Below are 115,343 nucleotides of genomic sequence, written 5' to 3' on the forward strand. Positions count from 1 at the left end.
GAATCCAGCTTTTGGCAACTCATCGCTAGAATCCACGATTCCGAACATAGTGGTCCTTGGAGCAATCATGCTCGATCCATCTTCGCCCTCCAACGGTTATCAGCCACATTGTCTGATCTCGATCCGACCCTTGAAGAATTCGAGGACACTCTTTTGAAAATCATCACTCCGCAGGCCAAAGGTGAAGCCTTGCCGGCCCCTGAGCAACAAGAAAAAGAAGTAGAACTTGGAGAACAGGCACTAGGGGTCTTAAATGCCTTTATCGGAGAAATTGACGACAAACGCTCTGGATAGGCTTCGCGTATTTTCCCCCTTTGCTTTCATTTTCCCCCGCATCATGTTTGCGTGCCAAAACACGTGAACAGTACAACACTCCATGGATGCCACCTGAGCACAAAATTACCTATTGATAGAATTTAAATGAAAAATATTAACTTTTAAGGAGAGGGATTAAATAGGATGTCCAAGAAATAGATTCCAAGTAGGCTGCTTTCACAGTTTCCACTTCCACACCGTGACATAACACGGTATCCCAATCGCCACGCTCGTAGGCCAGAACACATTCCAAAGTGCGCCCCAAAACTCCCTCTTGTTTCAACAAGGCCTTTCGAATATCTGTGTCGAGAGGGAGAATGGAAATAATGTCATTCATCGGTTGATCCAGGAGCCCATCCAGAATTGAAAAAAGCCCAACGGTAAAATAATGATCTACTTCTTGAACATGATGAGCCAAGGCCAGCTGCTCACACATCCTTGCGCGGACGATACCGGTTACAAGCAACTCTACGGGTTTGTCTTCGATTCTCGTCAGCATCAGCAAACTGGCCCACGTCCGAAGCCGATTGGTACCAACCATGGATATGGCCTGATCAAGAGAATCAATGTATTTGGGCATTTCAAAATACGCAGCATTGATGTACCGCAATACTTGGGCCCCAAGGGAAAGATCCTTTTGAATCATGCGCTCTAACTGCGAGAGGCCAAGAGTCGGCTCTTGAAGCTTCGTCAAAAGGGCCAGGACCGCCATTCGATTAGCCGGCATGGGTTTTGCTGAAATCACCTTTGGCTTACAAAAAAAGTATCCTTGAAAATAGTCAAATCCTAAATCACAACAAAATTCAAATTCTTCATAGGTTTCAACTTTTTCTGCCAACAATTTCACTGGGTATTCCCGAAGAATCTCCACATGGTCTGAGACAGTTTTCTTGTCGAGCTGCAATACATCCACCTTGATAATATCCGCCAACTCCACCAGTGGTTTCAACGAGTCGTGATACACAAAATCATCCAACGCAATGCGATACCCCAGCGTTGACAGTCGCCGAAGAGCTTCCATCAATTCGTGGTCCATGCCCATATTTTCAAGGACTTCCAGGACCACCCGATCTTTTGGAAGAGCCATGCAATAGCCCCCGAGCACAAAATCCCTAGTCAAATTTATAAATGCCAAATGGTGATCAACAATAGAATCAAGGCCAATTTCTACAAAGGTATTAAGCATCACCTGAGCTGTGGCCGCATCCCCATCCGTAAAGGAGGCGCGATTGACTTCATTGTTTCGAAACAGTAATTCGTAGGCGAACACATCAAGCGACCGCCCATAAATCGGCTGACGCCCGACAAAGGCCACATGGGCATCCACATCTTTGGGGTGAACGACAATTTCAGTCATCTATACACTCCTGAACCCATCATTTGAGAAATTGGCATTCTTAATAGATTACCAACAAATTTCGATTGTTACTAATTGTTACTATATGATGAATCAATCTACTTTATTTCCTTTTTTGTTGTTCCATTATACGGGATTTGATGAATTTTGGCGGTACGCTATTTACAGCAAACATTTGCCCTGCAGTTAAAGCCCTATTTGTCGATTCTTAACATTCTCCAAACCCGAGAATTAGAAGGACAAATTTTCAGGAAGATTTGTCCCACCGCCCTACCCTATGATATAGAACGGGGAGCTGGCCAGATTCAGTTTCTTCAACAGACATATCACGTTGGCGGTGTAGCTCAGGTGGTAGAGCAGCGGACTCATAAGCCGCGGGCCGGGGGTTCGAGACCCTCCACCGCCACCATTTCTTCTCCTGACTGTATTAGACGAAAAATTTGAGCGGGACAATAAAGAGACGGTGTGGCCTTGCGCGCCTCATTTATTTTTCTGAGTGAATTTATGATGGGAAGAGGTAGTAAGGAACTAAATCTTGCCTGAGAAATCTAGGTGGAACGGCCAGAATAAATATACTCAAAAACCTCTTTAGGAACATGCTGAGGCCGAAGACTATGGACAATGGCGAGTTCTCCCTCATTAGTCAAATCGACGACTCTCGCCTCTTTTCGAGGGGTCTGAGGGGAACAAATCATGACACAGGGCTTCGTTCGCTCCTCAGAATTTACCCCGGTGACCAAGCCGACCGAACCATTAGTTAATTCAACCAAACTTCCCGGAGGATACACCCCAAGGGCTCGAACCATATAGACAACCACTTCTTCAGACAATTCTGCCTTGCTACTTATGGAATTGTCATCCTCTCCACCATCCTGAGCAGTTCCTACGGAAGCGGCTTCCTCATTCAACATCGTCTCAATGGAGTCACTCACCGCCATGAGCTTTTCAACGATATAATGATCATATAGGTACGATAAAGCTTCAGCAGGAGTAAAATTTTTGGAGGGATCAGGTTGATGACATAAATGGTCGTACTCATCGGCCGCCATGATGATTTTGGCAAAGAATGAAATGTCATCCCCCTTTAACCCTAAGGGAAATCCAGACCCATCTAACCGTTCATGATGTTGGTAGATGGCTTGGACCGTAGACGCGGGGATTGAGGGAAATCTTTCGACCGCAGCTTTTCCTAATTCAGATTGCCTCAGCCAGTCTTGCTGTTCGGCTTTCGTCAAACCCGATCGCTTCATCCGCAGCATTACAGGAAAATTCTGTTTTCCAATATCATGCAGAAGTGCGGCAAGAGCCAAAGCATACAACTCGTCATCGTTAAGGTCATATTCCTTCCCCACCAACAAGGATACGATACACACATTAAGCGAATGAGCTAAAAATGGATCCTCTGCCTGCGTGGAAGTCAAAATATCAATCATAGCCATACTTGTTTCAGGTTTACTCAATGAATGGATAAGAGTGGAGACGACTTGATCGGCCGATTTGATTCCAGCAGCATGCCCATCACTGATTCTTTTCAATGCAATTTTGGTTTGAGCCACTACCTGTTGATATAAATAAGCGGCTTTTTGTAATTCTGCGCCATGGTCCTGACATGCCTGAATTTGACCTATCCGAATCTCTTCCTGTTTCTGCTCCTCCGCAGCTTGCACCACCTCCCTAGGTACGGATTCAGGACTATCCGGACCATCTTTAACTTCGCTGCCCTCTTCTGGGTCCGACAAGTCAGGATCATAAAATATCTTAACTTTGGGAATAGCCTTAAGGGTTTTTATTTCTTTTGCGGAGGTAATTTTAAACTTACTTTTGGCAAATGGATGGTTCCACCAAGAACATTCTAACTTAATGTATAATCCAATTCGCAGTTCATTGAGAGGCATTGGAATAAAAGGCATTCGTCAGAACCTCACTGTATCAATTGAAGAAAGAGCTCCAGCCCTATTCAAAAATCCCATGTATATTTTGGACTTAGCAATACTATAGTTGCCGTGTTTCCTGACGACATTTCGGTCCCACGAGAATTCTCTTAGGGGTTTTTCGGATGACAAACCTCAAAACTTCAGAGATAGCACCATTTTTTTTGTTAAATTGTTTTCCTTTGATGCGAGTGGCGAGGTGTTCTGACTTTATATTCAACTTGTTCAGGAAGACAATTTTTAAAAATTATCGAACTCCGAGCCTGGCATTGAAACGTCGACTTTTTGTGGAAAATCGCTGAATTTTCAAATGCCTGCATCAAAACAATTTCGCACGGATTGAATAGATCTCTACCAAATGGCCACATTTGGGAGAAAATATGTGCATCATGACCAATGGGGTTTAGATCTATGGAGATAGACCGAAACTAAAGAGAAGAGGAGGATCGCATTATAACGTCCACCGGCTTACGAGTAGAAGAACTTCACGCCGGAGACTTAAGTATTCTCCAGAATTCGGATCATAAATAAAATGGAATCCCTCTTATTGAATTGGACAATCTCATCCCTTCCTCGTACGGAGTTTCACCCCCGTGGCCTATAAACTTCTTGAGAATCTCGACGAACTCCGAATCGGAATGTACGTGAAGCTCGATTGCTCCTGGTGGGCTCACCCTTTCGCCACTAGCCGATTCAAAATTGCCTCCCAGCAGGATATTGAAACCATCCGCGGCATCCGAAGACTCAAGCTCTATATTGATCAAGACCTTTCTGACCCCCCTGCCGTCGAAGAACCCGAACCAGAAAATCTTGAATCTCTCGAGATACCCCCCATTTTTGCGAGTGAAGAGTTTCTAGAAGAAGACCCACTCCTGGTCTTTGAGAATGATGAGGAACAGGAAGAGGAGCCAATCCAATTGATGGAGGCTCCAGACCCTGAAGAAATAAAGAAAAATCGAAAACAGCTCTACCACGAACGACGGACGCATCTCAAAAAAGTTGAAGATGCCTATTGGAAAGTCCTAGGCAAAAGCAAAGATATATTTAAGCGTATCGGCACCGGACACCATGCCGCTGTGAAAAATGCGGTTCAATTAGTTGCAAATGTCGAATCGGTGTTAAAACATGAACAAGCCACCATGACGTTGATGGACATTGTCAGTTCCACCGGGATGGCAGAAGGACTGTCTTCTCATGCCCTGAATGTCTGCATTATGTCACAAATCATCGGGAAGGAGATGGGCTTGAGCTCAGATGAACTTCACATGTTGGGCCTTGGCGCCCTTTTTCATGACATGGGCAAGCGAATGCTCCCAATGAAAGTGAAATTTCATGCGACAGGGATCACCATGGAGCCTGACCAAGAATCCATTAAGCTTCACCCTGAAAAAGGGAAAGAATTGATGGAAAAGTTTAAGGATTTTCCACCACAAAGTCTTGAGGCCATTGTTCAGCATCATGAACGGCTTGACGGATCTGGATACCCACAAGGATTAACGAAAGACCAAATATCCCTTTGGGCCCAAATCGTGATGGTAGCCGACGAATACGATGAACTCTGCAATGCCGCGGAAATTGAAAAAAGCCTAACCCCGCATGAGGCCCTGTCTCAATTATATCGATACGTGGATTCGAATCAGCAAAAATTTTCCAAAGATGTCATTCTAACGCTAATTCGAACAATGACAGTCTTTCCTCCTGGCACCCTGGTTGAATTATCCGATGGAACGATTGGCCAGGTCATTAGTGTCAATTTGAAGAATCCCACACGGCCGCTCTTACTCTCTTCTCATTTTGAAGGTACCAGACAAGAAGCCCTTATGATTGACCTTTCCGAAGAAATAAATCTCACCATTACTCAAAGCCTTCGTCCCAAAGATGTTCCCTCAAAAATTTTGGAATTTCTGAGCCCTCGCCGCAACAGCATATTTATTCACCAAGCGGAAAACGTTCCCCAGTTAGCTTCAAAAAAACTGACGTAAACTCCAGCAGTGAACTAGACTCCCCCTTCTTATGTAGCCTCGCCAGACTCTGCATAATATGCATCTAGTAAATGTCCCCTCTTTTCTTCCATCACCACGAGTTGGCGTTGGTCTAAGGTATTCGCCCAGTATAAATAGGCCAACTGTCCTGCACAGCGCCCTCGTTCAACATGATATTGCTGACCATCAGTATTGGTGTGAGTCGTTTCATGGAGAAGGACTCGTCCCGCAAGTTGTTGCCAAACATTTTGTGCACAGGCCGAATGATTTTCATACAATGGGGTCATATTGGGATCCGCAGAATCTTTCAGCCCCCATATTTTCCTCACAGCCTGTTCAAAAGCCGTCTCTTGATATTCTTGATTACTAAGCTCGTCCATAAGACTTTGCAAAAGTTTCTCATCCCCTTCACTTCCGACGAGCACTCCAGAAAAAAGTCCTGGAACTAGGATTCGCCCGCACATGAGCCCAGAGGCATTCCGACAGATTTGCCATTGACATTCCAGAACACCCATCTGAATTTTAATGGGTTCTTCCGAAGATCCAAGATGGGTAAAGGTTGACCAGATCAGTTCGGCATGATTACCCAGACATCGATAGATCCCTCCTAAAGGCTCCACAAAAGGACTCTCATCGAAAGGATATGAAGAGGTTTCAATAGTCAAAGAATACAACGGGCCATCGCGAAGTTGTTCTCCAAATGAGGTATAGCAAAGATATGCTGGCTCTTGTTCATTCCCCAATCCACGCGAAGTTAACGCCCGTTGAAAGAGGACACGACGCCCAAGATGACTGGCTTTTTCGAATATGAGCAATCGTCCCATTGGACTCAGTCTGGCTAACAACCAATCCAATCGCTCGCCAATTCCGGTCCGTGCCTCATAACGGCTCTGACGTTCGGTATCATCCTCACGCTCAAAATTGTGCCAAGATCGGCTTGGCAAACCCGGATCTGTTTCAGACTGAAAAAGCGCCTGCGTAGAAATAATTACATCATATGTTCCTGGCACATCGTCTAGCGGGATAATCGCCGATTGGAAAGAGACATTGTGCAACTGAAAAACCTGACTTTGTTGCTGCGCCACGGCAATAGATTGTGAAGAACGATCAACCCCCATAAATATGCAATCCGGAAACAGCGAAGCATACCATGTTGTCAGAATGCCAACCCCACATCCAAAATCCAACACTGTTTGGCCGGGCTTCAGGTATTGGCTGATGGTGGCACCCACTGCCCGAAAGTAATTAAATCGTTGGCTATATAATATGGGCAGGATGGTCGAGGAGGAGGCGAGGTCATAGAACTGGCAGTCGGCTTCAGCATCCGTTCCGCCTTGACGTTTTACAGATAAATCATTAAGCCGGGACAAGACTTGACTAGGGAGGGATTTCCGCTGCCAAGCATAATAATCATCTTCATGAAAAAATTCACGAAGACCCCATTTTGCTAAATGCTCAGCAAGGCGCGCTTCGACGGACAAGAAAGGGTAATCCTTTACAAACTGAAAAATTGTCCACGGGATTCTCAAACAAGATGTAACGCGTCAGCCGTAAAGCATGAGACAAAAATTCATGCAGTTTTTTTTCACGCATCACATTTCACGAGGGAACATCTCGCTAAAACTTGGCGGAAAGCATCATGGCATCTTGATATTCCGTTGGGACTGGATGTGGATGGCGAAGTTGTCCCGTGCCGAGACCAACAACTTTTTCTACCGTCAGCGACTGCAACGTCAATGGCCCACGTATATGAAAATGGGTGGTATTCATGCCAATCTCTGGGCCTAACCCCAGTTCAGACCCTGAATGTAGACGCGTCGAGGCATTTACCAAAACCCCACTCGAATCAACTTCCCGGACAAACCGCATGGCCGTTTCATAATCACGAGTCACAATCGTATCGGTATGGCCTGGCCCATACGCACCAATATGCTCAATGGCTTCATCCAAACTCGCCACGACCTTAATTGCCAAGGTTAAGGATTGAACCTTTTGTCCCCAGTCTTCTTCCTTTGCGAGTTCAATCCCTTTATGACCCGTCATTTCCATGATACCCATTAATGAGGTAGTTTTGGGACATCCTTTCAAATCGACTTTGAATTCACTGAGCAGCCGCCGAAGAAGCCCCGGCAATAGTTGCCGCGAAATACCTTGATGTACCAACAGCGTGTCGGCCGAATTGGATGCCAGGGGATCTTGAATTTTTGAATTCACCACCACCCCTTGAGCCAGAGGAAGATCCGCATCACGATCAATGTAAACATGACAAAGGCCACCATCATATCCGAGGACCGGAACACGAGATTGCTCCATCACCGCTTTTCGCAACCCGGTTTTCCCGCGAGGAATCACCCCATTGACTAGCTTAGTCAGGCGAGTTAGCTCCAATACTCCTTCCCGTTCCGGACGATCAATAAAGGTAATGGCACCCTCGGGTATCCCCTGAGTTTGTGCCGCTTCTTTGAGAACTCGCACCAGGGCTGAGTTGGTTAAAAACCATTCTTTGCCTCCTCGCAAAATACAGACATTTCCAGAGCGCAAACACATCGCAATCGATTCCGCTGAAACATCAGGCCCAAGTTCAGAAATAATCCCGATAACCCCCATGGGAACGCGAATGCGACTCACCTGTAATCCATCCACAGACATCCACCCTTGGGTTTCCTGTCCAATAGGGTCAGGTTCAGCACAGACCCGGCGAATCGTCTCTACAATCTCTAGCACATCATCTTTGGTTACGGTAACCCGGTCACGGATTTTGCGATATTCCTCCGTCCCAAGATCCTTGGGGATAGCATCAAGATCCTTCCGATTGCCAGCTACAACCTCATCAACCCGCAATTCAAGCTGTTCAGCCATCGCTTCTAACGCCAATGTCCTCTGCTGACTCGAAAGGAACGACAATGGACGCGCCGCCAGATTAGCTTGCCGCGCCAAATTTTGAATATGCATTTTTATTGGAACTTCAAGCATTTTTCCTCCAATTTGAGAAATCACCCGCATCATAGCCCACCCAGGCCCTGACACTGACGTGGCCCCAGACGGATCTTGACTGTACCTACATTAATTTTTCCAAGTCAAAAGCCCCTTGTTTTAGGAACAGGACCTTTGCTTGAAACCCCACACTATCAAACACACTTCGTCAAAAACTCCAGAAAAATCAAAACCATCAACACTTTTGCTTGCATTAAAAACGCTGCATATGCTAGTTTTTCAAGGTTTTAGGCGATAAACAACTATTTCACAACAACCAGACAGATGTCACAATGCAGGGCTTTCGGGTCAACAATTGGGGTTTGTTCAAACCATTAACCTGTCAGTTCTCACTGAAAAACCATGACGTCACGGGAGGGGGTGGCTAAGCAAGTATGGTGACCATTAAAGATATGTTGGAAGCGGGTGTTCATTTTGGGCATCAAACCAATCGATGGAACCCCAAAATGAAATCCTACATTTTCGGTGAAAAGAACGGCATATACATCATTGACCTGAAACAATCAGCCCAACTGTTTCAGCGCGCCTACGATTTTGTCCGAGATACCGTGGCTGCGGGGGAAACAGTGCTCTTTGTCGGAACCAAACGTCAGGCAATTAATATTGTCGAGGAAGAGGCCAAGCGTTGTAACATGTTTTATGTCACCCAGCGATGGTTGGGCGGGATGCTAACCAATTTCCAAACCATTCGTAAAAGCATTAACCAATTAAAAAAGTTTGAAGCTGCCCAAACTGATGGCACCTACGAGCGGCTCAAGAAAAAAGAAATCCTGCTGATGGAGAAAGAGCGCGGTAAGCTAGAGAAATACCTGAGTGGAATTAAGGGAATGGAAAATCTTCCTGGCTGCGTCTACGTACTAGACACTAGAATTCAGCACATAACCATTAAAGAAGCCAATCGCCTGGGAATTCCGGTTGTGGCCATTGTCGACAGCAATTGCGACCCTGATGGAATTGACTATCCCATTCCCGGGAACGATGACGCAATCCGCGCATTAAAACTCTTTACGACGAAAATTGCCGATGCCTGCCTTGAGGGTCAATCTATGATTGACAAACAGGATGCCCCTGTTGTCCCAGAAGAAGACAATATCATGGCCGAGATGATTTCCGCCCGAACCTCAGAAAATGAACCAGCGTGAATGGAAACACGGCACTAGGATCATGATTCGATTTTAATTCTATTGACCTTTAGATTATTTGCACGATAGGAAAAAGGGAGAACGCAAGACTATGAGTATGAGTGCCTTGGTGAAGGAACTTCGAGCAAAAACAGGAGCGGGCATTCTCGACTGCCAGGGCGCGCTCAAAGAAACCAACAGCGACATTGAAAAAGCCATTGACCTCCTTCGCCAAAAAGGCCTGGCTGCCGCCGCTAAAAAGGCAGGACGCGAAACCAAAGAAGGCGTCATTTCGTCTTACATACATGCAGGAAGCAAGATTGGCGTTCTCGTGGAAATCAATTGTGAAACAGACTTTGTCGCGCGAAATGAAGAATTTCAAAGTTTAGTCAAGGATGTTGCCCTTCAAATCGCCGCAGCCAACCCTACCTATGTGCAACGCGAAGAAGTCCCGGCAGAGCAAGTCGAACGCGAAAAAGCCGTGTATATAGGTCAAGCCAAAGAATTAGGAAAACCAGAAGCCGCTTGGGAAAAAATCGTTCAGGGAAAGTTGGAAAAATTCTTTCAAGAACAATGTCTCCTTGAGCAAAGTTTCATCAAGGATCCCAATATCACTATTAAAGAAATTTTGACTCAAAAAATTGCCAAACTTGGAGAAAATATCTCCATCGCGAGATTTACTCGGTATCAACTAGGCCAGGAATGACGCCCTCCAGATACCGTCGTATCCTATTAAAAATTAGTGGTGAAATGTTGGCGGGCACACAAGCCTACGGCATTCAACCCGATATCCTCCATACGTTAGCCGAAGAAATCTCAGAAGTCGTCAAGATGGAGGTGGAAGTGGCTTTGGTGATCGGTGGCGGCAATATTTTTCGTGGCATAGCCGCTAGCGCAACCGGGATGGAACGAGCTTCGGCAGATTATATGGGCATGTTAGCCACCATGCTCAATGCCCTCGCTCTTCAAAATGCCCTTGAGAAACGTGAGATCACCACACGCGTGCTCTCCGCCATTGAGATGCGTCAATTAGCCGAGGGATATATTCGTCGGCGAGCCATTCGCCATTTGGAAAAAAAACGAGTCGTCATTTTTGCTGCCGGCACAGGAAACCCGTATTTTACCACCGATACCGCTGCCGCGCTTCGGGCCATGGAAATTGGGGCGGACGTCATATTAAAAGGTACCAAGGTTAATGGTATTTATGATTCAGATCCCGTAACAAATCCAAAGGCCACAATGTTCGAGGAAGTATCATTTTTGACGGTTTTGAATAAACGATTAAAAGTTATGGATTCCACAGCGATCACTTTGTGCATGGACAACAAGCTTCCCTTGATTGTCTTTAATTTATCTGAAACAGGAAACCTGAAACGTGTGGTCAACAAAGAAAAAATTGGCACACTCGTCACCACCACCCCCAAACATCCATAACACGAGGTAATTGGTTATGGCCTATCAACCTACTCTAGACAAAATCCAAAAAAAAATGGAAGGGGCGCTTGAGCACCTAAAAAAGGAACTCTCTGGTCTTCGAGGTGGTCGAGCCTCGCTGTCCATCTTAGACCAAATCAAAGTGGATTATTACGGTACCCCCACGCCCCTCAAACAGGTGGGAAATCTCGCCATGCCGGACGGACGGCTCATTACCATTCAACCCTGGGACACATCACTGATTAAAGAAATTGAAAAGGCCATTACCTGTTCGGACATTGGCATCACACCTTCCAATGATGGCAAACTCATTCGCCTTCCCATTCCGCCACTGAGTGAGGAACGCCGAAGAGATCTGGTGAAGGTCAGTAAAAAATATGGCGAGGATACCAAAGTCCATATCCGTGGAATTCGGCGAGAAGGCAATGACGAACTCAAAAAATTACAGAAAGATTCAACCATTACCGAAGACGAATTACGTCGCGGTGAAGCCGAAATTCAGAAATTCACCGATGCCGAAATTAAAAAAGTGGATGAATTGTTGAAAAAGAAGGAGGAGGAGATACTCGAAATTTAAGGATATTATGACAGCATCGCTCTCTCTCTTCCCACCACCGGTCTCCTCCTATCTCTCTCCAACGACCGCGATCATTCACCTTCATGCCTTGGCACACAACCTTTCCGCCCTACGAACATTCTTAGCACCACGCTGTGAAATATTGGCTGTCGTCAAAGCCGATGGATACGGGCATGGGAGTATCGTCATCGCCAAAACCTTGGCCCAGCTGGGCATTACCAAATTTGGTGTTGCCACCATTCAAGAAGGAGTTGCCCTCCGAGAAGCAGGATTAACAGGATCTATTATTGTTTTAGGCGCAACATTTTCTTGGCAACTTCCAGACCTGATTCACTACCAACTCACGCCGGTCATTTCCGACGCCGACACTGCCCATCAATTCGCCAAAGAGCTCTCCCCGGACCAAACACCCTATCCGGTTCACATTAAAGTAGATACGGGCATGAGAAGACTCGGCCTCTCACCTGATGCGCTCACCTCCCTCCTGGACTCGCCTCTTTTCCAAGGGTCTTTGGTTCTGGAAAGCCTTATGACGCATTTAGCCGATGCCGATAGTGTTGATCCGGCCTTTACTCATTACCAACTTGACCAATTTCAATCCATGGTCGACCAACTCCGCCTCAAAGGCATCATGATCCCCAGCCTTCATGCTGCGAATACCGCCGGCATCGTAGCGCACCCGCAATCTCATTTGGACATGGTCAGACCAGGGTTGCTGCTCTATGGCTACCAACCCGTGCTTCCTTTTGCCACCGCCTTGGATCTAAAACCCGTACTGAGCCTCGTGACAAAACTCGCACAAACCAAATCCGTCGGAGCAGGGGAACCACTAAGCTATAACGGGATATTTCGGACGGCCCGCCCTTCTCAAATTGGCATTCTTCCCATTGGATATGCGCACGGATACCACCGCCGACTCTCGAACCAAGGAAAAGTACTCATTGGAAATACACGCGTGCCAATTGTTGGACGAATTTGCATGGATATGACGCTCATCGATATCACCGATGTGCCAAATGCGAAGGTTGGCGACGAGGTCGTATTGCTAGGAACGCAGGGCAAAGAATCTATTTCGGCTACTGACATCGCTCAGTGGCAGGACTCAATTCCCTATGAGGTCTTGTGTAGCATCGGCCCAAGAGTGAATCGGAAGTATGAACCACTCTCATAAATCATGAGGCCTAATCAGTGACAGGTGAAGCGAAAAATTCATTTTTCGGTTCATCTATCACGTCTTCAATTTTTTCTTCAGTCGTTTTTCCACACTGGCCACTTTGCCACTTAAACGCCCCTTTTTACCTTTTCGATAGTCCACCTTCATCGTACAGGAGATTCGATTACAATCTTTTTTCATCCGTTCATAACATTGGCGAACCACATCCATCACTTCATCCCACTCACCTTCCAGAACTGTCCCCATCGGATTCAAGCGGTACTCCACACCACTGCGATCAATAATTTCCAATGAGCGAGAGACATACTTGCCAACACTTTCACTTTTCCCTAACGGAGACATACTAAATTCTAGCAACACCATTGGTCTACCTTCCTTGTGTGATTACGAAGCCGAGAGCTTCTTTTGCGCCTCCCATGATGCAGGATAGGTGATCGTCCCGGTGAACCGAAAGCCTTCCACGGCTTCCTTGAGTCGTTCCCGGCGACGCGCATCATTGGGTTCGCTTTTCTTCAATTCTTCACGCAGGGCGCTTAATGAATCGAGAAACTGTCCGAACTCTTCATCAAAGATCGACTCACCGTACCGACGTAACTCACTCGCCAAGGCCGGCGAGGCTCCACTCGTACTAATCGCCACTCGGAGGGGCCCTGACTTAATCAACGCCGGCATCATGAAATGCGATCGATCCGGCTGATCAATCGACCACACCAAGAAACGCTCTGTCTTGGCCAACTCAAATAACGATTTGGATAAGTCCGTATCCTCACGCAACAAATTAAGAACTAGGAACGCATCCTGCGCATCGGTGGATCGAAAATGTCGCCCTCGATGAATGATCTTTCCTGACGCAGTGAGTTTTTTAAGAGCAGTTGTCAGTGTCGGATTCACCACAATGACTTTCGCGCCAACATCCAATAACCGTGAAACCTTTTCAAAGGTTTCATCATCTCCACCAATTGCCACACAAAGCCGACCCTGAATATCCAGAGAAATTTGGAACCCCGCATTTTCACTCATACCCACTCCTTATTCATTCATGCTCAAATCCATGTGCCGCGCAAGAAAGTTCCAGAAAGGGCCGACAGCCTCTCTACAGCGAGGGCATCTAGACTGTTCTTTACCATGTGGAAAAAATTGAAAAACGTTGGCAGGAGCACAGAGAGGGAAACTCCCCCTATCGCCTCTCAGGCAACCACGATGATATTACCCAAACTCTAGTCGTCTGAATCTAACTCCATATGCCAATAGAGATAATCTCTCCAACTATCTGGCGCATTTCGAATTCCAATCATGATAGTTAACGTAGGGTTCCAGCGCGGCTTTTCCGGTTTCTTCTTTAACCGCATATGCGCTTCACCTGGTGTTCGACCACTCTTTCGATTATTACAACGCCAGCAAGCCGTGACAATATTCTCCCAGGTCTTCTTTCCACCCTTTGCAATCGGAAGCACGTGGTCGAAGGTCAGCTCCTCCGTTCGAAACTTCTTGCAACAATATTGGCAGGTATATTTATCGCGGGTAAAAATATTAATTCGAGAAAACTTCACCGAACGGTGCGTGGCTTTTAACTTTACCACATTGAGAAGCCGCATCACCGAGGGCAGCTTGAAGGTGATTGCCACACCGCGAATATCCTTATCATAAAATTCAAGGACTTCGACTTTCTCTTGGCACAAGAGGGTAATGGCCTTTTTCCAATCAACGACCCGCAACGGTTCATAGGTCGCATTCAAGAGCAGGGTCATTTCCATTAGCTATAAGGACCTCCAGGTTCGTGAACACCCCAGGATTGAATGGTGTGTGTATAGCATCAGCCCCTATTGGGAATCAACAACCACCCTCGGGAAATTCTCTTGCAGCACCTGCCCACCCTTGTTAAAATCCGCCCTTTCTCGGGGAAATTATCAATTGGGAGCCATCCGCGTGAAGTTTATTGATGCTGCAAAACTCTCGGATCTTCCTCCAGGATCTTGCCTATCAGTTGAAGTAGATCCGGAAGGTCGAGGTGTGGCCCTCTTCAACGTGGATGGAGAAATTTTTGCCCTCGATAATACATGTCCCCATGCGGGTGGCCCCTTGGGAGAAGGTATTTTGCACGGAGACACCGTGCGATGTCCTTGGCATGGCTGGAAATTTAATGTCCGCACCGGACAATGTCTCAAAAACCCGGTGGACGATTGGGCTGTGGCCTGTTTTCCTCTCCGAGTTGAAAACGGCACTATACAAATTGCGCTGAAAGATCAGGATTGCCCTTCCTAAAAGATATTTGATCCTGATGCGGCAGCGGCGGCAATTCATGAAAAGGCATAAAATGAATCGCAGCCAAAGAGATCACGCGAATGGTTTTATCTTTCAAGGTCACCCGCCATGCGAACTCTCGCTGAATCCATTCATTAAAACCTTTTTCTCGAACTAACACCCTTACAGCATAAACACCAGGTTGCTCTTCTCCCACCTGCCACTCACCTTTATGATACTGAATACCCTTCGTCTCTAAATCTTGGACATAGCGATTCACCGCCTCCTCAAGAGTTGGGGCATTTCGAGCAGGATGATTCCGCACCAACTCCAAAGCCTCTTCAGCCTTGGGATCATTAGGAACAGGAGGTGCGGTTGCTTTGGGTTGGGAATACAAAAACCCCACAATAGCCAGAAGCACCAACAACCCCAAACCAATTATTTGCCGGGAACTGATCGATCCCATAAGAATTCTGGCTCTCCTGTGTGATGTCCAATCCAACGCGCAAACACAAAAAACGCATCGCTCAATCGATTTAAAAAAGGAATGATATGTTCGGGGACAGATTCCTCATGAATCAAAGTCACGCACATCCGTTCAGCCCGACGAGACACAGTCCGGGCCTGATGTAAAAAACCAGAAACCTTTCCACCCCCAGGCAACAAAAATTCCTTTAAGGGAGCTAGGTCTTCCTGGCACTGATCGATCCAACGCTCTAACTGTTCTACATCCTTTTCAGTCACGGTTGGCATATTGGTAAAAACTTGACCAGGAGGGGTTGCGAGAAGGCCACCAACATCAAATAGTTTATTTTGAATCCACTTCAAAAATCCTTCTAACTTCGCAGAGGCCTCATCTCGTTTAACCAAATCTTGGTTAAACACACGGGCCAATCCAATAATGGAATTCAACTCATCCACAGTTCCGTAGGCCTCAACTCGAATCGCATTTTTCGCAACTTCCTGTCCTCCGGCTAATCGGGTGCGACCGCCATCACCGGTCTTGGTGTAAACCTTAGAAATTCTCACAATTTCTCCTCATGACACATTCCCAAAAGTTCCCCACAAATGAGTTTGCTAGGCGGATTGACTAATTTGATCTAAACAGGTTTGACAGAGGCAATCCTGAAACTGGGAAGAGACCATCTCTCGCTTGCCATCGGCTAGAATCCTCTCATAGCACCAGCAAGAATAGACGGGCCCACAAGAAAAAGTTTGCCCACAACGCTCACAGGCTTTCATCAAGCCTTGGCCATTTTGAGATATTGCCACTGTATTCGCAACCTTTCTCGTTTCAATGGGAGGCACAAATCAGATTACGACTGCAAACCACCCGGCTTTCGTAGCTCCGCCATCTTATGGCGCTTCTAACACATGAATGAGCAGAATGAGAAACTGCATTTACGAAAAGACGCTAACTCCAAAACAAGTCAATCAAAGATTCCCTTTACTCCTCAGAAACCAATGACACATGTGGGTTGCAGAGGAAAATGGCTCTCGGCTTTCCACAAAATTTTGGATTGATCCATCAAATTATCCCTGATCGAGTTTGCGCGGAAAAATCAACGAGATTTTTGGCAAGAGCCGCCTGACTACCAAAATGAAGGTGTGTATATAACGCAAGCGTATTCTGAAATTTCAACCCATCCGGCCCCTTATGTGATCGAGATGCATCTGAAATCTGACACACAAACTCACCCTCAAATTCCTCATCAAGGGGAACCAGCGTCGAATAGTGAAACTCATGTCCACGGGCCTGCAGTCCTGAAGGCCCAAGCATACAAGATTCAATCAGTTCAAGATGGCGATACCCGATCATCATGTGGGAACGAGACATCTTCGCCACATAAGGAAACACACCGACCATAGGAAATTTCTGCCCCTCAAAATCTTCAATCGAGTTCATCAAATACATCAGACCACCACACTCCGCATAGACCGCTCCACCTCGACAAGCAAAATCTTTAATGGCCTGGCGCATGCGAATATTTTCGGATAATCCTTTTTCATGGAGTTCGGGATACCCGCCCCCAAGATAGAGTAAATCTACTTTTGGCATCTCAACATCCACTAAGGGGGAAAAGAAAATTAACTCCGCACCTTGGTCACGCATCGCAGAAAAGTTTTCCTGATAGTAAAAACAGAATGCTGAATCGTAGGCAATGCCGATCTTCACAGTTTTATTGGGACCACCAATCGTTTTTGGAATTTCTTGAAGAATTTTTACAGGTGGAGACGAAGGAACATTATGAGAAGCAGCTAGATCTTCGACCAATGCCAGGTCAATCGTCTCTATAGCCGATTCTCCCAATTTGTCGTATACATCCGTTCCCATCTGCTCAAACGCCACCCGCAATCCTAAATGTCGGTCCTCAATGGTCACCACTGGATCAGATTTCAAATATCCAACGACCTTTACACTACAACTATTTTCAACAGAATCTCTAAGCAACACAAAATGTCCCTTGCTATTCACTCGATTGAACACCACCCCTACCACACGAATGTCAGGGTCAAAAGTCGCATAGCCACATACCATAGCCGCCACAGAACGAGCCATCGCACTCCCATCAACAACTAGCAATACTGGGGCGCTGAGATGCTTTGCCATCTGAGCAGTACTGCCAGAATCATCAACAGCCGAGGCTCCATCAAACAATCCCATCATCCCTTCGATGATCGAAAGATCTGCTTCACGAGCAGCCTGTTCAAAGGCATATTTGTTAGCGGAAGCATCAAGCATCCACCCATCCAAGTTATAGGAATGTCGCCCAGTCACGGCGTTGTGATGCATGGGATCAAGGAAATCAGGGCCAATCTTAAACGGTTGCACACGACGACCTTGGGCCGTCAACGCTGCCATTAGGGCAAGAGAAACAGTAGTCTTCCCTACTCCACTATGTGTTCCGGCAATGATGAGTCGAGGGTAATTTCTAAACATAAAAGGGCATCAGGGGTTACCGAGGAAAGGCATTAAATTGGTAGCTTATCCCACCAAACATTGCAAAGCCGGGCTCCGGCACAACGAACTGTACTGTGGATCCATCACCACCGGGAATGCGATCCGCCGCATAAATTCCTCTAGAAAAATTGTTAGCATCTAAAATATTATTGAATTGCAAAAAGGCTGTAAAAATACCTCCAGGGACGTCGCGCTCATATGCGGCCTTACCATTAAGTACAAAATATCCTGGCAGACTTGAAGAAGTGTTCCCTTCATCGTTCTGCAAGAATTGTGAACCGACATACAAACCCATAACTGAAAGAGTTACGCCTTCTACCGGCCGCAAATTTCCAATTACACTCAAGCGATGTTTGGGAACCAGAGGCAAGGTGTCTCCCACATCCGCAACTCGCATGTTATTAGTACCAGATCCAAAATTAATTGGGCTGCGGAATTGTGCTTCTGTAAACGTATAGTTGATTTGGCCATCGAAATAGGTTACGGGCCGTACGCTTATCGTCATTTCCACACCCCTTCGCCTCGTCTTATCTAGGTTCCGATTAATCCCATCAAATGCTGAAAAATCGCAAAGAATGCATGTCAGAAAAATTTCATCCTTAATGTCCGACTGGTAAAAAGTAATAGCAACATCCCCCCAGGTGCCAATTTTAGCATTTCCCCCGACCTCGTAGTTCTTCGAGCGTACAGGGCTGAGATTCGGATTGGACGTAAAGGCACTGGCGAACATTTCCTGGACGGTAGGAGTTCTAAATCCCTGGGAGAATGTGAAATATACACTTGAAGTCGGCGTCACCAGATAAGTGATCCCTGCTCGGGGAGTAACTCGATCAAAATCTATGTCTGCATTTAAAGAAGGATTCGTCTTTTCCATAAAGTCAATGTCGCTCTTGTCAAATCGCAATCCACCAGAAAGTATGACTTGTGATGACACATGAACGGAGTCTTGAACGTAGAGACCCAAGACATCTTCACTGGAATCGGAAAAGCTTGATGAGAAGGCTGAAACCGCCTGACTATCAAAGTCGTTCCACGTCACCTCAACTCCCATTACCGCTTCATTTTTAAAACCAAACGGAGATGATTGTTGAGCCAATTGAAAAGTTCCAGACCAACTCTCGGTATCCGCGGCAGTTGTGCTGGTTGGGAAACTACCTCCCAAGGCAAAAGGGTTACTGACCAAGAACGAAGCTTGTTGAAGATTCCGATAAGTGCCATTTGCAGAAAAAGTGAATCCCTCAGGTAAAATCTGTTTAAGATTTATTCGCACCACGTTATTCTCACGGTCAAAAAAGTCTCCCGGTGATACATTGGCTTTCGGGTTATTTTCCGCAATTCGAATAGGACTAGCACCTGCTTGACTAAAATGACTTTTGACATAGGTATATGAAATATTGACGTCCGTATTGTCTGTAGGTCGATATCCTAATTTACTAAAAAATCGTTGAACATCCCCACCACCCTCATCCCGAAATCCAGCTTCTGATTCCTGTGTAAAATTGAAATAGTAATTAAAATCTCCGACTGGGCCACTTGCATTCATATTATATCGTTCACGGTCAAAGCTTCCCCGAGCAACTTCTCCAGATACCTGACGTTTCGTGGTGCCTGTTTTTGTCACGATGTTGATGGTTCCCCCCAAAGTGTTTTTTCCAAAGATGGCATTGGGGCCTGGAATAACCTCAATTCGTTCAATCGTTTCAAAGGGGATGAGATCAAAGTTTATTGTGTTGAAGCTAGGCTCATTGGCCCGCATACCATCCACAAAAACAGAAATTGAAGAAACAGGAGTGGAATTAAATCCACGCATATCTACCCGATGTTCAAATGCATTACCGACTTCGTTATACATGACGATTCCCGTTGCGTATTGGAGAGCTTCCTGAACTGTCTTTGCGCCAAATTTCTGGATATCCTCCGCCGTAATGACGGTGATTTTTGCTGGGACGGAATATTTGTCTGTCTGGATGGCAGGCAACCGTGAATCACTAATCACGTATTCTTTCATTTGCTGAACATTCTGAATCTCGGTGTCAGAAATATCCGTTGTAGCGTAAACTATCAAACTAGGAGAAGAAGCGGTGAGAAGAAAAAGCAGGAAAAGATAATAAACAATTGCAGACATGAACGACCTCCCTTTGGCTCGAAGGGTGGGTTGAGAAGGTAGCGGCAGCTGGGTTTCCTGACTTGCGGATCACGACTTCTCTGCGCCTTCCCAGCCAATGCGCGAGTCGTTAGAACAACGACTCACTCATTATTTCCCTGGCCAGTGGCTTTCTTGCAGAGTTATTCCCCGCTTACAGTGGCGGCACCGTGATGGATTTACACCATCTTCCCCGACACATGCCGAAATTTTTCCTCGATCCCGTTCCTTTCGTTACGGGGCAGTAACCAAAAGACCACCCCTGATTGGTGAACAAACATGTGAGAGGTCAATTCCTCCTCACACGGACAACGTCACTCGTGGCGCATGCGAATGCGGATGTTCATCCACGAGGATCTGACACCGGTACACCGGCTCAAGGACTTCAGGTCTAATAACCTCTGAGGGGGTGCCATGTGTGATGATTTTCCCCTGGTGCAATAAAAATAATTGATCGCAGCATTGACTCGCGAGATTTAAATCATGCGAAACCATCACCACCGTCAGCCCACGACTCTGATTCAACTGTCGCAGCTTCCGAACAATATCTAATTGATGGTGAAGATCTAAAAATGCCGTGGGTTCATCCAATAATAAGATCCGGGGATCTTGCGTTAAGGCGCGAGCAATCATGGCACGTTGGCGTTCCCCGCCTGACACCTCGGACATCATGCGATCCGCTAAGGTGCGAACCTCCATATCCGCCATGGCTTGAGTCGCCAGGTGAACATCGGCAGACGAATCCCATCCCCACCCATCAAATGGCTGATGAAACGGAAATCGTCCCATCAGCACTAATTCACCAATGGTAAAGGGAAATACCTGAGACGTCTCCTGAGGCACCAAGGCAATCTGTTGCGCAATCGTTGCCGGCCGCATCGTCCTCAGCTCTTGCCCAAACAAAGAAATCGCTCCGGATTCCGGCTGCAACAGGCCCATAAATAACTTGAGCAAAGATGTCTTCCCCGATCCATTGGGCCCAATGATCCCAACAATCGAACCTGTACGAATTGAACAATGAATATCCTTAAGAGCCCATCCACGATCCTGAGTACGATCATATCGAAAGGACAATCCTTGAACCTCAAAAGCCAAAGACTGATCAGATGTCCTTTTCACAAGGCCACTCCCGCGCGTCGCTTAACCAGTAAATAGATAAAGACTGGTCCTCCAACAAGCGCCGTCACCACTCCTACTGGCAATTCGGTTGGAGCCAACACGGTACGAGCGAGGGTATCAGCAATCATCAGAAATATGCCGCCAACCAAGGCAGAAGCTGGTAGCAGCAACCGATGATCAGCCCCGACGATCATGCGAACGGTGTGCGGCACCACCATTCCCACAAACCCAATGAGCCCGGCAATCGATACCACGGCCCCGGTCATGAGAGCGGCTATCACAAAAATCAATTTTTTCACCCGTTCGATTTCAACCCCTAACGCCCTGGCCGTTTCTTCTCCCATGGTTAAAATGTTGAGCGGTCGGGCGGCCCAAAACAACCACAAGCCACCGACACTTAAAAACATCACCAACCAAGCCAAGGTGGAATATTCGGGAGAACCCAACGTGCCCATCAACCACATCATCATTTTGAAGGCCCGACTGGGATCAGCAATGGAAACAGTAAACATGATCAGCGCGGAAAACAGTGCATTTAGAATCACTCCAGCCAATAACAGCGTATGGACCGATAACATTCGATACGTGATGCTAATCCGATACACCACGAGAATAGAGAGCAGACCACCCACAAACGCCCAAAGCGGCAACACCGAAAGCCCCATCACCGTTCCACCGATACCAAGCAAAATGCCCAGCGTCGCGCCAAAGGCCGCACCACTGGAGATCCCAAGCACATAGGGATCGGCTAACGGGTTTCGCAGCAGCGCTTGCAACGCCACTCCAACGGCAGCCAGCGAACTGCCAACAAGGAAAGCTAATACGACCCGTGGTAGCCGGACTTGCAACAGAATCACTCCGGACACTCCAACGGACTCAACATCTGCTTGGCCTTCTTTTAGAGCCATCCCCAAGGACTGAAGGACAGCGGTCACTCCAAGAGATTCCGCGCCTATCATTAAACATCCCACTCCGACCAATACACTCAGAATTCCCAACACAGAAAGGCTTGTGAGCCAACGAATTGCTGACAAGTAGGTAATAGCTGTACCAGCCGTTGCCTCACCCTGAATTCGCAGGGCATCCGCTGATTGATGAGAAGCCTGGCTATTCACGGGCATATCAGGCATTGATCAGCTCTCTCGAAAAAGTTCAGGATGAATAGCCTTGGCAAGGGATTCGAGGCCTTGCACCAAACGAGGACCAGGCCTGCTGATGAGTCCCCACGGCACCAGGTGCAAACGCTCGTGCTTCACCGCACTCATCGTGGTCCACCTCTTCCATTGTGCCAAATCCGTCTCAGGGGTATTCTGCCCCTCCATCGTGGGGAATAAAATGATCTCCGGATCTTTTTGCAACACCACTTCCATACTCAAACGAGGATAAGCATTTCCCGCATCCTTTGCCACATTGTCTCCCCCAGCAAGTTCTAAAAGCTGATGAATGAAACTCCCTTCACCAACAGTAATGAAGGGCTGTGGATAGACCACATATAAAACGCGCGGCTTCGGTAACGAGCGCGTTTGTTCCGCAATACCCTGAATCTCTTGTCGCATGTTATGAGCCAGGGTATTGGCCTCTGGAACTCGTCCCAACATACGCCCCAGCGTCTGGATATGAGAATACACATGCTCCAAGGATTTGGCTTCTAAAATAAACAGCGGAATCTTGAGTTGTTGAAGGGTTTTTAGGACATCATCCCGAATGACTTCCATGGCTAACACAAGGTCAGGCTCTAAGGCCAAAACCCCTTCAAGGTTGGGACGAGAATCCCCTACCACCGTTCGGGTCATCGCCTCTGGTGGATAATCACAAAACTCCGTGACTCCGACCACGGAGTCTCCCGCCCCAATAGCAAATAAAATTTCCGTAATACTGGGAGCCAGGGATACCACCCTCTTGGGAGTCTTCGCTAAATAAATCTTCCGCCCGGTATCATCGACAAACGTCCGAGGGGCCACATTGGCCATAAACGGCATGCCGGTAAGAATTCCTTGTTGACGACGCTTCATGGCAGTTGAATCATCGGAAAAACCAAAAAAAGGGCTACTTGAAAATAAGATAAGCAGAGTCAGAGGCAGGCTTGCAAGAAAAAGGCGCAGAACACAATGCCGTTTTCCAGAAAAGGAGAAGCGGAGCGGATCATGACCACCAACCATAAAAAAATCCCCAAGGCCTTAACGACCTTGAGGATTGCACCCGCGTCTTCATCCTCACCCGCTCCCCAGCCCCGAGGGATCGAAGGTCGTGAATCCCGTGTCCACATAAAAAATGGAACACAGCATTCGTAGCTCGGGTAGGTCTTCTGGCTCCTGGATACTAACCTACTTCCCGCGCCTTCCCATCAAAACCGTGGTAGTGACAGTGGCCTCTGCGGGGTTCGTTTCCAGTTACAGCGGCGGGACCGCGAAGGAGTTACACCTTCTTCCCTGCACCCGTGCTCTATTTGTCAATGTTAAGGCAACACTCTAGGGAAGCAAAAATATGTTGTCAAGCAAGACATGACCTCGAGCAAGAGAAGAATCAACAACGAAAACCTCCCCGGCATATTTTGTGTAGCTGCACGATCTCATCGTGCCCTCTTCGGCCTTTTAAATGTTGGGGAGAAACCAAACTAGAGGCGGCATAAGATTCCGCGGCAACAAAGTGCATATAATATCCAAATTCCAAGAACGGCAAACCAATAAGGTTAGAGTGAACGGAAGGACGGCCACACTTTAAAAAAGAAAAAACTCTGACTGTATTCAGATGAATACAGCCAGAGCCCAGCTCTATCGGCAAGAAAGTTTCTGTACGCCCTTACACCGTTTCGACCGAAACAGTTACAGGAACGGGGTTCGACACAATGTCAAACACCGGGGATTGATTGCACAATTCACGAAGCAATTCAGGATCGGCATCGGACTTCACCTGAAATTTCACATTAATGTTTTGATAGCCTTTGCGGACATCTTTCGACAGCCCTAAAAACCCATGCAAATCAATATCCCCTTCGAGCTTCGACTCTACGCCCTCGATTTTAATCCCACGCGCGGCCGCATGATACACCAATGAAGTCGTCAAACAGCTAGCTAACGAATGCAGTATAAACTCAGCTGGGTTCGCCCCGTTATCACTTCCCAACAACACCGGAGGTTCATCAGCATCGAGTTCAAAGGGCTCCGTCCGCGTGGCGTCTTCCTGGCCTGCCCCATAAAACTCCTTAATGGTTGAACGATTGTGTCCTCCAGAGATCCATTTGTTCGTAGCCCGAAACGTAAATTTGGCGATTTCTGGCGTTTGTTGTATCGCATCAATCGTAGTTTCCAACTGACCAACATCCACGCCGTTGACTTTTGTTTGTTTAATCACCTGTTCCATGGCACATCCTCCTTTTGAAGGGTTAATTATTTGTTTGAAAAGTAATTGATCTGCGACTTGGCACATGGCGGGCCAGGTTTCAGATTTTTGGGAATCTCTGGAACGAAAACTGCCATCCCAGTGCTCAATGTTGTGTTCATCACTTCGCATACGAATTGATTTTGCACACCATGTGCCATTCTTTTATTTTTCAATATTTATTTATACTTTCAATGAGTTATATGTAAATCAATTCAATCAACCATTTGCGAATTTTCGCAATTTGCGAATTTTCGAAAAAGAAATTATGCCATTTTTCAAAAAGGAGAAAGAGAGAATTAGGAAGGGCGCTGAATACCCAGGGTTTTCATTCGAGAGGCGAGTGTCGATTGATTCATGCCGAGAAGTTTGGCAGCTCCGTTTTCTCCGGAAACGCGGCCATCGGTGACTTTTAACGCGCGAAGGATATTTTGACGTTCGATTTCTTGAAGCTCTTGTACTGTGTGAATTCGGTCATTGGAAAGTGCCACCGTCGTCCCACCTTGAATACCAGTATCCTTCTTTTGTTCAGGCAGGGCTCGCTCTAAATTCAGCTGGCCATTGATCGAAGTAATGACAGCGCGCTCAATCACATTTTGCAATTCCCGCACATTACCTGGCCAGGAGTAGGCTTGTAAGCGTTGCACACAGTCGGCGGATAACGGTTGAATTGATCGCCCCATTTGCTTAGCGAATTTTGTGGCAAAGTTTGAGGCGAGAAGTCCGATATCCTTGCCCCGTTCTCGTAATGGAGGCACGGTAATGGGAAAGACATTCAACCGATAATACAAATCTTCTCGAAATGTCCCGGCCTTTGCTTCTTTTTCCAAATCACGATTGGTAGCAGCAAGCACACGCACATTCACTTTGCGTGTCTGGGAACTCCCTACTGGATCGAACTCTCCCTCCTGCAACACCCGAAGCAATTTGCTTTGTAGATCAAGTGGCAACTCACCAATTTCATCTAAAAATATCGTCCCACCATCGGCAAGCGTAAAGCGACCATCACGTTTTTTTGTCGCCCCCGTAAAGGCTCCTGGCTCATGCCCAAAAAATTCGCTTTCAATGAGCGTGGCAGGAATGGCAGCGCAGTTGACTTTAACGAAAGGTTTGTCTTTTCTCCGACTAGCCGCATGAATCGCTCGAGCCATGACTTCTTTGCCCGTACCCGTCTCACCTTGAATGAGCACAGTGGCTTCGGTCTCGGCGACTTGTCTAATGTCCCGTAACGTCCGCAGTAATGCCTCACTTTCCCCAACGATGGAGTCAAAGTGTTGGAGTTCCTGCAATTCTTTTTTGAGATATTCTGCTTCTTCGGTAAGCGTGCGGATTTTTTGTTCGGCTTCTAAACGATCATGCACATTTCGCAGAATAAGGGTGTGAAAGGTTTGGCGGTGGACTTGAAACCGGGACAAGGTCGCTTCAGCTGGAAATTCATTGCCATCAGTGCGCAGAGCCGTGAGGCCTCCGGGAATCCACAAATATTGTTGGTCAACCGGATGGGCATCTAACTCCTCGATTAAGGTCTTGACGCGAGCCCGATCTCCGATGGATAAAAACTTGAAAAAGGGTTGCCCTTGCATATCCGTCATTTTACAAAGAAACACTTTTTCAGCTGCGGGATTGACGCGAGTCACACAGAGAGTCGAGTTAAGTTCAATGATGGCATCCATCGCGCTGTCCACTAGGCGCCCGAGCTTTTCTTCTCGTTCCCGCACCTGGGTTTCCGCTTGAAGACGTTGAAGCTCTGCAGCTGCCCGCGCAGCAAAAATTCGAAAAAGCGCATGGACGCGCGGCTCATCCGGAATAGGGCGCCTATCCAACACGGCCACATGCCCCAACACCGTCCCGTCGACATCCAAAAGCGGGGCCCCCAAGTAACTGACGGCCTTGGCTTTAATTAGATCAACTTCATCGGGATAGATCGACAATATATTATCCGGAAAATGAACGAGCTCTTTACTATCAATCGCTTCTCCACAGGGAGTCCCGTCGATCGGCGTTTCATAGCCATGAATCCATTCTCCCCCCATCCAAAATGCCAAGGCTTTCAATCGTCGGGTCTCGGGAAAATATTCCGTGACCCAAGCACCATGTGTACCTAATGCCTTTGATAAATTTTGTACCAGCGCCTGAAAGAACCGCTCCCCAGTTTCCGTAGCAGTTCCTTCCAGGATTGTGTGGAGCGCAGCTTCCTCATCCAGATCATGGATGGGCAAAGGTTGATCAGATTTCATGGAATTAGATTACTACAAATGAAAGGGAAAAGGCACGTGGACAGGCAAGGATAGACACAGGACTTAGGATAGAGTTCGCTCTTCGAATTCAGCTTCTTGAAACGTGAGAAGCTGCTCGGTAGCGACTTCCCACGATTGATTAACCAGCTTACTCCAGACCATGTTCAACGAAAAACAGGGTTCCGTTCCTCCAGTTTCATTCACACGAGTTCCAGCGATTACTTCCACATTTTTTATAGGCCATTCGCAGGATTTCCTCGAACGTAAATCGAGACAAAAGTCTTGGACATTTCTAAAAAATCCCCGCACGATTCGATCATGCGGCTGGGTCCCCTGGCCATAATTGTAATGCGCGATATCAATGCGAACATCGAACTGACCGGAACATCGATGAGCGATATCCGTCACCTCCGGCCCGTTTTTTGTAAAAACATCGTGCGATCGAAGCAGGAGTTTATGGATAAACCCATCGTGGAACCCATTGAACCTCTCCAAGATTCTGGCCGAATCTTCTTGGGTCCTGAGATATTCCACAACACCGTCCACGATCTTTCCCAAATTTAAAGAGCACTATGAACAACTGAAATCTCGCCATGAGTGCCGAAACTAAAAAGCTACCTGAAGAATTTCAATCAAGAGTTATTTCCCTAGATCCAACAAACAGTGCTTAGCAAAATCCGCAGCTTCAGTGGCCGTCCAATCTCCTTTGGGTTTTTCTTTCATGCTTTCACACCAGGCTGTGCTTCCCACTTCCGGAGAGCACGCCCCCAAGAACACCATCATCACGAACAAACAGATCTTCATGCCACTCATGGTCCATTTCTCCTTATATTGTGAGAACTCCCGCGACATTCACCGAAGGTCGATTCTGCCAGAGGCTAAGGTGAATTGAGGAGTCATGGTCCGTATACCCATCAGGGAAATTTGTCAATTTAAGACCTTTTCCAGGCCAATCTTCGGACACATCTCTAGGGCCTACCTCGGCATTCTACTACCATATCTGGTAGATCACACCAGTTGACCTACCACATTTGACAGGCCAATATCCCAATGCTACCTTCAGAAGGAAGGGTTCACATTCAATTTTCTCTGGAATCTACGGGGAAAATGGGGGTAATAATCCCATTCCGCCCCGGTCGAACCTAGGCCCACGAAAAACTGCTCAGAGAGGAGGATTATGGGAAGACCATCAAAAACGACGGCTGCCAAACGAAACCGGGAACGCGCCTTGCAGATGAAGCAGCAGGAAAAGCAAGAAAAAAAGGCGTATCGAAAAATCCAAAATGAAGAACAGCGTCCTACGACCCTCGAAGGGGAAGATCCCGATTTAGCCGGACTCCACGTCGGCCCACAACCCCCACCATTCGACTAGACCAAAGCCTTCACGGGTGCGAGCAAGGCCTGTCCGGATCTCCCATCTTGCCCTCAAATTAGACTCGAGCCTCTTCCTCACGAAAATTAAGGGGAATTGTTCTTCCCAATAGCTGTTGGAATACGGCACTGATCTCTTCATTATCCTGTGTGCAAAATTAAATCAGCGCATCATCATCCATCATTCTAGTGATGAATAAGAAAAGCGGACCCATTCGCCATTTTCTTCTCGGCCTCCCCACCTAGAGCTACCTGCAAGGCAGATTCCGTCAGCCGGTATTGCCGAAGAGCATGCAAATACCCACGACGAGCGTTGAGATTTCGCTGTCGTGCTTGAATGAGATAAATGCTATTGAATTGCATCGACGCATAAAACTGCTTCACATAGTTTTCCGCCTGTTCTTGAACTACTAACATATTTTTTCGAAATAATTCGACATGAGTATCATGATAGTTCAATTCCGCTAATAACCGTTTCAATTCGAGTTTGGCTGCAAATTCGGTAGCCACCATCCGTTTCTCTGCCTGACGGACTTGAAATTCCGCGCGTGCGATCCCACCCTGGTTTTGATTCAACACGGGGATCTCTAAGGCAATCACCAACCCGGGATTGTCAACTTTTCCCAATGACCGCGTATAGTTTCCTCCAAGTCCCACGTCGCCAAAAATTTTTGCTTTTTGCAAGGATAGCAATCGCTGGGATTGAGTAATTTGCAACCGAGTCAAGGCTAAATCGACTCGTTGGTCCTGGGCAAATGTCCACGCTTGATCAAGGGAAATATCGCGATGCGGGATATCCTCCAAATTTCCCTGAATGGGCACATCCTCAGACAAGAGAGGGTCCAAGCCAAGGGTTCCCAGCAGTTGCGCGCGCGCACGCTTGAGTTGGGCCTTCACCGAAGCCAATTCCAATTGGGATTCATACAGCACATTCTGGGCCAAAAAAATATCCAATTGGTTCACGAGTCCTGACTCAAACCGAATTTGTACTTGCTCGAGGGTCGCCTCAAACAACGAGACGTTTTCCATCACGAAGGCATAAAGAGCTTGTTGCAGCAGCACCTCATCAAACGCATTCCTGGCATTCGCCGCCGCCTCAAGAATTTCCTGAACAATCAGATTCGTGGTGCGCAACACTTCTACAGTTGCCAAATTTCTCCTAAGCGGAACGTTCCATAAATCCGAAACGAGAAACAACACATCGCTTTCTGTGTTGATCACTGCTCCAGGCATTCCTCCTGGAAATCGAATCAAAGATCCAAGTCTTGGATTCGTATAAAGACCCGCCTGAATAAGATCAGCCTTGGCCATTCCCAGCATTTCAAATTGGACTTGCAGTTGGCGGTTATTGATTAAAGCCAAACGCACGGCTTCCTCACGAGTCAACCCATCCTGAAGTAATTGCTGAACCGTCTCCTGTGTCCAAGCCACATCTTCTGGGGTTTGCTCCCAAGCCACGGTCTCTCCCGTTCGTGACAATGCCTCCTGCGAGACCTGTGAAAACTCTTCATCCACGGTCACGGTGGCACAACCACTCACCAATACCCATCCGCCAAGGAGGAGCAGCAACCGTTGTTTTTTCATGGTTGGCCCTTTCGAGAAACCTGGGCAGGATGCTGCCACACCCCATCAGGATCTTTGGGAATCACGCGTACCAGGGTAAACATGCCGCCATGGGGAGCCACCCCCATCGGCATGTCCGCCATCGCATTCATCACGTGATGCAATCGATGACAATGCAATCGCCACACCCCGGGATTCCACGCGACAAATTCTACATCACGCGTCGTTCCTGGCGGAACATTTACCGTAGCTCCAGGCCATTGCGCATTCTCAGGAATCGGCCCCCCTTCAGTCCCGACCACATTCCAGGTATACCCATGGATATGGATAGGATGGCTTTGCATACTAAGATTGCCAAACCGTAATCGGACTCGATCACCCTGCTGCACCGTGATCACCTCGATACTTGGCGCGGCCTTGCCATTAAACGTAAACCAATTAAAATCCATTGACACAATATTTGGATTGGGGTTACCCGGAGCAAACGTCCACTCTTGCATCAAAATGGCAATCTCTTTATCCGGTTTATTCAAGGAAGATTTGGGATGCACCACGACGAATCCCCCTAACCCCAGCGCGTCCTGCTTCATCACGTTGTACCCCGTGTGATACATAAACGTGCCGCTTTGATAGAGCGTGAACTCATACACATGGGTCCCGCCCGGTGGTGTCGGCGCTTCGGTCACCCCGGCGGCACCATCTTGGCCATTCGGAACTTCCAAACCATGCCAGTGAACGGAGGTAGGCTCAGGTAATTCATTTTTAAACATCACGCGAATGGTATCCCCTTCATTCGCTTCAATCGTTGGACCAGGCATCGACCCGTTATAACCCCAGACAACCCCACTTTGGGACGTGCTCTTCATATGGGAAGCCATATGTCCAAATGCCCGATTCATCAAGGGAATTATCGATTCATCCATCGGCTGCCCATCCGTAAATTCATGCTCCATAGGTTGAGCAATCAGTGTGAATACTTTGACATCGCCATCCAGCTCGTATCCTAACGCCGGAACATTGAGTGTATGCACGACGCCACGCTGCTGGCCCATAGACGGCGGCGGTGGGGAGTATGATTTCCCACGCTCAATTCGAGGAGAAGAACTTTGGCCAAGTCCCGTCATCTTCCCCTCAACACTCGGCCCCTTGGGGTCATCGTCATGGGGTATCCCCAAGTCATGGGAATACCCTGGCGTCGTTAAGCCCCCGCCACTCAGCCCTAGGACCAGAACCGCTGACATCACCCTGGTCATTCGATTGGTCATGATCTTCCTCAAATTACGAATCATCCTTAAGTTAAAATGGTGTTTCCTTTTGGCTTTTTGCTCATTTGAACATTACCCAGACAAATACGGTAACACTCCTTATTTTCTATTCGATTCCTACATGGGACTTATGTCAACGTCGAATATCAATCCCCTCAGTCCTCTATACAGACGGCAACATTTGGGTTACATTACACGGGATCATTTGAGGACTCCTCCACAGAAATACCGCCGGACGCCTCATCGCGCCGGTTGCGCCCATCTATTCACCTACGTGATCTAAGAATTTCTTTTTCATGGAAACAGCCCAGGTTGGTTTTACAATTGCCATTGCGTTGGCTGCCGGTGTACTTGCTCAATCAATAGCTAGGCAATTGCACATCCCTGGCATTTTGCTGCTCCTCGCAGTGGGATTTGGCCTCGGACAGAGCGGCCTCGCTTGGATTGATCCCAATACCCTTGGAGCCGGACTCTTCGGGATCGTGGATTTTGCGGTTGCCATCATTCTCTTTGAAGGTGGACTGAACCTTGAAAAATCCAGACTTCGACGCCAAGAACTTCCCATCCTTCAATTAATTACCATCGGGGCGTTGGTCACCCTCTTCGGCAGTTCGCTTGCCGTCAAATTATTTCTCGGTTGGTCCTGGTCCTTGTCTCTTCTCTTTGGCAGTCTCGTGGTTGTTACTGGGCCAACGGTGATTGCGCCGCTCATTAGGGACATGCGGCTTCGCCCCAATCTTAAAACGATTTTAGAAGCCGAAGGAGTGCTCATCGATCCCATTGGAGCCGTCCTTGCCATTTTAGTGTTGAATCTCACCCTAACCACGCAGACGGCTACCGTGGTTCATGAAATGGTAGATCTCACCTATCGCTTGGGATTCGGCATTCTGATGGGAACGTTGGGGGGATTTCTATTGGGAGGTATTTTAAGTGTCCGATACCTCGTTCCCTCAGGCTATACGAATATTTTTACACTCGCCACAGTCTTTCTCCTCTTTCACGCGTCAGACCATTTTATTTCCCAAAGCGGCATCTTGGCTGTGACCGTAGCCGGTATGGTCGTCGGCAACTTACGCACTCCAGTCGATCGAGATCTCCGCGAGTTTAAAGACCAACTCACGATTCTCCTCGTCGGTATGCTCTTTATCCTTCTGGCGGCCGATGTGCATTGGGAAGACGTGATGGGGTTAGGGCCAGGGGCCTTGATCGTAGTGGGGGCGTTAGTTTTTATTATCCGCCCATTGAACGTTTGGCTTTCAACGAGGAATGCCTCCCTGTCCTGGCAGGAACGAGCATTCATCGGGTGGGTCGCCCCACGAGGTATTGTCGCAGCAGCCATCGCGGCGCTCACCGCCGGAGTGCTAGAGGAACGAGGAATGGAAGGAGGGGCCGAGCTTCGCGCTCTTGTCTTTTTAACTATTGCCCTGACCGTTGGACTGGCCGGACTCACGGCCCGCCCCATGGCATCGTTCCTCAAACTTCGTCTCGGCAAACGAGACCGTGTGGCCATTTTGGGTGTCGAGGGACTAGGATTAATGCTGGGAAAAGAGTTTCGTGAACGTGGCGTCAATGTGATTTTTTTTGATTCCGATCCCAAACGATGTAGCGAGGCTGAAAAAGAGGGATTTCCCGTGGTGTTTGGTGATGCCCTTCAAGAACGCACTCTCCTTCGAGCGCAATTGGAATTTGTTGGAACCACCATTGGGGTCACCACCAATGAACATTTGAATAGTATGTTTGTTCAACAAGCCCATGCCCTTTTTCAAGTTCCCCAAGGGTATGTGTCATTAGAACCATTCGATGGAGAAAAAATTCCTGAGCACCTTCATCCCCATGATGGGAAGGTATTGTTCGAACGACCTCATGACATCGAACGCTGGGCCGTGCGTATTCGGCACCATGATGTAACCGTCGAACATTTTCTCTTTCAACCAAAAACCGAGCCTGACGAGGTGTCAACGGATAGTCCGGAAACCGAGACTCTAGTCAAACCCACCAATGGCAATGCGGAACGTTCAGTGATTCTTACCATTATTCGGAAAAAGACGATCGTCCCTATGCACTTCAAGTTTGAACTGAAAAATCTCGATCTCGCCACAGTGGCTATTTACAAACCCGAACGAGAACAGGCCCTGGCTCACCTGGCCAAAGCCGGCTGGACGGTCCCGACCCCACTAATATTAGAAGAGTTGCTTCCCCAACCACATCCTCCATCACCTATCGAACCGTCCCATACAAGGCCATCGACTTTACCATCATAAAACAGTTGCGATTGAAGAGTTCTTCTCATTTCATAAATATTGATCACAACCCACGCAAAAGTGAAATGGTGGGAATTTTATCTCTTGGAGTTTTGCAAAAAGGGTAAACAAGAAAAGGCAACCCGATTCATATACCAAGTAATTGTTCTCTTTTCTGAATAATCGGGGAAGTTTGTCTGGCAAAGAGAAGATCCACTTGCAGTAAAAAATCTTGCCGAATTTGACAGGTGGACACATCGAAGACGCCATACCCAAGACTGGCCATATGATGAATATACGCTTCAAAGTCTGGCGCATTGCGATTGTACTGAATGATCGGCATTTCTAGATAAACAAAATCCACATCTGAAAGGACTTGCTTGGCGCCCTTCAGGATATCCAATTCTGCGCCTTGGGCATCGATCTTGAGTAAGGAGGACGGGCTTAAAGCAAATCCGGTTTCGGCAATCACCTCATCTAGCGTTTTTGTCTTTCGAGTAGTCTGAGTTTTTTGCACATTGGTATTTTCTTCATAGTACGACGACCCTGTCTCACATTCAAAAAATGTTTTTTCCAAGCCCGTCTCCGAACCCAACAAATGGATGCCATAGGACACGCCAGGCAGATTTTCTTGAACCTTGCGCAAATAGTCTTCCTTGGCCAAGGCATCGATCATATGCACCTTGGATTCAGGAAAAATAGATTTAATGTTTCGCGTCCATTCCCCCTGGTATGCTCCCACATCAATAATGGTCGCGGGAACAAACCCATGCCTTCGGAGTTTATGAAAGACATGACTTTCTATTTCTGTTGACAATACAAAGTTAAGAATTTTTCTTTTCGACCGCTGCGACGCACCTTTTATTAACTTCTTTACCAACCAATACATGAGAAAGTTTCCCTGGATGAGTGATGGTGGATGACAAGGGCCTCGGCAAGGCCATCATTCCTACTTGTCCAACCCAACGTATCGGAGTCGAAGAGCATTCGTAATCACCGACACCGAGCTAAATGTCATGGCCACGCTGGCAATCATAGGACTCAATAAAAGACCAAATATGGGAAAAAGGATACCAGCTGCCACCGGAACCCCAAGCAGGTTATAGAAAAACGCAAAAAACAAATTCTGGCGAATGTTGCCCATTGTGGCCCGGCTAAGATTGCGTGCACGAGCCACCCCTCGAAGATCGCCTTTCACCAAGGTAATCCCCGCACTTTCGATGGCCACGTCCGTACCTGTTCCCATGGCAATCCCTACATCAGCCTCAGCGAGGGCCGGGGCATCATTAATTCCGTCTCCAGCCATAGCCACCACATGCCCTTTTTTCTTTAATTGTTTCACCACCTGATGTTTATGCTCCGGCAATACCTCAGCTTGAATATGTTTTAACCCAAGTTGCTTCCCGACAGCCTCCGCCGTTTGCCGATTGTCACCGGTCACCATCACAATGTTCAGCCCTTCACGCTTCAACGACTGAAGCGCTTCAATTGTAGTTGCCTTGATGGGGTCCACCACACCAATCACACCAGCCGGTTGCCCATCCACAGCAACAAACACCACCGTCTGCCCTTCGTTTCGTAAGGTCTCACTTTGCTTATTGAGCTCGATCAGCTCTTTTGCCGATACTCCCACATCACGTTCAAGAAATTGTCGATTTCCCAAAGCCACTAATTTTCCATCGACTTTTCCCTCGACCCCCGCCCCGGTTTGCGAACGAAACGCCTCCACGACGCCCAAGACTAGATTCTGTTCTCTCGCGCCATTCACAATGGCAGAGGCGAGTGGATGCTCACTCGCTCGCTCAATGCTTGCCGCCAATTGAAGCAGGGCGGCTTCACTAAATGCTGGCGTGGGCACGACGGATTGCAACACGGGCTTGCCCTCGGTTAACGTGCCGGTTTTATCCACCACGAGAGTATCAACTTTTTCCAAGCGTTCGAGAGTTTCTGCATTTCTAATCAGGATTCCTGCGGTCGCTCCGCGCCCCGTCCCCACCATGATGGACATAGGGGTTGCCAATCCGATGGCACACGGACAGGCAATAATCAGCACAGCAACAGCATTGACCAACGCATAGGCAAGTCGAGGTTCAGGCCCAATGGTGGCCCACACACTAAACGCCACAGCCGCGACCAACACGACAATCGGGACAAAATACCCAGCGACAACATCAGCGACGCGCTGAATGGGCGCTCGACTTCGTTGCGCTTCGCTCACCATCTGGACAATTTGCGCTAACATGGTCTCTTGCCCCACACGTTTGGCCTGCATGAGGATCATGCCTGTCCCATTGATAGTCCCGCCCATGACCCAATTCCCTCTCCGCTTTTCAACTGGAATTGGCTCGCCGGTCACCATGGATTCATCGATGGACGTCGAGCCTTCGAGCACCTCTCCATCCACGGGAATTTTTTCGCCAGGCCGAATGCGCAAACGATCATCCACGGATACCTTCTCGATGGGAATATCCTCTTCCTTGCCATTGCTCCACACGATCCGCGCGGTTTTAGGCGCTAGCCCCAGCAAAGCTTTCAACGCACTCGTGGTTTGACTGCGGGCTCGGATTTCCAGCACTTGACCTAAAGCGACCAACACAGTGATGACAGCGGCGGCCTCAAAATATACGGGCACTTCGCCACTTGCCAGACGAAAAGCTTCTGGAAACAGTCCAGGCAGAATCGTGGCCACCGCACTGTACCCGTAGGCCGTCCCCGTTCCCATTGCGATAAGCGTAAACATATTGAGACTACGATTGACTAGCGAGGCCCATCCTCGCTGAAAGAACGGAAATCCCACCCACAGTACCACTGGGGTCGCCAGGACGAATTGCAGCCAGTTCGTAAGTTTCGCAGATAAAATTCCTTTCAACGGCTGCCCGGGAATCATATCGGACATGGCCAACAGAAATACTGGTAAGGCCAGAACTAATCCAAGCCAAAAACGGCGGGTCATATCGATCAGCTCAGGATTGACTTCTTCGAGCGCGACAGTTCGTGGCTCCAATGACATTCCACACTTGGGACAATCGCCCGGATGGTCTTGGACAACCTCGGGATGCATGGGACACACGTATTCGGTTTTGGTAGTAGACAATTGGATGGATGCCGGTTCAAGAGCCATCCCACATGAAGGGCAGGCCGCTGGAACGTCCGATTTCACTTCCGGACACATGGGACAAATATATTTCGTTCCCGGCTTAGCCGGGACATCTTCCATTCCTTGCTTATACCTTCCACTTACATAGCCATCGGGATCTCGACGAAATCTTTCTTCACAGCGGGGATTACAGAAATAATATGTCGTCCCGGCATACTCATAGTTTCCCGCCGCCGAAAGCGGATCGACCTTCATGCCACAGACTGGGTCCACGACCTTGGCGACGGTGGCCATCATGAGTTCTCGACGCTTCCGTGGGGGTTTGGGGCTTTCAGCTTCAGATTCCATAAACCCTCCAGGTCCTCAGGCCAATTATTGACACTCCACTTAATTATAGCGACTTGCGCAAGTTTTCTCAGGCCCAAATGCCTTTTAGACGTATTTCCTGATCGGGCACCATGTTCGCATATTCTCCCATTTTCCTTAAGAGTAGACTAGGCAATAATTACCTCTCCATTATCTATTCTATTTTTGCGATGAAAGAGTTAACGCCAAAAAATGAAAAAGGTTGAAGATCACGCCTCAACAACAGTATTCTTAGAATTCAACCCTTTAGTTGTGGCATACGAATCCTTTTGAACGATGCGTGAAAATGACATTCCATAAAAAAAGATCACGCTACTTTGGAGTATTTAGTTCATACTCTCTCGTGGTTCATTTAGCCGTATTCGTCGCGATTTTTATTTTCTCGACGACCCCTCCTCCCAAGGTTTCTTCCCCGACAATCAACGTCAGATTGGTGGATGAACCAACATCCCCCCCACAAAACCAGGCCGTACCTCGCGTCTCGAATTTTCAGAAGGTTGACCATAAAGCGAGTGCTGAAAAAACGGCAATACCGCCTGCCACACCAACTCCAACACTTTTTCAAGTCTTACGACCAGATCTTGTTTCTACCTCCTTGCCCCAGAAGGATGGAGATAGGTCTCGACTGTCAACACAGGCATTCGCCCCTGTTGCGGTCAATGGGTTAACCCCAGTCAGGATCATTCCCACTGGAACTGGATTTGAACACGAACCCGAGATCACATCACACTTCTCTCGAACCCTTCTCGATCACAAGGCAAGGAGTTCCCTCCTGGCAACCACACCGGCGAAAATCCTCTTTAAACAGCCTCCTCCCTATCCCAGAGTCGCCAGAGAATTGGGCTTAGAAGGAAAAACCCTTCTGCGAGTGGAGGTATTGCAGGATGGACGTCCAGGCAGTGTGAAGGTGAGAGAAAGCTGTGGACATGCGGTCCTCGATGAAGCCGCAGCCCAAGCCATTAAAAACTGGAAATTTGCACCTGCTCAAGACGGACTCTTTACGGTTCGAAGTATCGTCGATCTTCCGATTCGGTTTTCCCTCCAATCGTAACCATTCCTACAAAATTGGCATTCCCATTTTACGGGAGTACAATAAACCATTACCTTACCTTTCTTATGGAAAGTCTTTATGCAAATTCTCCGTATAACCCTCCTCGGCCTTCCCCTTCTCTTTGGCTGTGCCACAGGGTATCATGAGGATTGGCTTCCCCAAGAAACGCTCGCCAAAATTGACCCCACCCTGAACTTCGACCACCTCAAAGATGCACCAGAGTCCCACGAAGGAAAAACCCTCGTGTTGGGGGGAGAAATCCTAGAAGCCAAACGCATGAAAGAATATACGCGACTGGTCATTTTGCAATTGCCTTTGGATAACGACTATGAACCTGTCACCGATCGCATGAAATCCCAAGGAAGATTTGTGGCGCTAGAACGAGACTTTTTGGATCCGGCCATTGTTCCGGCCGGCACTCGCGTGACGATTGTTGGCTCGGTCTCCGGCAGCCTCACAGAACCGCTGGACGAAATGGAGTACACCTATCCCACGATTGCCATTGACCACCTAAAAACGTGGCCCAAAGCCCACGATTACCCATACGGTCCGTACTCGTATCGATACCGACCCTATTGGTACGGCCCATACTTTTGGGATCCTTACTATTTTGGTCCATACGGCCGGCCTTATTATTTTTGGTGAATTACGCTTCTCCAAGGATCACGAATGGTGTATCTTTGTTTCTACCAACCAGCATCAGCATGAATAGGTAGCGCCTCATCTTTCATAGCGAAAAGGAGTGCTCTCATGAATATGACATCACGGCATCTCGCGTTTGGCCTTTCAGCCATGCTCGTTCTCGGGCTCACCCTTAGCTGCAAACAAGGATACTCAATGGAATCTCATGAGACGTCACAAACTGCTAACCAGCAGGCATCCATGGCTCCGGTCTATAAATTTACTCTCAATGACATTGATGGCCATCCGGTAGATCTCAAGCGTTTTCAGGGAAAAGTATTACTACTTGTCAACACCGCGAGTTTTTGTGGCAACACTCCTCAATATGATGGATTGCAAACGCTGTATGAACAATACCGGGAACAAGGTTTCGAGATTTTGGCGTTTCCCGCCAATAATTTTGGACAGCAAGAGCCGGGCACCGATGAGGAAATTAAATCCTTCTGCTATACGAAGTATGCCTTGGATTTTCCGCTGTTTAGTAAAATCAGTGTGAAAGGCGATGATACCCATCCGCTCTATCAGTACCTCACGCAACGGAGCCCATTCCCAGGCGACATTGAATGGAACTTTCAAAAATTTTTAGTGGATCGACAAGGTCAAGTGATTGCCCGATATCGCCCAGGGCTCAAACCGTTATCCGATCAGATTGTCACCGGGATAAAACAGGCCTTGACCAAAAGTTAGGAAGGATGAAGCCGATAGCTTTCTATGAGAACAGGGCCTAGCAGGAAGGATTTAAAAAGATTCTTTCGGAGTTAGGTCCCCACTTCCAGGCTATTTTCCTCATCTGACACTTCGAATTGCACGAGCATTTCGTATTCAATCACCCAATCTTCCAGACGCATGCGAATGCCAGTATTCCCAAACATACCCCATTTTTCGCCTACGGCTTGGCGATAATAAAATTCCACGAGGCCTTGAAACACCGGAATATTCAAGGGCCCCTCATATCCCTCGGGACGCGACACCAACAGCGGTTCAGTCTCTGCCCCTTCACGAACTAATTGCCGGACATCTACACAAAGATTGGCATACGCAGCATCTCTGACTTGCAAATCGAAGAAAATGCGCGTGATGACATGCTCTTCATCACTGCCATAGGACGGTGAATTGACCACACACCGCCGAAACGCCATGGTCGCAATTGGCATGAACCTCGTCCTCGCCTGCTTGCAAGCCTCACAATCCCAATAGCGTTAACATAGCCCTCCAAACAATCAGATTTTCGAAAGATACCATCTACCTCTACCCCGACCAAGTCAAGCTACCTGACTAACACCGATGCTCCTACATTCCTTTCCCATTGAAGAAAATCAGAACCAGCCAAATTAGAAAAAAATGGACTATCTACTCCCGACCACAGAAAATATCTCAAAATTGTAAAGAGGTTGAGCGAAAGAAGCAGAAGGGGGAAAAATTTAATATATATTGACAAACTTCCGATAAAGGAATGCTGGGGATACCGCTTTGCCTAGGCCAAAGGGTATTCAACCCCACGCAATGCGAACACCATTCATCGGAGAACAAATTATTACGCATGAGTACTTCAAGCGAAATTAAAAATCCGTCTTTCCTCAGGCAAAACCAGGCCCGAGGTCGGTCAGTGAACCGGACCGCCAAGGGGTCTAAGGGTGCGCCACGCCGACGATCGGCCGATGAAATCGTGGCGTTTTTTGGGGAAGGGGTCGAATGCAAAGGCACGATCGTCAATCATGGAAACATCCGCGTTGACGGTCGCTTTGAAGGGAAGATTACGACTAAAGGTTCGTTGCTCGTTGGAAATCACGCCATGATTGAAGCCCGAGTGAAAGCTCGGTCAGTTGAAAGCGAAGGAACAATCATTGGCGACATCACCGCCAAAGACAATGTCAAACTCCGGAGCACGGCAAAGGTAGACGGGGAATTGAGAACTCCGCAATTGTTTATTGAGGAAGGGGCAATTCTGAATACTCCTTGGACCTTACGGATGAAAAACGCCAAAATCAGCGGCCGCCTTGTTGATGCCAAGGGTCTCAACGTCGTCGAAACCCACGGCGTGGATCAGGCACATTTATTTTCAAAGACTTAATTACTTTCATTTAATCCCCAGCACAATTCACCCAATCCTCATAACCTAAATCCCTGCCTCAGGTTATTTGGAATTTTATCCTAAATGGTCTCGGCCATGAGGCGACCAGAGGTCTTGTTCAGGACCTAATGGAACAATGCGGGTAGGATTGATGTCATGGTGGGTGACGTAATAGTGCCGTTTGATATGATCAAAATTCACGGTTTCGGCTACGCCATCGTGTTGGTATAAATCTTTAATGTATCCGAAAAGATTGGGGTAATCGACGATGCGTCGGAGGTTACATTTAAAGTGTCCATGGTACACAGCGTCGAACCGAATCAACGTCACAAACAATCGCCAATCTGATTCGAGAGGCGTTGGGCCGAACAGATAGCGTTGATTTGCCAGGCGAGATTCCAGTCGATCTAGGGCATCGAACAGTCTTCTCACTGCAGATTCGTAGATGGCCTGAGAAGTCGAAAACCCGGCTCGATACACACCATCATTCACATTTTCGTAAATATCCTCATTAAGACGGTCGATTTCTTCACGCTGCGGTTCTGGATACAAATCCAGATTCTCGTTGGTAAATTGGTTAAAGGCGCTATTGAGCATGCGCATTAAGTCATCGTCGGAATTACTCACAATCCGCTTCGTGTTCGTATCCCATAACACGGGAACCGTCACACGCCCACGATAGTGGGGATCTGTCGCAAGATAGGCCTCACGCAAAAATTGAAATCCGTTGATCGGATCTTTGGTATGGACCGGGCCCTCCCTAAAGGCCCACCCGCTTTCATCGTCACGAATGGGGTCGACCACTGTCATCCCGATCACATCTTCGAGACCTTTCAATTTTCGCACGATAATCGTGCGGTGGGCCCAGGGACAGGCCAAAGATACATATAAATGATATCGCCCCTTTTCTGCGCAGTACCCGGAACTCTTATCCGCCGTCACCCAATCACGAAAGGCATCGTTCTGACGTTTGAAGGCCCCTTCTTCAGTTTGTTCATCTGGAAATTGAGCTTGTGTCATGTTCAATTTTTCTAAAAATAAGAAAAGGTACCCCCTTCATTTCAACAATGGAATAATTTCAAACGCCCCTGACTTCATTAAAACTTCACCAATGGTCAAGACAATTGAAAACCTCTTGGTTCGGGTGCCTTCCTTGTGGGATACTGCCATTCACGGAGGCAATATCATGGAATATAATGAAAAAACCATTCAAGCCAAACAAAAGATGGCCCAACATCGACGAGAATTTAGTTGTCGTGAGGTTGATGAATACTCCGATGACCCTCGTCTTCCACCAGGTCAACATATCGTCAACAACTGGCCAGTATTAGATTTAGGATACAAACCTGACGTAAAGCTCGAGGATTGGAAACTTACCGTAGATGGATTAGTGACCAACCCCATCACGTGGAACTGGGATGAGTATCAAGCCCAACCCCAACAACCATTTACTTCGGATTTTCATTGCGTCACCTCCTGGAGTCAGTTCGATATGGAATGGCTGGGGGTGAGTTTCCGGCATTTGCTCAGTGTAGTACAGCCGAAACCCGAAGCCAAATATGTGCTCTTTGAATCGTATGATGATTACACCACCAACCTTCCCCTTTCCGTATGCAATGACGATGACGTCTTTCTCGTGCATACCTGGAACCATCGCCCACTAACCCGTAACCATGGCGGGCCCGTTCGGATGATTATTCCAAAACGGTATGCCTGGAAGGGTGCGAAATGGATCAAGAAGATCTCCTTCGCGCAGAAAGATCAAAAGGGGTTTTGGGAAGTGCGCGGCTACTCCAATACGGCTCTACCTTGGGAAAATGATCGGCATGGCTGATCGACTGATATTTTAATGACCTCCCTCGACCGCACGGCCATCACAAAAATCCAACTCTGGACTCTGGACATTCCCACGACTGATCCCTTTGTTGTAGCAACTGGGCAGTTGAATACGGCTCAAAATATAATTGTCAAACTTACCTTGCGCGATGGGTCGGTAGGCTTCGGCGAAATCGCGCCGTTTACGGATATCACAGGTGAAACGGTCACCGACAGCTTGAAAACGGCGCAATCATTGGCCAACTCACTCCTTGGTACCTCGGTTTATCAATACCGGCGTCTAGCACAGCAGTTTCAGAATTATGCACCCAATTTTCCCGCAACACGTTGTGGGATGGAAACTGCCGTTTTGGATGCCCTATGTCGATCAGCGGGTATTCCACTGTGGACCTTGTGGGGTGGCGCGGATGTTCGAGAGCGGGAAACCGACATCACGATTCCCATCTGCAATCCAGCACGAACGTTGACTCTTGGACAAGAGTGGTATGAACGTGGCTTTCGCCTATTCAAAATGAAAGTGGGCCATGACGTGGATAAAGATATTCAACGCATAGAAACCCTTCACCAATCGCTCCCGGATGTCACGTTTTTGGTTGATCCCAATCAGGGGTTTACTCGGGACGCCGCTGCCACGTTTATTGAAGGTGTGAAAAAAGTTGGCGGAATCATTGAAATCTTAGAACAACCACTCCCCAAAGACGACCTCGAAGGCGCTGCCTGGTTAAGCCAAACGTACCATATTCCCATAGCAGCTGATGAATCTGTGCAAACGGTGTCCGATGCGCAACTCGTTATTCAGCACAAGGCCGCCAACTTCATTAATTTAAAAATCACAAAAAGTGGAGTCCTGGAAACCTTGGACATTGTGACTCTGGCAAAACAATCTGATCTAAAGCTGATGATAGGTGGGATGTTAGAAACCCGGATTACCATGGGATGCTCGTTCAGCTTGGTACTAGGATTTGGCGGGATCGAATACTTGGACCTTGACACACCCTTACTCTTGGAAACCGATCCGGTGAAAGGCGGCTATACTTACCGTTGCTCCTACTTGCAACCCTGGTACAACCCAGGGTTAGGCGTCAGCCTACCTCCTCCTGCAAATTCCGAAGTAATCCAGTAAAATGCAGAAAAAAGGACGATGGCGTGACTAGGCAAGGATTAGCCTATTTAGTCAATTTACTTAATGCGATAATGGTGACACATATCACGGCGCCCACGTGAGGGTTTTCCCTTGACGAAATGGAGACCAAGCTCTATGCTCCCAGCAACGTCATCTGCTAAATAGCCCTTCGTACAATCGATTTCCGCAATGTGCAAAATTCCGCACGTTTCTGATTTTCAACAATTACCCGAATCGACCATTGACTAGTCCAATATCCTACATGCGTCTTCCTGTTTTTCTTTTGCTCCTCATTTCGATGTCCTTGGGAGGTCCTAATTCTTCGCTGAATGCGCAGACTCTCCCAAACCTTGCAGATGTTGATAATCCGGAAGTCGTGATTCGACTCTTGGTCGAAGCCAATGCGAAGAAGGATCTGGCCACGATGAAACGATTCATGGGGGGAGATCCTCATGCACTCGGCTATACTATTGGCGGGCGTAAGTTTATCGGCTGGGAAGAGTTTGCCAAAGTCATGGAAACAGAGTTTCGTGATACGGTAGAAATTAAAATTCCCATTACGCATCTTCAGGTCACCCAACGAGGTGACATTGCGTGGTTTGCCTTAGAATTAGATTACACTCGTGTCACTCGCACCCAAGACGGCCTTGCCACCAAGGTCATTCCCTTGCGAGAAACTGGCGTCCTGGAACGACAACAGGGTACGTGGCAATTGGTCAATTGGCATGAGAGCATGCAAAAACCTCTTCAAACCACCTCGCCAATCCCCGCGAATTTGCCTGCAACGCCGAAATCCCAGGAGCCACCAAAACCGCTGACCCTAGCTGGGATCTGGGAAATTCAAGAAGAAGACAAAACCTATCAGGCCACACTCGACGAACAAGGTAACGGCCCCTATACCCATGAACAAGGAACGTTCACTACGACAGAACTCGATGGTCGGCTGTGGTCTGGGACCTGGGCACAAAAAGGCAATGACCGCGAAGGGGAATTTGAAGTGCTCCTGTCAGAAGATTTCATGACCGCTGAAGGAGTGTGGTGGTACACCCGAGTTGAAGAACATAAAAACATCCCACCGCGGATGCATGGTGGTTCATACCTGTTTACCCGCATTGGACCGACGGTAGGGCATGCCCCACAATCAGAACCACTGAGTACACCAACCCATGACCAACATCAGAATCAATAAGTTTCTTTACATTCCGTCAAGAAGGAGAATTTGAATGCGTCAACTCATAATCGGGCTCACCTGCCTGTTCCTCACAAACTCTATTGCCGTGGCACACGAAAAAAGCCACGACCATCATCAGGTTCCCACGTTAAATAAAGCCAACACTGTGGTGTCCATGGAAAAAGATCAGGTGACCATCACCTTCGGACCAATTGATTTGCCTGCCGGCCATGAAGGTGACTTGGCTGCCAGTATGCCTAAACACTTTTTCAATATGCCGGAACTTCGGTATATGACGGGGTACAAAGCCGAAGTCTTTACCAAAGAAGGCGGGGCCCTCCCCAAAGAGTACCTTCATCACTTGTTATTGTTGGATATGGATGAACCGAGCATCTCTTGCCCGGGGGAACCGTTATTCATGGCTGGCGCTGGCATGGAAATGACGGATACGCGTTTCCCAACCGGCCATGGTGTGAAACTTGATCCCGCTCATAAACTTATGACGCTGGTCGCGTTTTATCATAAGGTCCCACCAACAAAGAATGTGTACGCACGATTTACCATGTATACCGCCCCTCAGGGTGCCAACATGGCGCCCCTCGAAGTCTACCAAGTCGGGGTCAACGTGGTGTGCTTTAGCAAATTCGATCAACGACCAGTCAACCAAAGTGATGAAGGCATCAGCATCCAACCAGGCGTGCAAGTGAATACCTCCCCGTTGCGATTCTTAGTCGATGGATGCGTGAAGTTCGCCTACCCCCATGGCCATAATGGTGCGCTTCTCATCGCCTTAGAAAATCGAACGCAAAATAAAACGTTATTGCGGACCGTGCCAAAGGTTACCCAAGACGGCACCCTGATTGAGTTCCCCATGCATCAGGTCTATGCCGATGAGCAAGGCTTTTCAGTCAGTACCAAAGAGGATTACGAGATGGTCTTGGTTCATCACCGACCACTCCAACAGAAAACCGAAGCCTGGGGCATGGGCAATTACTTGCTCTACATGACCCGCGGGGAATGTCAATCCCTCGCGAAAAACTCTACGCCATAAATATGCGTCACACCTGAAGCGTGAGACGTGATGCGTTGAAAAAAAGAGGTGAATTTCTTCTCCGCTTCACGTTTCACGAATCAGGTATGACCAGTGACTTCTCAACAAAACACCGGACTCTACCTTCTACTCGATCTCTTGCAACTCCCCTAGGTGCTGGTTAGGATAAGATCATGATGACTACAACAACTCAAAATCGTTCAACGTACAAAATTCTCCGCGCCTCGTGCATCAATGTTTTCAAATATGGCCTTCTCTTCTTTACCCTTCTGACTGTCCCTGCCTCGGCATGGAGTCAAAGCCTCGAAGCATTTGAACAGCGAGTGACAGAACATACCCTAAAAAATGGGTGGAAATTTATTCTGGTCGAACGTCCGGTGGCACCAGTCTTTGCCTTCATGACGAGGGTAGATGTCGGGTCGGCTCAAGAAGGCGCCGGGGTGACCGGACTGGCCCATATGTTCGAACATATGGCGTTTAAAGGCACCCCGCGACTCGGCACCAAGGATTACGAAAAAGAAAAGCTCGCATTAAAACAACTGGAGGAAGCCTACCTCATCTATCAGCAAGCCAAGTTCGATCCACAAGCCGACCCAGCCCACGTTGCACAACTCTTCAATGCGTTTAAAGATAAACAAAAAGCCGCCTCACAATACGTCAAGAAAAATGAGTTTGGTGATATCATCGAACGCGAAGGCGGAGTCTCGCTTAATGCCTTCACGAGCGCCGACGTCACCGGATATTTTTACGCACTACCCTCAAACAAAGTCGAATTATTCGCGTATCTTGAATCCGAACGTTTTCTAGAGCCCGTCTTTCGGGAATTTTACGAAGAACGGGATGTCGTCATGGAGGAGCGCCGCATGCGCACCGAAAGCCGCCCCGTAGGCCGTCTGCTCGAGCAATTCACGGCGACTTCCTTCACCGCACATCCGTATCATCATCCCGTGATTGGGTACGCGAGCGATATTCAATCGTACACGATGACCGATGCCCGGGATTTTTATCGCACCTATTATGTCCCCACGAATATGGTAACCGCCATTGTCGGCGACATTCATCCAAAGACGTTAATCCCACTTTTGGAAAAATATTTTGGACGAATCCCTGCCGCCCCCCCATCACCGAAGCTTCGTACCGTAGAGCCCCCGTCCATTGCTGAAAAAATTATTACTCTTCAAGATCCCTCTCAGCCCTTTTACCTAGAAGGCTATCATAAGCCATCCATTACCCATGAGGACCAACCCGTATTTGACGCCATCGATGACATTCTGACCAACGGGCGAACCTCCCGGTTTTATCGTTCGTTGGTTCGCGATAAAAAGATTGCCGTGGCTGCCGGCGCCTATGGTGCATACCCTGGCGAAAAATACCCACATCTTTGGGTGGCCTATGCCGTGCCGGGTCGAGGTGTTGAGAATGTTACCATTCAACAAGCCATCCGAGAAGAACTCGAACGGTTAAAAAACGAAGATGTTACGGATGAAGAATTGTCCAAATTTAGAACACGCGCCAAGGCCAATTTAATTTATTCCTTAAAAAGTAACTTAGGACTCGCCATGAGCTTGACCGACTATCACACACTTTTCGGGGATTGGCGTGAACTGTTTCGATATATCGAACGTTTTGACAAAGTCACCAAGGAAGATATTCGCCGGGTTGCGAAGCAAACCTTTCACGCCTCCAACCGAGTGGTGGCACAAATCGAAACGGCCGAACCACCCTCCCCGGCCACTCAAACCCATTAGGAATTAAAGTACATAGAAGGCCAACACAACCATGAAAAAACGTCAATCCCATATCCTCGGCTTGGTGCTAGTCACCGTTGCCCTTCTGGCAGCACCTGCCTGGGCCCAAGTGGAACGAGTCGAACAGCTTAATTATCCTCCCCTCCCTGAAATCAAGATCCCGACCCCAACGCGCGTCGTCTTAGATAATGGCCTCGTCGTTCTGCTGTTGGAAGATCATGAATTGCCCATTGTTTCCCTCTCGGCAAGAATCCGGACTGGAGCGAGACTTGAACCCAAAGAGAAAATTGGATTAGCCGGATTGACGGGAACCGTCATGCGGAGTGGCGGAACTAAAACGCGGCCAGGCGATGAATTGGATGATTACCTTGAAGGCAAGGCCGCATCCATCGAAACTGCCATTAACACCACCGCCGGAACCGCATCGATGAATTGCCTTATTGAGGATTTTGAAGAAGTTCTGCAAGTCTTTGTCGATGTCTTACGAAACCCCAGTTTTGCTGAGGATAAATTGGCCATTGCCAAAAATCAGCTTATGGCCGGGATCGCCAGACAGAACGACAATCCTGATGGGATTGTCAGGCGGGAATTTGCCAAACTGATCTATGGCAAGGACTCCCCCTATGCCACTCAAGAAACGTACGCCACGGTCGGAGGCATTACTCGAGAAGACCTTCTGAACTGGCATCAACAATACTATCACCCCAATCGAATGATCCTCGGGCTCGTGGGCGATTTCAAGACATCCGAAGCCCTTAACCTTGTGAAACAGGTATTTGGCCAGTGGCCCAAGGGACCCGAATTCACGGCCCCCGAAGTGCCTTATCAAACCACCATTGAGCCTGGTGTCTACTATGTGGAAAAGAACGACATGACCCAAGCCAAAATCATCATGGGCCACATGGGACTTATTCGCATGCATCCCGATTACCATTCGGTGGTCATTACCAACCAAATCTTATCCGGATCATTCGGTGCACGGTTGTTTTCCAACATCCGTTCAAAGAAAGGACTTGCCTACGATGTGCATGGCGGCGTCGGCTTTGGATGGGACTATCCTGCATCTGCTAATTTCTCGATGTCGACAAAAACCGAAACCACTCAGGCGGGCATCGAGGCCCTAATCAAAGAAGCCCATAAAATCAGAAAAACCGAGCCTCCGACAGAAGAAGAGGTCCGAAACGCGAAAGCAAGCCTCCTCAACTCCTTCGTCTTTTCGGTGGATTCGCCCAGCAAGGTGATGGGAAAACTTCTCACATATGAATACTATGATTATCCCGCAGACTGGATGACCCGATTCCGCAATGGTATCGAACGCGTCACGACCGAACAGGTGCGACGGGCCACACAACAGCATATTAAGCCTGAGCAATTTGTTATCTTAGTGGTCGGTCCTCGGCAAGGCACGGCCCCAGCGTTGGCCAGTTATGACAAGGTTCAGGAACTCGACATTTCCATTCCAGAATCGTAAAGTGGGCCGATAGACAAAGCAAACCCCAATTCCTTAAAAGATGATACCCTCCGCCACATCTCGTATTAGCATCGTTCTTTCGGCAGTATTTTTGGTGACAACGGGATGTGCCAGTAACCCCTACACCGACCGTTCACAGTTTCTCATGATTTCCGAAGGCCAGGAAGTCCAGATGGGCGAACAATCGTACGCTCAAGTTCTTGGCGATCCAAAAGTTCAAATATCCAACAATCCGGATGAAGTGGATCCGGTGCGACGGGTCGCTCACCGAATTATTGCAGCAGCAAAGAAATCAAAATACGCTGAACGGGCCAAAAGCTTTAACTGGGAAGTAAACGTCATCAAAGATGATGGAACCAAAAATGCCTGGGCACTACCCGGCGGGAAAATTGCCTTTTATACTGGTATTTTCCCCGAGGCTAAAAATGAAAATGGGCTCGCAGCCATTATGGGTCACGAAGTGGTTCACGCTTTGGCCCGACATGGAGCTGAGAGAATGAGCCAAAACTTAGCGGCTCAGGTTGGTCTGCAAACTGCCTCCATACTTCTCGGTGGAGGTGGTGTCTCGGGCCAATTGGCCATGCAAGCTTTAGGTCTTGGTACTCAAGTAGGAGTCTTACTTCCTTTTAGCCGGAGTCATGAATCGGAGGCAGACTATATTGGATTGCTTTTGGCAGCGGAAGCTGGCTATGACCCTCGGGAATCCGTCCGACTCTGGCAACGAATGGCACAGGCATCGCAGGGCGCGCCGCCTGAATTTCTCTCTACCCATCCTGCCAATGAAACCCGCATCAAGGATTTACAGGAATGGATGCCCGAAGCCATGGCCATCTATGAACGTTCAGCAAAAGCTTCTGTCTCCGAACTACCAACCATCACTCCACCGCCACCTCCAGTGAAGAAGCCTGCAGAACAATAAAAATTCCTCCCGTCCAACCAAGTCATCGATGGCCCTTTGCGAGGAATAAACGGGCCACTTGATGCTCTTTGGGGGTCGCTAGCGACGAGAACTACAGTAACCAATTGTTTTCCGCATTTTTCAGCAAACGAGCAATCTGCAATAAGTGACTGGAGTTGAGTTTGCCCCCTGTGCCCGCTATGCTCGGGCCGCTATGTTCGCCACGCGCTTAATGACCACAATAGTTGGCCTACTCTTTTTTCTCCTTCTCAACGCATGTGGGAGCGGAGAGGCCGTAGTTGAGATTGCCCTTCACCCGACGAAGCCCAATATCATTTACCTGGCGACCAACGACTATATTTTCAAATCCCGCGATGAAGGGAAGACCTGGGAAAACATTTCGCAAGGCATGACCCACTCCCGCGTGATTTCTTTAGCCGTCGATCCGTTGCTCCCCGCCAATGTCTATGCAGGGACCAAAGGCGATGCCGTCTTCAAAAGTTTCAGTGGTGGGCAAGAATGGCGCTCCATGAGCACGGGATTAGGCGGTGTGACCATTACTTCAGTCGTCCATGAACTGAAATTTGTTCCGGGATCAAGCGAGCATCTGTTTGCCGCCACCTCGATGGGTGTGTTTGAAACAGAAAATGGAGGGCACAATTGGATCAAACGGATGGAAGGGATGATCGAAGTGCTGATGGTGGTATCCGTGGATATTGATCCGAATCAACCGCAAACCCTGTTTGCAGGAACGAGCGGCGGCGTCTACCGATCGATAGATGGCGCCAAAATTTGGACCAAAGTCAATAATGGGCTCGTCCCCCCGGATGTTCTGAAATCATCCCGAGCCTTGAGTGTGGTCAAAATAAAAATCGACCCCCATCACCCCAAGACGGTGTACACCGCTACACTCAAAGGTCTGTACAAAACGACGGACGGTGGGGACTCGTGGAAACGTATTGCCGAATCCCTCCCCGATCAATTTTTGAGTGACCTCGTGTTGGATTCCGCCCGGCCCGATGTTCTGTATGTGGCGAGTCGTGAAGGCATTCACAAAAGCCTGGACGGCGGTACGACCTGGCAGGCCATGAATACCGGCCTCACCAATTTAAATATTCGCGCCCTCACGATCAGCACACAAAACCCTCAAGTGTTGTATCTTGGAACCAACCGCGACGGCCTCTTCCGATCACAAAACGGAGGCCAATCCTGGGAACCTATTCCACTCACCCCAATCCCACCGGCAACCTAGTCTTCGCGATTCCCGTTGATTGCAAAAGCTGGATGAGGACGTTACATTGCACGACACGCAATGAATACAAACATTTTCATGTCCATCTCTTTATTAACTCTTGACCGAAGGAGCGCGATTATGGCTAAAGCCAGAGCTCGACATATTTTAGTATCATCCGAAGAAACCTGTAAGAATTTGAAGACCCAAATTGAAGGTGGTGCGGACTTTGCGGCCTTGGCCAAAGAACATTCCTCTTGCCCATCAGGCAAACAGGGTGGTGACCTCGGAGAATTTGGTCCAGGCCAAATGGTTCCGGAATTTGACAAAGTGGTCTTTAATGATGAAGTGGGAAAAGTCCACGGCCCGGTGAAGACCCAATTCGGGTACCATCTCTTAGAAGTTACCAGCCGAACATAGGCCACCTGCTTTGGGTTTGTATTCTTTTCATTAGGAACCGTACTGACCATTCAAGTTAGGAGGAAAGGCTTGGTCCGATATTCCCAAGTCTTTCCTCTTTTTCTCTTGACCTTTCTACCAGTCTCGATCACGCTTTATCCATTTTCCTATGCGTGATCATCTGCCGAATGCCCTCAAATTTCTCCTTGTGCCTATGGCCTTGCTTGGACTCCCATTTCTGGGATTTCTCCTTTCTGGGAAACCGCTCGACCCTCTATGGGAAATTCCTCCCACGACCTCCACGGTCATTCACGCATCGTTTTCATGGCCGATCTTTGGCATATTCAGTACAATCATTTTGGGATTGGTCGTGGCTTTGCTGATTTTACTATTCAAAGGGGGTAAGGCCCACACAACATCTAAGCCTCTATCTCCAATCCTTCGATTTCCCTGGTGGGGTTGGGTCAGCTTTGGCTCTCTTCTTCTCTTTTGGGTATTGGCTTGGACTCGCTTCCCTTGGTTTTCAGATTTCCAGGGACTTACGTTCACCCCACTCTGGATTTCGTTCATCTTTCTTCTCAACGCCCTCACCTATCAGCGAAGTGGCCGATGCCTCATCCTTGACCACCCGAGGTTTTTTCTTTCCCTGCTTCTGTGGAGTGCTCTTTTTTGGTGGTACTTCGAATACCTCAATCGATTCGTCCAAAACTGGCGCTATGTGGGGTTAGAACCGATGACTGCCACCTTCTATGTTGTTCACAGCACACTCGCCTTTTCTACGGTGCTTCCGGCCGTGCTGAGTGTATGCGATCTTTTGTATACCTTCTCGATATTTACGAAATGTCGGTACCTGAACCCTTTGCATATTTCCCAACCAAAAAAGTTTTCCTGGATTTTGGGAAGCATTGGCAGTTCTAGTTTGGTGGGCCTCGCAGTCTGGCCCAATTACCTGTTTCCCATGCTATGGATAGGACCGCTGTTTATTCTACTGACCTTTCAGATTCTGTGGAGTCAGAGCAGGGTCATGTCGGCCTTAAACGCAGGACATTGGCAAGTTCTGACGATTCCACCCTGTGCGGGATTATTCTGTGGTTTTTTCTGGGAACTCTGGAATATCTACAGTGCGGCACAGTGGGAGTATGCAATTCCCTTTGTCGATCGATTTCATCTATTCGCCATGCCCATCCTGGGCTATGCAGGTTACCTAACGTTTGGATTGGAATGTGTCGTAGCGGTGGACCTCTTGACCAACGGACGACATCGCTTCGCCTTCATGGGTTGATCACGCAATTGAGGGTAGTTTTGGCTTTTGATGACCGATGCGCGGAGCAAACTCGTCATAATCGCTGGGATAATTCCTGGATGCATTGGGGCCTCCTACATACCTTAGGTCGTCGTGTGGCACAATTGGGCCAAAACACGATCCTGATGAGCCATGTATAACAGCAACCGTTGCATGATTTGATCTAATGCCATGGCGGCGGAACTCTTTGGGGCCAGATCAACCACGGGTTGAAAAATTCGGATCGATTGCTCGACCGATTCATCGGCCGGAATTTCTCCCAACATCAGCAATTCGCTACCGATAAACTTACTCACGACTTGCTGCAGATACGCAATGGATACCCGACTTTTCGGGGTAGTCCGGTTGAGAACAAACAAGGGACTGAATTCTCGAAGGGCTTGCTCTGCGGATTGCTTGGTTGCCGGATCATCATCACCAATGGCGGCAAGGACTTCTTCAATACTTACAAACTCTTCTTCCATCAGTGAAGTTTTCGTTCCGCTATGGTCTCGTGATAATACCCGTGTAAGAACTTTTCGAATCGCTGCGAGCTTTAAGAATCGATACAGTTCGATGACTGAAGTCGGATCAGGATTGGCCACAACGATCTGTGCTTGCCCCTGCAAAAAGAAATCGAGCGCTTGATAGCTGGTGCCAGGGGGACAATCCAACAACACAATATCTGCATCAAGAAGTTGAAGGTGCCGAATCAGTCGTTGTTTTTTGGCGTAAGGCATATTCGCCGTCGCCAATGTTTCTCCTGTTCCCGGAATGAGGCGAAGGCCAGCCCCCCATTCCACTTCTAGGGTAATCTCATCCAGGGAATGAACTTTACGCGACACAAAATCAGACAACGATTTTTGAGGCTGGAGAAGACCGAACAATATATGAAGGTTCGCGCCCCCAATATCCAAATCCACCAGGACCACGCGTTTTCCTTGACGAGCCAGCAATAACCCCAAGTTGCTCGCCACCATACTTTTCCCAACGCCACCCTTTCCGGAAGCGATAGAGACTATCATGGCCATGAATGAAACAATCCTTTCTATTCCCGACAATGCTTTCTGACGCGATTAGCACTACATCGAAAGGGAGCTTCACTGGGTGTTCGCCTAGGTTCTTTTCTTCTTCGGAATATTCATTTCAGTAATTAAGGTATTCTTGAAGTTGAGACCCTGAGGGTCTTTCCGTATGATTTATTTGATTCTCCGGCTAAGTATCCGAGACAGAAGATTTTTCCGATGGCTTCACCTCTGAGATTCCTTCCTCATGAACATTGAAAACACGTTCGCTGAAATTCGAGCCCGAATAGCCCAAGCAAAATCGATCACCGTATTAACCGGAGCCGGCATTTCCGCGGACAGCGGCGTCCCAACATTTCGAGGTGCGGAAGGCTTATGGAAAAATTTTCGGCCCGAAGAACTGGCCTCCCCTGAAGCCTTTGAACGCGACCCCATGTTGGTCTGGCAATGGTACAATTGGCGGCGAGAATTGCTGGCCACCAAAAGCCCGAACCCAGGACATCATGCGTTGGCAGAATTAGAACAACGAGCTAAAAATTTTTGGCTAATTACTCAAAACGTCGATGGTCTCCATGCCGCTGCTGGAATTCAAAAGCTTTCTGAAATTCACGGCAACATTTGGAAAGTGAGATGTACATCATGTCGGATTGTGACTGATAATCATGATGTCCCAATTGAAATCCTACCCTACTGTCCCTCATGTCAGGGTTTGTTGCGCCCACATATTGTGTGGTTTGGGGAATCACTCAATCCTGAGGATCTTCGAAACAGTTACGATGCCTTGCAGTCATGCGAAATCTTGATTATCATCGGCACCTCCGGCGCTGTCTACCCGGCCGCCTCTTTTGGATCCGTCGCGAAAGACCATGGGGCCTATGTTATCGAACTCAACCTTGATCCCACGCCTAACTCCGACCTCGTGGATGTGGCTATTCAGGGAAGGGCCAAAGACCTCGTCCCACGTTTACTGTCGTAAGCTATTGTAATTCCACATCTTCTTGACTAGATCCCGCCTAGTTTGTTACCGTGATTTGTTTATCGCCAATGCGTGACGAATGGAGCATATTATGCAAGTGACAATTAATGGTAAACCCGAAGATATCCAGGCTACAAACGTTATGGAGGTGCTGAAGCACAAAGAAGTTGATCCCCATATGGTCGCTGTGGAACTAAACACACAGATTGTGGAACGGGATCAACTGGAGTCCACCCCAGTGAAAGATGGAGATAAATTGGAATTTCTCTTTTACATGGGTGGAGGCCGGTGAGCACTTCTTTCCTTTCACAAATCACTGACGGCATCGGAAACACACCTTTGGTCCGATTGAATCGACTGTCTCCTGAGGGCGGCGCCACCATTTTCGGGAAAGTGGAATTTCATAACCCTGGAGGAAGCGTCAAAGACCGTATCTGCCTTAATATGGTTGATGAGGCCGAGCGACAGGGACGACTCAAACCTGGAGGCACCATTGTCGAGCCCACGAGTGGGAATACGGGAATCGGGCTGGCCTTGGTTTCCGCAGTTCGAGGTTATAAACTAATCTTGGTTATGCCGGAAAGCATGAGTTTGGAACGAGCTAGCCTGCTGTCTTCTTATGGGGCACAGCTCATTTTAACTCCAGCCTGGGAAGGGATGAAGGGCTCTATAAAGGAAGCGGAAAGCATTATTTCCCAAAACCCTGACTATTTTATGCCGAACCAATTTTCGAATCCAGCAAACCCTGCCATGCATAAAAAAACCACTGCGATCGAGTTGTGGGAGGCCATGGATGGGAAAATCGATGCCTTTGTTGTCGCTGTCGGAACGGGCGGTACCATCACGGGATGTGGGGAGGTATTTAAAGAACGAAATCCAGGTATTAAAATTATGGCTGTTGAACCCGCAGGGTCTCCAGTTCTTTCTGGGGGGGAGCCCGGCCCTCATAAAATTCAAGGCATAGGGGCAGGATTCGTGCCGAAAGTGCTGAATCGTTCGGTTTTAGATGATATCATTCGTGTGACTGACGACCAGGCATATCAGACCACAAAGCTTCTGGCAAAAAAAGAAGGCCTGATGGTGGGCATCTCTTCTGGGGCAAACGTTTTTGCCGCACAGCATGTGGCCAAAGAACTGGGTCCTGGGAAAAACGTCGTCACAGTCCTGTGTGATACCGGCGAGCGTTATTTGAGTATTGAGAAATATTTCAATATTTAGACAATCGGCCATAACTCCTCCAATGTCATCCTGAACAGAGTGAAGGATCTAAGCATCTCAAACCTCTAGATTCTTCGCTTTACTCAGAATGACAAATGTTTTTTATTATTTGGATTTTTTAAACTTATGAATTTTTCAGAAGACCAAATTACCCGCTATAGCCGACATATTCTGCTTCCGGAAGTCGGGGGCAAAGGGCAAAAGAAAATCTCCCAGGCCAAAGTGTTTGTGGTTGGAGCAGGTGGGTTAGGCTCACCTGTAGCCTTGTATTTGGCTGCGGCTGGAATTGGCACCATCGGGTTGATTGATAGCGATGTGGTCGATATGTCCAATCTGCAGAGGCAAGTATTGCATCACACGCCAGACGTTGGCCGTCCTAAAGTACTTTCGGCAAAGGAAAAAATACTCGCGATTAATCCTGACGTGAAGGTTGAAACCCATGAGGCTCGGTTCACCGCGGACAATGCCCTGGAGTTAATTAAGCCTTATGACATTGTGATTGATGGAGTGGATAACTTTCCGGCAAAATTTTTAATTAATGATGCCTGCTACTTTGCAGACAAACCATTAGTCCATGGCGGCATTTTACGGTTTGATGGGCGAGTGTTTTCCATCATCCCAAAAAAATCCGCATGTTACCGCTGCATCTTTAAAGAACCGCCCCCTTCGGGACTGGTCCCCAGCTGCCAGGAAGCTGGAATTATTGGCGTTGTAGCCGGGATTATTGGTACGATTCAAGCTACAGAAGCGCTCAAAATTATTTTAGGCATCGGTCAACCGCTCACGGATCGTATTTTGGATTTCGATGCCCGGACGACGAATTTCCGTGAAATCAAAACAAAACGAAACCCCAATTGTAAATTGTGTGGGGACAGACCAGAGATCACGGCCCTTTTTGAACATGAACAGGAAGTCTGCGAACTTCGCACGCCTGGCACCGTAGGCATCAAGTAAATGTATCGTTTTCAACATATCGAAGTCTCCAAGACGACAGCGCCAGGAGGGATAGCACCATGGCCAAGATGAAAGCATTAGTCTGTCGAGAATGTGGGAAAGAATACCCCACTGAAGCCATTCATGTTTGCGAGCTGTGCTTTGGCCCCTTAGAGGTCAAATATAATTATGATGAGATTAAAACCAAAGTCTCACGACAATCGATCGAAGCTGGCCCAAAAAGTTTATGGCGTTACCAAGATTTCCTGCCCATTGAAGGCAAGCCCACGGTGGGCCTGTACGCAGGGTTTACTCCCTTGGTCCGAGCCCATAATTTGGGCGCCTATTTAGGGATTGATGAGCTCTACATCAAAAATGACTGTGTCAATCACCCAACGCTTTCCTTTAAAGATCGTGTGGTTGCGGTGGCACTCACACGAGCCCGTGAACTCGGATTCGAAACCGCGGCCTGCGCCTCAACAGGAAACTTAGCCAATTCCGTCGCTGCCCATGCGGCGCAAGCCGGCATGCAATGCTATGTATTTATCCCCGGGGATTTGGAAGCAGCCAAGGTTTTAGGGAACCTCATTTATCGTCCCAAGGTTATTGAGATCGAAGGCACCTATGATGATGTCAATCGACTTTGCAGTGAAATTGCCGGTGAACGCCAATGGGCCTTTGTCAATGTCAATGTCCGTCCCTATTATGCGGAAGGATCGAAGACCTTGGCATATGAGACCGCCGAGCAACTCGGCTGGCGCGCCCCGGATCAAGTCGTGGTACCCATGGCTTCAGGTTCGCTGCTCACCAAAATTTGGAAAGGGCTCAACGAGTTTAAAACCGTGGGGCTCCTTGATGCCGTCAACACCAAGGTGAATGGTGCCCAAGCGGAAGGATGCTCTCCCATTGCCACAGCGTACAAACAAGGGCGGGACTTTTTTAAACCGGTAAAGCCGAGCACCATTGCCAAATCACTCGCCATTGGCAACCCAGCGGATGGATATTATGCCTTAAAGACTGTAGCCGAAAGCGGTGGGGCCATGGATGCCGTCTCGGATGATGAAGTCGTCGAGGGTATTAAACTTTTAGCCCAAACTGAGGGCATATTTGCGGAAACCGCCGGAGGCGTGACCATTGGCGTTCTTCAGAAATTAGCGAAACAGGGACTCATAAAGCGAGATGATGTCACCGTTGCCTATATCACCGGAAATGGGCTCAAGACTCAAGAAGCCGTGGTGGACTCGGTAGGTCGCCCTTATCGGATTCCACCCAGTCTGGCCAAATTTGAACAAACTTTTGGACAACAGGGGGAAGCATGATTACCGTTCGGATTCCCACGCCCCTTCGCCCCATCACTGGCGGCAAAGGAGAAGTCGAAGGAACTGGGGACAGCGTGAGTGCTCTTATCGATCAATTAAACGGGACTCACCCCGGACTGAAAGATCGCATCTGTGATGAACAAGGCGAGGTGCGGCGGTTCATTAACATTTACGTCAATGAAGAAGACATCCGGTTTCTCACAGGAAAAGAAACCCCGCTTAAAGATGGCGATGAAGTTTCCATTGTTCCCGCCATTGCCGGAGGCGCCCATGGCTAAATTACGATATCATATTCGATTTCCCGAAGATAAGATTCCCGAACCCATCATTTACCAAATCGGGCAGGAGTTTAAAGTCATCACGAGCATTCGCCGAGCTGACGTTCGAGAAACCACGGGATGGATGGATGTGGAGTTCTCCGGAGACACTGAAGAAATCGAACGAGCCATCGTGGGTTTGCGAACTAAAGGAGTCCAGGTCGACCCGATTGAGTTGAATGTGGTTGAATAATGCATTTCCTCGAATCCTGAGTACTTAACAATGGAATTTACAGAAGACCAAATCCAACGGTACAGCCGCCAAATCATTCTTCCAGAGGTAGGAGGCAAAGGCCAGCAAAAACTCAGAGCTGCCAAAGTCCTTCTGGTTGGGGCAGGAGGATTGGGCTCCCCTATCGCGCTGTATTTAGGTGCGGCTGGCATCGGCACCATTGGCCTCATCGATGGTGACGTGGTTGATTTGTCGAATTTGCAACGACAAGTCCTGCATACCACTGCCACGGTTGGAATCCCAAAAGTTGAGTCGGGTCGTCGTCTGTTAGCGGCCTTGAACCCCGACGTCACCATCAACACCTATCAAGAAAATATTGGCGCGGACAACATCATGAAACTCATCGCCGACTATGACATCGTGCTTGATGGTTCGGATAATTTTGGCACGCGCTTTCTTGTTAACGATGCCTGTTTCTTCGCGAAAAAAACGCTTATCTCTGGAAGCATTTTCCGATTTGAAGGACAGCTGACCACGATCAAACCGCATGAAGGATACCCGTGCTATCGATGCTTGTATCCTGAACCACCTCCAGCAGGGTTAGTCCCCAATTGCCAAGAAGCCGGGGTGCTCGGTGTCCTGGCGGGCACCATTGGAATTCTTCAGGCCAATGAAGCTGTGAAAGAAATCTTAGGTTTGGGTGACACTCTTGCGGATCGCTTACTCATATACGATGCCCTCGACATGAAATTCCGAAAAGTGGGCCGCCCCAAAGACCCGAAATGCCCATTGTGTAGCGCCAACCCCACGATTACCAAACTCGAAGAACATCACGTCTCTTGTAGTATCTAATTCACATGATTTCTATTCCTGCTCATATTTGGGATGACATGATTTCCCATGCTCGCTCCCTGGACCCACATGAATGCTGCGGAGTGCTTGCCGGCAAAGATGGGGAGATCTCCGAGCAATACCGCATCACCAATATCTTAGCCACGATGTCCGAAGAAGAGCTGGCCACATTTTTCGAAAAAGGTAAGCTTTCAGATCTCAAGAACCTTTCTCCTGAACAACGCGCAGATATTGCCTTCATCATGGATATGGGAGATTTCTCTGCGGCCGTCAAAGACATCCGTCAAAAAGAATTTACCCTTCCAATTTTTTATCACTCCCATACTTCGAGCCCGGCACGTCCTTCAGACACGGACATCCAAAAAGCCATGGACTTTGAAGACATGAGAGACAAATTGAATTTTCCCGAACCCCTCCACCTCATCATCTCCCTGGAAGACAAAGCCAATCCTGTGCTCCGCGCCTACCGCATACAAAACTCCCTATCCTCCGAAGTCGCCATTCAAAAAAAGTAACCGTCAAAATCTCCCTCAGAATTATTGATGCATGCTCCCTCCTCCATACACCATGCGTTCCCCATTCTCCACCGTCGCTAGGCCCAGTTTCTTAGATTCCACCTTTATGGATTCTATGGTATCAAGGTACTAGACTTCTCATTTCTGGCTTGCAATAATGTTCACTACAGCCTTTATTCTCTCCATATAGGAGTTTCCTCATGAAAATCCTTCGGATTTCGCTCTGCGCAGGACTTATTGTACTTTTTTCCATTCTGTCTTTTCCTTTCACTGTCAAAGCCTTTACCGATGAGCCTGGGAAAATAGGAAGTTTCTACAGCCCGATTATTCGGGTTGTCCCAGACAAAGGCTTTATTTTGATTAGCACCAATGGGGGCATTCTCTGGGTCCGCGCCAGTGAAGCCGCATTCCCGCACATCGAAAAATTACCCGTGGGAGGGCTTCTGGATGTCGTCGTGGAATTCCAAGGCAAGCCCAATCCCCCCATCATCAAATCATGGAAACTCGCCAGCGGTGATTCAGCCTGTAACGTGTTTGATGGAACCGCTTGTGTGACTACAGAAAAAAAGTAACTGGCTTTGGGGGAGTGGCAAGAGTAACGATATCTCATCATACTTGAGACGAAGTCTCCCCAGGTGCTAAGGCTGGTCTTTTTTCGCGAAATTCACACGGTAAAAATTTGCATAAATTTTCTGCCGCTTTTTCGTCGCAACACGACTTGAGAGACGACTCAAACCCAGCCTTTCGTAATATCCATCGCCATCTTTGGTCTAGGCTCTACCCCATAATCCTGTCGGTTTGAATAGATACCTGCTCTTTTCCCGCCATAACCTTGAAGTGGCATTTACCTTTTGGCTAACTTTACGACTCACCAAAGACCGCATGGGGTTTCATAGACAATTTCGGATGTGTCAAGGTTCCAATCATGATTAACGGCAAAAATTACTACCAAATTCTCGGTGTGCCCGAAGACGCTCTTCTCAAGGAAGTACAGAGTGCCTGGCGGAGATTAGCCAAAGAAAATCATGAAGATGTCGTACCCGAATGGGAACGGCAAGCCGCCAAGGAGCGGATGATCGTCATCAACGAAGCCTATGCGGTCCTCAGTGACGAAAACAAGCGGGCCGACTATGACAATGGGCACATGCTTAATGGTGGATCAAAGATTGAACTGGTGAGGAGTCGAGTCAGAAGGGCAAAAGAAATCATTCAAAAACCATGCTCGCTGATTACCGTAGAAGATATCAAAATGATCGAGTCCATCATTGATTACCTTGAAAGAAAAAACCAAGAGGCCTGTTTTGCCAAAATGAGTGATTTGCTGCTCGAACAACCTAGCATGGCAAAATATACAGTTTCCCTAGCTTTTGATGAACAGCTCTTAAATGTAGAAACACAATTGCTGGACACCCTACTGGAAAAGGCGTCGTACGTCATCACGTTTGAAAAAGTCTATCTTTATGGAGAAGACATTATTGGGGTAACCGGCAAAGAAAACAAAGAAAGAAATTACAACCAACTGGCCCGAATCCTATTCCATCGTCAGGATTTGGCGAAATACTTTGTGTATCCAGCTTTTCAAGAGCAAGTCTCCGGATGCGAAAGCAGCCTCCTTCGAACTTTGCTACGCGTTGCCCCGGAAGTCCTGACGCAAGAGGATTTTGACAACTACGTCAATTCCGTCAACGACATCCGCTGGCATATCCATCACAACTTAAGAAGCTATAACGAACAAGCCATTGACTGGATTCTTCGGGCCAGACCAAACCTTAAGAGAAAACCAGAAAAGAAAAAATCTAAAAAGGAACTGCCCTTTCCATTACGGTCAGGGTCATGAATACAAGATTTTTTAACTATAACTACCCACTATGACCAGGACATTTAACTTAAGATCATTCTTATCAGACTACGTTGCAAATCAATGTGGTTTCACAAGACCCAACCCCCAAACAATGCCCTCATTTCCGCTCACCCGGCATTCAGTACCGGTTCTTTTAACCCAAATTCATAACCCTGATAATTCCCACTGATATGCGAGTAGCGGCGATTAGCCCATGTACTGACCGCTTCTTTATCCGCACCGTAACGCCGATCTAAGACATCATGGAATTTTGTCATATCCCCGTCAATTTGAAGGATATCCTCATCGGTGATTTTATCCCATTTGGCTTTCAGTGGGTCTTGTAGATTTTTCCAAAATCCTATGAACTGTTGTTGATTCATAACGTTCTCCTCATATTGTTGGATGAGTACCGATCCTGCCCATAAAAATGGAGAATCGATTGGTGAGTAAATATGATTGGTTTTTCGGTCATACCGCGTGTGTATATTGCTGCAAGCATCAAGCATCACTCCAGAGAAGACCTCAGGGGAGTGAACTGATGGACTTAATCACTCCGCTCTTTGACCGTGACGGTCCGGAAAGACCTCTTCAGAAACCTGACATAATGGTCAGCGTTACAGTCACCGTTGCAAAGCAACAGCAATCCTTGGCCCAAGGTGTGGCGTAGAAGCGACGGGGACGAGGAAATCAGACGCGCATGATAGGAAATCAAAAAGCGCGTGAGATGAGGATGTCAGCGGGGCTCAATACGTCATGAATATACGCTAAACTCTATCATGAGGCCAAGTCAAGGAAAATCAAGCTTCCCCCTGCGATCAGAAGCATAAGACTTCCTAGACACAACACAAAATTCCTGTTTAATATCTCGTTTTCTAACTTGAGAATATTCCTCAGCGATACGCCTCTCTAAAAAATTACTCCGGCCACGAATACCGAGTCCACAACCGGCTGAGGCCAATATGATCACTACCAGACGTTCCCGGCACCCGGTGTGTAGCTTGAAGCAATCACGCTCTTGGCCTGCATGGTTTCACATTTCACAATCCCATCACAATCAACCAATGCGGCCTTTAATTTGACGGTGGCTGCAGAAACATCCAACGTAGAAGCATTGATTTTCACCTTGGCCGAAGAGGAAATTTCAATCCCGCTTGATGTCAATTTGATCACATTACCATTCGTATCCATGATGTGAACCTGGCCTCCTGAGCCGTCTTTAATCTCGATCCGCTGTCCAGCAGGCGTGCGTAATTCCATCGACTCCTGCCCTTCTTTATCATTGATCCGCAATCGCACGCCGCTTCGGGTCTTCAAAGTTTTAAGGTCGTTGTTCCCTTCCCCGTCCATGGACTCCGGCGGTTGGTCTTGTCCGTTCCACAAGGCCCCGACGACATAGGGGGCGCCGGGGTTGCCTCCTTCAAACGCCACCAAAACCTCATCCCCAACATCTGGAATCCACCAGGTCCCACGTCCCGCCCCAGCCATTGGGCAGGCGAGACGAGCCCAAACCTGTAACGGAGGTGCTTTACCGACTCCAGGCAACGTACTACCAGATACCTCCGCAGCAGGGGCCCACGGCAACTCGACCTGCACCCGACCGAGTTGATCAGGGTCTTTTACGTCGTTGACCAGCGCCGGGTACACGCCGAACCACCGGTCGGCTGGTATTTCGCGGATTCGTGGATATGGGCTTGCGTGGTAGGATTGGTTTCTTTCGAATGGTGTTATCACCTGTGACCTCCTTTTTCGAACGGCGCGGAGCCTTGCGATTCAACCAGGCACGTTCGGCTACAAATTCAGTTTGGAAACCTGTGAGCGACGAAAACGAATGAGTGACGGCTATAAGATAATAATCTCCCTCAAAAAATGAACCTACTTGTGAAATGTTTACCACCGTACCGACACGCAGCTCGGGATGGTCCAAAGCTTTTCCTGTGGCGCGCACAAACTCACCGGCTTTTTCTCGATAAAATTGTTTAGCAAGCGTCTGGGCCTGTTCTCCCGAAGTAGGCAGACTCTTCACTTCGTGGATAAGAGTATGACCACCAGTGAATTCTTTCAAAATCTTGGCCGCGGTTTGGCCCCCTGCGCTCACAGAGCCTCCCAAGCTTGAGTCTTTGCCAACTCCGGTAATGCGTTGTTTCATACCAACATCCCAGCCAGTGACGCGCAACTCTGTGCCTTGTCCTTGGAGATCTGCCCGCGCGTGAAATTGAATGAGATTTTTACCCATGGCCAGATCAATGGGACCAGACATCCGCTCCTCGCGTGTCACGGCATGCAGCGTGTTGTCTTCAATCCACAATTCCCCACCAGCCGCCCGTACACGTTCAAAACAAAACCCCAGATCAGTTTGGTTAAATTGCACCACACGTTCATGCGTCGGGCCACCAAGCGAAATTTGAGGAGTGAGGCCGTGCTCACCAGCAATGACGTTCAAAATGTCAGCGTCGGTCACGGATTCAAAAATTCGGTTTCGTATCAGCAGGCCAAAATCCGATAAACGATCCTCTGCGGTAATAACGATTTCCGGCGGATACGAAAGAGTGGTGTGTCCCTCAATGGCAGTAATCTGCCCGGAAAAAAGAATCAGCGCCGAATCCCCGGATTTGACTCGAAACATGATCTTCCGCCCAAAATCTAGATATGCCTGATCAAAATAGAGAAAATTGGGTTCCGAACTCGACGATGAACTTCCCCAATTCAGGAATCGAGCGGAAGCCACCGCATGGCCCTGCACGGAAGAGGTCAACTGCATTTCCAGAAGGTGTTCACCAAGCTTTTCGACCACCGTACCATCGATCAGAATTTCGGGTCGCAAGCTTACAGAAAAATCCGAGGTCTCTAACATACAAGGCCTCCTACGTTGTATATGAAATTATTGAAAAACCAGGCGGTATTATAAGGAAAAAGAACTAACGATTCGAGGATTTATTCAGATAAACATTATTGATGGACTCTTTGGCATTCTCAAAAAACAAAAAGCCGTTAATTCTGTTCTGTAAAAACTCAATTTACTAATCCTTCGTTCACTCTACCTTTTTATTGAAACAATTGGTTCGTAAAGTCACCATTCCACTTGGATACGATTGTAAGTCCAATCTATGGAAAAGATTCCAAGCCCAATCTGAATAACCGCTGATACAAGGGCGGCCATCGCCAAAACCATGAACCAGAACTGCGTTTTCCTATTCCTTCTCTCCTGCTCGTCAAGGAGGCGGCGCAGCAATATACTATGAATCGCGTCAGCCATAACAATAGCTTCATGCCTCACGTTTTCGTTAGGAATTCCTGTGTTCGCTAGCACACCAACAGCGGACTCTAACTCAGCGTTAGTTGCTGAATGGATTGAACGATTTCGAATTGCGTTCCGGACGCTATTAAAGTCAACAAAATTGGACATCATATTTCCTTGAAAATTACTTTTCATTCGGATTCTTTTGTTAATAAAAGGCTATAGCTTTACATGGGAAAAGATCAATATACGAACGGAAACGAAAACCATAATATTAACAAAAGTGGATTCCTGATTATAGATACCCTGTACGACCGAAAGATAGAAAAATTGCTAAATTACTCCATTCCTTTTTCAAATCAACGCCACCGCTTTGAAGTGGGCATGGACTTTTTGGCCAGCGTGGAGGTTAAGTTCGTGGAAGGATTTTCTGGTGATCATGGCGAGGAGCGGGCAGCCAACGTCTAGTTTTACTTCCATGGCGTATTGGTCGATTGGAGATTCTTCGATTTCAAGCACCGTGGCTTCCAAAGAATTGAGCACGCTGCTGGTTGCTGCGGGAGCGCCGACTACTAAACTGACATCGCGCGCGTGAATTTGCACTCGCAATGGTGCACCTACTCGCATTTCCTGTTTGGGAATAAAGAGCGACCGTCCTTCGAACTCCACACGAGTTAATCCAAACTCGGGCTCGTGTTCGGCAACCTTGGTTTCGAGGATTGCGCCAACCATGTTTGGTTCCACCAAACCTGGTAGATCCAATCGGGCAAACACTTCTTGGATTGGGCCAGTGGCGACAACCTTCCCTTCCTTCAGCAAAACCATGTGATTTGCCAATTGTAAAATCTCATTGAGATCATGGCTGACATAGAGAACAGGAATTTGCAGATCTTGATTTAGCCGTTGGATGAAGGGAAGAATTTCTTTTTTCCGTTCCTGATCAAGAGAGGCTAAGGGTTCATCCATTAACAGCAATTGAGGGCTAATGAGCAGCGCCCTCCCAATCGCCACCCGCTGCTGCTCCCCTCCTGACAACTGATGCCCTCGACGTTCTAAAAGCTTTTCCAGGCCTAACAATTCAACTACTTGCTCAACGTGAATGTGTCGGTCGGAGAGCTGAATCCGTTTCATCCCATATTCAAGGTTTTGTTTGGCATTAAGATGCGGGAATAGGCGGGCATCCTGAAACACTATTCCTACCCGTCTTTTCTGAATGGGAAGAAAGGTGCTTTCATCTTGCCACATGTCTTGACCGAATTTGAGATACCCTTTCGATGCACGCGTGAGTCCAGCGATGCACCGTAACAATGTCGTTTTTCCACTCCCTGACGCTCCAAAGATCGAGAAAAGGGTTGGGGGTCAGGTCTTGCAATAACACATTCCCCTTGAGCGAATTCTTGCGGCTTCCCCTAAACCATTCAAGTGCGATGATTGAATGGCGAGATTCAGAAAAGATGGCCAAGGGCGATATGGCATTTCAAGACCTGCCCCTCGCGATGAGCGGGAAACGGGTTCTCAGGCCACCAACATTGCGATTGATTCGTATTCTTTCGCGAACCCTCAGGCTATTTTTTTCTCTTTTGAGGTTTCCGTTTTTTCTTTTTTTCCCTTTGCTCCTCCTCATCCTTCTCTATTTCTTTTCGCAATTCCTCCATACTGGGTTCCCCGCTGGGATGTGTTACCGTCAAGGCGTAATCCTGTTTCGTGAGTTTGATGACATCGATCTCTTGATCTAAAAACCCTTGAATCTCCTCAAGCCGTGGCTTTTCTTCTTTGCTGCAGAACGAAATCGCGATCCCCTTTTTGACGCCACGCCCGGTTCTTCCTACACGATGTACGTAGTTTTCTGCCTTATCTGGCAAGTCATAGTTCAGCACATAATGCACATCGGGAATGTCGATGCCGCGTGCGCTGACATCGGTGGCGATTAAAATCTGACAGGCCCCGGCTTTAAAGGCCTTCATCACCTCAGCCCGGTCATGCTGATCCTTTTCCCCATGAATCGTTAGCGTGTCTATCCCGACACGACCCATCGCCTTGGCGACCCGTTCCGCGCGTACTCGCGTCCGGACAAACACGATCACCCGGCTCTCAGGATTATCAGTCAAGAAACGCTCAAGGAAAAACCGTTTATCATCCATTTCCACGAACATCACATAGTGCGAGACATTTTTAGAGACACGGTTGTCCGGCGAGATTTGAATCCGGATCGCCGATGTTCTCACCTGAGAATACGCCAGTTTTTTGATGTCGGCATTGATGGTTGCTGAGAAAAAGAGCGTTTGATGGTGGTGTCGCAGCTTTCTTTTGATCGCATGAATATCTCGAATAAATCCGAGATCGAGCATGTGATCGGCTTCATCCAACACCAGGGTTCGCACATGATTCAGCAGCACATACCCCTGACTGATCAGATCAAACAGTCGGCCGGGTGTCGTAATGAGCACATCAATGCCCTTCTGAAGTGTGTGTATCTGCGGGTCCTGCTCAACGCCGCCATACATGGCAAACGCCTTGACCTTGGTGTGTTTGGAAAGTTGAGCAAAGACCTCTCCGATCTGCATCGCCAGTTCGTGCGTTGGCACCATGACAATACATTGGATACCATTGGAACGTTGGCTCCTTTTCCACTGGTCGATCTGATTAATGATCGGGATGGCAAAGGCTGCCGTTTTCCCCGTTCCTGTTTGGGCAATGGCCAGGACATCTTCCCCCGCCATGATCGAGGGCATGGCTTTAAATTGGATGTCCGTTGTTCTGACAAACCCGAGTCGGGACAGGTTATTTTTCAAAGCATCTGAAATGGGATATTTTTCAAACTTCATGGTGTTTCCATACGTCTTCTTCTCATTAAATCCGGCACAACAGGGAAGATGAATCAGTCCATCACTCAGAAAGTCTTGCGCCTAAGTGCTTCATGAAACTGGAAGCATGATTGTATATCGCGAGCGCACCTGTGTCGTTATATTGTTCATGATTGTGTATCACAAAATTTCGATAGGCATCCTGTAAAAGGGTCAAGTGCATGGCCGCTTCTGAATAGAATCGGTGGTCACTTTGCCAAATTTCAGGCGTGAACTCTTTAGGCAATTGATCAATTTCATGAATCTTGTCTTGGATTTTCTTCATGATCAACTCCCAGTTTATTTGTTCATCGGACAGGTGAAAATGTTTGGCAAGAACACGCAGTCCAATTTCTATAACGCGCATGAGATGGAATACGCATGCCGTGTTTCTTGATGTTGCATAAGATTTACCCGCCTCTTCAATATCTTCTCTCGCAGACTCAAATCGAGAAACGTTTACGCCAAATGTTTCCAATGGTTTCAAATAGAACTGCTGTTTTTCCGTCGGGATGCACAGAAATAGTTTCTCTGAAATTTCATCATACAGGCACTTGTAGAATTCCTTGTATTGAAGAGCCAACTCATCATACGTAGGTGAACCATCAATAGTTTTTTCGATATCCTCGAGTTTAGTGACGCAACTCTTAAGTGGTACCCCCCTACAATCCTCCTTAATTTCCCCAACTTCCTCCCTCGACGAAGCCAATGTCTTGTCGTTGATTTTTTCATAACGATACTCTGCCCTCTCAATGAGCCGAATCACGCTCGTCAACCTGGAACTAATGGCAATATACCGGTCTACTGAAAATTGAAGCATGTACTATACCCTCACCAATAAAGAAGGTTTATTGTTCTACAGAGCGGCCAACTTAGGGCAATCAGTTTCACATCATTTACAGGCACTTCCTCCTCAAGAATCACGACTGTATTCTCTCAGGATATAGGTGGCAACACCAACATAAACGTCACAGTAGAATATAAAAATATGAAAAAACCTTCTGTGCAAGAGGTAAAAATCAAGAAGACACAATTCTTAACCTCGGCTAACTCAACGCCACCGCTTTGAAGTGGGCATGGACTTTTTGGCCGGCGTGGAGGTTAAGTTCGTGGAAGGATTTTCTGGTGATCATGGCGAGGAGCGGGCAGCCAACGTCTAGTTTTACTTCCATGGCGTATTGATCAATTGGAGATTCTTCGATTTCAATCACCGTGGCTTCCAAAGAATTGAGCACGCTGCTGGAAGCCGCTGGTGCTCCAACCACGACACTCACATCGCGGGCATGGATTTGGACTCGCAACAGGGAACCAACGGCCATTTCCTGTTTTGGGATGAAGAGTGATCGTCCGAAAAACTCCACACGGGTTAAACCAAACTCTGGCTCATGTTCCGCGACCCTGGTTTCAAGAATGGCGCCGACCATGTTCGGTTCGACCAGTCCCGGCAGATCTAACCTCGCAAAGACTTCCTGAATCGTTCCAGTAGCTGCCACCTTTCCATTTTTGATTAAGACCATGTGATTGGCCAGTTGTAACATTTCGTTGAGATCATGGCTGACATAAAGCACGGGAATTTGTAAATCTTGATTGAGACGTTGAATGAACGGAAGGATTTCTTTTTTTCGTTCTTGATCAAGCGAGGCTAACGGTTCGTCCATCAAGAGCAATTGTGGGCTAGTGAGCAAGGCTCGGCCAATTGCTACCCGCTGTTGCTCTCCTCCTGAAAGATGTTGGGTTCGACGGTCAAGAAGTTTGTCCAAACCTAACAAGTCGACCACTTGGTCAACGTGTATTTGTCGTTTGGATGGTTGAGTTCTCTTCATCCCATATTCAAGATTCTGTTTGGCATTGAGATGGGGAAACAATCGAGCATCTTGGAATACTAGCCCAACTCGTCTCTTTTGAATGGGAAGAAAGTTCTTTTCGTCTTGCCAAATATTCTTGCCGAATTTGAGATACCCTTTCGGCGCACGCGTTAATCCAGCGATGCATCGTAGTAATGTGGTTTTTCCACTCCCTGACGCTCCAAAGATCGCCACGGTTCCATCAAGCGGCATGATACATTCCACATTCAAATGGAAACCTGGATATTCAATCTGAAATTTGGCGTCGAGTTGATTCATGCGACGTGAACCGGCAGTCGCCTATTAATCGTATACACAACCGTCAGAATGACAAAACTAAATATGAGCAGAAACGCAGAAAGAAAATGCGCTTGGGAATATTCCAGCACTTCGACGTGGTCATAGATCGCAATCGAAAGAACTTTCGTCACGCCGGGAATATTGCCACCTACCATCAGCACGACTCCGAATTCGCCAAGGGTATGCGCGAAACCCAAAACAATTGCGCTTAAATAACCACGGATCGCCATCGGCGAGGCTACGCTAAAGAAAGCGTCGAGCTTTGAAGCCCCCAATGCCCAGGCGGCTTCTAACGGTTTTTTGCCGACGGCTTCGAATGCTCCATGTAGAGGTTGCACCACAAAGGGCAAGGAATAGAAGGACGAGGCGATTACCAACCCGGTAAAGGTAAAGGAAAGCGGTGATCCAGTTAGGTCCATCCAAAGTCCGCCAATGGGGCCAAGAGGTCCAAGGGCAATAAGAAGATAAAACCCGAGGACCGTCGGAGGTAACACCAGGGGGAGCGCCACGACCGCTTCGACCATGGTTCTGAATCGCGACTTCGTGAAGGCGAGCCACCATGCTAATGGTGTTCCGACAATCATTAAGACCAACACGGTCACTCCTGCTAATTGCATGGTGAGCCACAAGGGCCCCCAATCCATTTCAGGAAAATTCATCCCATTCCCCTAGGAAAATTCTTATTCAACCCCATACCCCAACTGTTCAATGAGGGCTTGAGCTTTGGGGCTTTTGAGATAATGTACAAATTCAATAGCGGCGATATTGCTTTTTCCTCTTGTCAGCAGCACCGCTTGTTGACCCAACGCATCATGAAAACTCTCCGGAACATCCCACCGGCTGCCCATGCCATTGATCTTGGGGTCCAATACCTGCGCAAGGGCAACAAACCCAAGCTGCGCATTGCTTGAATAGACAAACTGAAAAACCTGTCCGATATTTTCGCCTTGAACAAGTCGGCCCTTCAATTGATTCCACAGGCCCATCGCTTGTAGCGTAGTTTTCGCAGCCAAGCCGTAGGGGGCCGTTTTCGGATTCGCAATGGCCAAACGATTAAACCCGCCTTTTGCCAAGACTGCCTTTCCATCACCTTTAATCAGATCAGGGTTTGCGCTCCACAAGGTCAGGCGTCCGACCGCATAGGTAAATCGGCTATGGGGTACTGCGAACCCCTCATCTTCGAGCACCGCTGGTCGTTGCGCGTCTGCAGACAAAAACACATCAAAAGGAGCACCATTTTTAATTTGCACATATAGCTTGCCACTCGATCCCGAACTGACAAGTGTCTTATGCCCGCTATCTTCTTCAAAATGTCTCACAATTTCGTTTAGCGTAGATCGAAAATTGGCCGCGACCGCAATTCGTACCTCTCCGGCATTGGCCATAACCGGAAGCCACTGAGAAACTGCTATAAGAATAACAACCAAATTTTTGATCAACATGTGATGTGTTAGCGTACAAAGGCCTCAGGATTAAGGATGAGAATAATTTATAACTGGCAATTTGTCGGCCCTACACCTATCGATTTGATTATTAAATTCGAAATGTTGTTTGAAAATAAAAATAATCCGTATCGATATTTCCCCCCACGGGCAATCCCGCCGAGGCAGGGAGCCGGTCAAAATAACTTCCCTTAAACCAATGAAAATACCCTGCATCGAATTCTAAATTCTTATTCACGGTCCACTGAGCTCGCAGCTCCACATCATGGCCCAAGAAATTTCCGGAGCCACCAGTAGCATCAAAGACACCGCCATTGGTGGCCGTGACAATAGGGGAGATGCCAAACGCACCTCGAGATGTGGCCAGATACCAGACCCTATGCTTAAGTTGAACTTTCCAACCCTTGGAGGGCTCTACAATCACCCGCCAGCCTGGCGAACTGATATTGGTACGAAAAAATGGGCCCAAATTACCCGTGGGCATGTATTCAAACCGTCTCCCGCCAAAGAGCGTATCAAAGGCCGAACTTTGACTATCGCCCGCATTGCGATCTCCACTCGCATAATCATAATGAATCACCACACGAGGCGACCACGGCAGATTAAACGTATACCCAAGGTCAATATGTTGAAAGTGCGCAAAATGATCGATGCTTCCCCGCTTGCCGGTTTGCCACACGGTCTCAACTTCGTAATCGGCACGACCGATTTCCGGCTCTTCATAGACACGAAGACCAAAGGTGGAAAATGTTCTTTGTTGGTTCAATGCCGGACTCTGCTGATCATTCAGACCAAAATAATAGACATTCAATCGCATCCAGGGCATTTGCAAAGTTTCGCCATACACTCCCCAGAAGAGATTCCGTTGGGATTGTTCATCTAGCCGTACATCATCCCGCAAAACCGGCTCAACGAGAAAGATCCGCACACGCCAGTCTTGGCCCTTGGCCAATTGTCCATGCATTCCATCAAACGCATTGGTGGTATTGCGATATCCATTTCTCGCAATCAACCGTCGGCGACCGAAATCCATGGTAAGACGTCCAAAATGGAAATCGGCCCGAAGCCCAGTGGCCAAAAAATTATTGGCTGTCGCCGACACCATCAACTGCAGAATATCCATTTCATTCCGGATCGAATCGTTCACAAAATCTCCAGGGTCGTCGAGATGCGTACGGGAATCTTGCCCCTCGAAAAGAAATTTAAAGGGTCCACCTTGGAGCCCCACCCGGACCCGAGATCGTTGTTCAATTTGCCCATCGGTCTGGCCCATAGCCTGGCTGGGCCGCCACGGATGGTCGTACACTTCAAACCGTGTTCGATGTTCAAACCCCAGATCCAACCACTGTGGCAGATGTAAAGCCGCCTTCACATAACGGTTCCACTGCCAATCTCTGGGTCGAACCAGCACGGCATCAGCCGATTCCGCAAGAGGCATCGAGGATGACCCTTGAATTCTCTCCACCATGCTCTGAGGAAAAAGATTCGGGCTTGGTGAAGAAACTTCTTGCGCAATTTCGCCTTCTGCGCCAGATCCCAATGCAGGAGGCACAGAAGGCAAGCCGAAAAATACACTCCAACAAAACACGACATATGTGGCGATTCGGTTACCACACAAAAGTCTTCTCATTTCCGGCCCCATTCCCCATTAAGATTTAGGTCTCAGACAAAGAAAAAAATTGTAATTTATTAAAGACATATTATCAAGTTTAAATTACATTATTCATTTTTATGGTTTGCGCCAAAAAGTGCACCTAGAAAAACTGTAGATAGATCAGGAATAAGTACTGAGAAAGAAGTAGGACCTCAGGTAAACAGAGAGGTCAAAGATGGATTATTTGAGAAAGGATGGGCAACAGAGAATAAGAGGGAATAGTGGGTAATCAACTGCCGACTCAGGTTTACTCAATAATTTTCCCAATTTCCTTGGAATCATATCCCCCTAACGCATCAATTTCTTGTCGAAACCCATGAGTCACGAGCGTATCCAAAAACATCTGCATGCCAGGATGGACACGAAGATACCTTGTCGGGATCACGAGATCATAACGTTCTTCTTGCAACGGAATAAAATCGAGGTCAAAAAAGTGCCCAACGCCTTGCGCACCAATTCCCACATCGGCCTTTCCCTCGACGATGGCCCGGCCCACACCCAGCTGGGAGGAGCACTGTGCGTCGTATCCACGCACCACACGACTGGCAATTCCAGATTTTTCCAATAAATAGTCCAGCAAGAGCCTGGCTCCGGCCCCCGGCTCACGATTCATCATGCGCAGATCCGGTCTGGCTAAATCTTCAATACCACGAACCGTTTTAGGATTCCCCTTTTTGAGCAATAGCCCCTCTTGCCATGCAGCGAATCGTACGACCGTCACGGCATGACCCTTTAAATACTTACGCAAGAACGGCAGATTGAAATCGCCGGATCGGTGATCCACCACATGGATACCCGCGACGTGCACTTCGCCTCGCTTTAACGCCTGCAAGGCCGCCAAGCTTCCCATGGTCCAACCCAGCACCGACGCATCTCCCCCATGCTGACGGATATGTTCCCCGGCTAAAAATATGGCTGGATCGCATCCTGCGACCACCACTTGATGTTCAATGTCTCGTTGAGGTCTTAACAACTGGATATATACGCGCTTTGGATTTTGGGGGGCACAAGATTGCGTCCCCACCCGCCCTAGCTGCAGCCCATCGGCAGGCACGGTATAATTCAACATTTCCCCCAAATCAGACACCGGCTTGGCCAACAATCGTCCATCAACAGACGCGACTTTCACCCTAGCCCTTTCCCCCATCTTCGATTCGCCACCCACCATCTCCGCCTCAATAATGTCCACGTCGGATTCAAAGGAAAATAAATCCTCCACGGTACACCCCAGATGGGACGCCAAGCGTAATGCAACTTCTGTCCCAGGAAGATATTGGTTCATCTCGATCGCATACAGGGCTTGACGAGTGATTTTTGTCCTCGCCGCCAGTTCTCCTTGGGAAAATCCGACTGCCACACGACGTTCGCGCAATCGATTCGTCACGCCGGCAGCTTGAATAGATTTTTGTTTGCCTTTTGAGGTTTTAGTCATGATTTTATTGTAATGTTTACTTACCATTTTTACAATTAAAAATAATATTACTGATCTCCCCACCCGCCATCATTTATCCAACACCATGCCGCCCCTCCTGTTGGCTACGTACCGAGGCTTCCCACTTGACCTAACAACGCTATTGGCATAAAAACGTCTCCGACCAATTAATCATTTATCCCTTGACACAAAGAGGTTTCCTGCATGCCCGCTAAAGCGACAGCTCCAACACGCCTCCCTCAATGGACCTTAAAAGATCTACTGGCCAATCCGGACAAAGACCTGGAAACGATCTCCCAAAACCTCAACAAAAACATCACGGCGCTGGAAAAGCTTCGCCCATCTCTCAATAACCACACCTCCCCAAAAACATTTCTCAAGGGGCTTTCCCTTATCGAAGAAATTGCCGCCTTGAGTTCTCGATTAGGAGCCTACTCAAGCCTCTGGTTTGCTCAAAACACGACCAACCAAAAAGCGCGCGCCTTTGATGCCACCGTCAAGGATAGATTAGCCAATGTGTCCAATCGAGTGCTCTTTTTCGACCTTTGGTGGCAAAAACATCGCGGCAAAGCCGCAAAACAACTACTGACGCATACTAATTCCATTCGCTATTATCTCACCTCGCTACGTCGGCTTACCCCGCACACGCTGACCGAACCCGAGGAACGAATTATCAATATTAAAAACACCACGGGCCGTTCGGCACTCGATACACTGTACGATGTTCTGACCAATGCCTTAACCTTCAAATCTCCTGAAAAAGAAGCACGAACGCCCCTTTCACGCGAGCAACTGTCTGTCTTCTTTCGCCACCCCTCGGCAATCAAACGCAAACAAGCTTACCAGGAATTGCTGAGCGTCTATTCGGGCCATGCCGACATGTTGGGAGAAATTTACAAATCACTCGTCATTGATTGGAAAAACGAAGGCATTGACCTCCGGCATCACGCTTCCCCTGTGGCCGTACGCAATACCTACAATGATATTCCCAATGAAGCCGTCACGACCCTCCTGGGCTGTTGCAGAAAAAACCGCCACATTTTCCAAGAGTTTTTTCGCCTGAAAGCAAAAATCTGCAAGATCAAGAAATTGTCACGCTATGATATTTACGCCCCGACCAAAAGTGAAAAAATTTCCTATCCGTTTGAAGAGGCCAAGAAACTGGTCTTCCAAGCCTATAAGGGCTTTTCACCAAAATTGGCGACCCTTGCTCAACAGGTCTTTGAAGATCGACATATCGATGCTGCCACCACTCCCGGCAAGGCCGGCGGGGCATTTTGTTACAGCGTCCTACCAAAGCTCACCCCCTACGTGATGCTGAATTACACGGGGGATGCCCGTGACGTCGCCACGCTTGCCCACGAACTCGGACATGCCGTGCATGGCATGATGGCCAGACACCACTCCATCTTTACCTTTCATTCAACCCTGCCCCTCGCAGAAACAGCGTCGGTATTTGGCGAACAACTCCTCTCGCAAGCCTTGCTCCAAGAAGTCTCGAATCCTCGCATGAAGCAACGCTTGCTCCTTGGGCAACTCGATGACCTTTATGCCACCATCCTGCGACAGGCCTATTTTGTCGAATTCGAAAACCAAGCCCACGAACAGATCGCCCAAGGGGCCACCGTCAACGGCCTTGCCAACACCTATCGGAATTTGCTGAAGGAACAATTCGGCCGAGTCGTGACCGTTCCAGATGAATTTCAATGGGAGTGGATTTCCATTCCCCACATCTATCGAAGCCCGTTTTACTGCTATGCCTATAGTTTCGGGAACCTGCTGGTCTTAGCTCTGTACCAGCGGTATCAGAAGGAAGGAAAGTCTTTCATTCCTAAGTATTTGGAACTATTGGCGGGCGGTGGTTCTAAAAGCCCTCAAGACTTGCTCAAACCACTCAGACTCGACATGTGTGCGGAAAAATTTTGGCAATCCGGATTCGACCGTATTGAGGGCATGGTCGAAGATCTAGAGAAAACGATACGGTAAAACGGTCAAGAGAACTGAAACCACTATCTTGAGGAAGGGAAACCTCCTTGATTTAGAGGGTTCGGTTGCGTTAGCCTTCCCCGTTTGTTGTATCGCCTAGGGAAAAACCTTTCGTTAGCGTCACAGGGAGTCCAGTACATGATGGAAAGTGCCTATGTGCTCATTAACGTGCTTCCAGGCCAAACGGCCAATGTCAAAAATTTACTGTCACAAATTCCTGAGATCAAAGTGATTGATGCCTGCTGGGGCAAACCGGATATTTTTGCCCGTGTCGAGGTGACGAGCCAAGAAGCCCTCACCCAACTGGTCCTAACCCGTATTCATGCCATCGAAGGTGTCTCCCAAACAGACACACACCTCGTCTATACGCTTCCGGAATAGATTTTAAACATGAAGCGGAAAAATTAGCGGCGGCGCTGAGCCTCCACGCCGGCTCCTTTATCCTTTGTATTTTTCACGCTTCACGTAACCGGCTTGCCTCAGTAGATACCCGCTTCACGCTGCAGCCACCGAACATACTGAATTACCAACTGCACATCATCTGAAGACGCACCTTCGATTTTTGGCATATTGCCAAATTCCCAATGATGCGCCCGCACCCCCTGAGCCGCAGCACGAAGAAAGGCAATATCCGCATGATGTGAGGGCTCATAAATCTTGTGCACCAACGGCGGCCCATTCGTTGTTCCCCGGGCATGAACTCCATGACAACGGGCACAGAAGGTATTGAACCGTTCTTCTCCAGATTGAAACTCCTTTGGCACCTCGATATCCGCACTCTCCGATACCACAACTCCAGCAGATGTTGCCCCATTTTTTTCCATAACCGCATGAGAGGGATGGTCCCCCTCATCAGCCTGGGAGCAACCCAAACCTAGCCCGCAAACGAAGACAACACCCAAGCACCAACTTTGCCAATGATGTAATTGTTCTTTTCTCACCTTAAAACCTCAACATTTCAGTGAAAAACAGCATAGAGAAAAATAGAAACAGGCGGTCTTTTGTGTTCTATACTTTCCCGATCATGAGTCCCATATCCACAAATAGAACCAATGTCTGACCTATCTGCCAAAATCCTACCCAACCTGATATGACACTGGATCTTTTTTCCCAGCCTGTCGGAATCCTTCCAATCGAATAAGACAACTATCACATTGCCCACAGGCCACCCCTTCTTCATTCGGATCATAACAGCTATGAGTAAGTTCGAAGGGCACGCCCAACTCGATCCCCCGTTGAATGATTTGTGCCTTGCTGAGTTGAAGGAGTGGGGCCTTGATTTCAACGGAGCTCCCTTCCACGCTCATTTTTGTTCCCAGTCGTGCGACCTGTTGAAAGGCTTGCAAAAATTCTGGCCGACAATCAGGATAACCTGAATAATCCAACACATTCGCTCCGATAAAAATGCTTTTGGCTTTGGACACTTCGGCATAGGCCAAGGCCAATGAGAGAAAAATCGTATTCCTGGCCGGGACGTAGGTATTAGGAATCCCTTGCTTTCGATCCTTTTCTGATCGATGCTTGGGAACCGTGCCTTGCCCGACGAGTGCCGACCCTCCAAACACGCTTAAATCCAGGTGTAGAATCTTGTGCTCTTTGGCCCCGATCCAAGCCGCGATTTTCTTAGCACAGGCAATTTCAACATGATGCCGCTGGCCATATCCTACAGTGACCAAAAACAGAGCCCAGCCTTCCTCTTTGGCGATGGCTGCGGCTACCGTGGAGTCCAGCCCTCCGCTGGCTAGCACTACTGCGTTCACCGGACCCTCTCACCAATGGCGAGTTTGCCACAATCCTGCGGATCAGTGTTTCTATCATAGAAGAAAACGTCACACGTCCACGTCATAAAATCAGAGTAAAGATTCCTCTTTCGATTAGCAATGGGAACACGGATTCACGAGAATACGAGAAAAAACCGGCGTGGAAAGGAGGAGGATTAACTAGGAAATCAGGGATTTCGTGAAAAGTATTAGGACAGACCTGGAAGGCCCAGCCAGAGGAGTAACTATTCTAAAGCACAAAGCACAAGGATCAAATTCGTTGCTCTCCTTTTTCAATTTTTTCCAGCAATTCCATGCGAGATTGGCATTCGATACAATAACGAGCAAACGGGAGCGCGGCCAAACGTTTCTCACTGATTTCCGCATCACATTCCGCACATTTCCCGTAGGTGCCTTCATCCAAACTTGATAAGGCTTCTTCGATCATCTGCCGCTCACGATTCCGCATTTCTTGTAATGAAATCCCCATCTCACGCTCAAGATCAAACAATGCCTGATCCCCGCTATCCATTGCCGATTCCAATCGACGCTGTTGATCATCAGTCAACGATTGCCCCAATTGTTCACGCATTTGTTTCATCACGGCATCCCGTTTGGCCAACAATATCGTCCGCAAGGCCTTGGCACGAGCGCCCAACACCACAGGACGCTTGGTTTGGGTGGCCACATCATTCGCAGGTCGAGGCGAGGAAGACTCGGCCTTGGTTTTGGGCTTGGGCTTTGACTTTGGTTCAGAAGAGGATTTGGTCACGGGTTTAGAAGATGGTGTTCGTTTGGCCACGGCCTTGGAAGTTTTGGTTGCAGCGGTTTTCACACTTCCAGCCTTGGTCGATTTACTGGTAGCCGCCGTGGTTTTTTTCGCGGGTTTGGCTTTCATTCCTCGTCTCCTTTAACGAACACGCTTCCCTGAAACGACGCGTAACGAGTTCTTCATATTCCTTTCAACAATTCCCAATCTCTAAGGGTCGGCCTGCGGAAGTCGCGCATCATACCTGATCTAGTGATAGGACAGCAAGGAATGGACCGGACATCCATCCAACTTGGCCCGGCCCTCTAAAGCTAACAGTTCCACCAGAAACGTACATCCGACGATTTCCGCCCCTAATTGCCTCAATAAGTGTACCGTGGCCGCTGCGGTTCCCCCCGTCGCCAAGAGATCATCGACGACCAACACCCGTTCACCCATTTCGATGGCATCCCGATGAATGGCCAAAGAATTCGATCCATATTCCAGGTTATATTTTACTTCAAACACATCGGCGGGCAATTTTCCTGGCTTGCGAACTGGCACAAACCCCGCATTGAGATTAAAGGCCAGGGGCCCACCCAAGATAAACCCTCTCGATTCAATCCCCACCACCTTGCTGATTTGGTCATTTCGGTAATGATCGGTCAAGTCCTGAACGATCTTCTGAAAACCTGATGAATTTTTGAGTAGCGTCGTGATGTCATAGAATAAAATACCAGATTTTGGAAAATCGGGAATTTCTCGAATCAAACTTTTATAATCCATCAATCAGTCCTTTCTTCCATCAAATACCATGAACCTAAATAAGTACCGACCGAATTGGCTCCGACTGTTAATATTTCACTTCGAACGTAGATTCCTGATCCTGCGGTTCAATCCATTCCACGCTGACCTCCCTCACATTGGATAATGCCGGACCTTGCTCCAAATCTACGAGAAACTTTTCCACTGACTCACGCAAGCCCTGGGCTTCCAACTCCACACGGCCATCTTGTACATTCCGGACCCACCCGTTTACCTGATGGGATTTCGCCTGACGAGCCGTAAATGCTCGAAAACCCACGCCCTGCACATGCCCCTGAACGAACACATGAACACGAACCATGTGAGACAAATCCGCCATCCTTTTTAGACTTCCGCACCAGCAACAAACTTATGACGCATTCTTCCACAACATGGCGCTAAGGGATTGGGCCGTCTCTTTCCCATCACGAATACAATCAGGAATTCCCAACCCCTCATATGCTGCGCCGGTCACATATAAACCTGGGCTAGCTGCGAGGCGTTGCCGAAGGTTCTTCACCCGAGCACGATGCCCAATCACATATTGCGGCATGGCCTGCGCCCATCGAAATACGTGTGCCGACTGTGGGGAGGCCTTAATCCCGATCATTTCCCCTAATTCCGCCAAGGCAACCGCCACTAAACGGGAATCATCCTCCTTAAGAATGGATTCACGTCCTCGGCCCCCCAGGTAACACCGAATCAGGCTTTCATCAGGGTTGGCGCGCCCAGCCCATTTCAAGGACGACCAGGTCGCGGCAATCAATTTCCGTTGCTCCACTCGAGGAACCACAAACCCAAACCCCTGTAATTGTGACTGCACCTCTGCTTTCCGAAACGCAAGGGACGCGGTGACCGTGGAAGCATAGGGTATTTCCGATAACAAACCAGCCACTTCGGGATGACACTCTTCCAAAATCCGAGAGGACACAAAGGCTGGGGTGGCCAGGACGACACCATCCGCCTCAACCACTTCGCCGTTCGCTAAGCTCACTCTCCACATTCCGTGGCCATCGGAAACGGGCACCCGATTCACATGATGCACTGCCTTTCCAAGCAATAAGGTGATCCCCTGTTTGGTGAGGACCTCCACCAACCTGGTGACCAGCTCATCCAACCCATGCTGCAGGGTGACGAATAATGTACGGGGTGTGCCACTTTTCCCTTGAGGAGCTCGCCTGGCCCGTTGCTGTGCCAACGCACCTTTGATTAATCCCCCATGTTGAATTTCTAAATCGACAAATTGAGGAAAGGTCGCAGAGACACTGAGTTCCCTGGCATCCCCCGCATAAATGCCCGCGACCAGGGGTTCGATCAATCGATCAAAGGCTTCCTGCCCAAACCGACGAGTAAAAAAACTTGCCAATGATTCTTCCGGTGCATCAGCAGAGCGAGCAGGAATAAACCAATCCCCTCCCATCCGCAAAATTCCCGGCCAAGACACCAGCCCGCTTTTAAATAAGGGCCCCATTTTGGTGGGTACCATGGAAACTAACCCTTGGGGAAATTCCCGAAGCCGTCCACGGGAGTAAGCAAAGGTTTTGTTGTGACCCTGATTTGTATTGATGAGTTGCGAACTCAAGCCCAGTTTTTCGCACAATTCCAGGGCCCATGGTTTGATAGAGAGAAATGAATCAGGCCCGCCTTCCACGATTAAGCCATCGACTCGAGTCGTGGAAATTTTGCCGCCCCAACTTGATCCAGCCTCCAGGATTGTACAGTGAACGGCCTGGTTGAATTTCTGCGATTCTTCCGCGAGCGTAAACGCGGTCGAAAGGCCGGCGATACCTCCGCCTACAATGACAACGCGTTTAACAGAAGTGGAAGGTCGAGTCATGAGCAGTCATTGACGAGTTTTGAGAAATTGGTGGTGTAAAGATTGTGATAGGTTTAATGGGGATAAAGTGATTGGATTCGGAACCGGAATAAGGTGTTACGGATCACGACCTCCCCCTTTCTACCCTTTGCTCTTACTCATCATCACACATTGCATCACGGGTTACGTTTCAGGAATGTCGACCATATTTGTGAACAGAAGCAATCGCCGCATCAACATGGGCAACTGGCGTTTGAGGAAGAATGCCATGACCCAAGTTAAAAATATGTCCAGGACGTTGATTAGCACGAGTCAGGATGTCTTTAACCCGTCGGTCGATTTCTTCAACCGGGGCATACAGGACAACGGGATCAAGATTTCCCTGCACAGCCACATCGTAGCCCAGACGGGCCCAAGCTTCATCCAACTGAACATGCCAATCTAGCCCAACCACATCACTTCCGGCCTTTTTCATGAGCGGCAAGAGGGTCGATGTGCCAGTTCCAAAATAAATGAGGGGCACCCCCGCAGACCGCAAGCGATCTATAATGCGTGTCACATGGGGAAGGGCATATTCTTCGTAATCACCTGGTGAAAGACATCCAACCCAACTATCAAATAATTGAATAGCTTGCGCTCCTGCATCGATTTGTACCAGAAGATAGTTCGTCACCACATCGGAAAATTTTTCTAACAAGGCATGCCACAATTTCGGCTGGGAAAACATAAGGCGCTTGGTTGTGATGTAGGAGCGAGAACTCCCGCCTTCAATGGCATAACTCGCCAACGTAAAGGGACCACCGGCAAATCCAATGAGTGGGACTCGCCCGGCCAATCGTTGAATCGTTAAGGACATGGCATCATGAGAAAAGGTAAATGCCTGACCATCCACCACACGCAACCGCTCCACATCCTCGACACTTCTCACAGGATTGGCGATCACCGGCCCTTTGTCCTCAACAAACGATAATTGAAGTCCCATTGGTTCAAGGGGCAACAGAATATCTGCAAAGATAATGGCGGCATCTAAAGGAAACCGTTCAATAGGTTGAAGAGTGACTTCGGCAGCTAACTCCGGGGTTTTACACACATCCAAGATACTATGTTTCTTTCGAATTGCCTGATACTCCGCCATATAGCGTCCTGCTTGCCGCATAAACCAGACGGGAGTTCGGTCAACGGGTTGCCTTCTGCAGGCTCGAAGAAAACGATCATTCGTCAAAGGAGGCGTCATGATAACCGTGGCCTTATGGGGAGTAAATAAAATGGATCGTGATTACTGATCACACTAAATTTCATTAAAACCATTCCTGGTCACTCGTTTTCGATTCAGTCGGAGACGCCTCAAGCTTAGAGACGAGAGTGTCTCTCAAACGGTCGCTAATTTCATCAAATTCCCCGGTATTCCCAGGTTCAACAATCCAGGCATCACCTTCAGCCAATTCAATGCGATAGTGATCCTGGTCTAAGGAAAACCATTCAAAATAGGGATGCGGATCCAAAAGAGGGTGAGGGTCAAATGAAATGAGACTCACAGTACCAAGTTGAGGAATCGCAAAATCGCTTAACCGGTGACCGGCTATCGCATCGTCAGAAAATTGCGAATTACAAAGTGCGATGACCTGCCCTAAAATATCCGACTTAAAGTCCCCTTTTAGGCACACATCCACAGAACCGATAGCGGCAAATGTCAGTCGTCCAATAACTAAGCCAGTGGTTCGATTATCCAAATAGCCTTCCTTGAACCATCGCGAACCACCGAACTTTTCAGCCACCTTTCGGCCCTCTGAACAAAAAGGCCAATCCTGTGTTCAATATAATGGAGTTCATGATCTTGAGTGCGGATAAAGGAAGGAACCGATCCTGAATACATCGAAGAGCGAGCTAAGGCTTACAAATAGGACATTTAAGCTGTTGTGTCGTACCCGTTTGTTCAAGCGCATCCAGGGCTGTTTCTTTGTCTGGATATTCAAACCAGCCGCCCTCCCAATGGTCGGACCGCCCAGCCGAGGTGGGAATTTGGATACAGCGCTCCCGATGAAGCACGGCCTGATCAAGCGACCGTCGAATATTTATCCATAGCCCCATAATTGCTTCACCATCCTACCTAGTTGTGTAAAAAGATACACAAGTCAGGAATTCTTAGTCGTCCACCAACTGCCATTCGTCTTTTTCGATTTTTACCTTTTGTCCAGATTGAATCTTTTTCACATCTTCACGGTCAAAAAGTTTCATATATCGCTCGATACGATCATCCTCATCAATGCGTTCCTCTTGCTGCATTCCATTGGCAAGCTTGTACCGTCTGATCAAAACTGCCATGCCGTCCTCCACCACGTTAAAGATTGTTCGAAAACCCCAAACTTAAATAGTCTAAAGAAGTGCGTATTTGTCCGTCAAGGCAAGAGAAACCTGGACAAGAATAGTCCGTCAATAATTATTTTCCCCAGAAGTTGGCAAGCGACAAATTCATTCGGCTATAATGGAAAGGTTATTTGGGACACCACAACAAAGGAGTGAATGTCGCTATGCCGGTGTATGAATATCAATGCCAATCCTGCGAGCACAAGTTTGAGCTCATGCAATCGATGAACGCCAGATCGGAAGAGACGAGTTGCCCACGTTGCAACGAAACCAAAGCCCACCGATTGATGTCAGCCTTTGCATCCCAGATCAAGGGCGATCACAAGCCAGGCTTTGCTGAAATGAAAGCCTACGATATGTACAATGATCGTATGGACCGATTTAAAAAGCTTCCCCCCCTCATGGGCGGTGCGAGAGCGATGCCCGGGGAACCGGCCATGACCCAAGCACCTGATCCTGGTGCAGGAGAAGGCTAATTTTTCATTCGGCGTTTACGCTCAGGTTCTATTCACTATTTGATCCGCTTCAAGATGAGGAGGAAAAAGAAAATTTCAAGTGGGTCACCGTCTTCACCTTCCCCTCCTTTAATAACTTTGTACAATACATTACATGATCAATCCTGCTTTACATCCAAACACTTATGAATAGCATTTTGCCCAGAAAACTCTTCATCCTCATGACCTCTATATTAGCCCTGGTCCTGGGAAACGCTCTGGCCTATTCAGAAACACAAGAACTCACTGGCCGTTGCCTCGTGATTGGAAATGGGCCGGAACGCTATGCTATCGAAGCCCTCGCCAAAGACTTTGAGTCCCTTCATCCAAAAACCTCCCTTGACTTTTTTTGGCACCAAAATGCTCGCCCGGTAGAAGAGGTCAGAAAAGGAAATGCACATATCGCCATCACAGGAATGTTAGAAAAAGATCTTCCTTCAACGATTGTGGCCTGGGATGGGATTGCCGTCATCACGAATTTTGCCAACCCCATTGAGGATATTTCCACGGCCCAACTCAAGCAAATATTTGAAGGAAAACTTAAATTTTGGTCGCAGGTTTACGAGGAAGGGCCTGAGGCTAAAATCCGTATTTTTCAAAGGACATGGAATCAAAATATTCGCCAGAGTTTTGAACAGCACATCAACCTGGAAAATTCTAAGGACTCCAGAGTTCCAGTGGTTGAAAAAGAAGAACACACCTTTAAAGCCGTCAATGGGGACATTTATTCCATCTCCTACGTGTCCATGGGCCCGGCATTGCAAGCCCACAAGGATGGCTATGGAGTAACCTTGCTGTTCATCGATGGGATTGAACCGGAATACCAGACCGTCCTGGACGGCACCTACCCCCTCCGACGCCCAGTCGTCTTCGTACAGGGGAAAAAACCCAATCCCGTGGCTAAAGCGTTCCTAGAATTTGTACTGTCTCCGGCTGGTCAAAGAGCGGTGAAAGCCGGCGCCAGCGGACTTTTTCAGGATCGAACCAGCTCCGTAATCAAGTATTATCCCCTGAAGAACGAATAAACCTGTCCAGGGTCATCGTTCCATCCTCTTGACATCTGCCCAACCCCCCATGCTACATACCCCAGCAATCCACAAGCTAAACCCCTTCCCTGGCTACTGACTTTCCTAGGAACAACGTTCCTCGTCGGCCTCGAGTCATTTCGTGATCCCAGGGTGCGGACCTTTTTTTTACTATCGATAAAAGGATCGTGGATGTTTAAAAAAATCCTGGTGGCCAATCGCGGTGAAATTGCCATGCGCGTGATCCGCGCGTGCAGGGAGTTGAATATTGCTACCGTTGCAATTTACGCTGAATGCGACGCCACGGCCATTTATGTCAAAAAGGCCAATGAAGCCTACTTGGTCGGACCAGGCCCGGTTCAGGGATTTCTAGATGCCAAACAGATCGTGAACCTTGCCAAACGGGTTGGAGCTGATGCCATCCACCCTGGTTATGGGTTCTTGGCAGAGAATGCTGAGTTCGCACAATTATGCGAGGATGCGGGAATCACGTTCATCGGACCTTCTCCACGCGCCCTCCACTTGCTGGGGGATAAGGTCCAGGCCCGGGAACTCGCGAAACAAGTTGGGGTACCGGTGGTACCCGGAACCGACGGCCCTGTGGCCGACTATGAAGAAGGTCTGAAATTTTGCCATTCGATTGGTTACCCAGTCATGGTCAAAGCCAGTGCTGGGGGTGGAGGACGCGGGCTTCGCGTGGTTCATACTGATGAAGAGCTTAAAGATGCCATGGAATCCGGTGCCCGTGAGGCCAATGCCGCCTTTGGAAACCCGGAATTATTTATTGAGAAGTATGTGGAGCGCCCCCATCATATCGAGTTCCAATTACTGGCGGATAAGTACGGATATGTGGTCCATTTAGGCGAGCGGGATTGCTCCATTCAGCGACGCCATCAAAAGATCATCGAAATTGCCCCTTCTCTGGTCCTCACTCCACGGCTTCGCGCGCAAATGGGAGAAGCCGCCATCTCACTAGCCCGCGCCGCTGAGTTTTATAATGCCGGCACCATCGAATTTCTCTTGGACCAAGACGGGCGGTACTATTTCATTGAGATGAACCCTCGAATCCAAGTGGAACATACGGTCACTGAGCAAATCACCACCGTCGATATTGTTCAAACGCAAATCTGGATCGCCGCAGGTCGCCCCTTAGTGTTCGGGCAACATGAAATCAGCCTCCAAGGTTATGCCATTCAATGTCGAATTAATGCCGAAGACCCGCAAAATGGATTCCGGCCATCCTCCGGAAAAGTCACGGCCTATTTATCTCCAGGCGGCATTGGGGTGCGTATCGATGGGGTGGTTTATAAAGATTACACCGTTCCTCCCTATTATGACGCCCTTCTAGCCAAAATGACGGTTCAAGGACGAACCTGGGATGAAACCGTTCGACGCACCCACCGGTCCCTGGAAGAATTCGTGTTACGAGGCGTGAAAACCACGATCCCATTCATGATGCGCATCATGGAAGAACCTGATTTTCGAGCGGGACGCTTTGACACCTCCTATTTAGACACCCATACAAATTTATTTGAATATGAGCATGCCCTGGAAGCAGAAGATATGGTGGTCGCACTATCAGCCGCCATCGCAGCCTATGAAGGACTGTAAACGGCCATTGACGATCTAAACATTTTTTCAAACACAAAGGCATCTTATGGCGCAAAAACCAACATCACCAGGCAAGAAAAAAACGGACTCCGCGCCTGTTGAGAAAAAGGCACCTTCCAAGAAACGTTCCGACTCGTTTGAACTGGAACCCTCTCAGGGTCGAAAAATCCATTTGACTGATGTCGCGTTACGTGATGGACACCAATCCCTCTTGGCTACACGGATGCGTTCTGAAGATCTCATCCCCGCAGCCGAGGAACTCGACAAAGTGGGGTTTTGGTCACTCGAAGTGTGGGGTGGCGCCACCTTTGATGCCTGTTTGCGATTCCTAAAGGAAGATCCCTGGGAGCGCCTCAAAGCTTTCCGAAAAGCCGCCCCCAATACACGCCTTCAAATGTTGCTCCGCGGGCAAAATCTCGTGGGATACCGCCATTACGCCGACGACGTCCTGGAACAATTCATTGTGAAATCGGCCGAACATGGAATTGACGTATTTCGTATTTTTGATGCCCTCAATGATATCCGGAATATTAAACCGGCCATGAAGGTGGTCAAGCAATGCAAAAAACATGTTGAGGCCACTATCTGTTACACCGTGAGCCCCGTACACAGTCTGCATCACTATGTAGAACAAGCCAAGGAACTGGAAGACCTCGGGGCTGACACGATTTGCATCAAGGATATGGCAGGGTTACTCCCGCCATTTGAGGCCTATGAATTAATCAGGCGCATGAAGGCAGCGGTACGCACCCCGATCCATCTGCATACACATTACACTTCCGGCATGGCCTCAATGTCTTCGCTGATGGCCATTCTCGGTGGTCTGGATATTTTAGACACCGCCATGTCCCCACTCTCTGGCGGGACATCTCACCCACCGACGGAAACATTTATTGCGGCACTCAAAAACACGCCGTATGACACTGGGTTAGATTTAAGTCAACTGACCCCCGTGGCAGGCAAACTTCGTGAAGCTCGAAAAAAATATCACCAGTTCGAAAGCGATTTTACTGGCGTCGATACGGATATCCTGCTATCCCAAGTGCCGGGAGGCATGCTTTCCAACCTAGCCTCACAATTGGCGGAACAAAACGCCATTAACAAAATGCAGGAAGTCCTGGAAGAAATTCCCCGCGTGCGCAAAGATATGGGCTACCCGCCGCTCGTCACACCCAGCAGCCAAATCGTGGGAAGCCAAGCCACGATGAATGTGTTGACGGGAGACCGATACAAAGTCATTACCAATGAGACTAAAAATTACTTCCTCGGATACTATGGCAAACCACCAGGATCCCTAGATTCGCAAACACGGCAAAAAGCGATTGCCGGGGCAAAACCCATCACAGGAAGACCGGCTGATAATCTGGACCCTGAACTCACTGTCGCGAAGAAAGAACTATCCGATCATAAGGTGTCGATCGAAGATGTGTTGTCCTATGCCTTATTCCCTTCGGTCGCGTTACAATTCATCGATGAACGAGAACGAGGCGAGCTGAAGCCAGAAATTCTCGAACCTCTTGCCCAAGGGGGCAAGCCTCCATCTTCCCATGATCTGCATCTCGCACCCGTGGAATTTCGCGTCATGTTGCATGGCGAAACCTACCACATTCACGTCTCCGGCTCGGGCCAAACTGTGGATGGGCGCAAACCTTATTACATTAAGGTCGATGACAAATTGGAAGAGGTCTACCTAGAACCCCTCCAAGAGGTGTTAGCTGGTGGCCCGGAAGCCCCAATCAGCTCGGGCACAGCCAAGGGAGGAAGACCAACACCCAGCGGTCCAGGGGATATCACTACCCCCATGCCCGGTCGTGTCGTCAAGGTGCTTGTGGCGGAGGGAGACCAGGTCTCCACTGGAGATTCGGTTTTAGTGATTGAAGCCATGAAAATGGAAAACCAAGTGACTGCCCCCATTGATGGAACGGTCAAGGCCATTCATGTGAAAGAAGGAGATCAGGTCAATTCTGACGAAACATTGGTCCAAATTGAGTAACGCTACCCTACAATAAACTTTACCACGAACTCTCTCATGCCTTTCATCTCGTTATGGAAAAGGCGTGAGGATTTATCTATAGATTCTCTTCCCGCGAACGGCATGACATATCTTGCACCTCTGCTGGTCCAGATGCTGTTCATCACCCTACTTGTGACAAGCTGTACGACCTCCACACCAACAAGACCACAGACCATTAACCTTGCACACCGCCATACGGTGCAAACGACTACGATGCTTGGTCATACCCTGGCATACCTCGATGAAGGCCAGGGCCCTCCGATCATTCTTCTCCATGGTTTCGGTGGATCTATGTGGCAATGGGAACATCAACAAGAGGCCCTGGCAAAAGATCATCGCGTCATTACTCCTGATATGTTGGGCTCCGGACTCTCGGACAAACCAGACATCGATTACTCCCCCACTTTCCTACTCAACGCCTTCACTGAATTTATGGATAACCTTGGCATTCCACAGGCCACGCTTGTCGGAAATTCCATGGGTGCAGCCTTGGCAATCGGCATGGCACTCACGCATCCAGAACGAGTCTCCAAACTAGTACTTATCAGCGGGTTTCCGGCAAAAATCGCCGAGAGTATCGCTTCGTCTTCATATAAAAGGTTTATCGACTCACGCCCTCCGATTTGGCTGGCACGCATAGGCCTTTGGCTCACAGGCCGTTGGGCTACCAAACGCATTTTGAGTGAAATCATTCATGATCCCACATTAGTCACCCCAATCGTCATTGAGCGGTCATACCAAAACCGGAAAGCATCGGACTTTCTCCCACCGCTATATTCTCAAATCGAACACATACCTGACTGGGAAAAAGACTTCGGGCCACGATTAAAGGACATAACACAACCAACATTTATTATTTGGGGAGATCAGGATCGCGTTTTTCCCAGCGCCGTCGGTCACACCATGCACGACACAATACCTCACAGCATGTTTTTCCAAGTCTCCAACTCAGGTCATATTCCACAATGGGAACGTCCAGAAATCGTCAACCCCGCACTGCTACAATTTTTTAACCAAAATCACTAGCCTCAGTTGATAGAAATAAATTTCAATATACGTCACATGACGTAGATCTCATTTGCGATATTGAACGACCTTTGAGATTTTAAGGAAGATAGCGTCATGCGCGGTGAAGTCTCTCCCAATTTTGCCTTTTGGCAAAAGCTGTCTAAGCGAAGCAAGTTTAGCACTATCTTATTCGAGTTAGAGGGGTAGGACCGAAGGCCGGTGACGCGCCACACCATGGATTTTGGTCCTTTTTCCAAAACAAAAGAGCTTGTCCTGAGCCAACGCCGAAGGAACCTCGTCGCGCGGGACCGAAACCCCGTATAAAAAAATTCCCAACCTTGACCCTGACAAACATGCTCAGTAGGATCACAGCATGGCACGTTTTCCTTTTGACCCTCGAGCGTTTTCTGGCAAGCCAGGGCGCATGCGTCCACAACAAGCGCCTCAAGGCGATCCAAATGAGCAATTCCGGTCGCTTAACGCCTCTCTTTTGTATTGCCCAACTTGCAAAGAAGCCACTCCTGCTCGGGAACGGCTACTGTTGGTCCTACCTTCAGGGAACAAATTTGAATATGTCTGTTCCTACTGCGGTTCATCCACGGGTGAAAAGACCGATCAAGACCAACAGGACACTCAGATCTTCATTCCATAAACCCGAATTTCAAGTTTCAATTTTCGGATTTTATCCATCAACGGAAACAACGGAAATTTCGTGAAGACCTTCTAGGGGGATTCCTGTTTCGGAACCGGCAAGCCTTCCATGGCCATAATGCGAAGAGCATTGGTAGTGGGACAAGGACCGGGACGGAGTTGGTAGTCAAACTGTAATTCCTTCTCCCCAACGGTCTCTTGAAAATGGACATTGATAATGCCAGGCAACTCGTCTTCTAATCGGGCTAATTCCAAATCATGGGTGGTGACAAGTCCTAACCCATGACCTTTCGTCAATTCACGAATAAAAGCTTCACTTCCAAGTAACCGTTCGCGGTTATTGGTTCCTTTGAAAATTTCGTCAATGAGAAAAAGTACGGGATAATGTTCAGCCCCACTCACAGAGGCCAAAATGCTTTTCAGCCGTTTGACCTCGGCATAAAAATAGGACAGTCCTTCTTCAAGGGAATCTCCCACACGAAGGCAGGTCAGGATACGCATCCAAGACCAATCCCAGGATTCAGCACAGACCGGCGCTCCGGCTTGCGCCAAACAGACATTGATCCCAATGGTGCGTAAAAATGTGCTTTTTCCTGACATATTCGATCCGGTCACCAAAAACAGTTGGCCAACCGCCCGAAGCTCAAAATCATTCCTAATCCGTTGTTCATGTGGCAAGAGGGGGTGGCCCATGGCAGTAGCCGCAACTCCGGCATCCTTTGCCGAAAGACTTTCTCGCCGCTTCGGCCACGCATAGTGAGGATTCAGATACGCAAACGTGCTCAGAGCCATGCCAGCATCGATAGTCGCGAAATGGTCAAGCCAACTGGGCAACAGGGGACGCAACCGACCACAGACCTTTTGCAAGTACCAGGTCCATACGGCATCCCAGGGTCCGATCAGGTGGATGGCGATATGAATCAATGGATGGCCCTTGACACTCAGGCCACTACACACTTTTGCCAAGTGTTTGATAGCGACAGAGGGTAGCCCTTCGCCCGCACGGAAAGGTTCGGTCACCTGACTAATCGCCGACACAGCCCTAAACGATCGTTTTTCCAATAGGCCAATCACGGCTGCGAGTTTATGTAATTCCATATGCAAATCGAGGGTTCGCTCAAAGACATGACTGAGCCGTCCCCCAACCATCAACATCAAGAAGGCATAGGGGAGAAAAGAAATTAACCAATAGCCTGGCCCGAGCCCTAGCGCCCATACCAAAAACAACACGACATTAGTTGTGGCCAACCCGCCGGTGACTCCCAGAATGAGAGCCAAATGAGGTATTTCCAATGAATCTTTCAAAAGGACATTTATCCGATCACCATTAAGGAGTGTATGACTCACACGTTTGGCCTCCAGCTGAATGCGATCTCGAAGTCCAGAAAGCTGTGTTAATTCTTTCACCAACTCTTGGCGAAAGGTCCATTCAGAAAAAGACTGGGGATGATCATTTTGATGCGCCACCCACGACACCAAACGTGTTTGCCCCTCGTTGGAGACCGAGGTATCCAATAATTTGAGCAGGGAATGTCCACCAGCGATATCCAAATCCACTCCATAGGGATGGTCAGAAGGCAACACAATGTGTGAGTCGGGAATGTCTTTCCAATTCAGTTGCAGCCGAGCCAAATTCGTTTGTTTGATTTGTATCCAGAGTCGAAGTTTAGTCAATCCGTCCTCTAGCCGGTTATGGTAATGCGCAACTCCTATGAACACGACCACCCAGCCAACCAAGACCCAATTTCCCGTCACAAACCATTCATGGTTGTAGAGAATGGCGCAAACAATGATGGCGAGAAGAACGATTCCCATGCGCACTCGACTGAACATCGCGCTCCGTTGTTCACACTGCACACATAGGCGTGTACCGCGATCGATACCACGAATTATTGCCGTTTCACGATTCTGCCTGTGATTCCACGTCTCCATCATTGTGACCGCGGACGATACTTGGTACATTGACAATCGTCAACACACATGAGTGACTATACAATTGACATTCTCATTCTTACCTCCGTTGATGCCAATGAATTGACAGGCTTGCTCCATCACCCCGGCCTCTTAGGAACATGGGTCGACAATCACACGATTCATGTGTACTGGGACCCCACGCATTGGTCCTCGGATATTCCTGAGTTGATCCAGATTGCTCTGCAGACCTTAGGCATCACTCCCTCCAAAGATATGCTGTGCATATGCACGATTCCTTCTCAAGATTGGAATGCCATCTGGGCGAGTCAGGTACAACCCATTCGAATCGGACAACGTGTACGCATCCGGCCAAGTTGGGTCCCTGCCTCAACCAACCCACAGGACATTGATTTGGTCCTTGACCCCAAGCAGGCTTTTGGAACCGGCCATCATGCGACTACGCAGCTTTTGACTGAATGGCTCGAAGACACCATTCAAGGCGGTGAGGTCATACTCGATGTCGGAACAGGTTCAGGCATTCTGGCCATGGTAGGGATTCGGTTGGGAGCCGAGCGCGCACAAGGATTCGATTGCGATACCCAAGCCATTGACTGTGCTCGCGAATATGCCCAACTGAATGGATTTGGAGAGGAACTTGTCTTCTCCGTTGCGACGCTTGATCAATATCCACGAGCAACAATAGATGTGATTGTCGCCAATGTGGACCGTCGTACGCTGCTGGAAATTGCAAACCCTTTGAAACAATTCCTTGCGCCAGACGGGCGACTTTTTCTTTCAGGTCTTTTGGTGGACGACCAAGAAGAAATCAGTGCAGCATTTGAAGAACACGGATGGACGATGTTGGAGAGTAGAACTCGTGGAGAATGGCTGGCATTGAAATTTACTCATCAGTACAAGTTGTCGTAGGTTCTTCTGGTCGATGTTCCAAATACTCAATCAGGGCCCTGTAGGTCAGGTCACGCACCCGGGACTTAGTCGAAGGCTCACCATCGAGATTTCGCTGCAACCATACTGTCCCCTCCACTTCTGCATTAGCCTCGTTACAAAGGGTCCACATCTGGTGGAGAAACTCCACGGGCAACCCGACTTGGACACCCTCTGATTCGATCCGATCGTCTAAAATCGCTAAAAGGTCAGAAATGGCTTGATCTGATCGATAAGCCTGGGAAGCAAATCCAAATGTCTGGGTTGTGGCTTCATCTTGTTTGGCCTGCTCCACGAGATCGTGCATATATTCTTTAAGTAATCCGATTTGTCTCCCCGAGAGTCGCATGGCAAACCCTTTTTTAATGCAGTATGATAGTAATATTGAACCTTAGCGAACCCCTAGGCCAGGAGCAAGATCCCCCCATAAATAACCATTAGCTGTTGAATTTTTGCCACATTTTTGCAAAAACCAAACAGTCCATCGAGGAAAATAATCAATATTATTCAAGGTTTTACCGATTTAAGAAAGAGTTGGTTTGGGCATTGATTTTGCCTATTTTTTTCATTACGGTAAGGGATTGCGTCTCACTCAATGAAGGAAATATTCATGAAACATCTTTTACATTCCGTCCTTATCCCCTTTATTCTCATGAGTTGCCTGATCCCTCAGGTCTTGTTGGCCAAGGAAACCGCAAAAGACCTGGCCTCAGAATCGATGGAGGAATGTCAACGTGGTCGCTCAGCCGATGCACGGCATATCCGGCTTGCCCACTTTGAACGAGCACAAGAACTCGCCGAACGGGCCGTTGCTTTAAATGATCAACTGCCCGATGCCCACTACTCGCTCTTCTGCACCCTTGGGGAACAATTACGGATTGATGGGGAAAATCTCATGTCGGCATTTGGTTTTCCCAAAATGATGGCGGAATTGAATCGGACCTTGGAGTTAAATCCTAACCATCTGAGCGCGATTTCTTCCAAAGCGACCTTCCTAGTAAGACTACCGAGCCTTTTTGGAGGGGACGTCAAAAAAGGCAAAGAACTTCTTCGACGGGTCATTCGCGAAGACCCCAAGTGCATCAATGCCCGGTTGACCTTGGCTCAAGTTCTCGCCGATGATGGGGAATACGCCGAGGCTATTGCCTTAGCCACCACGGCACTGAAATTCTCAGAAGAATCTGGACAACAAGATTTTATTAAGGATTCGAAACGGATGTTGGCTCGATTGCAATCGAAACATCTTGTTTCTCGGTAAGTCGTTCAGGCAACTCCAACTATTACCAGTCTTTCCTTACCCCAATCCTTTTTTTCATTCTTTTTCAGGACGGATAAGAATAGCTCTCACAGGAGCACCCTCGACATTTTCCAGCGGTATAGGAAATCCAGAAAACTCATATAGGTCTTCTGCAATGGCCCTCAACTGCAAACACACAAACACAGGGATATTGGCCTGAGCCAAAATCGTATGGGCAGGAAACGCGTCCAAGTTCTCTGAAGAATCCAGGCTATAATAATCCCACCCAATTGAAAGGGGCTTTAATGTCGTGAGATATTGCGCGGCCTGGCTTGATAGAACACATCGTTCCTTCAAAAAGACTTGCCCATTCAATAGAGTCCCGTTGTCCGTCTTGAAAAAGATATGATGTCGGGGTGGGATCGCCTTCTTTTCCACATCCGCTTTATCAATAATTCGTTTGCCCTCTTGTCCAATCACCAATGCCTGTCCGTAAAAGCACGACAGCGGCAACTCATCCACCATCATTCCTTGAGACAAAAAATGACCGGGAGCATCCACATGCGTCCCCACATGGCAACCCATGCTCACCCTTGACACCGTTAGAGAATTACCCTGCTTGAGGTCTGACACACGTTGGATTTCAGGAGGTAAATCTCCTGGGAATACTAACGTGCGGTCTGATAAGGGAAGGGTGATATCAAGGAGTTTTCGCGGGGAGCATGACACCAAGAGAAACTACCACATCCGGACGGTGAAGAAAACCTCCACGGTCGCCTAGGCTTTTCCCCATAACTCCGCCAATCGCGCATCCCGACCACACGCCAACCGATAGAATTTATAACGAATCGGGTTCGTTTGATAATAGTTTTGATGATAGTCCTCAGCCGGGTAGAAGGTTGTCGCTTTGGTAATTTTCGTCACAATAGGCTGCGGGAATGTTTTGATGTCTTCGATCTCCTTCTTGGATTCTTCGGCCTGCTTTTGCTGTTCTTCGTTGTGATAAAAAATCTCGGGTCTGTACTGCGTCCCATGATCACAAAATTGTGCATCCGATACCGTCGGGTCGGTATTTCGCCAATAGACTTTTAACAATTCCCGATAGGTGATTTTTTTCGGATCATACACAATTTGTACGGCCTCGGTGTGGCCAGTCCCTCCCGCCGATACTTCCGGATATGTAGGATTCTCTTTGTGTCCTCCGGTGTAACCCGAGGTAGTCGACACCACGCCTTCCAGTTCATCAAACGGATGTTCCATACACCAGAAACACCCACCAGCAAAGGTCGCCTTGGCAAATTCCCCTTCGGCTTTAGGGTTCTGGCTCATTGTAGGTAGAGAGAAACACAACACCAACAAGCCACTCAACCCAAGCCACCCAAGCCATTTATAAAGTTTCATTTTTGCCCTCCTTGTTAATACAGCACTCTACGGTCTATACAGATTTTGCTGTCAACATTTTGTCACTGTGGTTGCTTCTTCTACCACATCATATTTACAGTCTTAAACTCGGGACCAGCGTTACAGTCGTACATAGAGTATTCTACCATGTTGAAAGTCTCATCTCGGAACCCCTAATGGCGTCTTCCCCCCCTAGTGGTTTATTGCCGGATCATATCCGCCCAGGAGTCAAGGTGCTATTTGTTGGTATAAACCCGGGATTACGATCGTCTCAATTAGGCCACCATTATGCGGGACATTCCAACCGGTTCTGGAAATTACTTTATGAGGCTAACTGCGTACCCTCCCCTCTTACCTATCATCAGGATGGACAACTGCCCACCTGGGGCTATGGCCTGACCAACATCGTGGATCGGCCAACCTCAGGTACCCATGAGCTGACGGCTCTGGATTTTTCCAAGGGCCGTCAAGCACTCTTGAAAAAAGTGATGCGATACCGGCCCAAACTGGTTGCGTTACTAGGACTCACTATCAGGAAGGCATTGTTTTCAGCAATTCACACAACGAAGCCTGGAAAAAATAAGCCGAACTCTCGACCCACGGTGGGCCTCCAAACAGAAAAGTTTGGGGGAGCTTTGGTGTTCGTACTCCCCAATCCCAGTGGCAGGAACGCCCACTACTCATATCACGAAATGCTGAGACTATTCCGCCAGCTTCATCGCCTGAACCGACGCCTCTAACCTAAAGGTACCTCTAAGAAAACTCTACCAAGTTGGGTTTGACATAAAACAAAAGGATCAGTCCTACCAGCATCATTGCCGCAATGGAAAAAACCCCAGCCATTCGATCATAGGGTGCCGCCAAACGAATTTCCAACCAACGTCCACATCCCAATAGCACCCCCAACACCCCCATGGACACATGTGTACTCTGAAGAAGAAATTCCTCCTTGAGTTCGCCAACACTATGTGAATGAGTCAGCAAAATGATGCCGCCCACAATACATAAAATGGGAAATACAAATTGTACCTGTTGATGTTTCAGGACTTCATTTCGAGCCCGCCATTCAAACCATCCTAGTCCAAATACCACAAGGGCCGCTAGCCAATGCTGAACAACTTCCGTGTCCTGCACACTATCAATAAATCCAATTGGACCAATTGGCCAATGGTCTGGATTGGCAAAGACAAATATCAATACCGAAAACCCAATAAACATCAACGGCCAAACACGGGCCCAGCGAAATCCTCCCAACCGATCGAATAACGCGACCATGGCCATGGCAATTACCACAACCCCTGAAAAATTATGGTTGAACCGATCCCAACTCATATCTTCCTTCTTACCCATCTCACCCGTTCGTAAGTCCGTTAATTCCGGGGCGTCAATAAAAATTAATTCAGGCCCGGCTAACCTTGGAACCTTGGGGTTATACATCGTCCACATTTCCGCTGGTGTCGCAGTTGCTTCGGAAACATCAACAGAAGGAGGGAATCCGGTCAATGAAGCAGCGGTAAAGAGTAAGCCTATGGCCAAAATAATCTCCACCTCAATATAGGCTGGCACACGTTGAATCATGATGGCTAATTGACCTGAACGTTTCCATTCTCGAGCCGCAAAAAAATTCAAAGCCGCCAACACTATCACGCAAAAGAACAACCCGACTTTGACCGCCACCATATTGCCGTATCCTGTCCCGATCAACTCACTCCACCCACCCACATAGCTCCATGCCAAATACACTCCAGGAGCCATAATAAGAACAACGCAAGCCATTCCTACCGGAGAAAATCTCGACACCAACTCCGCCCAAACTTCAGGATCACTCTTCCCAAGACCTTGCCTTAACAGCAATAAATGGGCAATGCCACCTGCCCAGACCGTTGCGCCAAAGACATGAATGACCGTCGCCACCATTAAGGGTCCCCCCCCCTCAAGCCGACTCGCGGCATGGCTAAGCCACCCTTCGTTCACCAGTAATGCAATAACCCAGACAAAAACTCCAAGCCAACCACTCCAAGAGAGCAAATGCTTATTAACGAAACCTAAAGATCCCGCTAACCCAAGGAGGAGCACCACACTAATCACGCTATACTGAAAAACCTGGGTCTGGGAAAATGCGGTAAACGCTGAACTGCCCATGACATGGGATAGGGCCAAGGGTTTCAGCAGGAGCTGAAGCCCACGAAGTCCCGCGAGACACAAGGTACCAACGAAGGTAACGGTTAGCACACGGTGAGCACCTGCACCAAGGACGGCACGATTGTCATGGGTGATTCGAAGGACAGCTAGGACACAGGCAATTCCCCCCAATACTAAGGCAAGGGCAATAAGGGCTACGCCATCAAGCAAGGCGCTGATGAATTCTAGAAGATCTGACATGGAATCCGTTTATTCGGCGAGAATGGTAAATCGAATGGACCCTTCGGTCACATGACCATCGGTAGCGAGTACCTGAAAATTTACACGGTACACTCCAGGCAACAAGGGAGGAACTGTTGCGACAATACGCTCCACCGTCGAATCTTTGGTAATCGTTAAGGCTTGTATGTGATTTTCAATGTCAACCAACGACACTTGAGTAATGGAAGGCTCTAGCGCGGCATTGAAACGCAACGATATGAGGGTTGGCGAGGTCTTAAGAATCGCCCCATGGGATGGGGACGATTCAATGAGGACGCCATGTCCCCATGAAAGCGTCCAGAAGCTCGAGGCCAAAAGCAAACTCGCCAAACCAGAGACCCACGGGGACATCATCGCTCACCCTCCAGAATTATGAGTGATACATCGAGCCAAGACATTGATGGAATTGAACGCTGCCTGTCCAATAGTTTCTTAGGCTCACCAAATGTTCTACAATCAGAAAGGGGCATTGATAATTTTCGAAAATCTCGTTTTCCTGGCTCGGCGAAGACTACTGAACCGTTCATATCGAATACAAGTAAGATATCGATTTTGAAAAAATATTCAATTACCCCTTCTGCAATGAAAAACTGAAATCAAAACACAACACCAGGCACCTACTTTCAGAGGATCCCTGTATGCGAATTAGAAACCAAACCCACATCCTTCTTTCTTGCACCCTGCTCTTAATCGGCCTTCTGCCAATAATGGCCATCGGAGCGGAGCCCTCATTATTATCAATTGCCGCAGAAAAGGCCAGACATGCCACCGTGGGCATTTTAAGCCCAGAGGAGGAACGCGCCACTATTTCCGGTCCCGCACCTTTTTCCGTTAGAGGATCCGGAACCCACATTGGCCAAGGCTATATCCTGACTGCACGCCATGCCATTGAACATCAGAAAGGTGGCAAAACTCTTGCCGCCGAAGCGATACAGGTCATTACAGAGCATTTTCACGAACTCACAGCTACATTTATTGGCATCAATGAATTTCTTGATGTCGCCCTCTATCGAGTCCCAGAAGACACTCTTCCCGACATTCCAGGACAAGTCACCTTTGCTGAAAGTGAAGCTTACTCAGGGGATAATGTTTTCACCGTGGGCTATCCATTGGGGTGGGGGCCAGCTTTAAGCTTTGGACGCATCGGCAATCCCCATACGTTTCTTACCACTATTCAATCCAGGCTCCTGCAAGTGGACTTGTCCGCATGTAGTGGAAACTCCGGTGGGGGACTCTTCAATACCAAAGGTGAAATAGTCGGAGTGGTCCATGCCATCATTCAAACCGAACATACGCAAGGAGAACGCCGTTGCAGTCGTTTTGCCTTTGCCGTTCCAGGCCTTATTGTGCAAAAAATTGTTCAATCTCTTATCGAGGGTCACTCACTGAAATTTTCTACACTTGGCATTTCCCTCAACGTTGTTAAACAAGACCGACACTGGGCCATTGCAGTGAAAAATGCCACGGGTCCAGCTCGACGAGCCGGTTTCAAAAAAGGGGATATTCTTCTGGCAATCAATCACCAACCCATTCACTCCGCCGCACAATTAAAAAATTATTTAATTGAACATACCCAACCAGAACAGAACATCACGATTACCATTCTCCGAGAACAGGAGACTCTCAATTTAAACGTCATATTAGGGGAATCATAAGCTCTCCTCCCCGTGTCATCGCCGGGAAAAACCAAGGGCGATTCTCCCTATACCAACCCACGCATAAAACTATTTTTCCATCACCAACTCACAGGATTTCATAATATCTTGTTTTAAAGACGGCTAACCTTCCTCAAAGAGAGTTCTCATGAGCCTCTTGCTCACCAAGTTTATCCTAGCTCTGCTAAAGATCAATTTATAACTATCCGAAAATAAAAGGGAATTTGAATTTATGATTAGGATTTCTCTCTAAACTTTTACAATGAACCTACCTTGCCACAAAAATTTTCGATAGTTTGAATATGGCCTCAATCACCACATACGGACTTCCTCCCCGGATTGAAGAAATCCTCGCGACAAATGGAGAAGATCTTCCCATTCTTCGTCAATCCTGCAAAAGTATCCTGGAATGTACGGACCGCGAAAATTCAAATGCCAGTGATGTCAGCCAAGTGGTCATGCGCGACCAAGCTCTCATGACCAAAGTCATCAAATTAGCCAACAGTGTGGTGTATGCCACCATGACGTCAGTGACCACGGCATTCCAAGCCGTAAGAATCGTGGGATTCGATGTGATTCGAGCCATTGCGATTGGGGCAGAATTAGTAGAACAAGCAGATGAACGAGGAGGAAATTCCAGGGAATTAAAACGGCTTTTGGCACAAGCCTTGGTGTCGGCGACCGCCGCCATGGAATTGGAAGAGGCCAGTCGACATAAAAACAGCAATCTGTTTACCAGTACTATGCTCTATACATTGGGTGATCTCGTGCTTGCACATTATGTCCCGGATGTGTACCACCGGTTGGAAGTCGCCCGGCAAACAGACCCCACGAATGTTTCGGCCCTGGAAAAAGAAGTATTGGGCATACCGTTAAAAGGGCTTGCCACCATTATTTCTAAGGAATGGGGATTACCAGCCAATATCATTCAGGTAATTCAAGCCACACCTCCACCCATGGGGAAAATGTGGGGAAACCCACAGGAAAAACTTGTTGGGATTGTCTATTCGGCCAATGAATTAGGACGATGTTGGTTATCCCCACCCTCGCCATTCAATCAATCAACCATGAGAAAATTAATCGAAAAAATTCCTCAGTCCCTGGCTCTTCCTCCCCAGGCCATGAAGACCATTATACTAAACACTTTTACCAAAGCTGCCCAATTTGCTGAAGCCGTGAATATCGAGCGAAAATTTTTTCTGCCGCATAGCCAATGGGGAAAGTTGCCACCCCCAAATCCTTATGTTGGCTTGATGACAGACATTGCCAAAGTGACAAAGGTCCTCAAACAGCGTGTAGAAAAACATGGGTTGCCGCCCCTCAGTCATGAAATCGAGGCCAGTTCCGCAGCGTCAGTCGCACCATTACCCAGACAAGATCTTTTTGTCTGGTTGCAAGAGTTTAGTTTACAAGCCCTTGGGACACAAGACGCCAATCGAATTCTCCATCTCGGAGCGGAAGGATTGCACAAAGCCGGTCAATTTGAACGTGTGGCTCTCGTTCTTCTTTCACCAGAAACCGGAATGCTTGAACCTCGTACTGGCCTTGGTGCTGGCGTCAAAGAGCTGTTACCGCTTTTTCGATGCCCTCTGCACAGCCAACACCTGCTCGCAACAGCATTTAAGGGGTATGAGCCAAGGAAAATCGATGACCTCAAGGCCGAGGTTCAAATGGGAAGACTTTCCGAAACTTTTCTCAATCAATGGGGAGAGACAACTTGCTTAATTGGTCCGCTCATTGCCAAAGCAAAACCTGTTGGGGTCATCGTGGCAGATCGAGGCATCACGAAAACCCCCATTACCGAAAATGATTACTCCACCTTTATGATGGTTCTTGCACAAATCAATATGAACTTAACTCGACTTGCGACAGGCTCCCACTCCAACTAAACCTGCCTTCCCTTGTCCACGCACTAATGTCTCTTTTTAGTATATTTTTTAAGGAAAGGCATGGAAGGAGATAACTCGCAATGTGAAAACGAGGATGAGACTTTTTCTGGCGATTCGAAGTTGTTAGTTATCCGTTAAAATCTAGCGCCCCTCATTGGGGTCTGGGACATACTCGTCCACTCGATCGATAAACCATAGCCCCTCTTCACCCTTCACTAGAGAATACAACTCATCTTTATTAGCCGACCCCATCCAAGAAGAAACCCGAACACGTAGTATGACTCGAGCCTGCTCGCCTCGTATGTCTTCATAAAGGACGCGACCCTTGCCATACTTCATCTTCAGCCCTTTGAGAATGAGTTCCTGGCCTTCAATCCAATCTTGTCGTGAAATCCCCTGTCGAAAAGTCAAGGTTGTCATATTCGCCGCCCGGTCCAAATTGTCTGGATAGACCGTCAGCCACAATTGCACAACCTCACTAGGGGTTAACGAGGACGGCTGTGACCAACCGCCTACAGGGACTACACACAGGATGAGCAGGGTGCAGACAACGACAAGTTGCCAGCTTGGGGAGAAATATCGGTCTTGTGCTTCGATCATAGCTCAATGACCCCTTGGTAAAGATACCACTGATTCCTTGTTCTTTTACCCTAACACCTCTCAGGTCTGAACACCAAACCCATTTACTGCCAAGCCCCATATTGTGTTTCTTCCTATCGACATACGACTCAAGGGATACATAGCCAGTATCCTCATCGGAGGGTTTGTTGCAGCGCTTTCATCTCTGGGACAAGGTCTCCTCCCCCACTCGACCGACCAGAGACCGCCGCATCAATGCCAGCCTTGAGTATTTCGTGGGCTTCTTCCTTTCTTCCCAATCCTGCTAATGCACGACCCAACGCAAAATGTGAAGCCACATGGATGGGATCAAGTTGCACAGCCACCTGAAGATGCTCCACAGCCTCGAGTAAATCTCCGCCGGTTTGCATAATTTTATCACCCAATCCATAGCGTCCCAAAAATCCATCAGGCTTCTTGGCAACCATTTCTCGAAATATCTGAATATCCATGAACCCTCCCAAAGGAAAATATTAAGGGTCATCATAGCATCATTCCAAAGAATTCATCTAGAAAATCAGACACACGATTATTCAGATACGATAGGATGAGACTCTCCCCTTTACCTTGACCCTCCTGCTAAGCGACCAGTATAGTCCTCAAAATTACGATCGCCTCATTTTTAACTTTGGTAGTTGTTATGGCACCCCTTGAAGGAAAAAAACTCGGGCTCCTGCTCTCCACGCCTCCCAGCCATCCTAATGCTGAAACGGTGTCACAACTTAGCAAAACTGCTCAACAAGCCAAGGTACAAGTCTACTTGTATTTAATTGATGAGGGAGTGAAGAATCTTGAAAATCCAATTATTCGGGAGCTGACACATTCTGGGGTTAAATTGAGCGTCTGCGCATATGGATGCCAACAACACAAGGTTTCTACTGAAGGCTATGGCCAAGATGTGACATTTTGTGGCTTGGTGGTTCTCTCCCAAATTGTCTCTGGATGTGATCAGTTTATTGCCTTCAATTGACCTCCCCACAACGCTCTCCAATATAATGGAGTCCTTATTTCAGGCTTCACGAACGCTAGGAAATTTTAAAAAAATAGGCAATTATCCCCTCACGGCATGTATTAGGTAGGTTTATCTAGTTTATTTTCTTCGGTTGGGGGTTGATCTTTTACTACGCTCTCTATTATTTCCTCTAGGATTTCTTCGTCAATTTCTTCTTCCGTATCCTCCTCAGACGATTCTTCACTTTGAGCGTCTTTAAAAAGGTCTGTTTGAGCTTCTTCTGGACGTAATGGCAATGCCGACAAACCAATTACGTTAATTCCTTTTTTCTTGGCAAATTTATCAATATTTTCATCATCAGAATATATCGTTGTTGCACCCTCCACTTTTGCTATTGCTACAATTTGTCGATCATATTTGATTTTTGCCCATGTTCCTGCTCCACCATCTTTTTTATCTCCACTATTCAATGCGGCCTTAGTCATAGCTGCTACTTCAATGGCAGCCTTAATATCAAAAGGAATTATGCGAAAAGCAGCACTAGAGTTTAATTTGGAAAGGTAGCCTGGACCAGCCTTGTCACTATGAACTAATAATTCACTTAAAACAGGCGTTGGAACAATGATCTTAGTTTTTTGCTTTTCCAGCTTTTCGACAAGATAATCGACGCGTTCTTTTGCATCTTCGATTGGGTTTTTAGTCGCAGGATCTATAGGCGCAGAAGTATCAGGGGAAAAGAGCAGTAAAAGAATGGCTGTATCAAAAACAACCATTAAGGCTCCTCGTTATCATTGCGAAGACGCTCTATCTCTTCCCAAGGATTACTTATCTTGTCCCATTGGCTACCCTTTACATTCCGAAGCTGTGCCACCACAGCACTTAATGGTTGGCTGTCTAATTCCTCGAAACTATCTATCTTAAATGTCTCTAGAAGCCATTCTCCATCTTCATTGCGAGACCATTTCCCTGTTCCCTTTACTCGCAATTCTTGGCCAAACATATAATGCCCCAATTCTCTAGCCACGTTCCGCGTTGCTTCACAATGTTCATAAATAATGTCACCGGATTGAAGATGTACGGGGACTAACTCCCTTTTTCCTCCAATTCGTATAACAATCCCATCAAGAAAACCTTCTTCTCTGAATGGGCCAAATTTTTCTTTCTGTGGAGTATCACGGCCTGGAAATTGAATGATTTTGGCTCCACCTTCTTCCAGAACAGCCCCAATTCCATTGTCATCTCGGAGTCTATTATTAATTCGTTCATATGCCTTCATTGCATCTTGCGGTCCTTCTAGGGTCCCAACTTTCCTCATCCGTTCTTGAACTTTGGGGAACGCCTCATAATCTACTCGCTGGATTAATTGAATACTTCCACTTTCTAGTCGATCAAAATGGACATACGGCTCTTCCCCAAGCATATTAGCCAAATCACCCATATACTCGACTAAGCGAGCCATGGGTATAGTGTCTGGCGTATAAGCGTCTATAGTAAATCGTATTTCGCGCCACTTCTTCATAGACAGATGTTTGGAGTTAGTGTCTTCCGTTTCCATAATTTTCCCCTACGCTAGACGAAGTTTTATATTACGTGCTATCATCAGTTTTTAAGATAGCCGCATAGGGTGAGCAATGAGACAAGAAACAAAGAAGAAAAAAACAGAGGAGGCTAAATCAGTGCCAGCTGGTTCAGCCCCTCTTACGAAGGAGTCATTTAACTCTTTTCTTCGGAAGGTCACTCAGCCCTTGCCGAAGTCACAACCCGCGAAACAAACGCATTAAACATCCCCGCCGGATTGTCCCGTCTATTATACCGGAAAGCATATTCGTCAAGATAGTTCTGAAGGTACTTATCGCTCACTGCGTGATAAACTCCATTAATTCCACGCTTTACCAAACTCCAAAAGCCTTCAATGTTGTTGGTGTGAATATCGCCCATCACATAGACCTTGCTGGCATGATGAATGCGCCGATGGTCATACCCCATCTTCGGTAATTTATTGTAACTCGGTAGTTCATCTGTGTATACGATAGTCTTAGGTAGCACTCGCTCCGTGACAAAGGGAACAAGAGTGTTTGCTTTAACATTCTCTACCTTCTTGGCTACAACTTTGCCTTTTCGCTGAACGGCACCGACCACAATAGATTTCCCTTCGGCTCCGCGTCCACGTTTGCCTTTTCGCTTTCCGCCAATATAGGTCTCATCAACCTCAACTGATGAACCCTCCAAGTTGTAGTCTTCGCCAAGCATGGAACGAATTTGCTTGTACATTCTCCATGCCGTTTTATAAGTGACGCCAGTTTCACGTTCAATTTGTTTGGCCGAAACCCCACACCGAGTAGACGCCATTAGATACATGGCATAAAACCAGTTATAGAGTGAGGTAGAGGATTTTTCGAGGATGGTTCCAGCCAGTGGAGAAACATGGTTTCCACAAAACTGACAGGAATATTTAGGCCGATTGGTTAACCGATGATGCTTGGTGACTCGATTACATTTCTTGCAATGAATCCCATTAGGCCAACGGGACTGCATGAGCCATTCCAGACAGGCTTCATCATTGGGAAAATCTTTTTGAAATTGTTTGAGCGTGTAGGTTTTCACTTTCTTGCCCTCCGTTACCTACACTAATAACAAATACGTTACGTGCTGTCAAGGGATAATTACCAAAAAATATACTGACTTAATCGAGAGAAATTTGTTCATTTGAGATGGCATTGAAAAACTTGCGGGAATATCCCGTAGGAGGCCGGAAATTACGATAAGGCGGAAAAGGTCGAATAATCTTCGTTGGTCTGAAACATTGGAATGAGTTTGGAAAAATTTACATTTTCCAAAATATTTCTTACCGTGTCTTGGGGATTCACGACAATCACATTTCCCTTAAAATCCTGGAAAGCCTTCACCATGAGAGCTAATACCCCTAAACCAGCACTATCAATAAAAGAAACCCCTCGCATATCTACAATCACTCGCCTCGTTTGGGCTTCCTGATATTTTTCCATGACATCCTTTAACCCGTTCCTTGCAAACATATCCAGCCTTCCTGAAAGAACAAGGACGGGCACTCCCTGGGTTTCTCGCTCTTTTATCACCATGGCAACTTTAAAGTTCCATTGTTGGTTCATCCAGTCTGCTTAAGCGATATAGCCATATTTTCGTATCTAGAAATACTTATCGGCCTGCCATGCCCATTCTTAATTTTTTCAAGAGGTTATTTAAATTCGGACAAACACATTTTCCCATTGGCTCAAAAATAAAGCTAAACTTCCCTTTATTTTCAACATGTTAGAAGAGCATGCTTATAACAAAATGAGAAAGGGAATATAAACCTGGTAACCAATAAGGGACTAGGCTCGATGGCCATAGAGGAAGGTAATATTAATTCGACGCGATTCATAGTCATCGCGAAAATGACAGGTATCGGACTCATGAAAAAGATCAGAGTTAAAAATCAACGCACGATTTTCTCGATAAGGAACCGTCACGGGCCTGGCACCACTCGACTGTAAAAATTCCATAATTTTTGGTTTATATTTTGTATTATTGTAGATTTTAAAGTCCCAATCTTTGGGTGGCTCTTTATCCCAAACCGTCAACCCTCCGCAGGAAAGATCTAAATTGGCCTCATTGGGTGTAATCCAAAAGTTCACATTCACGGCCGCAGCATCGGCATGAATGTTGAGCGGTCGCCGTTGACTATCTTGTTTGAACGCCCAAGCCTGAAGCAACGGATGGTTGTGAAAAATTCCAGGAAACTCTTGCCGCAACTCTTCAGCCACTTGCAATAACAAGGGCGAAGAAAACCCATCACCTAACATCGCCCCAACATATCCCTCCACATAGTCTTTTTTCCAAATGGTCGACTCTAAACAAAACCGACGCAACGAAGTTAACGCTTCAGGCCTGAGCAACTCATCGATACAGATAATTTCAGGATGACTCTTCTGATATCGCCGCTGAATATCTTCTCGATCAAGATGAGGATTTAAGGCTCCATTAGGTATCGCAGGGCTTTCAGCAAAATGCAAAATTCGGTTAAAGGAAGGAGCAAGAGTCTCTGCCTGAGAAGCACTCACCGCAAATGGATGATTTCCTTCCTCATCACTCACCACATGCTGCTTTAACACCTGTAGCATTTCCGAATAAGACTCTTTCGTGGATAAGGAAATACCCTGACGATGGAGATAGTCCAGTTGCTCTGCATCATGTTTTATTCTGGAGGGGTATACATGGGTCAGGCGGACGGAATGCCCATGATTTTGTATAAGATCTGCTGATTTTCTAAATTGCTTTAACGCATTGTCTCGCTGACCTTGACATAACTGCATCAAACCTAAATTTTGATGAGCCTTGGCATACCCTGGGTTGATCTCAATGGCTTTTTGAAATTCGGTGATAGCACTCTCACATTGACCACGTTCGGCATACACCATTCCAATATTATTATGGGATTCAGCATTGTGAGGATTTACCCGTAAAGCCTGCTGATATGCATCAATAGCACCATCAAGGTCGTGTTTTTCTTTTAACGCCACCCCCAAATTATTGAATCCCCCTGCATAGTCTGGCTGTATTTGGATCACCTGCTCAAAAGTGGATACGGCCGCATCAAGATTTCCTTGTTCGCGATAAACATTCCCCAGATTACTACGCGCTTCCACATAATTGGGCTTAAGATGAATAGCTTGGTGGTAGGCCTGTACCGCATCCTCCAGATTTCCTAACTTTTCACAAGCCAAGCCAAGATTATAATGATACAAGGGGGTTTTTTTGTTGTGTCGAATTGCATCTTCTATGAGAGTCCTCGCCAGACCATACTCACCCTGTTGATAAGTAGCTAATCCAAGCAAATGCAAGGCATCCGGATGTGTCGAGTTTTCTTCGAGAACCTGGCGATATAACGCTTCAGCTTGTTTAAAACGACCTTCACGATGATGAGACCTTGCCTCTTTTAGCCATTGAGCAACAGGCTTGGGATCCTTCCTTATCCCCGCTTTTGCACTGAGACGTCCCTGGCGCCTTCTTTCCGCACGATTCATTTATCTCTCTCCCAGGTTTCTATCTACAAGCAAGAAAGAGTAACTCCCGAAGAATATAGAACATAATAATTTTTTAAATAATTGAGACAAAAATTTCCCGCATAAATTTCCGAAGCCACCTTCAGGACCTCTATAGTATCCCAAATCCCATGTCTCCTTAAAGAAGGTTTAAAAAAAAGGTGGCCTTGCACAATGCGTACAAGGCCACCTTCATAATTAACCGGGACTGAATCCCTGAATCTAAGACGGGATAAGTCCTAAAATCCTTCTGCGAAACTGCGAAGTTTTCGACTTTGGCTTGGATGCCGCAACTTGCGCAACGCCTTGGCTTCAATCTGCCGAATCCGCTCACGCGTGACATCAAAGTCCTGCCCCACTTCCTCGAGCGTATGGTCCGTGGCCTCCCCGATCCCAAACCGCTTGCGAATAATTTTCTCTTCTCGCGGAGTTAAAGCTCCCAAGGCAGTTGAAATTTGTCGTTGCAGATCATAGCGGGTCGCTGCCTCTAAAGGAGAGACGGCCTTCTTATCCTCGATGAAATCACCTAAATGACTATCCTCTTCCTCCCCAATCGGCGTCTCCAGTGAGATCGGCTCCTTCGCAATCTTTAAGATCTTCCGCACCTTCTCCAGCGGCATTTCCATCCGCTCCCCAATCTCCTCTGGCGTCGGCTCCCGCCCTAACTGCTGCACCAGGTGCCGTGAGGTTCGGACGAGCTTATTGATTGTCTCGATCATGTGCACTGGTACACGAATTGTTCTGGCTTGATCGGCAATCGCACGCGTGATCGCCTGCCGAATCCACCACGTCGCATACGTACTGAATTTATATCCCCGCTGATACTCAAACTTATCCACCGCCTTCATCAACCCGACATTGCCTTCTTGAATCAAGTCCAAAAATTGGAGCCCCCGATTCGTGTATTTCTTGGCAATACTCACCACCAGCCGCAGATTGGCTTCAATCAATTCCGCCTTTCCCCGCTTCATCTTCTCTTCGGCACGCTCTAGGATCAGAAACGCACCTTTGAATTCTATGGAGGGCAGCAAGACTTCTTCTTGTTCAATCCGCCGCACCGTCGCCTGTCCATCTTGAAAGGAAGAAATCAGTTTTTCTAAGGCCTCATCGCTATAGCCAGTCTTGCGTCGTACAGTGGTATAAACCGTGCGATCCCGCCCCATCTGCCGAAGAACTTTGCCCGCTTCATCCTTGGGTTTGCCAATCCGCCGGCAACAATCCTCCACGACCCGCTCGGCACTTCGTAGCGAAACACCCTTCTCTTTAATCCGACGCAACAACTCTTCCCGCACTTCAGGTTGTAAGTTCAATGCTTCCAGCCGCTCGACAATCTGTAATTGAATGCTCTGGAGCTGCTTAGCCAGACGGGCCTGCTGCGTTTGTGGCGCTTTCCGTCGCTTGGCATAGAGGGTCAGCAAGCTTTTACCCAAGCGTCGGGTTTTTTCAAGCTCAGCCAAGGTACGCAACTTTAATTCTTCTTCATCTTGATCGTCTTCAACCTCTTCTTCGTCAAGCTCTTCCTCTTCCGTCGCCTCTTGGACAAAGACCAAGTCCCGAACGCGCAATTCGCCTTTCTTCATGGCCAGTCGCAGCGCATCCAGATAGGTCAGGGTCATGGGCATCCCGGCCACAGCCAAGGCTAATTCATGCTTGCCCTCTTCGATCCGTTTGGCTAACTCGATTTCCCCTTCGCGCGTTAACAGCGACACACTCGCCATTTCATTGAGATACAACCGAACGGGATCATCGATTCGGCTCAAGGCACCAGGTGTAAGATCAATTTCCTTTTCATTGTCTTCAGGAGAGTCATCAACCTCCTCTACCGTCTCGCTTTCTCCGGATTCGTCATTATTTTTTTGATTGGCAGATTCTGGCTCATGGTTGTGATCAGAAGAACCTTCAATGGTGTCATCTCCAAAGGCCGTAAATAACGTGGAAAGTTGATCGGAGGAGTCGGAATCAACGGCCAAGGGGCCGCGTAATTCATCGTAATGCAGTTGATCCGAGTCTTTATCCATTCCCGAAAGCGGTTTGACATTCCCTAAAAGGCTGTGCTTAGACATTATCTCTCCCAAAAATTTCTAATGATTATATATGGTTTTTTTGCATGGGCCCCAGGGGCAAAACTAATATTCTCGAGGTTACACTAATAAGCCCAAAGGACTCCCCGTTGAAAAAGCACAATTATATGATCTTGCCAGTTGGACCAAGCGACACACAATACGTAAAATATCTTAATACGTTATTTTACAAAGAAATCGGTCGACGAGACTAACCACCAGGACCATGAATCCTGTGGTTTTACATTTGAAGCGAGACTTATGAATATTAAAACTTTAAAATTTGATCGAGGCTTTTAAGTCCTCTATGTCGAAAAATGTAGGAGCGCCTCACAAAATGGCAGGCGCTCCATAGGGAAAAAACCAATTTATCAAATATTTAGCAAATCAAAAAATTATCTGCACAATTGAAACACTAACTTGCTATTGCCCTGATGGCAAACCGTTATTGTATACCAGAGTGGCTAATGATATTTCAAGGATAATCGGTCACTTTCAGTATTAGCATAACTACCCCCGCAACAAAGTGCTTCATCCTGTAATCACTACTATCAAAACCCATAAATTTCGCAGGGTACATTGTTGGCCCCACCCAAAAGCACTGTCGACTTTGATCTATTAATCACCTTTTAGGGATGATATATCATGGACCACTCTGCCTCCCATCCCTAGGGAATCAATTCAGTAAAACTCTCCTGGTCAAGAATATTAAAGAAGCCAAAAAGAAAAGTTGCTAGCGATTAACCAAGAAATACCTAACTTTTCAACCACACATTCAGAAAATCTGACCAAACCCTACCTCTAATTATTAAGGACGAACACCCCTAATGCATCAAAAGCAGCCAGAGACATATAGCAGCCCAAGTATGCTCATTGCGTCTACATGGATGCCCTTAGCAGCCAGTTGGCTACTCATGGGTTTGGAAAGACCTATCGTGGGTGCCTTTATGGCCAGACTCGCCGCACCAGAAATAAATCTCGCCGCATTTGCGAGTGTGGTGTTTCCTTTATCCTTGATTATCGAGTCTCCCATTATCATGCTCTTGGCCGCTTCAACGGCATTATCAAAAGACTGGGAATGGTATCGCCTACTGCGGAACTTTATGGTTGGGCTGGCATTTATGTTAACCGCTATTCATATGATCGTAGCCTTCACTCCGGTTTTTGATTTTTTGGTAACTACCGTCCTTAACATTCCAGCCCCGATTATCGAACCCGCACGAATTGGCATGATGATCATGACTCCCTGGACCGCTTCCATCGCCATACGCCGATTTTACCAGGGAATATTAATTCGATATGGGCAGTCGCGCTGGGTGGGTGTAGGCACAGCGATCCGACTCCTTGCTCTAATGGTGGGGCTCCTTTGGGGAGTAGGAATGGAATCACTCACAGGCATCGTCATAGGAACATTCGCCATTGTATTAGGCGTCCTGAGTGAAGCTGCCGTCATTCGCTTTTATTCCCACCCTATTCTTAAAAAATTGCAACAAATGCCTCCCATTCAAACCGAGCCACCAAGTTTTAAAAAATTTCTAAAATTTTATATCCCACTGGCCTGGACCCCGCTGATCACGTTACTGGCACTTCCGATTGCCAGCGCTGCACTCAGCCGAATGCCTTCTCCCATAGAAAGTTTTGCGGTATGGCCGATTCTCGGAGGGCTTGTCTTTTTATTTCAGGGAATTGGACTGGCTTACCAGGAAGTTGTGGTGGCCTTAATCGAAAAACCCACCTACTTTTTGCCTTTACGCCGATTCGCCTTTCAATTGGCCATAGGCAATAGTGCGGTGCTACTCTTCATTGCGATGAGCCCCCTTGCAGAGTTTTGGTTTATGACACTGTCCGGCCTTTCCCAAGAACTCACGACCTTGGGAAGATCCACCCTATGGCTGGCCATTTTGTTTCCGGCATTAACGGTGCTCGAGAGCTGGTTCCGAGGCATCCTCGTCCATGCTCATGCAACACGGGGGATCATTGAAGCAGTGGCCTTGTATCTTATCGTCTGCACCCTCATCCTGGGATTTGGGATTTATCTTGGAACGGTCACAGGCATCTACATGGGTTACACCGCAGCACTCTGCGGATTAGCTATGCAAACCCTTTGGCTGAAATTCCGGTGTCAGCAGTTCCAGAAACGTAAGGCGTAATCCGCTCGTCACAAACAGAGGGAACGGGGACGATAAGATCAGTCGCTGGGAGGTTCGAAATGTCCTGAAGGGCGGGTTTGCCAGGGAACCGTCGCCGTACGCGCCTGCTTGAGCAAACTTCGGAGATTGACTTCCGCAGCGCGTAACAACTTAGGCTCTCCATGACGGAGCAAAGAGGTCAGAAGCACGTACATCTCGCGATCCGATTGATGACCACGAAGAATGCGTTCCGTCACAGGATCTGGAGAATCAAGGTCAGGATAGACGGACTCTTCACCATCGGGATCTCCCAATAACAATTCAATGGCCTTGGGTGTACTGTAAAGCCAGGCGGGGGGAATAGCCAGCCCCTTGGCCAAGGCCTCGACTATCGATACCAATGGATCAAGCACTCCGGCTTCAATCTCCTCAATCGTCGAACCTTCAACTCCAGAATCAGAAGACAATTTGGAAATTGAATATTGCCTAGCCTTACGCCAAGCTTGAAGAGATTGATTAAGTGGCATAATGCGGGATCATAACGAAGGAGCACTGCCTTCGTCTACCTCTGGACAATGGACGGTCCGCCACAAAGTTCTCAGAACCCTGATGAACCTCCCAAGAAAGGAGGGTGTCAAAAGAATTCATACTTTAATCGATGACTAGAATGACAGTTAGTAACACTTCGGTATCATTTCATGATTGTGTGTTCACCATGAAGAGGATTCTTTAAGTTCCTGAAATTTTCCCTGTCGGAAATCTTGACATTTTCAAGATTAATTCATTTTTTTCATTTGTGTTGTCTTGTTTCAGATTTCAGTTTACTCCTGACTATTGCAGAAAATTCATAATTTTTCCCCGTCAAAATTTTTGTCAGTTTTTTTCATACGACAAAAGTTTTTTCACCAATTGCTAAACATATAATTCCCAATAACTCTCCGCATTATCAATGACTTGCTCATGATGATACAGAGCAATTCTGTCAATTTCCTGACACTGGCATAAGGTTTGCTCTATCACACAACAAGGAAGCTAACGGAATGTAAAAATCTTTACTACTAACCCCACACATTTTACAAAAGGAGAAAGCAATACGATGAACTACTTTATGAAACACCTCACATTAGGAGCCGTCTTAGGATTGGCTGTCATGGTCAGCGGCGTCGGACAAGCCAACGCCTTGTTGCTCGGTGAAACTATTCAAACCACCACTGAAAACACAACCTTTGGGATTGTCGATGGTCCAGATAACTCCGTAGTCGGCGTTGGCGTCGAACTCCCTAATTTTACTGGCCTGGTCGACATTGATTTCTCGGACACCATGATCAAACTAACGGCAACCAGTGACCACACTTTCCTCACTCTACCTTTCAATGGCCTGCACTTTTTTGATTTCAACGGAACCATTCCCAGTTGGACGGCGTCCCTCAACCTCGGCCTGACCACTGGCGATGTCTCCGGGGCGATCGTCACATTTGACAACAATAACATTTACGTCAATGTGTCTGGTCTGACCATTACCGGTGGAGAAAGCATGTTGGTCTTGAATATCGGCGAGACAATCCCTCAACCGGTTCCTGAACCCAGCACTCTGCTCCTCTTGGGCACAGGCTTGGCCGGGGTGATTGCCTGGCGGAAACGCACCTCCCAAGTGTAGCCCTGGACTCCTAGATACCACTATCGCCTAGGGACCTACTTAAAACACCACGGGCCTCATTTGAAAAACCAAATGAGGCCCGATCGTTTTTTTCTCCACCAAAGTGAAACATGTATGTGAATTCGTTACCCGTATTTCGTGGAGATCCTTTGTAGTTTCTTCTTTTTTGGGACCAGTAAAGTCCCTTTCCTGAACAGTCGGCGATTTTTACAACAATGTGATCAGCCGGATATGTTCGGTTGCACTTCTTTGCTACCACTCCTTAATCTTTCCAAGATAATTTAAATTTTCCTTATATCCTTACCCGTCGAACGCTTTTACATCTTTACTTCTGAGCCCCAC

115 protein-coding genes, 1 tRNA gene and 2 riboswitches (1 of these 118 running past the window's edge) are annotated in these 115,343 nt (G+C 47.9%); of the genes, 53 read left to right on the plus strand and 63 right to left on the minus strand.

Annotation, left to right across the window (positions count from 1 at the left end; all coding sequences use genetic code 11):
* A protein-coding gene (locus PPG34_RS03510; protein ID WP_313831754.1) for a hypothetical protein crosses the window boundary here: on the plus strand, positions 1-294 show its 3' portion. Its footprint begins 897 nt before the window's first position; the window shows 294 of its 1,191 coding nt (coding positions 898-1,191); its start codon lies off the left edge, out of view; it ends in the stop codon at positions 292-294.
* A 136-nt stretch (positions 295-430) separates the two neighbouring features.
* Here PPG34_RS03510 and PPG34_RS03515 read toward each other — a convergent pair whose 3' ends face one another.
* Positions 431-1,672 carry an EAL and HDOD domain-containing protein gene (locus PPG34_RS03515; protein WP_313831755.1) on the minus strand — a complete coding sequence of 414 codons (1,242 nt, stop codon included), beginning with the start codon at positions 1,670-1,672 and terminating at the stop codon, positions 431-433.
* A gap of 333 nt (positions 1,673-2,005) precedes the next feature.
* On the opposite strand from PPG34_RS03515, the gene PPG34_RS03520 reads away from it, so the two are divergent.
* Positions 2,006-2,081 (plus strand) — tRNA-Met (locus PPG34_RS03520).
* Positions 2,082-2,220: 139 nt separating this feature from the next.
* Here the strand turns inward: PPG34_RS03520 and PPG34_RS03525 are convergent.
* Positions 2,221-3,582: an HD-GYP domain-containing protein gene (locus tag PPG34_RS03525; RefSeq protein WP_313831756.1), complete on the minus strand. Its 1,362-nt coding sequence runs from the start codon at positions 3,580-3,582 to the stop codon at positions 2,221-2,223.
* A gap of 614 nt (positions 3,583-4,196) precedes the next feature.
* On the opposite strand from PPG34_RS03525, the gene PPG34_RS03530 reads away from it, so the two are divergent.
* Complete coding sequence (locus PPG34_RS03530; RefSeq protein WP_313831757.1) at positions 4,197-5,585, plus strand: HD-GYP domain-containing protein; 1,389 nt, start codon at positions 4,197-4,199, stop codon at positions 5,583-5,585.
* Between the two features lie 29 nt (positions 5,586-5,614).
* Here the strand turns inward: PPG34_RS03530 and PPG34_RS03535 are convergent, their stop codons facing one another.
* Both PPG34_RS03535 and PPG34_RS03540 read right to left on the minus strand, forming a co-directional pair.
* Positions 5,615-7,066: a methyltransferase domain-containing protein gene (locus PPG34_RS03535; protein WP_313831758.1), complete on the minus strand. Its 1,452-nt coding sequence runs from the start codon at positions 7,064-7,066 to the stop codon at positions 5,615-5,617.
* A 136-nt stretch (positions 7,067-7,202) separates the two neighbouring features.
* The gene (locus PPG34_RS03540; RefSeq protein WP_313831759.1) at positions 7,203-8,558 is read right to left on the minus strand and encodes a glutamate-5-semialdehyde dehydrogenase; all 1,356 of its coding nucleotides are present in this window, start codon (positions 8,556-8,558) and stop codon (positions 7,203-7,205) included.
* Between the two features lie 395 nt (positions 8,559-8,953).
* Here PPG34_RS03540 and rpsB point away from each other — a divergent pair, with 395 nt between their 5' ends.
* From rpsB to alr, 5 genes are all read left to right on the plus strand, one after another.
* Positions 8,954-9,721: a 30S ribosomal protein S2 gene (rpsB, locus tag PPG34_RS03545; RefSeq protein ID WP_313831760.1), complete on the plus strand. Its 768-nt coding sequence runs from the start codon at positions 8,954-8,956 to the stop codon at positions 9,719-9,721.
* A gap of 91 nt (positions 9,722-9,812) precedes the next feature.
* Positions 9,813-10,406, plus strand: coding sequence for a translation elongation factor Ts (tsf, locus tag PPG34_RS03550; protein WP_313831761.1), 594 nt, complete (start codon positions 9,813-9,815; stop codon positions 10,404-10,406).
* The gene (gene pyrH, locus PPG34_RS03555; protein WP_313831762.1) at positions 10,403-11,134 is read left to right on the plus strand and encodes a UMP kinase; all 732 of its coding nucleotides are present in this window, start codon (positions 10,403-10,405) and stop codon (positions 11,132-11,134) included. Before tsf ends, pyrH begins: the two co-directional genes overlap by 4 nt.
* A 16-nt stretch (positions 11,135-11,150) precedes the next feature.
* A complete protein-coding gene (gene frr, locus PPG34_RS03560; RefSeq protein WP_313831763.1) occupies positions 11,151-11,711 on the plus strand; it encodes a ribosome recycling factor in 561 nt (186 codons plus the stop codon).
* Positions 11,712-11,718: 7 nt separating this feature from the next.
* Positions 11,719-12,882, plus strand: coding sequence for an alanine racemase (alr, locus tag PPG34_RS03565; protein ID WP_313831764.1), 1,164 nt, complete (start codon positions 11,719-11,721; stop codon positions 12,880-12,882).
* A gap of 57 nt (positions 12,883-12,939) precedes the next feature.
* Here alr and PPG34_RS03570 read toward each other — a convergent pair whose 3' ends face one another.
* The 3 genes from PPG34_RS03570 to PPG34_RS03580 all read right to left on the minus strand — a co-directional run bounded on the left by PPG34_RS03570 (position 12,940) and on the right by PPG34_RS03580 (position 14,639).
* Complete coding sequence (locus tag PPG34_RS03570) at positions 12,940-13,248, minus strand: MTH1187 family thiamine-binding protein (RefSeq protein ID WP_313831765.1); 309 nt, start codon at positions 13,246-13,248, stop codon at positions 12,940-12,942.
* 21 nt (positions 13,249-13,269) lie between these two features.
* Positions 13,270-13,905, minus strand: coding sequence for a precorrin-2 dehydrogenase/sirohydrochlorin ferrochelatase family protein (locus PPG34_RS03575; RefSeq protein WP_313831766.1), 636 nt, complete (start codon positions 13,903-13,905; stop codon positions 13,270-13,272).
* A gap of 197 nt (positions 13,906-14,102) precedes the next feature.
* Positions 14,103-14,639 carry an HNH endonuclease gene (locus tag PPG34_RS03580; RefSeq protein WP_313831767.1) on the minus strand — a complete coding sequence of 179 codons (537 nt, stop codon included), beginning with the start codon at positions 14,637-14,639 and terminating at the stop codon, positions 14,103-14,105.
* 49 nt (positions 14,640-14,688) lie between these two features.
* Here PPG34_RS03580 and PPG34_RS03585 point away from each other — a divergent pair, with 49 nt between their 5' ends.
* Positions 14,689-15,147, plus strand: a complete 459-nt coding sequence (locus PPG34_RS03585; RefSeq protein WP_313831768.1) for a Rieske (2Fe-2S) protein — start codon at positions 14,689-14,691, stop codon at positions 15,145-15,147.
* On the opposite strand, the gene PPG34_RS03590 is transcribed toward PPG34_RS03585, so the two are convergent.
* The 12 genes from PPG34_RS03590 to PPG34_RS03640 all read right to left on the minus strand — a co-directional run bounded on the left by PPG34_RS03590 (position 15,107) and on the right by PPG34_RS03640 (position 27,778).
* Positions 15,107-15,592 carry a hypothetical protein gene (locus PPG34_RS03590; protein WP_313831769.1) on the minus strand — a complete coding sequence of 162 codons (486 nt, stop codon included), beginning with the start codon at positions 15,590-15,592 and terminating at the stop codon, positions 15,107-15,109. The two genes, PPG34_RS03585 and PPG34_RS03590, sit on opposite strands and share 41 nt — an antisense overlap.
* Positions 15,565-16,155 carry a cob(I)yrinic acid a,c-diamide adenosyltransferase gene (locus tag PPG34_RS03595; RefSeq protein ID WP_313831770.1) on the minus strand — a complete coding sequence of 197 codons (591 nt, stop codon included), beginning with the start codon at positions 16,153-16,155 and terminating at the stop codon, positions 15,565-15,567. Before PPG34_RS03595 ends, PPG34_RS03590 begins: the two co-directional genes overlap by 28 nt.
* A 48-nt stretch (positions 16,156-16,203) precedes the next feature.
* Complete coding sequence (locus PPG34_RS18320; protein ID WP_420888081.1) at positions 16,204-16,368, minus strand: cysteine-rich CWC family protein; 165 nt, start codon at positions 16,366-16,368, stop codon at positions 16,204-16,206.
* Positions 16,369-16,654: 286 nt separating this feature from the next.
* On the minus strand, positions 16,655-18,067 hold the full coding sequence (locus PPG34_RS03600; protein WP_313831771.1) for a cobyrinic acid a,c-diamide synthase CobB: 1,413 nt from the start codon (positions 18,065-18,067) through the stop codon (positions 16,655-16,657).
* 16 nt (positions 18,068-18,083) lie between these two features.
* On the minus strand, positions 18,084-20,213 hold the full coding sequence (locus PPG34_RS03605) for a TonB-dependent receptor (protein WP_313831772.1): 2,130 nt from the start codon (positions 20,211-20,213) through the stop codon (positions 18,084-18,086).
* Positions 20,214-20,263: 50 nt separating this feature from the next.
* Positions 20,264-20,426: riboswitch (cobalamin riboswitch) on the minus strand.
* 105 nt (positions 20,427-20,531) lie between these two features.
* Positions 20,532-21,350, minus strand: a complete 819-nt coding sequence (locus tag PPG34_RS03610) for an ABC transporter ATP-binding protein (protein WP_313831773.1) — start codon at positions 21,348-21,350, stop codon at positions 20,532-20,534.
* On the minus strand, positions 21,347-22,480 hold the full coding sequence (locus PPG34_RS03615; RefSeq protein WP_313831774.1) for a FecCD family ABC transporter permease: 1,134 nt from the start codon (positions 22,478-22,480) through the stop codon (positions 21,347-21,349). The genes PPG34_RS03610 and PPG34_RS03615 overlap by 4 nt, the downstream gene beginning before the upstream one ends.
* A gap of 3 nt (positions 22,481-22,483) precedes the next feature.
* Positions 22,484-23,362 (minus strand): ABC transporter substrate-binding protein, encoded by an 879-nt coding sequence (locus tag PPG34_RS03620; RefSeq protein WP_313831775.1) that lies wholly within the window; start codon positions 23,360-23,362, stop codon positions 22,484-22,486.
* A gap of 266 nt (positions 23,363-23,628) precedes the next feature.
* A riboswitch (cobalamin riboswitch) is annotated at positions 23,629-23,804 on the minus strand.
* A gap of 345 nt (positions 23,805-24,149) precedes the next feature.
* Positions 24,150-24,710, minus strand: a complete 561-nt coding sequence (locus PPG34_RS03625) for an OsmC family protein (RefSeq protein WP_313831776.1) — start codon at positions 24,708-24,710, stop codon at positions 24,150-24,152.
* 317 nt (positions 24,711-25,027) lie between these two features.
* Positions 25,028-26,965: a sigma-54 interaction domain-containing protein gene (locus PPG34_RS03630; RefSeq protein ID WP_313831777.1), complete on the minus strand. Its 1,938-nt coding sequence runs from the start codon at positions 26,963-26,965 to the stop codon at positions 25,028-25,030.
* 63 nt (positions 26,966-27,028) lie between these two features.
* On the minus strand, positions 27,029-27,511 hold the full coding sequence (locus PPG34_RS03635; protein ID WP_313831778.1) for a hypothetical protein: 483 nt from the start codon (positions 27,509-27,511) through the stop codon (positions 27,029-27,031).
* A 93-nt stretch (positions 27,512-27,604) separates the two neighbouring features.
* The gene (locus PPG34_RS03640) at positions 27,605-27,778 is read right to left on the minus strand and encodes a DUF3012 domain-containing protein (protein WP_313831779.1); all 174 of its coding nucleotides are present in this window, start codon (positions 27,776-27,778) and stop codon (positions 27,605-27,607) included.
* 364 nt (positions 27,779-28,142) lie between these two features.
* Between PPG34_RS03640 and PPG34_RS03645 the strand changes: the two genes are divergently transcribed.
* Complete coding sequence (locus PPG34_RS03645) at positions 28,143-28,337, plus strand: hypothetical protein (RefSeq protein ID WP_313831780.1); 195 nt, start codon at positions 28,143-28,145, stop codon at positions 28,335-28,337.
* A gap of 185 nt (positions 28,338-28,522) precedes the next feature.
* Here PPG34_RS03645 and PPG34_RS03650 read toward each other — a convergent pair whose 3' ends face one another.
* Both PPG34_RS03650 and PPG34_RS03655 read right to left on the minus strand, forming a co-directional pair.
* Positions 28,523-29,920: a TolC family protein gene (locus PPG34_RS03650; protein ID WP_313831781.1), complete on the minus strand. Its 1,398-nt coding sequence runs from the start codon at positions 29,918-29,920 to the stop codon at positions 28,523-28,525.
* A complete protein-coding gene (locus PPG34_RS03655; protein ID WP_313831782.1) occupies positions 29,917-31,164 on the minus strand; it encodes a multicopper oxidase domain-containing protein in 1,248 nt (415 codons plus the stop codon). Before PPG34_RS03655 ends, PPG34_RS03650 begins: the two co-directional genes overlap by 4 nt.
* A gap of 296 nt (positions 31,165-31,460) precedes the next feature.
* Between PPG34_RS03655 and PPG34_RS03660 the strand changes: the two genes are divergently transcribed.
* Positions 31,461-33,425, plus strand: coding sequence for a cation:proton antiporter (locus PPG34_RS03660; protein ID WP_313831783.1), 1,965 nt, complete (start codon positions 31,461-31,463; stop codon positions 33,423-33,425).
* A 127-nt stretch (positions 33,426-33,552) separates the two neighbouring features.
* Here PPG34_RS03660 and PPG34_RS03665 read toward each other — a convergent pair whose 3' ends face one another.
* Positions 33,553-34,293: an FkbM family methyltransferase gene (locus tag PPG34_RS03665; protein ID WP_313831784.1), complete on the minus strand. Its 741-nt coding sequence runs from the start codon at positions 34,291-34,293 to the stop codon at positions 33,553-33,555.
* A 60-nt stretch (positions 34,294-34,353) separates the two neighbouring features.
* Positions 34,354-36,798, minus strand: coding sequence for a heavy metal translocating P-type ATPase (locus PPG34_RS03670; RefSeq protein WP_420888082.1), 2,445 nt, complete (start codon positions 36,796-36,798; stop codon positions 34,354-34,356).
* A gap of 355 nt (positions 36,799-37,153) precedes the next feature.
* Here PPG34_RS03670 and PPG34_RS03675 point away from each other — a divergent pair, with 355 nt between their 5' ends.
* From PPG34_RS03675 to PPG34_RS03685, 3 genes are all read left to right on the plus strand, one after another.
* The gene (locus PPG34_RS03675) at positions 37,154-37,918 is read left to right on the plus strand and encodes an energy transducer TonB (RefSeq protein WP_313831786.1); all 765 of its coding nucleotides are present in this window, start codon (positions 37,154-37,156) and stop codon (positions 37,916-37,918) included.
* 78 nt (positions 37,919-37,996) lie between these two features.
* Positions 37,997-38,563 (plus strand): Slp family lipoprotein, encoded by a 567-nt coding sequence (locus tag PPG34_RS03680; protein WP_313831787.1) that lies wholly within the window; start codon positions 37,997-37,999, stop codon positions 38,561-38,563.
* A gap of 105 nt (positions 38,564-38,668) precedes the next feature.
* The gene (locus tag PPG34_RS03685; RefSeq protein WP_420888059.1) at positions 38,669-39,286 is read left to right on the plus strand and encodes a glutathione peroxidase; all 618 of its coding nucleotides are present in this window, start codon (positions 38,669-38,671) and stop codon (positions 39,284-39,286) included.
* Between the two features lie 71 nt (positions 39,287-39,357).
* Here the strand turns inward: PPG34_RS03685 and PPG34_RS03690 are convergent, their stop codons facing one another.
* On the minus strand, positions 39,358-39,753 hold the full coding sequence (locus PPG34_RS03690) for a hypothetical protein (RefSeq protein WP_313831788.1): 396 nt from the start codon (positions 39,751-39,753) through the stop codon (positions 39,358-39,360).
* A 386-nt stretch (positions 39,754-40,139) separates the two neighbouring features.
* Between PPG34_RS03690 and PPG34_RS03695 the strand changes: the two genes are divergently transcribed.
* Positions 40,140-40,670 carry a bactofilin family protein gene (locus PPG34_RS03695; RefSeq protein ID WP_313831789.1) on the plus strand — a complete coding sequence of 177 codons (531 nt, stop codon included), beginning with the start codon at positions 40,140-40,142 and terminating at the stop codon, positions 40,668-40,670.
* 75 nt (positions 40,671-40,745) lie between these two features.
* On the opposite strand, the gene PPG34_RS03700 is transcribed toward PPG34_RS03695, so the two are convergent.
* Positions 40,746-41,690: a glutathione S-transferase family protein gene (locus PPG34_RS03700; protein ID WP_313831790.1), complete on the minus strand. Its 945-nt coding sequence runs from the start codon at positions 41,688-41,690 to the stop codon at positions 40,746-40,748.
* A gap of 166 nt (positions 41,691-41,856) precedes the next feature.
* Between PPG34_RS03700 and PPG34_RS03705 the strand changes: the two genes are divergently transcribed.
* The 10 genes from PPG34_RS03705 to PPG34_RS03750 all read left to right on the plus strand — a co-directional run bounded on the left by PPG34_RS03705 (position 41,857) and on the right by PPG34_RS03750 (position 52,880).
* Positions 41,857-42,504, plus strand: a complete 648-nt coding sequence (locus PPG34_RS03705; protein WP_313831791.1) for a molybdopterin-dependent oxidoreductase — start codon at positions 41,857-41,859, stop codon at positions 42,502-42,504.
* Between the two features lie 15 nt (positions 42,505-42,519).
* Complete coding sequence (locus PPG34_RS03710) at positions 42,520-43,629, plus strand: mandelate racemase/muconate lactonizing enzyme family protein (RefSeq protein ID WP_313831792.1); 1,110 nt, start codon at positions 42,520-42,522, stop codon at positions 43,627-43,629.
* A gap of 262 nt (positions 43,630-43,891) precedes the next feature.
* On the plus strand, positions 43,892-44,818 hold the full coding sequence (locus PPG34_RS03715; RefSeq protein ID WP_313831793.1) for a nuclear transport factor 2 family protein: 927 nt from the start codon (positions 43,892-43,894) through the stop codon (positions 44,816-44,818).
* Between the two features lie 34 nt (positions 44,819-44,852).
* Positions 44,853-45,851: a hypothetical protein gene (locus PPG34_RS03720; RefSeq protein ID WP_313831794.1), complete on the plus strand. Its 999-nt coding sequence runs from the start codon at positions 44,853-44,855 to the stop codon at positions 45,849-45,851.
* A 173-nt stretch (positions 45,852-46,024) separates the two neighbouring features.
* Entirely contained in the window at positions 46,025-47,599 is a 1,575-nt protein-coding gene (locus tag PPG34_RS03725; RefSeq protein ID WP_313831795.1) for a M16 family metallopeptidase, read from the plus strand.
* Between the two features lie 31 nt (positions 47,600-47,630).
* Positions 47,631-49,070, plus strand: coding sequence for a M16 family metallopeptidase (locus tag PPG34_RS03730; RefSeq protein WP_313831796.1), 1,440 nt, complete (start codon positions 47,631-47,633; stop codon positions 49,068-49,070).
* Positions 49,071-49,242: 172 nt separating this feature from the next.
* The gene (locus PPG34_RS03735) at positions 49,243-49,989 is read left to right on the plus strand and encodes a M48 family metallopeptidase (protein WP_313831797.1); all 747 of its coding nucleotides are present in this window, start codon (positions 49,243-49,245) and stop codon (positions 49,987-49,989) included.
* A 145-nt stretch (positions 49,990-50,134) separates the two neighbouring features.
* Positions 50,135-51,220: a WD40/YVTN/BNR-like repeat-containing protein gene (locus tag PPG34_RS03740; protein ID WP_313831798.1), complete on the plus strand. Its 1,086-nt coding sequence runs from the start codon at positions 50,135-50,137 to the stop codon at positions 51,218-51,220.
* 120 nt (positions 51,221-51,340) lie between these two features.
* Positions 51,341-51,619, plus strand: a complete 279-nt coding sequence (locus PPG34_RS03745; protein WP_313831799.1) for a peptidylprolyl isomerase — start codon at positions 51,341-51,343, stop codon at positions 51,617-51,619.
* Between the two features lie 148 nt (positions 51,620-51,767).
* On the plus strand, positions 51,768-52,880 hold the full coding sequence (locus PPG34_RS03750; RefSeq protein ID WP_313831800.1) for a hypothetical protein: 1,113 nt from the start codon (positions 51,768-51,770) through the stop codon (positions 52,878-52,880).
* A 104-nt stretch (positions 52,881-52,984) separates the two neighbouring features.
* On the opposite strand, the gene PPG34_RS03755 is transcribed toward PPG34_RS03750, so the two are convergent.
* On the minus strand, positions 52,985-53,911 hold the full coding sequence (locus PPG34_RS03755) for a P-loop NTPase (RefSeq protein ID WP_313831801.1): 927 nt from the start codon (positions 53,909-53,911) through the stop codon (positions 52,985-52,987).
* Between the two features lie 241 nt (positions 53,912-54,152).
* Between PPG34_RS03755 and PPG34_RS03760 the strand changes: the two genes are divergently transcribed.
* The 11 genes from PPG34_RS03760 to PPG34_RS03810 all read left to right on the plus strand — a co-directional run bounded on the left by PPG34_RS03760 (position 54,153) and on the right by PPG34_RS03810 (position 62,044).
* Positions 54,153-54,881 (plus strand): SIR2 family NAD-dependent protein deacylase, encoded by a 729-nt coding sequence (locus PPG34_RS03760; RefSeq protein ID WP_313831802.1) that lies wholly within the window; start codon positions 54,153-54,155, stop codon positions 54,879-54,881.
* 91 nt (positions 54,882-54,972) lie between these two features.
* Positions 54,973-55,173 carry a sulfur carrier protein ThiS gene (thiS, locus tag PPG34_RS03765; protein WP_313831803.1) on the plus strand — a complete coding sequence of 67 codons (201 nt, stop codon included), beginning with the start codon at positions 54,973-54,975 and terminating at the stop codon, positions 55,171-55,173.
* Positions 55,170-56,099 carry a cysteine synthase A gene (cysK, locus tag PPG34_RS03770; protein WP_313831804.1) on the plus strand — a complete coding sequence of 310 codons (930 nt, stop codon included), beginning with the start codon at positions 55,170-55,172 and terminating at the stop codon, positions 56,097-56,099. Before thiS ends, cysK begins: the two co-directional genes overlap by 4 nt.
* 126 nt (positions 56,100-56,225) lie before the next feature.
* Positions 56,226-57,053 (plus strand): HesA/MoeB/ThiF family protein, encoded by an 828-nt coding sequence (locus PPG34_RS03775; protein WP_313831805.1) that lies wholly within the window; start codon positions 56,226-56,228, stop codon positions 57,051-57,053.
* 59 nt (positions 57,054-57,112) lie between these two features.
* Positions 57,113-58,351 (plus strand): threonine synthase, encoded by a 1,239-nt coding sequence (gene thrC / locus PPG34_RS03780; RefSeq protein WP_313831806.1) that lies wholly within the window; start codon positions 57,113-57,115, stop codon positions 58,349-58,351.
* Positions 58,348-58,629, plus strand: a complete 282-nt coding sequence (locus tag PPG34_RS03785) for a ubiquitin-like small modifier protein 1 (protein ID WP_313831807.1) — start codon at positions 58,348-58,350, stop codon at positions 58,627-58,629. The genes thrC and PPG34_RS03785 overlap by 4 nt, the downstream gene beginning before the upstream one ends.
* A complete protein-coding gene (locus PPG34_RS03790) occupies positions 58,622-58,861 on the plus strand; it encodes an NIL domain-containing protein (RefSeq protein ID WP_313831808.1) in 240 nt (79 codons plus the stop codon). The genes PPG34_RS03785 and PPG34_RS03790 overlap by 8 nt, the downstream gene beginning before the upstream one ends.
* A 30-nt stretch (positions 58,862-58,891) precedes the next feature.
* Positions 58,892-59,692 carry a molybdopterin-synthase adenylyltransferase MoeB gene (moeB, locus tag PPG34_RS03795; RefSeq protein WP_313831809.1) on the plus strand — a complete coding sequence of 267 codons (801 nt, stop codon included), beginning with the start codon at positions 58,892-58,894 and terminating at the stop codon, positions 59,690-59,692.
* A gap of 5 nt (positions 59,693-59,697) precedes the next feature.
* Positions 59,698-60,207 (plus strand): M67 family metallopeptidase, encoded by a 510-nt coding sequence (locus PPG34_RS03800; RefSeq protein ID WP_313831810.1) that lies wholly within the window; start codon positions 59,698-59,700, stop codon positions 60,205-60,207.
* Between the two features lie 200 nt (positions 60,208-60,407).
* A complete protein-coding gene (locus PPG34_RS03805; RefSeq protein ID WP_313831811.1) occupies positions 60,408-60,779 on the plus strand; it encodes a hypothetical protein in 372 nt (123 codons plus the stop codon).
* A gap of 353 nt (positions 60,780-61,132) precedes the next feature.
* Complete coding sequence (locus tag PPG34_RS03810; RefSeq protein ID WP_313831812.1) at positions 61,133-62,044, plus strand: J domain-containing protein; 912 nt, start codon at positions 61,133-61,135, stop codon at positions 62,042-62,044.
* 131 nt (positions 62,045-62,175) lie between these two features.
* Here the strand turns inward: PPG34_RS03810 and PPG34_RS03815 are convergent, their stop codons facing one another.
* A complete protein-coding gene (locus PPG34_RS03815; RefSeq protein ID WP_313831813.1) occupies positions 62,176-62,430 on the minus strand; it encodes a CsbD family protein in 255 nt (84 codons plus the stop codon).
* Between the two features lie 158 nt (positions 62,431-62,588).
* On the opposite strand from PPG34_RS03815, the gene PPG34_RS03820 reads away from it, so the two are divergent.
* Positions 62,589-62,717, plus strand: coding sequence for a hypothetical protein (locus tag PPG34_RS03820; RefSeq protein WP_313831814.1), 129 nt, complete (start codon positions 62,589-62,591; stop codon positions 62,715-62,717).
* Between the two features lie 299 nt (positions 62,718-63,016).
* On the opposite strand, the gene PPG34_RS03825 is transcribed toward PPG34_RS03820, so the two are convergent.
* The 11 genes from PPG34_RS03825 to PPG34_RS03875 form a co-directional block, all read right to left on the minus strand.
* Positions 63,017-63,694, minus strand: a complete 678-nt coding sequence (locus PPG34_RS03825; protein ID WP_313831815.1) for a phage baseplate assembly protein V — start codon at positions 63,692-63,694, stop codon at positions 63,017-63,019.
* Complete coding sequence (locus PPG34_RS03830; RefSeq protein WP_313831816.1) at positions 63,657-64,901, minus strand: phage late control D family protein; 1,245 nt, start codon at positions 64,899-64,901, stop codon at positions 63,657-63,659. The genes PPG34_RS03825 and PPG34_RS03830 overlap by 38 nt, the downstream gene beginning before the upstream one ends.
* A gap of 216 nt (positions 64,902-65,117) precedes the next feature.
* Positions 65,118-65,480 (minus strand): hypothetical protein, encoded by a 363-nt coding sequence (locus tag PPG34_RS03835; protein ID WP_313831817.1) that lies wholly within the window; start codon positions 65,478-65,480, stop codon positions 65,118-65,120.
* A 159-nt stretch (positions 65,481-65,639) separates the two neighbouring features.
* Positions 65,640-66,626 (minus strand): molybdenum ABC transporter ATP-binding protein, encoded by a 987-nt coding sequence (gene modC, locus PPG34_RS03840; RefSeq protein ID WP_313834265.1) that lies wholly within the window; start codon positions 66,624-66,626, stop codon positions 65,640-65,642.
* 224 nt (positions 66,627-66,850) lie between these two features.
* Positions 66,851-68,110 carry a DEAD/DEAH box helicase gene (locus tag PPG34_RS03845; protein WP_313831818.1) on the minus strand — a complete coding sequence of 420 codons (1,260 nt, stop codon included), beginning with the start codon at positions 68,108-68,110 and terminating at the stop codon, positions 66,851-66,853.
* 61 nt (positions 68,111-68,171) lie between these two features.
* Complete coding sequence (locus tag PPG34_RS03850; RefSeq protein ID WP_313831819.1) at positions 68,172-68,948, minus strand: hypothetical protein; 777 nt, start codon at positions 68,946-68,948, stop codon at positions 68,172-68,174.
* A gap of 226 nt (positions 68,949-69,174) precedes the next feature.
* Complete coding sequence (gene modC, locus PPG34_RS03855) at positions 69,175-70,251, minus strand: molybdenum ABC transporter ATP-binding protein (RefSeq protein ID WP_313831820.1); 1,077 nt, start codon at positions 70,249-70,251, stop codon at positions 69,175-69,177.
* Complete coding sequence (gene modB / locus PPG34_RS03860; RefSeq protein WP_313831821.1) at positions 70,248-70,931, minus strand: molybdate ABC transporter permease subunit; 684 nt, start codon at positions 70,929-70,931, stop codon at positions 70,248-70,250. The genes modC (PPG34_RS03855) and modB overlap by 4 nt, the downstream gene beginning before the upstream one ends.
* Before the next feature lie 21 nt (positions 70,932-70,952).
* Positions 70,953-71,714 carry a molybdate ABC transporter substrate-binding protein gene (gene modA, locus PPG34_RS03865; RefSeq protein ID WP_313831822.1) on the minus strand — a complete coding sequence of 254 codons (762 nt, stop codon included), beginning with the start codon at positions 71,712-71,714 and terminating at the stop codon, positions 70,953-70,955.
* 91 nt (positions 71,715-71,805) lie between these two features.
* Positions 71,806-73,344, minus strand: a complete 1,539-nt coding sequence (locus PPG34_RS03870) for an alginate export family protein (RefSeq protein ID WP_313831823.1) — start codon at positions 73,342-73,344, stop codon at positions 71,806-71,808.
* 271 nt (positions 73,345-73,615) lie between these two features.
* Positions 73,616-74,800, minus strand: a complete 1,185-nt coding sequence (locus PPG34_RS03875) for a substrate-binding domain-containing protein (protein WP_313831824.1) — start codon at positions 74,798-74,800, stop codon at positions 73,616-73,618.
* A gap of 204 nt (positions 74,801-75,004) precedes the next feature.
* On the opposite strand from PPG34_RS03875, the gene PPG34_RS03880 reads away from it, so the two are divergent.
* Positions 75,005-76,786 (plus strand): M3 family oligoendopeptidase, encoded by a 1,782-nt coding sequence (locus PPG34_RS03880; protein WP_313831825.1) that lies wholly within the window; start codon positions 75,005-75,007, stop codon positions 76,784-76,786.
* A gap of 138 nt (positions 76,787-76,924) precedes the next feature.
* The gene (locus PPG34_RS03885) at positions 76,925-77,167 is read left to right on the plus strand and encodes an Lrp/AsnC family transcriptional regulator (RefSeq protein ID WP_313831826.1); all 243 of its coding nucleotides are present in this window, start codon (positions 76,925-76,927) and stop codon (positions 77,165-77,167) included.
* 98 nt (positions 77,168-77,265) lie between these two features.
* Here PPG34_RS03885 and PPG34_RS03890 read toward each other — a convergent pair whose 3' ends face one another.
* From PPG34_RS03890 to PPG34_RS03935, 10 genes are all read right to left on the minus strand, one after another.
* On the minus strand, positions 77,266-77,727 hold the full coding sequence (locus tag PPG34_RS03890; RefSeq protein ID WP_313831827.1) for a c-type cytochrome: 462 nt from the start codon (positions 77,725-77,727) through the stop codon (positions 77,266-77,268).
* A gap of 135 nt (positions 77,728-77,862) precedes the next feature.
* A complete protein-coding gene (gene queC, locus PPG34_RS03895; protein WP_313831828.1) occupies positions 77,863-78,546 on the minus strand; it encodes a 7-cyano-7-deazaguanine synthase QueC in 684 nt (227 codons plus the stop codon).
* 271 nt (positions 78,547-78,817) lie between these two features.
* Positions 78,818-79,444 (minus strand): TraR/DksA family transcriptional regulator, encoded by a 627-nt coding sequence (locus tag PPG34_RS03900; protein WP_313831829.1) that lies wholly within the window; start codon positions 79,442-79,444, stop codon positions 78,818-78,820.
* 120 nt (positions 79,445-79,564) lie between these two features.
* The gene (locus PPG34_RS03905; protein WP_313831830.1) at positions 79,565-80,080 is read right to left on the minus strand and encodes an adenine phosphoribosyltransferase; all 516 of its coding nucleotides are present in this window, start codon (positions 80,078-80,080) and stop codon (positions 79,565-79,567) included.
* Between the two features lie 67 nt (positions 80,081-80,147).
* Positions 80,148-80,420, minus strand: coding sequence for an acylphosphatase (locus tag PPG34_RS03910; RefSeq protein WP_313831831.1), 273 nt, complete (start codon positions 80,418-80,420; stop codon positions 80,148-80,150).
* A gap of 48 nt (positions 80,421-80,468) precedes the next feature.
* Positions 80,469-81,935, minus strand: a complete 1,467-nt coding sequence (gene hemG / locus PPG34_RS03915) for a protoporphyrinogen oxidase (protein ID WP_313831832.1) — start codon at positions 81,933-81,935, stop codon at positions 80,469-80,471.
* A 169-nt stretch (positions 81,936-82,104) separates the two neighbouring features.
* A complete protein-coding gene (gene hemE / locus PPG34_RS03920) occupies positions 82,105-83,148 on the minus strand; it encodes a uroporphyrinogen decarboxylase (RefSeq protein WP_313831833.1) in 1,044 nt (347 codons plus the stop codon).
* A 64-nt stretch (positions 83,149-83,212) separates the two neighbouring features.
* Entirely contained in the window at positions 83,213-83,644 is a 432-nt protein-coding gene (locus PPG34_RS03925; RefSeq protein ID WP_313831834.1) for a hypothetical protein, read from the minus strand.
* A 154-nt stretch (positions 83,645-83,798) separates the two neighbouring features.
* Positions 83,799-84,002 (minus strand): hypothetical protein, encoded by a 204-nt coding sequence (locus PPG34_RS03930; protein WP_313831835.1) that lies wholly within the window; start codon positions 84,000-84,002, stop codon positions 83,799-83,801.
* Positions 84,003-84,056: 54 nt separating this feature from the next.
* The gene (locus tag PPG34_RS03935) at positions 84,057-84,236 is read right to left on the minus strand and encodes a hypothetical protein (protein WP_313831836.1); all 180 of its coding nucleotides are present in this window, start codon (positions 84,234-84,236) and stop codon (positions 84,057-84,059) included.
* Positions 84,237-84,442: 206 nt separating this feature from the next.
* Here PPG34_RS03935 and PPG34_RS03940 point away from each other — a divergent pair, with 206 nt between their 5' ends.
* The 6 genes from PPG34_RS03940 to PPG34_RS03965 all read left to right on the plus strand — a co-directional run bounded on the left by PPG34_RS03940 (position 84,443) and on the right by PPG34_RS03965 (position 91,082).
* A complete protein-coding gene (locus PPG34_RS03940) occupies positions 84,443-84,754 on the plus strand; it encodes an FmdB family zinc ribbon protein (RefSeq protein WP_313831837.1) in 312 nt (103 codons plus the stop codon).
* 200 nt (positions 84,755-84,954) lie between these two features.
* A complete protein-coding gene (locus PPG34_RS03945; RefSeq protein WP_313831838.1) occupies positions 84,955-85,797 on the plus strand; it encodes a substrate-binding domain-containing protein in 843 nt (280 codons plus the stop codon).
* A gap of 192 nt (positions 85,798-85,989) precedes the next feature.
* Complete coding sequence (accC, locus tag PPG34_RS03950) at positions 85,990-87,408, plus strand: acetyl-CoA carboxylase biotin carboxylase subunit (protein ID WP_313831839.1); 1,419 nt, start codon at positions 85,990-85,992, stop codon at positions 87,406-87,408.
* Between the two features lie 46 nt (positions 87,409-87,454).
* Positions 87,455-89,401, plus strand: a complete 1,947-nt coding sequence (gene oadA / locus PPG34_RS03955) for a sodium-extruding oxaloacetate decarboxylase subunit alpha (RefSeq protein ID WP_313831840.1) — start codon at positions 87,455-87,457, stop codon at positions 89,399-89,401.
* A 36-nt stretch (positions 89,402-89,437) separates the two neighbouring features.
* Complete coding sequence (locus tag PPG34_RS03960; RefSeq protein ID WP_313831841.1) at positions 89,438-90,448, plus strand: alpha/beta fold hydrolase; 1,011 nt, start codon at positions 89,438-89,440, stop codon at positions 90,446-90,448.
* Positions 90,449-90,803: 355 nt separating this feature from the next.
* The gene (locus PPG34_RS03965; protein ID WP_313831842.1) at positions 90,804-91,082 is read left to right on the plus strand and encodes a hypothetical protein; all 279 of its coding nucleotides are present in this window, start codon (positions 90,804-90,806) and stop codon (positions 91,080-91,082) included.
* A gap of 71 nt (positions 91,083-91,153) precedes the next feature.
* Here PPG34_RS03965 and PPG34_RS03970 read toward each other — a convergent pair whose 3' ends face one another.
* The gene (locus tag PPG34_RS03970) at positions 91,154-93,043 is read right to left on the minus strand and encodes a MutS family DNA mismatch repair protein (protein WP_313831843.1); all 1,890 of its coding nucleotides are present in this window, start codon (positions 93,041-93,043) and stop codon (positions 91,154-91,156) included.
* A gap of 18 nt (positions 93,044-93,061) precedes the next feature.
* On the opposite strand from PPG34_RS03970, the gene PPG34_RS03975 reads away from it, so the two are divergent.
* Complete coding sequence (locus tag PPG34_RS03975) at positions 93,062-93,922, plus strand: 50S ribosomal protein L11 methyltransferase (RefSeq protein ID WP_313831844.1); 861 nt, start codon at positions 93,062-93,064, stop codon at positions 93,920-93,922.
* Here the strand turns inward: PPG34_RS03975 and PPG34_RS03980 are convergent.
* Entirely contained in the window at positions 93,897-94,289 is a 393-nt protein-coding gene (locus PPG34_RS03980; RefSeq protein WP_313831845.1) for a hypothetical protein, read from the minus strand. The genes PPG34_RS03975 and PPG34_RS03980 overlap by 26 nt on opposite strands.
* A gap of 261 nt (positions 94,290-94,550) precedes the next feature.
* Between PPG34_RS03980 and PPG34_RS03985 the strand changes: the two genes are divergently transcribed.
* Positions 94,551-95,198: a tetratricopeptide repeat protein gene (locus tag PPG34_RS03985; protein WP_313831846.1), complete on the plus strand. Its 648-nt coding sequence runs from the start codon at positions 94,551-94,553 to the stop codon at positions 95,196-95,198.
* Between the two features lie 54 nt (positions 95,199-95,252).
* Here PPG34_RS03985 and PPG34_RS03990 read toward each other — a convergent pair whose 3' ends face one another.
* Together PPG34_RS03990 and msrA are read right to left on the minus strand one after the other, a co-directional pair.
* Positions 95,253-95,906, minus strand: a complete 654-nt coding sequence (locus PPG34_RS03990) for a cyclase family protein (protein ID WP_313831847.1) — start codon at positions 95,904-95,906, stop codon at positions 95,253-95,255.
* A 48-nt stretch (positions 95,907-95,954) separates the two neighbouring features.
* Entirely contained in the window at positions 95,955-96,578 is a 624-nt protein-coding gene (gene msrA / locus PPG34_RS03995) for a peptide-methionine (S)-S-oxide reductase MsrA (RefSeq protein WP_313831848.1), read from the minus strand.
* Between the two features lie 176 nt (positions 96,579-96,754).
* On the opposite strand from msrA, the gene PPG34_RS04000 reads away from it, so the two are divergent.
* Positions 96,755-97,318: a mismatch-specific DNA-glycosylase gene (locus PPG34_RS04000; protein WP_313831849.1), complete on the plus strand. Its 564-nt coding sequence runs from the start codon at positions 96,755-96,757 to the stop codon at positions 97,316-97,318.
* A gap of 13 nt (positions 97,319-97,331) precedes the next feature.
* Here PPG34_RS04000 and PPG34_RS04005 read toward each other — a convergent pair whose 3' ends face one another.
* Both PPG34_RS04005 and PPG34_RS04010 read right to left on the minus strand, forming a co-directional pair.
* Entirely contained in the window at positions 97,332-98,960 is a 1,629-nt protein-coding gene (locus PPG34_RS04005) for a copper resistance D family protein (RefSeq protein WP_313831850.1), read from the minus strand.
* Positions 98,961-98,969: 9 nt separating this feature from the next.
* The gene (locus PPG34_RS04010) at positions 98,970-99,335 is read right to left on the minus strand and encodes a copper resistance CopC family protein (RefSeq protein ID WP_313831851.1); all 366 of its coding nucleotides are present in this window, start codon (positions 99,333-99,335) and stop codon (positions 98,970-98,972) included.
* A gap of 284 nt (positions 99,336-99,619) precedes the next feature.
* Here PPG34_RS04010 and PPG34_RS04015 point away from each other — a divergent pair, with 284 nt between their 5' ends.
* Complete coding sequence (locus PPG34_RS04015; RefSeq protein WP_313831852.1) at positions 99,620-100,636, plus strand: S1C family serine protease; 1,017 nt, start codon at positions 99,620-99,622, stop codon at positions 100,634-100,636.
* A 302-nt stretch (positions 100,637-100,938) separates the two neighbouring features.
* Complete coding sequence (locus tag PPG34_RS04020) at positions 100,939-102,525, plus strand: HDOD domain-containing protein (protein WP_313831853.1); 1,587 nt, start codon at positions 100,939-100,941, stop codon at positions 102,523-102,525.
* A 141-nt stretch (positions 102,526-102,666) separates the two neighbouring features.
* Here PPG34_RS04020 and PPG34_RS04025 read toward each other — a convergent pair whose 3' ends face one another.
* Together PPG34_RS04025 and PPG34_RS04030 are read right to left on the minus strand one after the other, a co-directional pair.
* The gene (locus PPG34_RS04025) at positions 102,667-103,125 is read right to left on the minus strand and encodes a hypothetical protein (RefSeq protein ID WP_313831854.1); all 459 of its coding nucleotides are present in this window, start codon (positions 103,123-103,125) and stop codon (positions 102,667-102,669) included.
* A 152-nt stretch (positions 103,126-103,277) separates the two neighbouring features.
* On the minus strand, positions 103,278-103,595 hold the full coding sequence (locus tag PPG34_RS04030; protein ID WP_313831855.1) for a tetratricopeptide repeat protein: 318 nt from the start codon (positions 103,593-103,595) through the stop codon (positions 103,278-103,280).
* A 188-nt stretch (positions 103,596-103,783) separates the two neighbouring features.
* Between PPG34_RS04030 and PPG34_RS04035 the strand changes: the two genes are divergently transcribed.
* Positions 103,784-104,113 carry a DsrE family protein gene (locus tag PPG34_RS04035; protein WP_313831856.1) on the plus strand — a complete coding sequence of 110 codons (330 nt, stop codon included), beginning with the start codon at positions 103,784-103,786 and terminating at the stop codon, positions 104,111-104,113.
* 101 nt (positions 104,114-104,214) lie between these two features.
* On the opposite strand, the gene PPG34_RS04040 is transcribed toward PPG34_RS04035, so the two are convergent.
* The 6 genes from PPG34_RS04040 to rpoD form a co-directional block, all read right to left on the minus strand.
* Entirely contained in the window at positions 104,215-104,868 is a 654-nt protein-coding gene (locus PPG34_RS04040; protein WP_313831857.1) for a type II toxin-antitoxin system VapC family toxin, read from the minus strand.
* Positions 104,868-105,650 carry a hypothetical protein gene (locus tag PPG34_RS04045; protein ID WP_313831858.1) on the minus strand — a complete coding sequence of 261 codons (783 nt, stop codon included), beginning with the start codon at positions 105,648-105,650 and terminating at the stop codon, positions 104,868-104,870. The genes PPG34_RS04040 and PPG34_RS04045 overlap by 1 nt, the downstream gene beginning before the upstream one ends.
* Positions 105,651-105,829: 179 nt before the next feature.
* Positions 105,830-106,699: an IS1595 family transposase gene (locus PPG34_RS04050; RefSeq protein ID WP_313831859.1), complete on the minus strand. Its 870-nt coding sequence runs from the start codon at positions 106,697-106,699 to the stop codon at positions 105,830-105,832.
* A 152-nt stretch (positions 106,700-106,851) separates the two neighbouring features.
* On the minus strand, positions 106,852-107,223 hold the full coding sequence (locus PPG34_RS04055) for an STAS domain-containing protein (RefSeq protein ID WP_313831860.1): 372 nt from the start codon (positions 107,221-107,223) through the stop codon (positions 106,852-106,854).
* Between the two features lie 222 nt (positions 107,224-107,445).
* Positions 107,446-109,137 (minus strand): tetratricopeptide repeat protein, encoded by a 1,692-nt coding sequence (locus PPG34_RS04060; protein WP_313831861.1) that lies wholly within the window; start codon positions 109,135-109,137, stop codon positions 107,446-107,448.
* Positions 109,138-109,394: 257 nt separating this feature from the next.
* The gene (gene rpoD / locus PPG34_RS04065) at positions 109,395-111,218 is read right to left on the minus strand and encodes an RNA polymerase sigma factor RpoD (RefSeq protein WP_313831862.1); all 1,824 of its coding nucleotides are present in this window, start codon (positions 111,216-111,218) and stop codon (positions 109,395-109,397) included.
* 824 nt (positions 111,219-112,042) lie between these two features.
* Between rpoD and PPG34_RS04070 the strand changes: the two genes are divergently transcribed.
* Complete coding sequence (locus PPG34_RS04070; protein ID WP_313831863.1) at positions 112,043-113,365, plus strand: hypothetical protein; 1,323 nt, start codon at positions 112,043-112,045, stop codon at positions 113,363-113,365.
* A gap of 38 nt (positions 113,366-113,403) precedes the next feature.
* Here PPG34_RS04070 and PPG34_RS04075 read toward each other — a convergent pair whose 3' ends face one another.
* On the minus strand, positions 113,404-113,871 hold the full coding sequence (locus PPG34_RS04075; protein ID WP_313831864.1) for a helix-turn-helix domain-containing protein: 468 nt from the start codon (positions 113,869-113,871) through the stop codon (positions 113,404-113,406).
* 581 nt (positions 113,872-114,452) lie between these two features.
* Between PPG34_RS04075 and PPG34_RS04080 the strand changes: the two genes are divergently transcribed.
* Positions 114,453-115,001, plus strand: coding sequence for a PEP-CTERM sorting domain-containing protein (locus PPG34_RS04080; protein ID WP_313831865.1), 549 nt, complete (start codon positions 114,453-114,455; stop codon positions 114,999-115,001).
* Positions 115,002-115,343: the final 342 nt, after the last annotated feature.

It is taken from the genome of Candidatus Nitronereus thalassa (assembly GCF_032191465.1).
Lineage (GTDB): Bacteria > Nitrospirota > Nitrospiria > Nitrospirales > UBA8639 > Nitronereus > Nitronereus thalassa.

Bases quoted from the DNA above. Each gene is read 5' to 3' on its own strand.
- PPG34_RS03515 (WP_313831755.1), bottom strand. From the start codon at position 1,672: ATGACTGAAATTGTCGTTCACCCCAAAGATGTGGATGCCCATGTGGCC.
- PPG34_RS03525 (WP_313831756.1), bottom strand. From the start codon at position 3,582: ATGCCTTTTATTCCAATGCCTCTCAATGAACTGCGAATTGGATTATAC.
- PPG34_RS03540 (WP_313831759.1), bottom strand. From the start codon at position 8,558: ATGCTTGAAGTTCCAATAAAAATGCATATTCAAAATTTGGCGCGGCAA.
- rpsB (WP_313831760.1), top strand. From the start codon at position 8,954: ATGGTGACCATTAAAGATATGTTGGAAGCGGGTGTTCATTTTGGGCAT.
- tsf (WP_313831761.1), top strand. From the start codon at position 9,813: ATGAGTATGAGTGCCTTGGTGAAGGAACTTCGAGCAAAAACAGGAGCG.
- pyrH (WP_313831762.1), top strand. From the start codon at position 10,403: ATGACGCCCTCCAGATACCGTCGTATCCTATTAAAAATTAGTGGTGAA.
- frr (WP_313831763.1), top strand. From the start codon at position 11,151: ATGGCCTATCAACCTACTCTAGACAAAATCCAAAAAAAAATGGAAGGG.
- alr (WP_313831764.1), top strand. From the start codon at position 11,719: ATGACAGCATCGCTCTCTCTCTTCCCACCACCGGTCTCCTCCTATCTC.
- PPG34_RS03570 (WP_313831765.1), bottom strand. From the start codon at position 13,248: ATGGTGTTGCTAGAATTTAGTATGTCTCCGTTAGGGAAAAGTGAAAGT.
- PPG34_RS03575 (WP_313831766.1), bottom strand. From the start codon at position 13,905: ATGAGTGAAAATGCGGGGTTCCAAATTTCTCTGGATATTCAGGGTCGG.
- PPG34_RS03580 (WP_313831767.1), bottom strand. From the start codon at position 14,639: ATGGAAATGACCCTGCTCTTGAATGCGACCTATGAACCGTTGCGGGTC.
- PPG34_RS03590 (WP_313831769.1), bottom strand. From the start codon at position 15,592: ATGGGATCGATCAGTTCCCGGCAAATAATTGGTTTGGGGTTGTTGGTG.
- PPG34_RS18320 (WP_420888081.1), bottom strand. From the start codon at position 16,368: ATGAAAGCCTGTGAGCGTTGTGGGCAAACTTTTTCTTGTGGGCCCGTC.
- PPG34_RS03600 (WP_313831771.1), bottom strand. From the start codon at position 18,067: ATGTTTAGAAATTACCCTCGACTCATCATTGCCGGAACACATAGTGGA.
- PPG34_RS03605 (WP_313831772.1), bottom strand. From the start codon at position 20,213: ATGTCTGCAATTGTTTATTATCTTTTCCTGCTTTTTCTTCTCACCGCT.
- PPG34_RS03615 (WP_313831774.1), bottom strand. From the start codon at position 22,480: ATGCCTGATATGCCCGTGAATAGCCAGGCTTCTCATCAATCAGCGGAT.
- PPG34_RS03620 (WP_313831775.1), bottom strand. From the start codon at position 23,362: ATGAAGCGTCGTCAACAAGGAATTCTTACCGGCATGCCGTTTATGGCC.
- PPG34_RS03625 (WP_313831776.1), bottom strand. From the start codon at position 24,710: ATGGAACAGGTGATTAAACAAACAAAAGTCAACGGCGTGGATGTTGGT.
- PPG34_RS03630 (WP_313831777.1), bottom strand. From the start codon at position 26,965: ATGAAATCTGATCAACCTTTGCCCATCCATGATCTGGATGAGGAAGCT.
- PPG34_RS03640 (WP_313831779.1), bottom strand. From the start codon at position 27,778: ATGAGTGGCATGAAGATCTGTTTGTTCGTGATGATGGTGTTCTTGGGG.
- PPG34_RS03645 (WP_313831780.1), top strand. From the start codon at position 28,143: ATGGGAAGACCATCAAAAACGACGGCTGCCAAACGAAACCGGGAACGC.
- PPG34_RS03650 (WP_313831781.1), bottom strand. From the start codon at position 29,920: ATGAAAAAACAACGGTTGCTGCTCCTCCTTGGCGGATGGGTATTGGTG.
- PPG34_RS03655 (WP_313831782.1), bottom strand. From the start codon at position 31,164: ATGACCAATCGAATGACCAGGGTGATGTCAGCGGTTCTGGTCCTAGGG.
- PPG34_RS03660 (WP_313831783.1), top strand. From the start codon at position 31,461: ATGGAAACAGCCCAGGTTGGTTTTACAATTGCCATTGCGTTGGCTGCC.
- PPG34_RS03665 (WP_313831784.1), bottom strand. From the start codon at position 34,293: ATGTATTGGTTGGTAAAGAAGTTAATAAAAGGTGCGTCGCAGCGGTCG.
- PPG34_RS03670 (WP_420888082.1), bottom strand. From the start codon at position 36,798: ATGATGGCCACCGTCGCCAAGGTCGTGGACCCAGTCTGTGGCATGAAG.
- PPG34_RS03675 (WP_313831786.1), top strand. From the start codon at position 37,154: ATGACATTCCATAAAAAAAGATCACGCTACTTTGGAGTATTTAGTTCA.
- PPG34_RS03680 (WP_313831787.1), top strand. From the start codon at position 37,997: ATGCAAATTCTCCGTATAACCCTCCTCGGCCTTCCCCTTCTCTTTGGC.
- PPG34_RS03685 (WP_420888059.1), top strand. From the start codon at position 38,669: ATGAATATGACATCACGGCATCTCGCGTTTGGCCTTTCAGCCATGCTC.
- PPG34_RS03690 (WP_313831788.1), bottom strand. From the start codon at position 39,753: ATGCCAATTGCGACCATGGCGTTTCGGCGGTGTGTGGTCAATTCACCG.
- PPG34_RS03695 (WP_313831789.1), top strand. From the start codon at position 40,140: ATGAGTACTTCAAGCGAAATTAAAAATCCGTCTTTCCTCAGGCAAAAC.
- PPG34_RS03700 (WP_313831790.1), bottom strand. From the start codon at position 41,690: ATGACACAAGCTCAATTTCCAGATGAACAAACTGAAGAAGGGGCCTTC.
- PPG34_RS03705 (WP_313831791.1), top strand. From the start codon at position 41,857: ATGGAATATAATGAAAAAACCATTCAAGCCAAACAAAAGATGGCCCAA.
- PPG34_RS03710 (WP_313831792.1), top strand. From the start codon at position 42,520: ATGACCTCCCTCGACCGCACGGCCATCACAAAAATCCAACTCTGGACT.
- PPG34_RS03715 (WP_313831793.1), top strand. From the start codon at position 43,892: ATGCGTCTTCCTGTTTTTCTTTTGCTCCTCATTTCGATGTCCTTGGGA.
- PPG34_RS03720 (WP_313831794.1), top strand. From the start codon at position 44,853: ATGCGTCAACTCATAATCGGGCTCACCTGCCTGTTCCTCACAAACTCT.
- PPG34_RS03725 (WP_313831795.1), top strand. From the start codon at position 46,025: ATGATGACTACAACAACTCAAAATCGTTCAACGTACAAAATTCTCCGC.
- PPG34_RS03730 (WP_313831796.1), top strand. From the start codon at position 47,631: ATGAAAAAACGTCAATCCCATATCCTCGGCTTGGTGCTAGTCACCGTT.
- PPG34_RS03735 (WP_313831797.1), top strand. From the start codon at position 49,243: ATGGGCGAACAATCGTACGCTCAAGTTCTTGGCGATCCAAAAGTTCAA.
- PPG34_RS03745 (WP_313831799.1), top strand. From the start codon at position 51,341: ATGGCTAAAGCCAGAGCTCGACATATTTTAGTATCATCCGAAGAAACC.
- PPG34_RS03750 (WP_313831800.1), top strand. From the start codon at position 51,768: ATGCGTGATCATCTGCCGAATGCCCTCAAATTTCTCCTTGTGCCTATG.
- PPG34_RS03755 (WP_313831801.1), bottom strand. From the start codon at position 53,911: ATGGCCATGATAGTCTCTATCGCTTCCGGAAAGGGTGGCGTTGGGAAA.
- PPG34_RS03760 (WP_313831802.1), top strand. From the start codon at position 54,153: ATGAACATTGAAAACACGTTCGCTGAAATTCGAGCCCGAATAGCCCAA.
- thiS (WP_313831803.1), top strand. From the start codon at position 54,973: ATGCAAGTGACAATTAATGGTAAACCCGAAGATATCCAGGCTACAAAC.
- PPG34_RS03775 (WP_313831805.1), top strand. From the start codon at position 56,226: ATGAATTTTTCAGAAGACCAAATTACCCGCTATAGCCGACATATTCTG.
- thrC (WP_313831806.1), top strand. From the start codon at position 57,113: ATGGCCAAGATGAAAGCATTAGTCTGTCGAGAATGTGGGAAAGAATAC.
- PPG34_RS03785 (WP_313831807.1), top strand. From the start codon at position 58,348: ATGATTACCGTTCGGATTCCCACGCCCCTTCGCCCCATCACTGGCGGC.
- PPG34_RS03790 (WP_313831808.1), top strand. From the start codon at position 58,622: ATGGCTAAATTACGATATCATATTCGATTTCCCGAAGATAAGATTCCC.
- moeB (WP_313831809.1), top strand. From the start codon at position 58,892: ATGGAATTTACAGAAGACCAAATCCAACGGTACAGCCGCCAAATCATT.
- PPG34_RS03800 (WP_313831810.1), top strand. From the start codon at position 59,698: ATGATTTCTATTCCTGCTCATATTTGGGATGACATGATTTCCCATGCT.
- PPG34_RS03805 (WP_313831811.1), top strand. From the start codon at position 60,408: ATGAAAATCCTTCGGATTTCGCTCTGCGCAGGACTTATTGTACTTTTT.
- PPG34_RS03810 (WP_313831812.1), top strand. From the start codon at position 61,133: ATGATTAACGGCAAAAATTACTACCAAATTCTCGGTGTGCCCGAAGAC.
- PPG34_RS03815 (WP_313831813.1), bottom strand. From the start codon at position 62,430: ATGAATCAACAACAGTTCATAGGATTTTGGAAAAATCTACAAGACCCA.
- PPG34_RS03820 (WP_313831814.1), top strand. From the start codon at position 62,589: ATGGACTTAATCACTCCGCTCTTTGACCGTGACGGTCCGGAAAGACCT.
- PPG34_RS03830 (WP_313831816.1), bottom strand. From the start codon at position 64,901: ATGTTAGAGACCTCGGATTTTTCTGTAAGCTTGCGACCCGAAATTCTG.
- PPG34_RS03835 (WP_313831817.1), bottom strand. From the start codon at position 65,480: ATGAAAAGTAATTTTCAAGGAAATATGATGTCCAATTTTGTTGACTTT.
- PPG34_RS03845 (WP_313831818.1), bottom strand. From the start codon at position 68,110: ATGAAGTTTGAAAAATATCCCATTTCAGATGCTTTGAAAAATAACCTG.
- PPG34_RS03850 (WP_313831819.1), bottom strand. From the start codon at position 68,948: ATGCTTCAATTTTCAGTAGACCGGTATATTGCCATTAGTTCCAGGTTG.
- modC (WP_313831820.1), bottom strand. From the start codon at position 70,251: ATGAATCAACTCGACGCCAAATTTCAGATTGAATATCCAGGTTTCCAT.
- modB (WP_313831821.1), bottom strand. From the start codon at position 70,931: ATGAATTTTCCTGAAATGGATTGGGGGCCCTTGTGGCTCACCATGCAA.
- modA (WP_313831822.1), bottom strand. From the start codon at position 71,714: ATGTTGATCAAAAATTTGGTTGTTATTCTTATAGCAGTTTCTCAGTGG.
- PPG34_RS03870 (WP_313831823.1), bottom strand. From the start codon at position 73,344: ATGAGAAGACTTTTGTGTGGTAACCGAATCGCCACATATGTCGTGTTT.
- PPG34_RS03875 (WP_313831824.1), bottom strand. From the start codon at position 74,800: ATGACTAAAACCTCAAAAGGCAAACAAAAATCTATTCAAGCTGCCGGC.
- PPG34_RS03880 (WP_313831825.1), top strand. From the start codon at position 75,005: ATGCCCGCTAAAGCGACAGCTCCAACACGCCTCCCTCAATGGACCTTA.
- PPG34_RS03885 (WP_313831826.1), top strand. From the start codon at position 76,925: ATGATGGAAAGTGCCTATGTGCTCATTAACGTGCTTCCAGGCCAAACG.
- PPG34_RS03900 (WP_313831829.1), bottom strand. From the start codon at position 79,444: ATGAAAGCCAAACCCGCGAAAAAAACCACGGCGGCTACCAGTAAATCG.
- PPG34_RS03905 (WP_313831830.1), bottom strand. From the start codon at position 80,080: ATGGATTATAAAAGTTTGATTCGAGAAATTCCCGATTTTCCAAAATCT.
- PPG34_RS03910 (WP_313831831.1), bottom strand. From the start codon at position 80,420: ATGGTTCGTGTTCATGTGTTCGTTCAGGGGCATGTGCAGGGCGTGGGT.
- hemG (WP_313831832.1), bottom strand. From the start codon at position 81,935: ATGACTCGACCTTCCACTTCTGTTAAACGCGTTGTCATTGTAGGCGGA.
- hemE (WP_313831833.1), bottom strand. From the start codon at position 83,148: ATGACGCCTCCTTTGACGAATGATCGTTTTCTTCGAGCCTGCAGAAGG.
- PPG34_RS03930 (WP_313831835.1), bottom strand. From the start codon at position 84,002: ATGGGGCTATGGATAAATATTCGACGGTCGCTTGATCAGGCCGTGCTT.
- PPG34_RS03935 (WP_313831836.1), bottom strand. From the start codon at position 84,236: ATGGCAGTTTTGATCAGACGGTACAAGCTTGCCAATGGAATGCAGCAA.
- PPG34_RS03940 (WP_313831837.1), top strand. From the start codon at position 84,443: ATGCCGGTGTATGAATATCAATGCCAATCCTGCGAGCACAAGTTTGAG.
- PPG34_RS03945 (WP_313831838.1), top strand. From the start codon at position 84,955: ATGACCTCTATATTAGCCCTGGTCCTGGGAAACGCTCTGGCCTATTCA.
- accC (WP_313831839.1), top strand. From the start codon at position 85,990: ATGTTTAAAAAAATCCTGGTGGCCAATCGCGGTGAAATTGCCATGCGC.
- oadA (WP_313831840.1), top strand. From the start codon at position 87,455: ATGGCGCAAAAACCAACATCACCAGGCAAGAAAAAAACGGACTCCGCG.
- PPG34_RS03960 (WP_313831841.1), top strand. From the start codon at position 89,438: ATGCCTTTCATCTCGTTATGGAAAAGGCGTGAGGATTTATCTATAGAT.
- PPG34_RS03965 (WP_313831842.1), top strand. From the start codon at position 90,804: ATGGCACGTTTTCCTTTTGACCCTCGAGCGTTTTCTGGCAAGCCAGGG.
- PPG34_RS03970 (WP_313831843.1), bottom strand. From the start codon at position 93,043: ATGTACCAAGTATCGTCCGCGGTCACAATGATGGAGACGTGGAATCAC.
- PPG34_RS03975 (WP_313831844.1), top strand. From the start codon at position 93,062: ATGAGTGACTATACAATTGACATTCTCATTCTTACCTCCGTTGATGCC.
- PPG34_RS03980 (WP_313831845.1), bottom strand. From the start codon at position 94,289: ATGCGACTCTCGGGGAGACAAATCGGATTACTTAAAGAATATATGCAC.
- PPG34_RS03985 (WP_313831846.1), top strand. From the start codon at position 94,551: ATGAAACATCTTTTACATTCCGTCCTTATCCCCTTTATTCTCATGAGT.
- msrA (WP_313831848.1), bottom strand. From the start codon at position 96,578: ATGAAACTTTATAAATGGCTTGGGTGGCTTGGGTTGAGTGGCTTGTTG.
- PPG34_RS04000 (WP_313831849.1), top strand. From the start codon at position 96,755: ATGGCGTCTTCCCCCCCTAGTGGTTTATTGCCGGATCATATCCGCCCA.
- PPG34_RS04005 (WP_313831850.1), bottom strand. From the start codon at position 98,960: ATGTCAGATCTTCTAGAATTCATCAGCGCCTTGCTTGATGGCGTAGCC.
- PPG34_RS04010 (WP_313831851.1), bottom strand. From the start codon at position 99,335: ATGATGTCCCCGTGGGTCTCTGGTTTGGCGAGTTTGCTTTTGGCCTCG.
- PPG34_RS04015 (WP_313831852.1), top strand. From the start codon at position 99,620: ATGCGAATTAGAAACCAAACCCACATCCTTCTTTCTTGCACCCTGCTC.
- PPG34_RS04020 (WP_313831853.1), top strand. From the start codon at position 100,939: ATGGCCTCAATCACCACATACGGACTTCCTCCCCGGATTGAAGAAATC.
- PPG34_RS04025 (WP_313831854.1), bottom strand. From the start codon at position 103,125: ATGATCGAAGCACAAGACCGATATTTCTCCCCAAGCTGGCAACTTGTC.
- PPG34_RS04030 (WP_313831855.1), bottom strand. From the start codon at position 103,595: ATGGATATTCAGATATTTCGAGAAATGGTTGCCAAGAAGCCTGATGGA.
- PPG34_RS04035 (WP_313831856.1), top strand. From the start codon at position 103,784: ATGGCACCCCTTGAAGGAAAAAAACTCGGGCTCCTGCTCTCCACGCCT.
- PPG34_RS04040 (WP_313831857.1), bottom strand. From the start codon at position 104,868: ATGGTTGTTTTTGATACAGCCATTCTTTTACTGCTCTTTTCCCCTGAT.
- PPG34_RS04045 (WP_313831858.1), bottom strand. From the start codon at position 105,650: ATGGAAACGGAAGACACTAACTCCAAACATCTGTCTATGAAGAAGTGG.
- PPG34_RS04055 (WP_313831860.1), bottom strand. From the start codon at position 107,223: ATGAACCAACAATGGAACTTTAAAGTTGCCATGGTGATAAAAGAGCGA.
- PPG34_RS04060 (WP_313831861.1), bottom strand. From the start codon at position 109,137: ATGAATCGTGCGGAAAGAAGGCGCCAGGGACGTCTCAGTGCAAAAGCG.
- rpoD (WP_313831862.1), bottom strand. From the start codon at position 111,218: ATGTCTAAGCACAGCCTTTTAGGGAATGTCAAACCGCTTTCGGGAATG.
- PPG34_RS04070 (WP_313831863.1), top strand. From the start codon at position 112,043: ATGCATCAAAAGCAGCCAGAGACATATAGCAGCCCAAGTATGCTCATT.
- PPG34_RS04075 (WP_313831864.1), bottom strand. From the start codon at position 113,871: ATGCCACTTAATCAATCTCTTCAAGCTTGGCGTAAGGCTAGGCAATAT.
- PPG34_RS04080 (WP_313831865.1), top strand. From the start codon at position 114,453: ATGAAACACCTCACATTAGGAGCCGTCTTAGGATTGGCTGTCATGGTC.